At 61.2% G+C, this 113,153-nt stretch carries 106 protein-coding genes (2 of these 106 only partly in view); 63 read left to right on the forward strand and 43 right to left on the reverse strand.

From position 1 onward, the window contains the following. The 18 genes from fabD to nagZ form a co-directional block, all read left to right on the forward strand. Positions 1–597, forward strand: the 3' portion of a protein-coding gene (gene fabD, locus AC1DWQ_RS20615; RefSeq protein WP_477671318.1) for an ACP S-malonyltransferase. The gene continues 354 nt to the left of window position 1, outside the view; 597 of the gene's 951 nt are visible here — the last part of the coding sequence; its start codon lies beyond the left edge, outside the window; its stop codon occupies positions 595–597. Next, a complete protein-coding gene (fabG, locus tag AC1DWQ_RS20620; protein WP_457279385.1) occupies positions 594–1,340 on the forward strand; it encodes a 3-oxoacyl-ACP reductase FabG in 747 nt (248 codons plus the stop codon). Before fabD ends, fabG begins: the two co-directional genes overlap by 4 nt. A gap of 159 nt (positions 1,341–1,499) precedes the next feature. Then, complete coding sequence (gene acpP, locus AC1DWQ_RS20625) at positions 1,500–1,739, forward strand: acyl carrier protein (RefSeq protein WP_011484542.1); 240 nt, start codon at positions 1,500–1,502, stop codon at positions 1,737–1,739. Between the two features lie 82 nt (positions 1,740–1,821). After that, complete coding sequence (gene fabF / locus AC1DWQ_RS20630) at positions 1,822–3,066, forward strand: beta-ketoacyl-ACP synthase II (protein ID WP_457279384.1); 1,245 nt, start codon at positions 1,822–1,824, stop codon at positions 3,064–3,066. A gap of 32 nt (positions 3,067–3,098) precedes the next feature. After that, the gene (locus AC1DWQ_RS20635; protein WP_477671319.1) at positions 3,099–3,641 is read left to right on the forward strand and encodes a hypothetical protein; all 543 of its coding nucleotides are present in this window, start codon (positions 3,099–3,101) and stop codon (positions 3,639–3,641) included. Then, positions 3,638–4,282 (forward strand): RNA polymerase sigma factor RpoE, encoded by a 645-nt coding sequence (rpoE, locus tag AC1DWQ_RS20640; protein ID WP_457279382.1) that lies wholly within the window; start codon positions 3,638–3,640, stop codon positions 4,280–4,282. Before AC1DWQ_RS20635 ends, rpoE begins: the two co-directional genes overlap by 4 nt. A 104-nt stretch (positions 4,283–4,386) precedes the next feature. Beyond that, a complete protein-coding gene (locus AC1DWQ_RS20645) occupies positions 4,387–4,995 on the forward strand; it encodes a sigma-E factor negative regulatory protein (RefSeq protein WP_477671320.1) in 609 nt (202 codons plus the stop codon). A gap of 36 nt (positions 4,996–5,031) precedes the next feature. Then, positions 5,032–6,060: a MucB/RseB C-terminal domain-containing protein gene (locus tag AC1DWQ_RS20650; RefSeq protein WP_477671321.1), complete on the forward strand. Its 1,029-nt coding sequence runs from the start codon at positions 5,032–5,034 to the stop codon at positions 6,058–6,060. Between the two features lie 123 nt (positions 6,061–6,183). Next, complete coding sequence (locus AC1DWQ_RS20655) at positions 6,184–7,647, forward strand: DegQ family serine endoprotease (protein ID WP_477666242.1); 1,464 nt, start codon at positions 6,184–6,186, stop codon at positions 7,645–7,647. A 566-nt stretch (positions 7,648–8,213) separates the two neighbouring features. Next, complete coding sequence (gene lepA / locus AC1DWQ_RS20660) at positions 8,214–10,025, forward strand: translation elongation factor 4 (protein ID WP_477671322.1); 1,812 nt, start codon at positions 8,214–8,216, stop codon at positions 10,023–10,025. A gap of 11 nt (positions 10,026–10,036) precedes the next feature. Further along, positions 10,037–11,008 carry a signal peptidase I gene (gene lepB / locus AC1DWQ_RS20665; protein ID WP_457279377.1) on the forward strand — a complete coding sequence of 324 codons (972 nt, stop codon included), beginning with the start codon at positions 10,037–10,039 and terminating at the stop codon, positions 11,006–11,008. Between the two features lie 71 nt (positions 11,009–11,079). Next, positions 11,080–11,421 (forward strand): DUF4845 domain-containing protein, encoded by a 342-nt coding sequence (locus tag AC1DWQ_RS20670; protein WP_457279376.1) that lies wholly within the window; start codon positions 11,080–11,082, stop codon positions 11,419–11,421. Continuing rightward, entirely contained in the window at positions 11,422–12,123 is a 702-nt protein-coding gene (gene rnc, locus AC1DWQ_RS20675; RefSeq protein ID WP_477671323.1) for a ribonuclease III, read from the forward strand. A 174-nt stretch (positions 12,124–12,297) separates the two neighbouring features. Next, positions 12,298–13,245: a GTPase Era gene (gene era, locus AC1DWQ_RS20680; RefSeq protein WP_477671614.1), complete on the forward strand. Its 948-nt coding sequence runs from the start codon at positions 12,298–12,300 to the stop codon at positions 13,243–13,245. A gap of 127 nt (positions 13,246–13,372) precedes the next feature. Beyond that, positions 13,373–14,122 carry a DNA repair protein RecO gene (recO, locus tag AC1DWQ_RS20685; RefSeq protein WP_457279374.1) on the forward strand — a complete coding sequence of 250 codons (750 nt, stop codon included), beginning with the start codon at positions 13,373–13,375 and terminating at the stop codon, positions 14,120–14,122. Between the two features lie 12 nt (positions 14,123–14,134). After that, entirely contained in the window at positions 14,135–14,941 is an 807-nt protein-coding gene (locus AC1DWQ_RS20690) for a pyridoxine 5'-phosphate synthase (protein WP_477671324.1), read from the forward strand. A 134-nt stretch (positions 14,942–15,075) separates the two neighbouring features. After that, complete coding sequence (gene acpS / locus AC1DWQ_RS20695; protein ID WP_477671325.1) at positions 15,076–15,474, forward strand: holo-ACP synthase; 399 nt, start codon at positions 15,076–15,078, stop codon at positions 15,472–15,474. Between the two features lie 63 nt (positions 15,475–15,537). Next, positions 15,538–16,596, forward strand: a complete 1,059-nt coding sequence (nagZ, locus tag AC1DWQ_RS20700) for a beta-N-acetylhexosaminidase (protein ID WP_477671326.1) — start codon at positions 15,538–15,540, stop codon at positions 16,594–16,596. 131 nt (positions 16,597–16,727) lie between these two features. Here nagZ and AC1DWQ_RS20705 read toward each other — a convergent pair whose 3' ends face one another. Both AC1DWQ_RS20705 and lysS read right to left on the reverse strand, forming a co-directional pair. Beyond that, the gene (locus AC1DWQ_RS20705; RefSeq protein WP_477671327.1) at positions 16,728–17,234 is read right to left on the reverse strand and encodes a YgjP-like metallopeptidase domain-containing protein; all 507 of its coding nucleotides are present in this window, start codon (positions 17,232–17,234) and stop codon (positions 16,728–16,730) included. Positions 17,235–17,366: 132 nt separating this feature from the next. Further along, on the reverse strand, positions 17,367–18,923 hold the full coding sequence (gene lysS / locus AC1DWQ_RS20710; RefSeq protein ID WP_477671328.1) for a lysine--tRNA ligase: 1,557 nt from the start codon (positions 18,921–18,923) through the stop codon (positions 17,367–17,369). Positions 18,924–19,075: 152 nt separating this feature from the next. On the opposite strand from lysS, the gene AC1DWQ_RS20715 reads away from it, so the two are divergent. The 12 genes from AC1DWQ_RS20715 to AC1DWQ_RS20770 are packed head-to-tail and all read left to right on the forward strand — an operon-like array spanning position 19,076 to position 32,968. Continuing rightward, positions 19,076–20,557 (forward strand): lipid II flippase MurJ, encoded by a 1,482-nt coding sequence (locus AC1DWQ_RS20715; protein WP_477671329.1) that lies wholly within the window; start codon positions 19,076–19,078, stop codon positions 20,555–20,557. A gap of 22 nt (positions 20,558–20,579) precedes the next feature. Further along, positions 20,580–21,398, forward strand: coding sequence for an aldolase/citrate lyase family protein (locus AC1DWQ_RS20720; protein ID WP_477671330.1), 819 nt, complete (start codon positions 20,580–20,582; stop codon positions 21,396–21,398). Beyond that, complete coding sequence (locus tag AC1DWQ_RS20725) at positions 21,395–21,949, forward strand: sugar transferase (protein WP_477671331.1); 555 nt, start codon at positions 21,395–21,397, stop codon at positions 21,947–21,949. The genes AC1DWQ_RS20720 and AC1DWQ_RS20725 overlap by 4 nt, the downstream gene beginning before the upstream one ends. Further along, the gene (asnB, locus tag AC1DWQ_RS20730) at positions 21,950–23,776 is read left to right on the forward strand and encodes an asparagine synthase (glutamine-hydrolyzing) (RefSeq protein WP_477671332.1); all 1,827 of its coding nucleotides are present in this window, start codon (positions 21,950–21,952) and stop codon (positions 23,774–23,776) included. It begins immediately after the preceding gene. Then, complete coding sequence (locus tag AC1DWQ_RS20735) at positions 23,773–25,038, forward strand: capsular polysaccharide export protein, LipB/KpsS family (protein ID WP_477671333.1); 1,266 nt, start codon at positions 23,773–23,775, stop codon at positions 25,036–25,038. Before asnB ends, AC1DWQ_RS20735 begins: the two co-directional genes overlap by 4 nt. Further along, positions 25,031–26,059 carry a GNAT family N-acetyltransferase gene (locus AC1DWQ_RS20740; RefSeq protein WP_477671334.1) on the forward strand — a complete coding sequence of 343 codons (1,029 nt, stop codon included), beginning with the start codon at positions 25,031–25,033 and terminating at the stop codon, positions 26,057–26,059. The genes AC1DWQ_RS20735 and AC1DWQ_RS20740 overlap by 8 nt, the downstream gene beginning before the upstream one ends. Positions 26,060–26,062: 3 nt before the next feature. Beyond that, entirely contained in the window at positions 26,063–26,749 is a 687-nt protein-coding gene (locus AC1DWQ_RS20745) for a class I SAM-dependent methyltransferase (RefSeq protein WP_477671335.1), read from the forward strand. Continuing rightward, positions 26,746–27,453, forward strand: a complete 708-nt coding sequence (locus tag AC1DWQ_RS20750; RefSeq protein WP_477671336.1) for an acylneuraminate cytidylyltransferase family protein — start codon at positions 26,746–26,748, stop codon at positions 27,451–27,453. The genes AC1DWQ_RS20745 and AC1DWQ_RS20750 overlap by 4 nt, the downstream gene beginning before the upstream one ends. A 4-nt stretch (positions 27,454–27,457) precedes the next feature. Continuing rightward, a complete protein-coding gene (gene neuB / locus AC1DWQ_RS20755) occupies positions 27,458–28,507 on the forward strand; it encodes an N-acetylneuraminate synthase (protein WP_477671337.1) in 1,050 nt (349 codons plus the stop codon). Next, a complete protein-coding gene (neuC, locus tag AC1DWQ_RS20760) occupies positions 28,507–29,643 on the forward strand; it encodes a UDP-N-acetylglucosamine 2-epimerase (RefSeq protein WP_477671338.1) in 1,137 nt (378 codons plus the stop codon). Before neuB ends, neuC begins: the two co-directional genes overlap by 1 nt. A 54-nt stretch (positions 29,644–29,697) precedes the next feature. Next, entirely contained in the window at positions 29,698–31,173 is a 1,476-nt protein-coding gene (locus AC1DWQ_RS20765) for a DegT/DnrJ/EryC1/StrS family aminotransferase (protein ID WP_477671339.1), read from the forward strand. After that, entirely contained in the window at positions 31,160–32,968 is a 1,809-nt protein-coding gene (locus tag AC1DWQ_RS20770; protein WP_477671340.1) for a polysaccharide biosynthesis protein, read from the forward strand. The genes AC1DWQ_RS20765 and AC1DWQ_RS20770 overlap by 14 nt, the downstream gene beginning before the upstream one ends. Positions 32,969–32,985: 17 nt before the next feature. Here the strand turns inward: AC1DWQ_RS20770 and AC1DWQ_RS20775 are convergent, their stop codons facing one another. From AC1DWQ_RS20775 to AC1DWQ_RS20870, 20 genes are all read right to left on the reverse strand, one after another. Next, positions 32,986–33,648, reverse strand: a complete 663-nt coding sequence (locus AC1DWQ_RS20775; RefSeq protein ID WP_477671341.1) for an LON peptidase substrate-binding domain-containing protein — start codon at positions 33,646–33,648, stop codon at positions 32,986–32,988. 129 nt (positions 33,649–33,777) lie between these two features. Next, the gene (gene accD, locus AC1DWQ_RS20780) at positions 33,778–34,650 is read right to left on the reverse strand and encodes an acetyl-CoA carboxylase, carboxyltransferase subunit beta (protein WP_457279350.1); all 873 of its coding nucleotides are present in this window, start codon (positions 34,648–34,650) and stop codon (positions 33,778–33,780) included. A gap of 88 nt (positions 34,651–34,738) precedes the next feature. Continuing rightward, a complete protein-coding gene (gene trpA, locus AC1DWQ_RS20785) occupies positions 34,739–35,557 on the reverse strand; it encodes a tryptophan synthase subunit alpha (protein WP_477671342.1) in 819 nt (272 codons plus the stop codon). Then, entirely contained in the window at positions 35,554–36,855 is a 1,302-nt protein-coding gene (trpB, locus tag AC1DWQ_RS20790) for a tryptophan synthase subunit beta (RefSeq protein WP_477671343.1), read from the reverse strand. The genes trpA and trpB overlap by 4 nt, the downstream gene beginning before the upstream one ends. Continuing rightward, a complete protein-coding gene (locus AC1DWQ_RS20795; protein WP_477671344.1) occupies positions 36,833–37,558 on the reverse strand; it encodes a phosphoribosylanthranilate isomerase in 726 nt (241 codons plus the stop codon). The genes trpB and AC1DWQ_RS20795 overlap by 23 nt, the downstream gene beginning before the upstream one ends. Then, positions 37,555–38,349, reverse strand: a complete 795-nt coding sequence (truA, locus tag AC1DWQ_RS20800; RefSeq protein ID WP_477671345.1) for a tRNA pseudouridine(38-40) synthase TruA — start codon at positions 38,347–38,349, stop codon at positions 37,555–37,557. The genes AC1DWQ_RS20795 and truA overlap by 4 nt, the downstream gene beginning before the upstream one ends. Before the next feature lie 49 nt (positions 38,350–38,398). Then, positions 38,399–41,137: a FimV/HubP family polar landmark protein gene (locus tag AC1DWQ_RS20805; protein ID WP_477671346.1), complete on the reverse strand. Its 2,739-nt coding sequence runs from the start codon at positions 41,135–41,137 to the stop codon at positions 38,399–38,401. A 253-nt stretch (positions 41,138–41,390) separates the two neighbouring features. Continuing rightward, on the reverse strand, positions 41,391–42,530 hold the full coding sequence (asd, locus tag AC1DWQ_RS20810) for an aspartate-semialdehyde dehydrogenase (RefSeq protein WP_477671347.1): 1,140 nt from the start codon (positions 42,528–42,530) through the stop codon (positions 41,391–41,393). 282 nt (positions 42,531–42,812) lie between these two features. Next, positions 42,813–43,883, reverse strand: coding sequence for a 3-isopropylmalate dehydrogenase (gene leuB, locus AC1DWQ_RS20815; RefSeq protein WP_477671348.1), 1,071 nt, complete (start codon positions 43,881–43,883; stop codon positions 42,813–42,815). Between the two features lie 4 nt (positions 43,884–43,887). Beyond that, positions 43,888–44,424: a hypothetical protein gene (locus AC1DWQ_RS20820; protein ID WP_477671349.1), complete on the reverse strand. Its 537-nt coding sequence runs from the start codon at positions 44,422–44,424 to the stop codon at positions 43,888–43,890. A gap of 14 nt (positions 44,425–44,438) precedes the next feature. Next, positions 44,439–45,089 carry a 3-isopropylmalate dehydratase small subunit gene (gene leuD, locus AC1DWQ_RS20825; protein ID WP_477657140.1) on the reverse strand — a complete coding sequence of 217 codons (651 nt, stop codon included), beginning with the start codon at positions 45,087–45,089 and terminating at the stop codon, positions 44,439–44,441. 129 nt (positions 45,090–45,218) lie between these two features. After that, positions 45,219–46,640, reverse strand: coding sequence for a 3-isopropylmalate dehydratase large subunit (leuC, locus tag AC1DWQ_RS20830; protein WP_477671350.1), 1,422 nt, complete (start codon positions 46,638–46,640; stop codon positions 45,219–45,221). Positions 46,641–46,686: 46 nt separating this feature from the next. Further along, entirely contained in the window at positions 46,687–47,664 is a 978-nt protein-coding gene (locus AC1DWQ_RS20835) for a LysR family transcriptional regulator (protein ID WP_477671351.1), read from the reverse strand. A 299-nt stretch (positions 47,665–47,963) separates the two neighbouring features. Next, positions 47,964–49,274, reverse strand: a complete 1,311-nt coding sequence (gltA, locus tag AC1DWQ_RS20840; protein WP_477671352.1) for a citrate synthase — start codon at positions 49,272–49,274, stop codon at positions 47,964–47,966. 27 nt (positions 49,275–49,301) lie between these two features. Continuing rightward, complete coding sequence (locus AC1DWQ_RS20845; protein ID WP_477671353.1) at positions 49,302–49,631, reverse strand: FAD assembly factor SdhE; 330 nt, start codon at positions 49,629–49,631, stop codon at positions 49,302–49,304. Positions 49,632–49,737: 106 nt separating this feature from the next. Then, entirely contained in the window at positions 49,738–50,442 is a 705-nt protein-coding gene (locus AC1DWQ_RS20850) for a succinate dehydrogenase iron-sulfur subunit (RefSeq protein ID WP_122955671.1), read from the reverse strand. A gap of 55 nt (positions 50,443–50,497) precedes the next feature. After that, on the reverse strand, positions 50,498–52,291 hold the full coding sequence (sdhA, locus tag AC1DWQ_RS20855) for a succinate dehydrogenase flavoprotein subunit (protein ID WP_477671354.1): 1,794 nt from the start codon (positions 52,289–52,291) through the stop codon (positions 50,498–50,500). 51 nt (positions 52,292–52,342) lie between these two features. Next, a complete protein-coding gene (gene sdhD, locus AC1DWQ_RS20860) occupies positions 52,343–52,708 on the reverse strand; it encodes a succinate dehydrogenase, hydrophobic membrane anchor protein (protein WP_477671355.1) in 366 nt (121 codons plus the stop codon). A gap of 15 nt (positions 52,709–52,723) precedes the next feature. Next, a complete protein-coding gene (gene sdhC, locus AC1DWQ_RS20865) occupies positions 52,724–53,170 on the reverse strand; it encodes a succinate dehydrogenase, cytochrome b556 subunit (RefSeq protein WP_477671356.1) in 447 nt (148 codons plus the stop codon). A 384-nt stretch (positions 53,171–53,554) separates the two neighbouring features. Next, entirely contained in the window at positions 53,555–54,325 is a 771-nt protein-coding gene (locus AC1DWQ_RS20870; RefSeq protein WP_477671357.1) for a GntR family transcriptional regulator, read from the reverse strand. A 242-nt stretch (positions 54,326–54,567) separates the two neighbouring features. Between AC1DWQ_RS20870 and AC1DWQ_RS20875 the strand changes: the two genes are divergently transcribed. From AC1DWQ_RS20875 to AC1DWQ_RS20895, 5 genes are all read left to right on the forward strand, one after another. Continuing rightward, on the forward strand, positions 54,568–55,554 hold the full coding sequence (locus AC1DWQ_RS20875; protein ID WP_477649359.1) for a malate dehydrogenase: 987 nt from the start codon (positions 54,568–54,570) through the stop codon (positions 55,552–55,554). Between the two features lie 88 nt (positions 55,555–55,642). Then, entirely contained in the window at positions 55,643–56,641 is a 999-nt protein-coding gene (locus AC1DWQ_RS20880; protein ID WP_477671358.1) for an HpcH/HpaI aldolase/citrate lyase family protein, read from the forward strand. 38 nt (positions 56,642–56,679) lie between these two features. Continuing rightward, entirely contained in the window at positions 56,680–57,303 is a 624-nt protein-coding gene (locus AC1DWQ_RS20885; protein WP_477671359.1) for a hypothetical protein, read from the forward strand. Between the two features lie 84 nt (positions 57,304–57,387). Continuing rightward, positions 57,388–60,003: a bifunctional aconitate hydratase 2/2-methylisocitrate dehydratase gene (locus AC1DWQ_RS20890; protein ID WP_477671360.1), complete on the forward strand. Its 2,616-nt coding sequence runs from the start codon at positions 57,388–57,390 to the stop codon at positions 60,001–60,003. Between the two features lie 55 nt (positions 60,004–60,058). Continuing rightward, positions 60,059–60,565: a BON domain-containing protein gene (locus AC1DWQ_RS20895; protein WP_477671361.1), complete on the forward strand. Its 507-nt coding sequence runs from the start codon at positions 60,059–60,061 to the stop codon at positions 60,563–60,565. Between the two features lie 69 nt (positions 60,566–60,634). Here AC1DWQ_RS20895 and AC1DWQ_RS20900 read toward each other — a convergent pair whose 3' ends face one another. After that, positions 60,635–61,018 (reverse strand): hypothetical protein, encoded by a 384-nt coding sequence (locus tag AC1DWQ_RS20900; protein ID WP_477671362.1) that lies wholly within the window; start codon positions 61,016–61,018, stop codon positions 60,635–60,637. Positions 61,019–61,057: 39 nt separating this feature from the next. After that, positions 61,058–61,561 carry a pyridoxamine 5'-phosphate oxidase family protein gene (locus AC1DWQ_RS20905; RefSeq protein WP_477671363.1) on the reverse strand — a complete coding sequence of 168 codons (504 nt, stop codon included), beginning with the start codon at positions 61,559–61,561 and terminating at the stop codon, positions 61,058–61,060. A 298-nt stretch (positions 61,562–61,859) separates the two neighbouring features. Between AC1DWQ_RS20905 and AC1DWQ_RS20910 the strand changes: the two genes are divergently transcribed. From AC1DWQ_RS20910 to AC1DWQ_RS20925, 4 genes are all read left to right on the forward strand, one after another. Further along, the gene (locus AC1DWQ_RS20910; protein WP_477671364.1) at positions 61,860–62,885 is read left to right on the forward strand and encodes an iron ABC transporter substrate-binding protein; all 1,026 of its coding nucleotides are present in this window, start codon (positions 61,860–61,862) and stop codon (positions 62,883–62,885) included. A 52-nt stretch (positions 62,886–62,937) separates the two neighbouring features. Next, complete coding sequence (locus tag AC1DWQ_RS20915) at positions 62,938–64,536, forward strand: ABC transporter permease (RefSeq protein WP_477671365.1); 1,599 nt, start codon at positions 62,938–62,940, stop codon at positions 64,534–64,536. Beyond that, positions 64,533–65,648, forward strand: a complete 1,116-nt coding sequence (locus AC1DWQ_RS20920; protein WP_477671366.1) for an ABC transporter ATP-binding protein — start codon at positions 64,533–64,535, stop codon at positions 65,646–65,648. Before AC1DWQ_RS20915 ends, AC1DWQ_RS20920 begins: the two co-directional genes overlap by 4 nt. Positions 65,649–65,980: 332 nt before the next feature. Next, positions 65,981–66,343, forward strand: coding sequence for a DUF1428 domain-containing protein (locus tag AC1DWQ_RS20925; protein WP_457279322.1), 363 nt, complete (start codon positions 65,981–65,983; stop codon positions 66,341–66,343). 18 nt (positions 66,344–66,361) lie between these two features. On the opposite strand, the gene AC1DWQ_RS20930 is transcribed toward AC1DWQ_RS20925, so the two are convergent. Then, complete coding sequence (locus AC1DWQ_RS20930) at positions 66,362–67,195, reverse strand: helix-turn-helix domain-containing protein (protein WP_477671367.1); 834 nt, start codon at positions 67,193–67,195, stop codon at positions 66,362–66,364. Positions 67,196–67,358: 163 nt separating this feature from the next. On the opposite strand from AC1DWQ_RS20930, the gene AC1DWQ_RS20935 reads away from it, so the two are divergent. The 3 genes from AC1DWQ_RS20935 (at position 67,359) to AC1DWQ_RS20945 (ending at position 71,971) form a co-directional block, all read left to right on the forward strand. Further along, a complete protein-coding gene (locus AC1DWQ_RS20935; RefSeq protein ID WP_477671368.1) occupies positions 67,359–67,772 on the forward strand; it encodes a hypothetical protein in 414 nt (137 codons plus the stop codon). 105 nt (positions 67,773–67,877) lie between these two features. Further along, the gene (locus tag AC1DWQ_RS20940) at positions 67,878–70,766 is read left to right on the forward strand and encodes an aconitate hydratase (protein WP_477671369.1); all 2,889 of its coding nucleotides are present in this window, start codon (positions 67,878–67,880) and stop codon (positions 70,764–70,766) included. Beyond that, a complete protein-coding gene (locus AC1DWQ_RS20945) occupies positions 70,766–71,971 on the forward strand; it encodes an FAD-dependent monooxygenase (RefSeq protein ID WP_477671370.1) in 1,206 nt (401 codons plus the stop codon). Before AC1DWQ_RS20940 ends, AC1DWQ_RS20945 begins: the two co-directional genes overlap by 1 nt. A 192-nt stretch (positions 71,972–72,163) precedes the next feature. On the opposite strand, the gene AC1DWQ_RS20950 is transcribed toward AC1DWQ_RS20945, so the two are convergent. The 3 genes from AC1DWQ_RS20950 to AC1DWQ_RS20960 form a co-directional block, all read right to left on the reverse strand. Then, positions 72,164–73,261 (reverse strand): hypothetical protein, encoded by a 1,098-nt coding sequence (locus tag AC1DWQ_RS20950; RefSeq protein ID WP_477671371.1) that lies wholly within the window; start codon positions 73,259–73,261, stop codon positions 72,164–72,166. 659 nt (positions 73,262–73,920) lie between these two features. Continuing rightward, a complete protein-coding gene (locus tag AC1DWQ_RS20955) occupies positions 73,921–74,901 on the reverse strand; it encodes a tripartite tricarboxylate transporter substrate-binding protein (protein ID WP_477671372.1) in 981 nt (326 codons plus the stop codon). Positions 74,902–74,928: 27 nt separating this feature from the next. After that, the gene (locus AC1DWQ_RS20960; protein WP_477671373.1) at positions 74,929–75,606 is read right to left on the reverse strand and encodes a DJ-1/PfpI family protein; all 678 of its coding nucleotides are present in this window, start codon (positions 75,604–75,606) and stop codon (positions 74,929–74,931) included. Positions 75,607–75,688: 82 nt separating this feature from the next. Between AC1DWQ_RS20960 and AC1DWQ_RS20965 the strand changes: the two genes are divergently transcribed. Continuing rightward, positions 75,689–76,612, forward strand: coding sequence for a GlxA family transcriptional regulator (locus AC1DWQ_RS20965; protein ID WP_477671615.1), 924 nt, complete (start codon positions 75,689–75,691; stop codon positions 76,610–76,612). A gap of 40 nt (positions 76,613–76,652) precedes the next feature. Here the strand turns inward: AC1DWQ_RS20965 and kynA are convergent, their stop codons facing one another. From kynA to kynB, 3 genes are all read right to left on the reverse strand, one after another. Beyond that, entirely contained in the window at positions 76,653–77,498 is an 846-nt protein-coding gene (gene kynA / locus AC1DWQ_RS20970) for a tryptophan 2,3-dioxygenase (RefSeq protein ID WP_477671374.1), read from the reverse strand. Positions 77,499–77,633: 135 nt separating this feature from the next. Then, complete coding sequence (kynU, locus tag AC1DWQ_RS20975) at positions 77,634–78,914, reverse strand: kynureninase (protein ID WP_477671375.1); 1,281 nt, start codon at positions 78,912–78,914, stop codon at positions 77,634–77,636. Positions 78,915–78,924: 10 nt separating this feature from the next. Beyond that, positions 78,925–79,584: an arylformamidase gene (gene kynB, locus AC1DWQ_RS20980; RefSeq protein ID WP_477671376.1), complete on the reverse strand. Its 660-nt coding sequence runs from the start codon at positions 79,582–79,584 to the stop codon at positions 78,925–78,927. A gap of 224 nt (positions 79,585–79,808) precedes the next feature. Here kynB and AC1DWQ_RS20985 point away from each other — a divergent pair, with 224 nt between their 5' ends. Together AC1DWQ_RS20985 and AC1DWQ_RS20990 are read left to right on the forward strand one after the other, a co-directional pair. Then, positions 79,809–80,573: an SDR family oxidoreductase gene (locus tag AC1DWQ_RS20985; RefSeq protein ID WP_477666272.1), complete on the forward strand. Its 765-nt coding sequence runs from the start codon at positions 79,809–79,811 to the stop codon at positions 80,571–80,573. 98 nt (positions 80,574–80,671) lie between these two features. Further along, positions 80,672–81,829 (forward strand): GntR family transcriptional regulator, encoded by a 1,158-nt coding sequence (locus AC1DWQ_RS20990; RefSeq protein WP_477671377.1) that lies wholly within the window; start codon positions 80,672–80,674, stop codon positions 81,827–81,829. A 21-nt stretch (positions 81,830–81,850) separates the two neighbouring features. On the opposite strand, the gene AC1DWQ_RS20995 is transcribed toward AC1DWQ_RS20990, so the two are convergent. Together AC1DWQ_RS20995 and AC1DWQ_RS21000 are read right to left on the reverse strand one after the other, a co-directional pair. Further along, the gene (locus AC1DWQ_RS20995; protein WP_477671378.1) at positions 81,851–82,909 is read right to left on the reverse strand and encodes an oxidoreductase; all 1,059 of its coding nucleotides are present in this window, start codon (positions 82,907–82,909) and stop codon (positions 81,851–81,853) included. Between the two features lie 25 nt (positions 82,910–82,934). Then, the gene (locus AC1DWQ_RS21000) at positions 82,935–84,287 is read right to left on the reverse strand and encodes a class-II fumarase/aspartase family protein (RefSeq protein ID WP_477671379.1); all 1,353 of its coding nucleotides are present in this window, start codon (positions 84,285–84,287) and stop codon (positions 82,935–82,937) included. A 188-nt stretch (positions 84,288–84,475) separates the two neighbouring features. Between AC1DWQ_RS21000 and AC1DWQ_RS21005 the strand changes: the two genes are divergently transcribed. Further along, complete coding sequence (locus AC1DWQ_RS21005) at positions 84,476–85,477, forward strand: Bug family tripartite tricarboxylate transporter substrate binding protein (protein WP_477671380.1); 1,002 nt, start codon at positions 84,476–84,478, stop codon at positions 85,475–85,477. A gap of 37 nt (positions 85,478–85,514) precedes the next feature. Next, the gene (gene glk / locus AC1DWQ_RS21010; RefSeq protein ID WP_477671381.1) at positions 85,515–86,540 is read left to right on the forward strand and encodes a glucokinase; all 1,026 of its coding nucleotides are present in this window, start codon (positions 85,515–85,517) and stop codon (positions 86,538–86,540) included. 52 nt (positions 86,541–86,592) lie between these two features. Here glk and argF read toward each other — a convergent pair whose 3' ends face one another. Both argF and AC1DWQ_RS21020 read right to left on the reverse strand, forming a co-directional pair. Further along, on the reverse strand, positions 86,593–87,537 hold the full coding sequence (gene argF / locus AC1DWQ_RS21015) for an ornithine carbamoyltransferase (RefSeq protein ID WP_477671382.1): 945 nt from the start codon (positions 87,535–87,537) through the stop codon (positions 86,593–86,595). After that, complete coding sequence (locus tag AC1DWQ_RS21020) at positions 87,534–88,751, reverse strand: acetylornithine/succinylornithine family transaminase (protein WP_477671383.1); 1,218 nt, start codon at positions 88,749–88,751, stop codon at positions 87,534–87,536. The genes argF and AC1DWQ_RS21020 overlap by 4 nt, the downstream gene beginning before the upstream one ends. Before the next feature lie 432 nt (positions 88,752–89,183). Here AC1DWQ_RS21020 and AC1DWQ_RS21025 point away from each other — a divergent pair, with 432 nt between their 5' ends. After that, the gene (locus AC1DWQ_RS21025; protein WP_411885285.1) at positions 89,184–89,504 is read left to right on the forward strand and encodes a DUF3579 domain-containing protein; all 321 of its coding nucleotides are present in this window, start codon (positions 89,184–89,186) and stop codon (positions 89,502–89,504) included. Between the two features lie 121 nt (positions 89,505–89,625). Here AC1DWQ_RS21025 and rpsT read toward each other — a convergent pair whose 3' ends face one another. Next, positions 89,626–89,937: a 30S ribosomal protein S20 gene (gene rpsT, locus AC1DWQ_RS21030; protein WP_007864125.1), complete on the reverse strand. Its 312-nt coding sequence runs from the start codon at positions 89,935–89,937 to the stop codon at positions 89,626–89,628. 220 nt (positions 89,938–90,157) lie between these two features. On the opposite strand from rpsT, the gene murJ reads away from it, so the two are divergent. Together murJ and AC1DWQ_RS21040 are read left to right on the forward strand one after the other, a co-directional pair. Beyond that, positions 90,158–91,723 (forward strand): murein biosynthesis integral membrane protein MurJ, encoded by a 1,566-nt coding sequence (gene murJ, locus AC1DWQ_RS21035; protein ID WP_477671384.1) that lies wholly within the window; start codon positions 90,158–90,160, stop codon positions 91,721–91,723. A 74-nt stretch (positions 91,724–91,797) separates the two neighbouring features. Continuing rightward, entirely contained in the window at positions 91,798–92,649 is an 852-nt protein-coding gene (locus tag AC1DWQ_RS21040; RefSeq protein WP_457279301.1) for a SirB1 family protein, read from the forward strand. A gap of 96 nt (positions 92,650–92,745) precedes the next feature. Here AC1DWQ_RS21040 and AC1DWQ_RS21045 read toward each other — a convergent pair whose 3' ends face one another. Then, complete coding sequence (locus AC1DWQ_RS21045; protein WP_477671385.1) at positions 92,746–93,669, reverse strand: LysR family transcriptional regulator; 924 nt, start codon at positions 93,667–93,669, stop codon at positions 92,746–92,748. Between the two features lie 145 nt (positions 93,670–93,814). On the opposite strand from AC1DWQ_RS21045, the gene metE reads away from it, so the two are divergent. After that, positions 93,815–96,163, forward strand: a complete 2,349-nt coding sequence (gene metE / locus AC1DWQ_RS21050; RefSeq protein WP_477671386.1) for a 5-methyltetrahydropteroyltriglutamate--homocysteine S-methyltransferase — start codon at positions 93,815–93,817, stop codon at positions 96,161–96,163. Between the two features lie 33 nt (positions 96,164–96,196). Here the strand turns inward: metE and AC1DWQ_RS21055 are convergent, their stop codons facing one another. Continuing rightward, the gene (locus AC1DWQ_RS21055; RefSeq protein WP_477671387.1) at positions 96,197–97,174 is read right to left on the reverse strand and encodes a division plane positioning ATPase MipZ; all 978 of its coding nucleotides are present in this window, start codon (positions 97,172–97,174) and stop codon (positions 96,197–96,199) included. Positions 97,175–97,343: 169 nt separating this feature from the next. Next, positions 97,344–98,384, reverse strand: a complete 1,041-nt coding sequence (gene purM / locus AC1DWQ_RS21060; RefSeq protein ID WP_477671388.1) for a phosphoribosylformylglycinamidine cyclo-ligase — start codon at positions 98,382–98,384, stop codon at positions 97,344–97,346. Positions 98,385–98,563: 179 nt separating this feature from the next. On the opposite strand from purM, the gene AC1DWQ_RS21065 reads away from it, so the two are divergent. Genes AC1DWQ_RS21065 through folK form a run of 5 tightly spaced genes read left to right on the forward strand, consistent with a single transcriptional unit; the run spans position 98,564 to position 103,214 of the window. Beyond that, a complete protein-coding gene (locus tag AC1DWQ_RS21065) occupies positions 98,564–99,640 on the forward strand; it encodes an AI-2E family transporter (RefSeq protein ID WP_477671389.1) in 1,077 nt (358 codons plus the stop codon). Positions 99,641–99,674: 34 nt separating this feature from the next. Further along, on the forward strand, positions 99,675–100,361 hold the full coding sequence (gene hda, locus AC1DWQ_RS21070) for a DnaA regulatory inactivator Hda (protein WP_477671616.1): 687 nt from the start codon (positions 99,675–99,677) through the stop codon (positions 100,359–100,361). A 26-nt stretch (positions 100,362–100,387) separates the two neighbouring features. Continuing rightward, entirely contained in the window at positions 100,388–101,065 is a 678-nt protein-coding gene (locus tag AC1DWQ_RS21075) for an HAD family hydrolase (RefSeq protein ID WP_477671390.1), read from the forward strand. Positions 101,066–101,071: 6 nt separating this feature from the next. Further along, entirely contained in the window at positions 101,072–102,712 is a 1,641-nt protein-coding gene (gene pcnB, locus AC1DWQ_RS21080; protein WP_477671391.1) for a polynucleotide adenylyltransferase PcnB, read from the forward strand. 7 nt (positions 102,713–102,719) lie between these two features. Further along, positions 102,720–103,214, forward strand: coding sequence for a 2-amino-4-hydroxy-6-hydroxymethyldihydropteridine diphosphokinase (gene folK / locus AC1DWQ_RS21085; protein ID WP_477671392.1), 495 nt, complete (start codon positions 102,720–102,722; stop codon positions 103,212–103,214). Positions 103,215–103,279: 65 nt separating this feature from the next. Here folK and AC1DWQ_RS21090 read toward each other — a convergent pair whose 3' ends face one another. Together AC1DWQ_RS21090 and pdxH are read right to left on the reverse strand one after the other, a co-directional pair. Further along, the gene (locus AC1DWQ_RS21090) at positions 103,280–103,840 is read right to left on the reverse strand and encodes a hypothetical protein (protein WP_477671393.1); all 561 of its coding nucleotides are present in this window, start codon (positions 103,838–103,840) and stop codon (positions 103,280–103,282) included. A 37-nt stretch (positions 103,841–103,877) separates the two neighbouring features. Continuing rightward, entirely contained in the window at positions 103,878–104,528 is a 651-nt protein-coding gene (pdxH, locus tag AC1DWQ_RS21095) for a pyridoxamine 5'-phosphate oxidase (RefSeq protein WP_477671394.1), read from the reverse strand. A 103-nt stretch (positions 104,529–104,631) separates the two neighbouring features. Here pdxH and AC1DWQ_RS21100 point away from each other — a divergent pair, with 103 nt between their 5' ends. The 4 genes from AC1DWQ_RS21100 to AC1DWQ_RS21115 all read left to right on the forward strand — a co-directional run bounded on the left by AC1DWQ_RS21100 (position 104,632) and on the right by AC1DWQ_RS21115 (position 108,686). Next, positions 104,632–105,204: a TetR/AcrR family transcriptional regulator gene (locus AC1DWQ_RS21100; protein WP_477647368.1), complete on the forward strand. Its 573-nt coding sequence runs from the start codon at positions 104,632–104,634 to the stop codon at positions 105,202–105,204. Between the two features lie 157 nt (positions 105,205–105,361). Beyond that, positions 105,362–105,820 (forward strand): (2Fe-2S)-binding protein, encoded by a 459-nt coding sequence (locus AC1DWQ_RS21105; RefSeq protein ID WP_477671395.1) that lies wholly within the window; start codon positions 105,362–105,364, stop codon positions 105,818–105,820. 23 nt (positions 105,821–105,843) lie between these two features. Beyond that, complete coding sequence (locus tag AC1DWQ_RS21110) at positions 105,844–108,138, forward strand: xanthine dehydrogenase family protein molybdopterin-binding subunit (RefSeq protein WP_477671396.1); 2,295 nt, start codon at positions 105,844–105,846, stop codon at positions 108,136–108,138. Then, the gene (locus AC1DWQ_RS21115; RefSeq protein ID WP_477671397.1) at positions 108,138–108,686 is read left to right on the forward strand and encodes a nucleotidyltransferase family protein; all 549 of its coding nucleotides are present in this window, start codon (positions 108,138–108,140) and stop codon (positions 108,684–108,686) included. Before AC1DWQ_RS21110 ends, AC1DWQ_RS21115 begins: the two co-directional genes overlap by 1 nt. Before the next feature lie 116 nt (positions 108,687–108,802). On the opposite strand, the gene AC1DWQ_RS21120 is transcribed toward AC1DWQ_RS21115, so the two are convergent. After that, on the reverse strand, positions 108,803–109,327 hold the full coding sequence (locus AC1DWQ_RS21120; RefSeq protein WP_477671398.1) for a superoxide dismutase family protein: 525 nt from the start codon (positions 109,325–109,327) through the stop codon (positions 108,803–108,805). An 87-nt stretch (positions 109,328–109,414) separates the two neighbouring features. After that, positions 109,415–109,960, reverse strand: coding sequence for a gamma-glutamylcyclotransferase (locus AC1DWQ_RS21125; protein WP_477671617.1), 546 nt, complete (start codon positions 109,958–109,960; stop codon positions 109,415–109,417). 120 nt (positions 109,961–110,080) lie between these two features. Between AC1DWQ_RS21125 and AC1DWQ_RS21130 the strand changes: the two genes are divergently transcribed. The 3 genes from AC1DWQ_RS21130 to eda all read left to right on the forward strand — a co-directional run. Then, on the forward strand, positions 110,081–110,665 hold the full coding sequence (locus AC1DWQ_RS21130; RefSeq protein WP_477671399.1) for an OmpA family protein: 585 nt from the start codon (positions 110,081–110,083) through the stop codon (positions 110,663–110,665). A gap of 164 nt (positions 110,666–110,829) precedes the next feature. Further along, positions 110,830–112,647, forward strand: a complete 1,818-nt coding sequence (gene edd, locus AC1DWQ_RS21135) for a phosphogluconate dehydratase (RefSeq protein WP_477671400.1) — start codon at positions 110,830–110,832, stop codon at positions 112,645–112,647. Then, positions 112,638–113,153: the 5' portion of a bifunctional 4-hydroxy-2-oxoglutarate aldolase/2-dehydro-3-deoxy-phosphogluconate aldolase gene (gene eda / locus AC1DWQ_RS21140; protein WP_477671401.1), read on the forward strand. 174 nt of this gene lie beyond the right edge of the window; 516 of the gene's 690 nt are visible here — the first part of the coding sequence; its start codon is at positions 112,638–112,640; the stop codon falls past the right edge of the window. The genes edd and eda overlap by 10 nt, the downstream gene beginning before the upstream one ends.

Here is a 113,153-nt window from a genome sequence, read left to right on the forward strand (position 1 = left end):
GCCATGCAGGACGCAGTGCCGGTCGGTGTGGGCGCGATGGCGGCCATTCTGGGCATGGAAGCCTCCAAAGTGATTGAAGGCTGTGCCGAGGCCGCACGCAGCTTTGGGGCCAACACCACCGAAGTGGTCGAAGCCGTCAATTTCAACGACCCGATGCAGACTGTCATCGCGGGCAGCAAGGCTGCGGTTGAGAAAGCCTGCGAAGTGCTCAAGGCCAACGGTGCCAAGCGCGCCTTGCCCCTGCCGGTGTCGGCTCCCTTCCACTCCAGCCTGATGAAGCCCGCAGCCGAGAAGCTGCGCGAGAAGCTGGCCGCAGTCGAGTTCGCAGCGCCGAAGATCCCGGTCATCAACAACGTAGAGGTAGCCGTCGAGACTGATGCTGACCGCATTCGCGCGGCGCTGTACGGGCAGGCTTTCGGCCCCGTGCGTTGGGTGGAATGCGTGCAGGCCATCAAGGCACGCGGCCTCACGACGCTGGTCGAGTGCGGGCCTGGCAAGGTGCTGGCCGGCATGGCCAAAAGAATCGATCCCGAATTGACGGGTGTCCCCCTGTTTGATCCCGCCTCCCTGGCGGAAGTGAAGGAGTTACTGGCATGAGCGAAGTCAAGTTTGAAGGCCAGGTCGCACTGGTCACCGGCGCATCGCGCGGTATTGGCGCGGCCATTGCGCTGGAGCTGGCCCAAAAAGGCCTCAAAGTGATAGGCACGGCGACCAGCGATGAAGGCGCGGCCAAAATCGGCCAGGCCCTTGCGGCTTTCCCGGGTTGCGCCGGCAAAAACCTGAATGTGAACGACGTTACCGCCGCTGAAGCGCTGATCGACGCCATCGTCAAGGAGCACGGTGGCCTGCAGGTGCTGGTCAACAACGCGGGCATCACACGCGACATGCTGGCAATGCGGCTCAAGGATGACGATTGGGATGCGGTGCTGGACACCAACCTCAAGGCCGTGTTCCGCATGAGCCGCGCCGTGATGCGCACCATGATGAAGCAGCGCTACGGCCGCATCATCAGCATCACATCCGTCGTTGGTGCCTCGGGCAACGCGGGCCAATCCAATTATGCGGCAGCCAAGGCCGGCGTGGCCGGCATGACGCGCGCACTGGCGCGCGAGCTCGGCTCGCGTAACATCACCGTCAATTGCGTCGCGCCGGGCTTTATCGAGACCGACATGACCGCCGGATTGCCGGAAGAGCAGCAAAAAGCACTTTTAGGGCAGATCCCGCTGGGCCATCTTGGCAAACCGCAAGACATTGCGCACGCTGTGGCCTTTGTGGCGAGTCCGCAGGCGGCCTACATCACAGGCCAGGAGATTCACGTCAACGGCGGCATGTATATGTAGCTCTTGAGGCGTCAGCCCCGCAGTTTCATGAAAACGGCAGGCTGACAGTGGTAAAACACGGGAAATCGAAGCCGGTTTTTATCCGTCCGGCGCGGTGCTTAGGGAAACGACTCTAACGCGGTAAAATCACGGATTAATTTACAACCCTCAGAGGGAACTATGAGCGATATCGAAGCACGTGTTAAGAAAATCATTGCCGAACAACTCGGCGTGGAAGAAGGCCAGGTCACCAGCGAAAAAGCCTTTGTGGCCGATCTGGGCGCTGACTCCCTTGACACCGTAGAACTGGTTATGGCTCTGGAAGACGAGTTCGGCATTGAGATTCCCGACGAAGACGCCGAGAAGATCACCACCGTCCAGAACGCGATTGACTACGCAAACACCCATCAAAAGGCTTGAGGCAAGGCTTTCGCCTGCTTCCGCCGTCATCAAGCCTGAAAAGTCATTCCAGGGCTTTTCGGGTTCTTCTCAGGATTTTTGAATGAGCCGTCGTCGTGTCGTCGTGACAGGTCTGGGTTGTGTCAGCCCGGTAGGTAATACCGTGGCTGAATCCTGGGCCAATCTGATTGCCGGTGTGCCCGGAATTGATCTGATCACGCAGTTTGATGCAAGCAACTTTGCCTGCAAATTTGCTGGTGAGGTCAAAGGCTTCAATATCGCGGATTACATTCCCGAAAAAGAAGCGCGGCACATGGATCGCTTCATTCATCTGGGTCTGGCTGCAGCTTTCCAGGCGGTGGCCGACAGCGGCTTGCCGACAGGCGAGGCGCTCGACGGCGAACTGGCGACCCGCATTGGCTGCAATATCGGTTCGGGCATAGGCGGTTTGCCGATGATCGAGCAAATGCATTCCGAGCTGGTCAATCGCGGCCCGCGCCGGGTGTCTCCGTTTTTTGTACCTGCCTCGATCATCAACATGATTTCCGGGCATGTATCCATCAAATTCGGCTTTAAAGGCCCCAATGTCGCGGTCGTAACGGCCTGTACGACGGGACTTCATGCCATCGGCCTGTCCGCGCGCATGATTGAATATGGTGATTGCGACGTGATGGTGGCCGGTGGCGCTGAGTCCTGCGTCTCTCCGCTGGGCGTAGGCGGCTTTGCCGCAGCGCGTGCCCTGTCCACCCGCAACGAAGACCCGAAAACAGCATCTCGCCCCTGGGACAAGGACCGTGATGGTTTTGTGCTGGGCGAAGGCGGCGGTGTGCTGGTTCTCGAAGAGTACGAGCATGCCAAAGCACGGGGCGCCAGAATTTATGCTGAACTGACCGGGTTCGGCATGAGCGCAGACGCATATCACATGACAGCGCCCGATGTCGACGGACCGCGTCGCTCCATGGTCATGGCGTTGAAGAACGCAGGTGTCAATGCCGACGAAGTCCAGTACCTCAACGCGCATGGCACGTCCACGCCGCTGGGCGACCTGAACGAGACAAACGCCGTCAAGGCGGCGTTCGGCAGTCACGCTAAAAACATGGTGGTCAGCTCGACCAAATCCATGACGGGTCACCTTTTGGGCGGCGCCGGCGGCATTGAGTCGGTGTTTACGGTGCTTTCGCTGTATCACCAGAAAATACCGCCGACCATCAATATCTTCAACCAGGATCCCGAGTGCGACCTGGACTACTGTGCCAATACCGCGCGTGACGCAAAAATCGAGGTTGCCGTCAAAAACAATTTCGGGTTCGGCGGCACCAACGGTACGCTGGTCTTCAAGCGCGCCTGATTTCCCGGCTCACGCACATCCAACAGCCTGCCTTGAGCCTGCACAACGCCCCGCCGGTTGTTTATCCGCTGGGGCGTTCGCGTTTTCTGGGTACTCTTTTGTTGGGTTTATGGCTGTCCGGGCTGCTTTTAGCGATGCTCTGGTATTTCAACGGAAACCGTCAGCTGGATTGGCGCATCGGCCTGGCACTTACTGCCGCTTTGGGCGCTGGTGTGGCAGCACATATTGGTTGGCGAAACTCTCCGGCGGGCCACTTGGCATGGGATGGCGAAGTGTGGCGCTGGGAGAGCCCGGGTTATCAGGCGGGCGTCGCCGAATATGAGCTTTCAGTCCTTGCCGATTTTCAACACTACTTACTGCTTCGGCTTGAAAATTCTGCTCACGCACGGCTGTGGCTCTGGGTGGAGCGCGGCGTCATGCCGGAGCGATGGCTGGACCTGCGCCGGGCGGTCTACTCGCCGCACAAGTCATCTTCCACCTTATCGCCGCACGATTTTCTGCCTGCAGAACCCGTGCCGGCTGTGGCAGTATCGGGGTCTATGCGCCCAGTTGAAGTCACGTCACAAAACCCATGAGCGCTGACCTGCCTCCGCCTCAACTGGAAAAAGCAACCGACAGCGATGCCATGCTGGTGGAGCGCACCGTTGCAGGCGACCAGAAGGCATATGAGCTGCTGGTCATCAAATACCAGCGGCGCATCCAGCGTCTGATAGGCCGTATGGTGCGCGATGTGGACCTGGTGGAAGATATCGCCCAGGAAACGTTCATCCGCGCCTACAGGGCCCTGGCGCAGTTCAGGGGCGAGGCCCAGTTCTACACATGGCTTTACCGGATTGCGGTGAATACCGCCAAAAAGGCCCTGATGGACCTTAAACGGGATCCAACCGTCTCTGAAAACTCCTTTAAATCGGGCCAAAGCGATGAAAGCGATGAAACTTCCCCGCTTGAAAACGAACTAACAAGCTCGGAAACGCCGGAAGCCGTGCTGGCCACCAAGGAAATTGCGGAAATCATCAATGCCGCCATGGAAGCCTTGCCTGAGGAGCTTCGCCAGGCCATTACCCTACGCGAAATAGAAGGGCTGAGCTACGAAGAGATTTCAGAGGCGATGGATTGCCCTATCGGTACAGTGCGGTCACGGATTTTCAGGGCGCGCGAGGCAATTTCGCAGAAGGTGAAACCGTTGCTGGAAAACCAGAGCGGCAAGCGTTGGTGAAGCCGCAGCACCCAGGAGCCATCCATGAACCCACGAATCAGACCCCGTATTTTGAGCCTTTCAAAACGGCAGTTCCGCTGCCCACGAACATGATGAAACCGTCAATGCAAACCAGCGAACTCATGTCTGCCCTGGCCGATGGCCAATTGGACGGGGACGAACTTGTGGCTGCGCTCGATGCCAGCCGGCGCGACGATTCAGCGGTCGCCGCCTGGGACGCCTATCACCTGATTGGCGATGCCTTGCGGTCGCCTGCGCTTCGGACCAAAGGGGTGGACATGGCCTTTTTGGCGCGCCTGAACCAGCGCCTTGCCCAGGAAACCCCGGCCGGTTCGAATTTTCATCCTGCTGTTCCGGCTCTGGATGTTGTTCAGGTACCCGTGCAAGCAATGTCTCAACCGCATGGCGAAGCCGCCAATGACAGCGATTTCCGCTGGAAGCTGGTAGCAGGATTTGCCTCACTCGCCGCGGTGGCTGCCATTGCGTGGAATGCCTCCGGCTTGCTGGCACCCGGCTCGGCGCCGCAGCTTGCCCAGGCGCCACTGTCACAACAGGTGTTGGTTGCTTCGCCCCAAGGCCCAATGGTGCGGGATGCCCGGCTGGAGGAACTGCTGGCTGCACACAAGCAGCTGGGGGGCACATCGGCCCTGCAGGAGCCCTCGGGCTTCTTGCGCAATGCCACCTTTGAAACGCCGCAAAATGCAGGACGCTGAGCGGGCGCCTGCTTGTCGCCGGGCTTTGGAAACCTCATGAAATTCAAGCTATTTCGCCTTCTAGCCCTTGCGGGATGTGCGCTGCCAGCTATGAATTTTGTAGCGGCACAGGTGCCGCCGCCGGCCCCTGCTGCGACGCCCGTGGAATCCCGCAACATCAACGATTGGCTGATGCGCATGCACGAGGCTTCCAAAAAGCGCTCATACATCGGCACCTTTGTCGTCTCTTCCGGTGGTGCCATGTCCAGTGCGAAGATTTGGCATGTTTGCGAGGGCGACCAGCAAATGGAGCGGGTAGAAACGCTGACGGGGGCACCGCGCTCGATTTTTCGCCATAACGACCAGGTGGTCACCTTCATGCCGGACCACAAGGTGGTTCGCAGTGAAAAGCGCGAGTCGCTGGGTATGTTCCCCCAGTTGCTGCAGTCAACCGATAACCGGATTGCCGACTATTACAAGGTCCGTCAGGAGGGTACCGAGCGTGTGGCGGGCGTCGAGGCCGATATCGTGCTGCTGGCGCCCAAAGACAACATGCGGTTTGGCTACCGGGTCTGGACAGAACAGAAGAAAGGCCTGGTCGTGAAGCTGCAGACGCTCGATACCGACGGCAAGGTCCTGGAACAGGCGGCATTTTCAGAATTGCAGCTCGATGCTCCGGTCAAAATGGACAAGCTCCTCCAGATGATGGGCAAGGTCGACGGTTACCGTGTGGAAAAGCCTGTTCTCATGAAGACCACGGCAAGCGCGGAAGGCTGGCTCCTGAAGGCGCCTGTGGCGGGCTTTAAACCCATGAGTTGCTACAAGCGGCCGGCGACGGCACTGGCGCCTGCTGGCACTGCGGCCGGTGAAGAGCCCCTGCAGTGGATTTTCTCGGATGGTTTGGCATCGGTGTCGATTTTTGTAGAACCGTTCGACCGCCAGCGCCACGGTCAGGAATCGAGCCTGTCGATGGGCGCCACCCAGACGATTACCAGGCAGCTCGACGCCTATTGGGTCACCGTGATGGGTGAAGTCCCCATGGGCACCTTGAAGCTTTTTGCGGGCGGGCTGGAGCGCAAGAAATAATATGCACCTGCGCTCCTGATACTTTTCCCGGGGCCCACGTGCTGCAACAGTTTTCTCCGGCGCCAGCCTTGGATTGCCGCCGGGTGTGATTGCCGGATGACAACATTTATGACGAGGCTGATGATGCTTGAATTGAACTGGAAACCCCTGCGCTCCTGCCTGACGGCGGCCATCGTAGGAAGCACGGCGGTCCTGGCGGTGCTGCCGGTCGCGCCGGTCTGGGCGCAGAACCGTACATTGCCGGATTTCACGGACCTGGTGGAGCAGGTGGGTCCTTCGGTGGTCAATATCCGCACCCTGGAGAAAGCCAAGGCAGCGGCTTCAGGGAGTGCGGACGAACAGATGCTGGAATTCTTCAAGCGCTTTGGCATACCGATCCCCCCCAATATGCCCCGCGCACCCCGGCCGGACCGCAGCCCTCAGCCTGACGAAGACCAGCCACGCGGCGTCGGGTCGGGTTTCATCCTGACGGCCGACGGCTTTGTGATGACCAACGCGCATGTGGTCGAAGGCGCTGATGAAGTCATTGTCACGTTGACCGACAAGCGCGAATTCAAAGCCAAAATCATCGGTGCGGACAAGCGCAGTGACGTTGCCGTCGTCAAGATTGAAGCGACGGGGCTGCCCGCAGTGAAGATTGGCGACATCAACCGCCTCAAGGTCGGGGAATGGGTGATGGCCATCGGCTCGCCATTTGGCCTGGAAAACACCGTGACTGCAGGTATCGTGAGTGCCAAGCAGCGGGATACCGGCGACTACCTGCCGTTTATCCAGACCGACGTGGCCATCAACCCCGGCAACTCCGGCGGGCCCCTGATCAATATGCGCGGTGAGGTGGTTGGCATCAACAGCCAAATTTATTCGCGCTCCGGCGGCTTCCAGGGCATTTCCTTTTCCATTCCCATAGATGAGGCAGCGCGCGTGTCCGATCAGTTGCGCACGAGCGGCAAGGTCACGCGGGGCCGCATCGGTGTGCAGATCGACCAGGTCACCAAAGAGGTGGCGGAATCGATTGGCCTGGGCAAGGCGCAGGGCGCACTGGTCAGGGGTGTTGAGAGCGGCGCACCCGCAGAAAAAGCGGGCATTGAAGCTGGCGACATCATCATCAAGTTCGACGGCAAACCGATTGAAAAATCCAGCGACTTGCCGCGCATGGTCGGCAACGTGAAGCCGGGGACCAAGGCCGTGGTGACTGTCTTCAGGCGCGGCGCGAGCAAGGACCTTTCGGTCACGATTGGTGAGGTCGAGGCCGAAAAACCCGCGCGCAAGGCTTCGGCGGGCCCTGAGCCCAAGCCCCCGGTGGCGGGTGCAGCACAGGCTTTGGGTCTGGCCGTTAGTGAAGTGCCCGATGCACAGAAGAAAGAGCTGAAGGTCAAGGGTGGCGTCAAGGTGGACACCGCCGAAGGAGCTGCTGCGCGGGCCGGCCTGAAAGAAGGCGACGTGATTGTGGCGATTGCCAACTCCGAAGTCACCAGCGTCAAGGAATTTGAAGCGGCCCTTGCCAAAATCGACAAGTCCAAGGCCATCAACGTGTTGTTCCGCCGGGGTGAGTGGGCGCAATACGCATTGATCAGGCCTTCCCGCTGAAGGCGCTACCCAGGGCGCTTTCTCGCGGCGGCGCGGCAGCATGTGCGGCTGTCTTTAACCCCCATACCCTGCCGGGCTATGGGGGTTTTTGATGTCTGGCGCGGGAATTTGGTGCTTCGCAAAAATATATTTTGCGAGGGGCCAGACCTGATTTTTTGTTAGTGATTACTCACAATAAAGTGGTCCATGGACCATTTTCGGTAGAATATGAGCTCCCGCCTGCGCTATTTCGATATATCGGAATGGCTAAAGACCTGGTTTCTCTCTTTATTTTGAGTAATACCGAACGCTCCACAGATCACCCACAAGTTGTCCAGAGACAAGCAGTATAAAATTGTGAATAAGTTGTGCATAAGATCCATGTTGCTAGCCTGCAACGACAAAAATATGGCCATTTCGGGACTGTTCGGCTCCGACTTTTTGCCTACAATGAAGTTCCAACTATCGCAGTTGCCATAGATTGTTGGTTCAGGGCGCGTCGCTACTCGACGCGCCCTTTTTTATGGCCCTCGCGAATTCCATTCAATCTCTTCGCAATACTTTCAAGTACTTAGGCGTTCTCGTTGATGAATCACATCAGAAATTTTTCGATCATTGCCCACATTGATCACGGCAAATCCACGCTGGCTGACCGTCTCATCCAGCGTTGCGGCGGTTTGCAGGACAGAGAGATGAGCGCGCAGGTTCTGGATTCGATGGATATTGAAAAAGAGCGTGGGATAACCATCAAGGCGCAGACCGCTGCGCTCAAATACAAGGCACTCAACGGCGAGGTCTACAACCTCAATCTGATCGACACGCCGGGCCACGTCGACTTCTCTTATGAAGTGAGCCGCTCGCTGTCCGCATGCGAGGGGGCGCTGCTGGTGGTGGACGCCAGCCAGGGTGTGGAAGCACAGACCGTCGCCAACTGCTACACCGCGCTGGACCTCGGCGTGGAAGTCGTGCCGGTGCTCAACAAGATGGACTTGCCGCAGGCCGACCCTGATAACGCCAAGCAGGAAATCGAAGAAGTGATCGGTATCGACGCGACCGATGCGATTCCCTGCAGTGCCAAGACGGGCATGGGTATCGATGAAATCCTGGAGGCCGTCGTTGCCAGAATTCCGCCGCCCAAAGGTAATCCAGGCGGCCCGTTGCGCGCCATGATCATTGACAGTTGGTACGACGCTTATGTGGGCGTCGTCATGCTGGTGCGTGTTGTGGACGGCCGGCTTGCCAAGGGTGACCGTATCAAGCTGATGGCCAGCGAGGCGATGTACAACGCCGAGCAATTAGGCGTCTTTACTCCGCATACCGAGCCTCGCCAGGCACTCGAATCCGGCGAGGTGGGTTTTGTCATCGCTGGCATCAAGGAGCTTCAGGCGGCGCGGGTCGGCGACACCGTGACCCTGATCAAGCCCGGGACAGGCGGCGCTGCCTTTACCGCCACCGAGGCCTTGCCCGGCTTCAAGGAAATCCAGCCTGCGGTGTTTGCCGGCCTGTATCCCTCAGAGGCCAGTGAATACGAATCCCTGCGCGATGCACTGGAAAAACTCAAGCTCAATGATGCGTCGCTGCACTATGAGCCGGAGGTCAGCGAAGCGTTGGGTTTCGGGTTTCGCTGCGGTTTCCTGGGGCTGCTGCACATGGAGATCGTCCAGGAGCGGCTCGAGCGGGAATTCGATCAGGATCTGATCACGACGGCCCCCAGTGTGGTCTATGAAGTTCTCCAATCCGACGGAACCCTCCTCAAGGTTGAAAATCCCTCCAAAATTCCCGACGGCGGAAAGGTCAACGAGATCCGCGAGCCCATCGTGACCGTGCACTTGTATATGCCGCAGGACTATGTGGGCGCCGTGATGACGCTGGCCAACCAGAAACGCGGCGTCCAGCTGAACATGGCTTACCACGGCAAGCAGGTCATGTTGACCTACGAAATGCCACTGGGCGAGATCGTGCTGGACTTCTTCGACAAGCTCAAGTCCGTCTCCCGCGGCTATGCGTCAATGGACTACGAATTCAAGGAGTTCCGGGCATCCGATGTGGTCAAGGTGGACATCTTGCTGAACGGCGAGAAGGTCGATGCGCTGTCCATCATCGTCCACCGCAGCCAGTCGGCCTACCGCGGCCGGGCGGTGGTGGCCAAAATGCGCGAGATCATTTCCCGGCAGCAATTCGATGTGGCCATCCAGGCGGCGATCGGGGCCAACATTATTGCGCGTGAGACAATCAAGGCGCTGCGCAAAAACGTGATCGCCAAGTGCTACGGCGGCGATATTTCACGCAAACGCAAGCTCCTTGAAAAACAAAAAGCGGGTAAAAAACGCATGAAACAAATCGGTTCCGTTGAAGTCCCTCAGGAAGCCTTCCTGGCCATTTTGCAGGTGGAAGATTGATGCGCGGCGCAATGAGCACGATCACGGCCGTGGTGCTGGCCGCCTTTGTGGGTTATGGCGCTGCCTGGTACTTCGGCGTCGTGGACGGAAACTTTTCCCTGCTGCTGTTCCTGGCATCGGTGGTCACCGGGATTTACTGGCTGGCCGAGCGGTTTTACTTTTTGCCGCAGCGCTACCGCGCGGCGGCAGCATTCGAGGAAAGTGCTGCCAGGCGGCAGGCTGAGCTCGCCGGCAAAGGCATCAGCCAGGTCGACAACCATGTTGACGAAGCCAGAACCCGGCTCATCATGCAGCCCTGGTGGCTGGATTGGACCGCCGGCCTGTTCCCGGTGATCGTGGTGGTTTTCCTGTTGCGCTCCTTCCTGTTTGAGCCCTTCAAGATTCCTTCTGGCTCCATGATCCCCACCTTGCTCGTCAACGATCTGATCCTGGTCAATAAATTCCATTACGGCGTTCGCTTGCCGGTGCTCAATATCAAGGTACTGGACAACAACACCCCGCAGCGCGGTGATGTGATGGTGTTTCGCTATCCGCCAAAACCGAGCCTGGATTACATCAAACGGGTGGTGGGTGTGCCCGGGGATGAGGTGGCCTACCTGAACAAGAAGCTGACCATTAACGGCAAGCCTCTGGTCAAGACGCCTTTGCCCGACTTTTTTGACGAAGATATTTTGCGTTACGCCAAACAGTTCGAAGAGGTCAATGGGACAAAGAAATACCGCCTGCTGAATGACGACTCCCGGCGCGCCGGCCTCGATGAGCGGGAGGTCATGGACTTTCCTTTCAAGGAAAATTGCCGTTACAGTAGCGAGGGCGTTGTCTGCAAGGTGCCTGAGGGGCAGTATTTCATGATGGGCGATAACCGCGATAATTCGCTGGATTCCCGTTATTGGGGGTTTGTTCCCGATAAAAACATCGTCGGCAAGGCCTTTTTTGTCTGGATGAATTTCGGCAACCTCAAGCGTATCGGTTCTTTCGAGTAGCCGCTTTTTTGGCACACTTTGGTGTACCAGGGGCAATACGACAGGACTTCCTAGTCAGAGCAGGAGAAAAAATGAAACATCGTCAACGTGGCATTTCCTTTATTGGCCTTCTGTTTGTGGGCATTGTTCTTGTATGTGGCGGCATTTTGGCTGCCCAGGTTGCCCCGACGCTGATTGAATATCAGGCCATCCTCAAGGCCGCCGGAAAGGCGAGGGAAGGCAACACGGTGGCTGAGGCCAGAACTATCTTTGACAAGGCCGCCCAGATTGACGACATCAAGTCAATTACCGCCAAAGATATCGAAGTGACCAAAGAGGGTGACAAAACTGTGGTGTCTTTCGCCTATAACAAGGAAATCCACATGGCCGGCCCAGCTTATCTGCTGCTCAAGTACAACGGCCGTGCCAAGTAAGTGCGAGCGAGTGCTACCTCAAGTCCTGGTCTGCTGGCATTGCAAAAGCGCCTGCAGCATGATTTTTCCGACCCAAAGCTGCTCCAGCAGGCGCTGACGCACCGCAGCTTTTCGACCGACCATAACGAACGCATCGAGTTTCTGGGCGATTCCGTCCTGAACCTGGCTGTCGCGGGGCTGCTCTACGAGCAACTGAGCACCCTGCCTGAGGGCGACCTTTCACGTGTGCGGGCCAACCTTGTCAAGCAGGACACCCTGCACAAACTTGCTGTCGTGCTTGGCCTGCCGGACCTGGTACGGCTGGGTGAGGGTGAGGCAAAATCCGGCGGACAGAAGCGGCCCTCCATTCTCGCCGATGCGCTGGAGGCTGTGATAGGCGCCGTTTACCTGGACGCCGGTTTTGAGGCGGCCAACCTGCTGGTGCGCCGGCTGTTCAAAGATGTGGAAATCAACCCGCAGATGCAGGCCATCGGCAAAGATCCGAAAACCGAATTGCAGGAGTGGTTGCAGGGGCGCAAAATGAACCTGCCGATTTACCGCGTGGTGGGTACCATGGGTGCGGCCCACAAGCAGACCTTCGATGTGGAATGCGAGATCACCGAGTATGGCCGGGCCGAGCGCGGGATCGGCGGCTCCCGCCGGGCCGGCGAACAAGCCGCCGCCGCCGCCATGCTGATGTTTGTCAAGACACTGGATTCCTGACTCCGAGCCGGCAGCCGCCCGAAGGCCGCAGGCCAACACACCAAGATTATGAGTACAGGTAAAAAAGAACCGAAAAAACCGGTAGCTGCTGCGGCGACTCCCTCTGCAGTCGCGCCGAAAAAGCGTCAAGCCAAAGCCCCGCAAACCGTGCAGCCGCCCGATGCGCTGGAAGCCATGCTGGCGCAGGCCCTGTCTTCGCGCGGCGCGGCCGTGCCGGCCACTGCTGACACGCCGCCTGCCGGCGAGCAGCGCTGTGGCCTGATCGCCATCGTCGGCAAGCCCAATGTGGGTAAATCCACTTTGCTCAATGCGCTTGTGGGGCAAAAGATCAGCATCACCTCGCGCAAGGCCCAGACCACGCGCCACCGCATCACTGGCATGCGCACGGTCAAGGCAACGCAGTATGTCTTCGTGGACACGCCGGGCTTCCAGACCCGGCACGGCAACGCGCTGAACCGCTCGCTGAACCGCACCGTGGTCGGCGCCGTCAATGATGTGGACCTGATTGTCTTTGTGGTGGAAGCCGGTCAATTCAACCAGGCCGACGCCAAGGTTCTGGCTCTGCTGCCTGAAAAGACACCCGCGATTTTGCTGGCTAACAAGTTTGATTTGATTCACCGCCGCGCCGAGATCGCGCCCTGGCTCAAGGAAATGCAGGAGCGGCACAATTTCGCCGAGTTCGTGCCCATGTCGGCCAACAACGCCAAGGACATCGAGCGCCTGTTCGGCATTTGCGAAAAATACTTGCCGGTGCAGCCCTGGATGTACGGTGCCGACGAACTGACCGACCGTAGCGACCGCTTCATGGCCGCCGAAATCATCCGCGAAAAGCTGTTCCGCCTGACGGGCGACGAGCTTCCCTATACCTCCACCGTCATCATTGACCAGTACGAAGAGGAGGGCAATTTGCGAAAAATTGCCGCCACTATCGTGGTCGAGCGCGACGGCCACAAGGGCATGATCATTGGCGAGAAGGGCGAAAAGCTCAAACGCATCGGCACTGAAGCCCGGCATGAGCTCGAAACCCTCACTGGCGGCAAGGTGTTCCTGGAGATCTGGGTCAAGGTCCGTTCGGGCTGGGCGGACGACGAGGCAAGGGTCAAGACCTTCGGGTATGAATGAGGCCCCCACGGTCGCTCACTTCGTGTAGTTCCCTGCCCCCCGAGGGGGCCGCCCGCCTGCGGCCTGGCAAAGCCAGTTCCGCGGCTCATGCTGGCCTGCCTTCTTTAAACCGTTTGAATCCCTGAACATGGCGACCAAGCGCATAGGTGACGAGCCCGCCTACGTCCTGCATCGCTACGACTGGAGCGAGTCCAGCCTGATCCTGGAGGTGTTCACCCGCAAGTATGGGCGGGTGGCGTTGGTGGCGCGGGGAGCCAAAAAGCCCAGTTCCAGTTTCCGGCCGATCTTGCTGCCTTTGCAGCCGCTGCACATTGCCTTTGGTGGCGATGCCGAAATCCGTACCCTGAAAAGCGCTGAGTGGCAGGGAGGTCACGTTATGCCTACGGGGGATGCCTTGCTGTCGGGTTATTACCTCAACGAGCTGCTCATGCGCCTGATGGCGCGTGACGACCCGCATCCCGTGCTGTTTGACGCCTACGCCGCCACGGTGCAATTGATCGCCGCACAAAGTGCCGAAACCCTGCAGCTGGCGCTGCGCGCGTTTGAGCTGCGGCTGCTGCGCGACATCGGCCTTTTACCCCTGCTGGACGCCGAAACCGCCACGCTGGCGCCGCTCGATCCGGACACCCGCTATGTGCTGGTGCCAGAGGCGGGGCTCCGGCAAGCGCACGACGACGATCGCGTCAGCCTGCCCGGCGGGCAATGGCAGGCGCTGCAACAGGCGCTGGGTGACGAGGCGCTGTTCTCTGACACGGTACGGGCCTGTATCCCCGGTTTCAATGAGCTTAAAACCCAGTTGCGCGGGCTGCTGCACTACCATTGCGGCGTCAAGGTCCTGAAAACCCGGCAGATGATGATGGACCTGCAAGCTTTCTAACGAGCAACCGCCATGAAACTCCTTTCGCCCGTTCCCCTCGTGTCCCATGTGTATGACAAGACCGCACTGTCGGTCAACGTCAACAAGGTCGCCTTGCTGCGCAACTCCCGGCACCTGGACATTCCCAGCGTGCGGCGCGCCGCCGAGCTGTGCCTGGAGGCCGGCGCCCAAGGCATCACGGTGCACCCGCGGCCCGACGAGCGGCATATCCGCCGTGACGACGTCTTTGAACTCGCCGCGCTGATGAAGGACTGGCCAGACCGCGAATTCAACATCGAAGGCAACCCGCTCCAGAACCTGATGGGCTTTGTGCACGATCTGGCCGCCAGGGGCCTGCCGCTGCACCAGTGCACTTTTGTGCCCGACAGCGAGGACCAGTTCACCAGCGACCATGGCTGGAATTTCCCCGAAGACGCGGAGCGCCTGCAGCCCCTGATAGAACAGGTCCATGACCGCCGTGTGCGGGTCAGCCTTTTCATGGACCCGGTTCCCGAAGCCATGGCAGCAGCCAAGGCCGTGGGCGCCGACCGGGTGGAGTTTTATACCGAGACCTACGCGCGCGCTTGGCCCACCCCTGAAAAGGCCGAAGTCCTGGCGCGCTTTACCCGTGCGGGCCAGGCCGCCGCGGCAGCCGGCCTGGGCATCAACGCCGGCCACGACCTGAACTGCGACAACCTCACGGAGTTTGTGCGCGAAGTCCCCGGCGTGCTGGAGGTGTCGATAGGCCACGCTTTTGTTGCCGACGCGCTCGAGTTGGGTTACGCCGCGACCACCAGGCGTTACCTGCTTAGCATCACCCAGGCATTCGCCCCCGCATGAGTGGAGCCCCCACGGTCGCCCACTGCGTGTGGCTTCCTGCCCCCCGAGGGGGCCGCCCGCCTGCGGCCCGGCGAAGCCGGTTCCGCGGCTCATGCTGGCTTTTTGCGTGTCACTTTGCGGCGATTGGGTGCTAGATGATTTACGGTATTGGAACTGACATCTGCGACGTGCGCCGCATCCGCGCCAGCCTTGAGAGGCATGGCGAACGGTTTGCCCGCAGGATCCTGAGCGACGGTGAACTTGCCACCTGGAAACACCGCAGCGCGCGCTGGCCCGACCGCGGCGTCAGCTACCTTGCCACCCGGTTTTCAGCCAAAGAGGCTTTCAGCAAGGCGATCGGCACCGGCATGCGCATGCCCATGACCTGGCGCAGCTGCGAAATCGCCAAGGCGCCCAGCGGTAAACCCGAGATCGTGCTGCACGGCACGCTCAAGGCCTGGTTTGAAGCCCGCCAGCTCACTGCCCATGTGTCCGTCACCGACGAAACCGATTACGCCGCCAGTTTTGTGGTTGTAGAGAAAAATGGCCCCTAGCGCCCGTCAATATTGCGCTGGCAGCTATCAATTTAATAGTATTTAATTCCTGATTTCAATCCCATGACCCAGCACGCTCCCCTCATCATCGACATCGCCGGCCTCACGCTGACCAAGGCTGACCGCCGGCGCCTCAAGCACCCCTTGACCGGCGGGATCATCCTGTTTGGCCGCAACTGGCAAGACCGCCGGCAACTGAGCGCGCTCTGTGCTGAGATAAAGAGCATCCGGCCGGACTTGCTGATTTGCGTGGACCACGAAGGCGGCCGCGTGCAGCGCTTCAGGACGGATGGTTTTACCCACCTGCCGCCTATGCGCGCGCTGGGCTCGCTGTGGATGAAGGACCAGCTTGCGGCCACCAACGCCGCCACCGCCTGTGGCTACGTGCTGGGTGCCGAGTTGCGCGCTTGCGGCGTTGATTTCAGTTTCACGCCGGTGTTGGACCTCGATTGGGGTGAAAGCGGGGTCATCGGCGACCGCGCCTTTGGCCGCGACCCGCGCGTGGTCACGCTGCTGGCCAAAAGCCTGATGCACGGCCTGCTGCAGGCGGGTATGGCCAATTGCGGCAAGCACTTCCCCGGCCATGGTTTCGTCAAGGCCGACTCCCATACCGACATCCCGGTCGACAAACGCAGCCTGAAAGCCATCCTGGCCGACGACGCCGCGCCTTATGAGTGGCTGAACACCACGCTCACCAGCGTGATGCCGGCACATGTGATTTACCCCAAGGTGGACGCCAGGCCGGCAGGTTTTTCGGAAAAGTGGCTGACTTACATCCTGCGCGGCCAGCTGGGTTTTGGCGGCGCGATTTTCAGCGACGACCTGAGCATGGCCGGCGCACGCCTCATTGACGGCAAGGAAGTCAGCTACACCGAGGCTGCTGTCACGGCGCTGAACGCCGGCTGCGACATGGTCCTGCTGTGCAACCAGTCGGTGGGGGAGGGCAAACCGGTGGACGAACTGCTGGACGGCATGGCCGAGGCGCTGCTCAAGGGCCAGTGGGAAGCGCTGGAGTCCAGCGAGCTGCGCCGGCTGGACCTGCTGCCCGCCACCCCAGCCCACGAATGGGACGAACTGATGCTGCACCCGGCGTATATGCACGCGATGGGGCTGATTCCCTGAGATGCGTTTGCCGGAGATGCTATTAAATGAATAGCTGATGGCGCAAGACTGTATTGGGTTTCAGGCCTTTTCCTTGTAAATTTGACCGATTCGAAACCCGCACGGACGGCTGTGGCCACACCGCAGTGGGGTCAGGCTGAAGGCCACTCCAGCCGGCCCACCGCATCCATATGCGTCAGGTACACCCGCAGGTCAAATTCATACTGGTGGTAGCGCGGCTCCATATGGGTGCAGAGCTGGTAAAAAGCCTTGTCGTGCGCTTTTTCCTTGATGTGGGCCAGTTCGTGCACCGCAATCATCCGCAAAAACTCTTCCGGCACTTCCCTGAACAGCGTTGCCACCCGGATTTCACGCTTGGCTTTAAGTTTGCTGCCCTGGACCCTGGAAACAGTGGTGTGTGTGCCCAGCGCATGGGCAATCACGTGCAGCTTGCTGTCAAAAGCGACTTTGGAAAGCGGCTCCGAGCTGCGTAAAAACTCGCTTTTGAGTCCCATCACGTAGTCGTACAGGGCCTTGTCCGTCCGCACGCCATGGGCAAGGGGGTATTTGGCAAGCAGCACCTCACCCAGCCGGCCCTGCGCCAGCAGCTGCTGCACCTGGGTCTGCAGACTGTCGGGGTAGCCGAGAAGGTATTTCAATAGCACCCCCGTCCAGGCTCACTGCGTGTAGCCTGTTCCCCCCTCAAGGGGGCGGCGCCAGCGGTCTGGCAAAGCCAGTCCCGCGGCCCCTGCTGGTGTGGAATCGGGGATGGCGAAGTGCGCGATCGTGGGCTAAACCTCACGTCGCAGCGCGGGGAAGAGAATCACATCACGGATGCTGGGGCTGTCGGTCAGCAGCATCATCAGCCGGTCTATGCCGACGCCGCAGCCGCCGGTCGGCGGCATGCCGTACTCCAGCGCGCGGATGAAGTCGTGGTCATAAAACATGGCTTCGTCGTCACCACTGTCCTTGGCTGCTACCTGGGCGTTAAAGCGCGCGGCCTGCTCTTCAGCGTCATTAAGCTCACTGAAACCATTGCCGAATTCGCGGCCGGTGATGTAGAGCTCAAAGCGCTCTGTCACCTCCGGACGGCTGTCGTTGGCGCGTGCCAGCGGGGAGATTTCGGTCGGGTGCTCCATGATGAAGGTCGGCTGCCAGAGCTTTTCTTCCACCGTTTCCTCAAAATAAAGCACCTGCAGGCTGGCCAGCGAACGGGTCGAGAGGCGGTCTTTTTCTTCGCTCATGCCGAGCTTCTTGAGGGCGTTCGTCAGCCAGGCCGCATCGTCCACATGCTTGCCGGCCTCGGTGTGCTTGAGGATGGCTTCACGGATCGTCAGGCGTTCAAAGGGCTTGCTCAGATCAATTGGTCCCCCGAGCCGGCCGGTTCCATAGTTCAGCTCGAGCGACCCGCAAACTTTTTGTGCCACGTCACGGATCAGCGCTTCGGTAAACGTCATCAGGTCCGAGTAATTCCACCAGGCGGCGTAGAACTCCATCATGGTGAACTCGGGGTTGTGGCGGACGCTGATGCCTTCGTTGCGGTAGCTGCGGTTGATCTCAAAAACACGCTCGAAACCGCCGACGATGAGGCGCTTGAGGTAGAGCTCAGGCGCGATGCGCAAAAACATCTCCTGGTCCAGCGCGTTGTGGTGCGTCTTGAACGGCTTGGCATTGGCGCCGCCCGGGATGGGGTGCAGCATGGGGGTTTCGACTTCAAGGAAATCGTTTGCGACCATGAATTCACGGATGCTGCTGACCGCCTTGCTGCGCGCCATGAACCGTTTGCGCGCCTCCGCATCCATGATCAGGTCGACATAACGCTGGCGGTATTTGACTTCCTGGTCGGCCATGCCGTGGAATTTGTCGGGTAGGGGGCGCAGGCTTTTGGTGACCAGGCGCAGGCTGGTCGCATGGATCGAAAGTTCACCGGTCCGCGTCCGGAACACTGTGCCGGTCGCCTCGACGATGTCGCCCAGGTCCCAGTGCTTGAAGGCGCTGTGGACTTCCTCGCCGACGCCCTCATTGTTGATATAGAGCTGGATGCGGCCGCCGGTAGGGCCGAACGAAGCATCCTGCAGCGTCGCAAAGCTCGCCTTGCCCATCACGCGCTTGAGCATCATGCGGCCTGCGACATGAACCTTGATCGCCAGCGGCTCGAGTTCCTCGTTGGTCTTGTCGCTGTACTTTTCGAAAACCTCTGCCGCCCGGTGCGTCGGCTTGACGTCGTTGGGGAAGGCGACGCCCCGGCCTTCGGCCTGCCGTTGGCGCATGGCCTTGAGCTTTTCGCGGCGTTCGGCGATCAGCTGGTTCTCGTCTTGGGCAGGGGGCACGGTGTTGTTATCGGACATGGTCAGAAGGTGTGAAAACGATCGGGGGCGCTGCCAAAGCCGGTTTGCAGCTGTTGCGGACAAAGCGCCAAACCGTTGATTTTAGTTTTTTAAGTGGCTGGTTTCCCCATTCAGGGCCGGCTGCCCCTATTTAAGCCTTGATAATCCCGCCTATGTACCTGCGCGCCGGCGTTTTTTCCCTGGGTTTGCTCATGGCCAGCCGCCTGCTCGGCCTCCTGCGGGAATCGGCCCAGGCCGCTGCTTTTGGCGCCACCGGACTTGGCGATGCGGTGATTGTGATGTTCACCCTGCCGGACTTGCTGGTCGGCATATTGTTCAGCGGCGCCCTGGGTTACGTGTTGTTGCCGGAATGGGCGCGCCAAACGCCTGCGCAACAGGATGCCAGCCAGAAAAAAGTCGCACGGGCGCTGCTCGGCACTGGTCTTGTACTGGCTTTGCTGATCTGGTTACTTCGGGGTGCGCTGTCCCATGCGCTTGCACCTGGCCTGCGCGGCGAAATGGCCATCCTTGGCCGTGACTCGCTGGCCTGGAGCGCCGCCGTGCTGCCGCTGGCCATGCTGGCCGCGCTCTGGGTAACGCGATTGCAGCATGAACGGGATTTCGTAGGCATGTACAGCGGCAATCTTGTGGTCAACCTGCTGCTGGTTCTTGCGCTGTTCCTGGCGCCGCAAAACAGCGGAGATCGAACTGTCTTTATCCTGGGCTGCTTCCTTGTGCTGGCGATGGTCGCGCGCCTCGGCTGGCTGGCCTGGCGGCTTCCGCAGGCTGCGCCGACTGGTCCGGCGGCGATGGCTATGCCGGCCCCGCCTGCTGCGGGCATATGGATCTGGGCCGGCCTGTCTTCGGGCCTGCTGCTGCTGTTGCCCCTGATGGGGCGCAGCCTGGCGTCCCAGGCCGGGGAGGGGGCCCTCGCAGACTTTAATTACGCCTGGAAGCTGGTGGAGTTGCCGCTGGTGCTCGCGGTGCAGCTCGTGGCCAGTCTGGCTTTTCCGGCAATCACCCGCACCGAAGTAGGCTCTGCGGAACGCGACAGGGCTTTGCAAATTGCCTTTCTCCTGGCCTGGACCCTGGCTTGCGCAGCGATCGCCGTGGTGGGCAGCTTTTCGCTGCCGCTTGCCCAACTGCTGTTTGGCTGGGGCCGCATGGATGCCGGGCATCTGGAAGTTATTGCGCGCTGGGGGGCCATCGGTATCTGGTCACTGCTGCCACAGGCTTTGATCGCCGTATTGCTGACAGTCATGGCTGCATCGGGGCATATGCACCGCGCAGTCTGGGCTTATGTCGCCGGCCTGACTGCGCTCGCCGTTGCAGCTTGGTCCGGGCTTGCCGGAGGCGCGCTTGTGATGGGGGCGCTCAATGCCGTACTGGCGGGCATCACACTCGCCATGTTATTTACCGAGCGCGAGCAGCTTCACCGGGCGCTGCCGTGGCGTGCCATGCTTGCCCCGTTGGCCGCTTGCCTGCTTCTGGTCGTGGCCAGTCGCTGGTTTGGCCGCTGGAATTTTCTGCCCAGCGCGCTGGCAGCCAGCTTTTTTGCGGTAGTGGTGCTGGCCAGCGCGCTGCTGGCCAGCCCTTTGCTGCGCAGTTTTCTGGGCCGCCAGCCGTTGGCCGTGCCGCAGGCCGGCGGGCAATAATGGCTTATTCCTCTTTCGTTCCATGATTGACTTACTGACCATTACCAACCAGCCGGAGCTGGCGAAACGCTGTGACCGGATGCCGGCCATGCGGCTGTTTGTGGACCTTGAACGCAATGGCAAGGCCGAGCGCCAGGCCGGGCGCAACACTTTCATCAGTACGCACCAGATTGACGATGTGGGCCGTGTCAAGGCAGTTTTACGGCATTCGCGTCTCATGGTTCGCGTCAATCCATACCGGCTCGATCAGCCGGCTGCAGCCCGTGCGGAGGTCGATGCTGTGCTTGCGCAAGGGGCCGACCTGCTGATGCTTCCGATGTTTTCGACCGCGCAGGAATTGCGGAGCTTCTGCGAAATCGTCGATGGCCGTGTGCCGGTAGTGCCCCTGCTCGAAACCGTGGGTGCGCTCGAATCGCTCGAGCAATGGCTGGACACGCCGGGGCTTGGAGAGGTCTTCGTCGGCCTGAATGACCTGCACTTGGCGATGGGCTGCCGCTTCATGTTCGAGCCGTTGGCCCAGGGCCATGTTGACCGCGTAGCGGCAGCGGCAAGGCGGCGGGGTTTACCGATGGGCTTTGGCGGGATCGCCCGCGCAGACGAGGGCTCACTTCCCGGCCGCGATGTTATGGGTGAGCATTTGCGCCTGGGTTCGCAGGCGGTGATTCTTTCGCGGACTTTCAACAGACCCGATGCCGATATGCCGTTTGAGGCGGCCGTGGCTGAATTGCGGAAGTTTGAGGAAGCGCTGGCGCAGCGCACACCGGACCAGCAGGAGGCCGACCGGCTTCGTGTCGCTGCCGTCATTCTGCAGGTAGCAGAACAAGTGGGCAAAGCTGCATGAAGCGCCTGATGGACGTCGTGTTGTCGCTGCTGGCCCTGCTGTTTTTGTCGCCGGTATTGCTATTGGCGGCAATGGCTATTGCGCTGGAAAGCGGTCTGCCTGTCATCTTCAGCCAGACCCGGATGGGTCTGGGGGGCCGCGAGTTCCGGATGTTCAAATTTCGCAGCATGCAGCTGGATGCGGCTTCCGTGGGGTCGTATTTCACACAGGCCAATGACCCCCGGATCACGCGTGTCGGGCGCTTCATACGTCGCACCAGCATTGATGAGCTGCCGCAGATATTCAACGTCCTCAAAGGTGACATGAGCCTGGTGGGGCCGCGGCCGGATGTACCTGCTCAACAATTGCTGTACGCACCTGCGGATTGGGAAAAGCGCTGCAGCGTGCCGCCCGGCATCACCGGCCTGGCGCAGGTGATGCTGCGCTCGGAAGCCACGGCAGGTCAGCGGCTGGCGCTGGACCTGCAATATGCGAATACCGCGTCATGGTGGTTCGACCTGAAGATCATCTGGTGGACGCTGGCACGTCTGAGTGGAAGAGGAAGCAACTGAATGTGCGGCATTTTTGGATATTGGGACCGGGAATGTACGCCGGTGAGTGACGCGGCCCTCGACGTGATGGCGCAGAAGCTGCTGCACCGCGGCCCGGACGACGGTGGTATCTGGCACCGGCCCCAGCGCGGTGTGGCCATCGGCAACCGGCGCCTGTCGATCATCGACCTGGGTGGCGGCCACCAGCCTTTTGTCAGTGACGACGGTCAGGTCGCAGTGGTGCAGAACGGTGAAATCTTCAACTACATCGAGCTGGCTGCTGAACTGCGCGCGCAGGGTGTGCGGCTGGACACGCAGAGCGACACCGAGGTGATCCTGCGCCTGTATGAGCGCGAAGGCATCAGCTGCATCAGCAAGCTCAATGGCATGTTCGCGATCGCGATTGACGACGCGCGCCAGGATGCGCTTTACCTGGTTCGTGACCGCATTGGCGTCAAGCCGCTCTATATCTCCGACGATGGCCAGCGCATGCTGTTCGGTTCGGAAATCAAGGCAATATTGCCGCTAGCCCAATCACAACGTGCGCAACCAGCTATTGATTTGGTAGCAATCCATCATTACCTGAGCTTCAACTACATCCCCGTACCGTGGACGATTTACGAAGGCATCAAACACGTGATGCCCGGCACCTGGATGAAATTCACCCGGACGGGTGTTGAAACCCAACGCTGGTGGAGCCTGGCCGACCAGCGCGAACAAGACTACGGCTTTGAGGACTGGTCCGAAGAGTTCATGGCGATTCTCGACGACGCCACGCGCATTCGCCTGCGGGCCGATGTGCCCTGGGGCGCTTTCCTGTCGGGCGGGGTGGACTCGAGCAGTATCGTTGGCCTGATGGCCAGGCATGTCAACCGGCCTGTCAAGACTTTCTGCATCGGTTTTGAAGACCCTCGTTACGACGAGTCGGCTTTTGCACTGCAGGCCGCCCGGCGTTTTGGCTGTGACCACACACAGGAGACGGCCGAGCTGAACATGCTGTCACGCTGGCCGCAGGTGTTGCATCACCTTGACCAGCCGCACGGTGACGCTTCATTCATGCCGATGCTGCGCGTGAGCGAGCTGGCGGCAAAACACGTCAAGGTGGTGCTGACCGGTGACGGTGGCGACGAGCTGTTTGCCGGCTATGACAAATACGCGCAGTTCTTTGCCCGACCCGACGCGCAGACCCTGCCGACGCCTGATTTTCAGCGCCAGTATTTCGATTCGATTTCGTTGTTTTCACCCGCCGCCAAGGCGGCGTTGTATCAGCCGGTGGCGCGTGAAAACCTGTCCGGGCTCGACAGCTTTACGCAGGTTGCCCGGCCCCGGTTTGAGGAGGCCGGTCATTTCGACCGGGTCAACCAGGCGTTGTATCTGGATATGCAGTTACTGCTGTCCGGCAACAACCTGGTCAAGCCAGACCGCATGGGCATGGCGGTCAGCATCGAAGCGCGCACGCCTTTCCTTGATTACCGGATGATGGAGCTGGCCTTTCGCTCGCGCGGCACGACCAAGCTGTCAGCGCAGGGCGACAAAAAACACTGGTTCAAACAAGCCGTGGCACCGCTGATTGGCGATGAACTGGCGTTTCGTAAAAAGCAGATGTTTACCGTCCCTATCGGCGACTGGTTCCGCGGCGAGTCTTACGCCTGGTTGCGCCGGACCCTCCAGGACAGCCCGTTGATTGCTGAAACGATGCAATGGCCGGTGGTTGACGGCATGCTCGTACAGCACCGGGATGGCAGAAAAAACTATACACGTGAGTTACGGGCCCTTGCGGCGCTGGCGGTGTGGGAAGCCGGTGCCGGAACCATCGAGCCGGAATTTTCGGGAGGGAACCGGAGATGACAGACCAGTTGCCGCGCTGGCTTTTTGTTTCTTACGGGGGTGGGCATGTCAAGGCCTTATTGCCGGTGGCGCGGCGCGTGAAAGAGCTGGGTCTGGCCCGGCCGCTGTATCTGGCGTTGACAACGGCTGCGCCGGAGGTGGTGCGCAGCGGTATTGAAGCCATAGGCTTTCGCGATCTTCTCAGAGACACCGATCTGTGCGCACGCGCGCACGGAGAGAGGCTGGCCAGTGAACTTAAAGTCACTGCTGCCCAGCATGATGAATCTGTTGCTTACCTTGGCCTTTCCTATGCAGACCTCGAGGCGCGTTTGGGTGTCTCCGAGGCGGCCGTGCAGTATGGCCAATACGGCCGTCAGGCGTTTTTGCCTCTGGATGCGCTTGAGCGTGCCTTGAATATTTTCCAGCCCGAACTGGTCGTCGCCACCAATTCGCCGCGGGCCGAGCAAGCCGCCATCCAGGTGGCCCGAAAAATGGGCATCCCTGCTGTTTGTCTTGTCGATTTACTGGGCATTTGGGAGCAGGAAACACTGGTGCAGGCAGATTATGCGAATGCGCTGTGCGTGATCAACAGCAATGTGCAGCGGCGGCTGATAGTTGCCGGCCGCCGCGCCGCGGAGGTGCACGTCACCGGCAACCCGGCCTTTGACAGCATCAATACGCCCGAAGTCATGAATCGGGGCAAGGACTTGCGAACGGAAATGAACCATGACGGGTTGCACCTGTGTCTTTACGCGTCTTCACCGGAGCCGCCGCATATTCCGGGTATCTCCGGCAGCGGCGACGTGCAGTTTCCGCGCCAGATAGAAATTGCGCTGATAGAGGCGGTCATACGTAATCCGCAGTTGGCGCTATGGATCAGGCGCCACCCAAGCGAGCCTGCCGCAGTTCTGCCTGATATGGCGCAGGGCCGTATTCGGATATCGACGATGGAAATGCCCTTGCATGCTTGCCTGCATGCCAGTGATGAAGTGATTGTGAGCAACTCGACAGTGGGTGTTGAAGCGTCGCTGGCGGGCAAACCGGTGTTGCAGATTCGCGGCTCTATCCTCGATCATTTGGCACCGTACCTGGAAATGGGTATTGCGTACAAGGCGTTGCCCCATACACAGATCGCCGCCGAATATGTGCGACCGCTGCAAAGCCGGCTGGATGAGCAGCGTGCATGGCGGGCACAGTCGGCGACGCGGTTCGGTGCCGGTCAGGGCGATGCAGCAGGACGCGTCGCGGAGGTCCTGCGGGAGGTGGCTGCCAACCATGCCTGAAGCTGAAATCGTGCGGCGTTTGACGCCGGAACAAGCCATAGAGTGCCATGCTCGCATAGATGCCGAGTACCGTCCTGCCACCTTGCATCCGGCTTATGTGTTAGCTGACGCATTTCGGCAACCTGGGCTGGAGCCGCTTTTCCTGCTCTTTGAAATGCAGGGTGAAATGTGGCTGCATGGATTGCACCGCATGCGAATTGTGGGCACGGACTGGTGGGATGCCAGTTCTCCTTACGGCTATGGTGGCCCCACCGCCACGAGTTCGTCGCCGGAATTTTTGCGAGCAGCCTGGGCCGCTTATGCGCAATGGATGCGTGAACAACTGGTTGTTGTGGAATATCTGCGCTTTCATCCCATGAACGCCAATCAACGGGGCTATACCGGCACAGTTGTTCCCAATCGGCAGGTGGTTTGGACCGGCTTGCAAGGACATGCGGTGGCAGCTGACTATTCCCGGCGTATCCGTTACTCGGTCAGCAAAGCTGAAAAGGCCGCGCTGCTTTTCAGCGAGCAGCATCTTGGTGAAAACGTGCAGAAATTTGCAGTGTTTTACCGCACAGCAATGACGAGTATGGGTGCTGACGGCTTTTACCAGTTTGATGATGACTATTTTCGCCGCCTGGCGGCCGTTCCCGGTGCATTGGTGGCAAGCTGTAGCATGCCCGGGAGCAAGGAATGGCTCGCGGCCTGTATTGTGCTGGAGGGCGATGGCGTGTCGGAATACCACCTCGCTGCCAGCAATGCGGGCGGGCGGGCGCTCAATGCGGCGGCATGGCTGCTTGACAAGTGCATCGCGGCAGCGCAACAACGAGGCCAACGGGCGTTTTATTTCGGGGGGGGCACCGATGCCAAACCCGACAATTCGCTATTGTTCTTCAAGTCCGGATTTTCAGACCGACAGCTGCTCTATCAGACGGGCAACCAGATTTTCAATGCACCGGCGTATGCCGAACTTCAGAAGCTGTTTCCTGAAGCACGCTCGGAATACCCCGGTCGGCCAATTTTTTATCGCAAGGTTTAAGCTATGGGCGCAGATATGCTGTGGGATGAAGTTTTTCGGTCACGCCCCTGGGGTAAATATCCCGGCGAGGATGTGGTGCGCTTTGTCGCCAGAAATTTTTACGGCGCACCGGACCGTGCCTCGGTCCGCCTGCTGGAGGTGGGTTGCGGCACGGGCGCAAATCTCTGGTACATGGCACGCGAGGGATTCTGTGTGCACGGTATTGACGCCGCACCGACCGGCGTGCGCATTGCACGTGAGCGGCTGGATCTGGAATGCGCTGGCTGGCGCGAGCGCGGTGGGCGCGTCGATGTTGGAGGCATCATCCAGTTGGATTATCCGGACGGATATTTTGACGGCGTATTGGACGTGGTGGCCATTTGTTATAGCGGGGACGACGCTGCACGCGCCATTTATGCCGAACTTGCCCGTGTGACGCGACCCGGCGGACGGCTTTTTTCTCGTACCTTTGCTCAGGGTTGCTGGGGAGAAGGCAGCGGCAAACAGTACGCACACAACATGTGGGAATGCAGCGAAGGACCATTGAAGGGTTTGGGACCAACTCGGTTCACCTGCAGGCAAGATGTGCCCGGCTTGTTGTCGCCATGGCGGGTGGACCGCATTGGGGAAAGCAGCGCCGTGGATAACTCCGGTGACCCTGAAATCCGACATCTCTTGATTGAGGCGACACGCGTCGCAATTGCAGCATGACAGCACCCTGCAATATCATCACGATTTGCGCTCGCGGAGGCAGCAAGGGGCTGGTACGCAAAAACGTATTGCCTTTCGCGGGCAAGCCGCTCATCGCCCATACGATAGGCCAGGCCCTTGCCTGCAAGGGAGTAGCCGGCGTCTATGTATCCACTGACGACGATGAGATTGCCGAGGTTGCACTGCAATACGGAGCACTGGTGCCTTACCGCCGGCCTGCGGCGCTCGCCAGCGATACAGCTGCCAAGATTCCGGCGATTGAGCATTTGGTATGTCTGCTTGAGGGTCAGGGCCAGATTATCGGAAGTGTGATGGATCTACAGCCCACTTCGCCACTACGCACAGTTGACGATCTGAACGCTGCGCTGGCGCTGGGGAGCAATGAGGATCTGGTGGTGAGTGTGACGGAACCTTCCCACAGTCCTTATTACACTCTTGTAGAGCAAACGCCTGCCGGCCTGCTGCAGTTGAGCAAGCCAGCTACATTTGTGCGCAGGCAGGACGCACCTACAGTATGGGGACTGAACGGTTCCATCTATGTCTGGAGCCGAGCCGCACTTCGCAAGGCATCGGCGGAAGGCTTCTGGAGTGTGCAGGCCAGACCTTATGCCATGCCGCGCAGTCGTTCTGTAGACATAGATAACCAAGAAGACTTTGAATGGGCAGAATGGCTGTTTCTCCGGCAATATGAGCAGGAAAGGTAACGACGTGACTGGAAAACGGGTTTTTATCATCGCCGAAGGCGGTGTCAATCACAACGGCAGTTTAGCCATGGCCAAGCAACTGGCGGATGCGGCCTTGGCTGCGGGGGCGGATGCGGTGAAGTTCCAGACTTTCCGGGCTGAGGAAGTAGTCACCCCCATGGCGGAGACAGCTCACTATCAGCGCAGCAATACCGGAGAGGCCAACCAGTTCGAAATGATCAAGAAATTGGAGCTTGATGAGGACGCGCACCACGAGTTGTCGGCATATTGCCGCCACATAGGCATTGAATTTTTTTCTACGCCGTTTTCCGAGGAAGCGGTTGCATTGTTAACGCGGCTTGATGTGAGGCGCATCAAGCTTCCTTCGGGCGAGATTACCAACAAGTCATTGCTTGAATGTGCCGCGGCGACTGGTTTGCCGCTATTGCTGTCTTCGGGCATGTCGACGATGGCTGAAGTGCAAACCGCCATTCACTGGATTTCTGCCGCGCGGCAGGCGAGGGGGCTTTCTGAGGCAGGATCTGACAACCTGACGTTGTTGCATTGCACTTCAGCCTATCCCGCGCCTGCCGATTCACTCAATCTCTTGGCGATGCAGGCCATGAGCCGCGAATGCGGCTTGCCGACGGGGTACTCTGATCATAGCGAAGGGATTGAGGCGGCGCTGGCCGCCACTGCGCTCGGTGCCTGCGTGATTGAAAAGCATCTGACGCTTGATACGACGCTGCCCGGGCCTGATCATCTCGCTTCCGCAGACCCAGCGACTTTTACAGCGATGGTTCGGGGTATCAGAATGGTCGAAACGATGCGGGGTGACGGCCTCAAGCGTCCCCAGCTTATAGAGCACAACACCCGCGATGTAGCACGGCGTAGCGTAGTGCTTAGCCGTGATGTCCCAGGGGGAACGGTGTTGACGCCAGACGATTTATGCCTGCGCCGGCCCGGGACCGGTATTGCGCCAGCACAACAAGTCAACGTTTTGGGGTGTCGCCTTACTCAAGACATGCCTGCATATACCCTCCTTGCGCCATACATGCTGGAAGGCTGGAAGTAATGCCTGAACGCCGCATTCTCTACGTGACTGGCACTCGGGCGGACTTTGGCTTGATGGCCTCCACGCTGCATCGGATTGCGGTGCACCCCGGTTTGACTCTGCAGATCGCTGTCACAGGAATGCACCTCAGGCCCGAGTGCGGCATGACTGTCACGGAGATAGAGGCTTCTGGCCTTTCCATCGTGGCGCGCATACCCACAGACGTTGGGTTGCGCACCGCTGCTGCTATGTCAAGCGGCATCGGACAGGCCATCATTGGACTGACGCGTGTCCTTGAAGAGGAAAAACCGGATTTGCTGCTGGTCATTGGTGATCGCGGTGAAATGCTGGCCGGTGCCATTGCGGCTCTGCACTTGGGAGTGCCAATTGTTCACCTGCACGGTGGCGAGCGGTCTGGTACTGTTGACGAACCTGTGAGGCATGCGCTGACAAAACTTTCCCACTGGCATTTTGTGGCGACAGAAGAGTCACGGGAGCGTGTCATTCGCATGGGTGAAAAGCCCGAACATGTTTGGGTCACGGGTGCTCCCAGCCTGGACGATCTCCAACTTCTGTACGACTTCTCCCGCGCCACAGTTGCTGTTGAGCTGGGTTTGTCGGCCGAAGCGCATTATGCGCTGGTGCTGTTTCATCCGGTAGTGCAGGAGTCACAGGGTACATATGAACAGACGACTGCATTGCTATCTGCCATTCGCCAGACATTGCCTGAAAAAGGCATCGAGGTAATCTGGCTTGATCCCAATGCCGATGCCGGCTCTGCAGAAATTTTGCGTGCCGTTGAGGCCTTGGACATACGGCGTTTTGCACACTTGCCACGTTCACTGTACCTTGCGGCCTTGAGAAATGCAGACGTTCTTATTGGAAATTCGTCATCGGGCGTTATCGAAGCCGCTAGCTTTGGTACGCCGGTTGTCAATATTGGCAACCGGCAACGCGCCAGACAACGCAATGTGAACACCATTGATTCCACCAACGACAGCGACTCCATAGCGAAAGCGATTCGATCTGGACTTGATCATGGTCGATTTCCTCCCGGAAATTTTTATGGTGACGGCCAAGCAGGTGCCCGCATCGTTCATCTTCTCGCTACCCAGAGCATTGCGCCAGATATCCTGGACAAGGTCAATACTTATTAACGCCTCCATACATTGGGTTTGATCATGCACACTGCGCGATTTGAAGACCTTTGCGTGTCCGGTGACCTGCCCTGGATGCAGGCATTGACGACGATGGACAGCACCGCGCAGGGTATTCTCCTGGCGGTCGATACGCGAGGTGTGTTGGTTCGGACGGTGACTGATGGCGATTTGCGTCGCGCTGTGATCGATAAAGCATCTCCCGACGCAGCCCTGACGACGTTGCCTTCACGGCCACCAGTGACCGCCGATGAGTCTTCTTCTCTGGTTGATATCAAGAAACTGATGGATGTCCACGGCATTGCACATGTGCCAATCGTCGACACGGCCGGCCGACCCATTGATATCGTTTTCAGTCGTGAGCTGGCACAACGTGTCTGGTTGTCGTCCCCGCATCTTGGTGAAGAGGAAACGGTATTCGTTGAAGATGCCTTCAAGACCAACTGGATTGCACCGTTGGGCCCTCACGTCGATGGGTTTGAACGCGAACTGGCCGAGCATGTCGGGGTTGCGCACGCCGCAGCGGTCAGTTCAGGAACTGCCGCCATTCACCTGGGCTTGGTCCTGCTGGGCGTCAAACCGGGAGATACCGTATTTTGCTCCTCACTGACCTTTGTCGGCAGTTGCAACCCCATCCTTTATTGCGGAGCAAAGCCGGTATTCATTGATTCCGAACCCCAGTCCTGGAACATGTCGCCCGCAGCGCTGGAACGCGCTTTTGAGTGGGCCAAGCGCGAGAGCCGGCTGCCTGCATGCGTTGTGCTGGTCAACCTCTACGGGCAAAGTGCTGACATGGACGCGCTGCTGCCAATCTGTGAGCGGTATGGTGTTCCAGTGCTTGAAGATGCCGCCGAATCGCTTGGCGCACATTACAAGGGTAAAAGCAGCGGAGCCTTTGGCCGGGTGGCTGTCTATTCCTTCAACGGCAACAAGATCATCACCACTTCGGGAGGCGGAATGTTGGTGGCTGATGATTCCGACCTTATCGCAAGAGCGCGAAAACTCTCGACACAGGCACGGGAGCCCGCTCCCCACTACGAGCACACAGAAGTCGGATTTAACTATCGCATGAGCAATGTTCTGGCCGGAATTGGGCGAGGGCAGCTGCGGGTGCTGGAGCAGCGCGTTTCGCAGCGCCGGCGCGTGTTTGAGCGGTATGTGGAGGCAATGGCAGATTTTCAGGAAATGCAGTGGATGCCGGAGCCGGAAGGCTGTCACTCCACCCGATGGTTGACATGTTTCACATTGAACGGGCCAGATGCTGCAGGGAGGAGCCGCGATGTGATGAAGGCGCTTGAGCGGCACTTGATTGAGGCGAGGCCGGTCTGGAAACCCATGCACTTGCAGCCACTCTTTGAAGGTGCTCCTTATTTTTCGCATGAGTCCGGTGTTGATATCTCTGCGGACCTTTTTCGAACGGGTATCTGTTTGCCCTCGGGTTCAAATCTTGATGCGGCTCAGCAAGACCGCGTGATTGATCATTTACGGCATGTCCTGCTCATGACGGAGGGCCGTCGTGCGCTTGCGTAAAGAGACTGTTTCGCTGTGGACTGCAGATCTCTTGCTGGTTTGTCTAGGGTGGTGGGCAGCATTTTGGCTGCGGTTTAATTTTGATATTCCTGAGGAGTTTGAAGCACTCGCCCTACAGAGCATGCCATGGGCGTTGGCTGGGTCTGCGGCCGGACTGGTCATTGCACGCGTTGACCGCCAAATCTGGAAGTACATTGGCCTGCCCGAGCTGCGGCAACTGGTATGGGGGGTGTTTCTCGGTGGACTGTTGGCTGCCGCAGCTGTGCTGATGATCCGGTATCCAAATTTTCCGCGATCTGTCCTCCTGCTGCATCCACTCGTTGCATTGATATTGCTTGGCGGAGCTCGCGCTGCCTGGCGGACATTTGTTGAGCACGGTAGCCCGTCGGACGAATCCCGGGCCTTGTTGATTGTCGGATCGCTTCATGATGCTGCCGATGCCCTGCGTGCAATCAAGGGATCCAGGCAATGGCATTGTGTGGGTATTGCTTCATCCGTTGAGTCCGAGCAAGGGCGTTATCTTCATCAAATACCGGTATTGGGACTTCCGGCTGCAATTGCCGACATGGCTGCGTCTACGGGTGCATCAACTGCGCTCATTGCCAGTCCGCCGGGCTCTCGGGAGCGTCGCGAGGTCCTCATGCAGTCCAGTCCGCCCGGACTGACGTTGCTAACCATGCCGAGGCCGGATGAATGGTTGCAGTCCGAGAGTGCAAGTCCGAGGAAAATCGAACTGGAAGATTTGCTGGGCAGGCAGGCGGTGGAACTGGACACGCAGGGACTGGCGGAGCTTTTTTCGGGTCAAACCGTGTTTGTATCGGGTGCTGGCGGGTCTATAGGGTCGGAACTTTGCCGGCAGATTGCGCGATTGGGTGTCGCCCGGCTGGTTTGTGTGGACGCCTCCGAGATTGCCATTTACAAGCTGGAGCAGGAACTGCGGGAAGCGCATCCGCAGATGCAAGGTCTCTATTACACGGCCAATGTCAGGGAGCATGCCCGCTTGCAGGCCATCGCAATGCAGTACAAGCCCTCGGTGTTTTTTCATGCGGCAGCGTACAAGCATGTCCCATTGATGGAGTTGAATAACGAAATCGAAGCGGTCCGAACCAATATTCTCGGAACCATTCACGCCGCTAAAGTGGCCGGTGCATGCGGTGCCCAGAAGTTCGTCTTGATCTCCACTGACAAGGCAGTGAATCCCACCAATATCATGGGAGCCACCAAACGCATGACGGAACTCGTGGTGCAGAGCATTGCACGCGAGTACACCGACACCCAGTTTGTGTCGGTTCGGTTCGGAAATGTTCTGGGCTCAAGCGGCTCTGTGGTTCCGCTGTTCACTGAGCAAATTGCGCGTGGTGGCCCGATCACTGTGACGCACCCCGACATCGTGCGCTATTTCATGACGATTCCGGAGGCCGCCAAATTAGTACTGCAGGCCGGGCTTATGGGACGCAGTGGCCAGATTTACGTGCTCGATATGGGTGAGCCTGTAAAAATTGTGGATCTGGCCCGGATGATGATTCGTCTTTCGGGTAAATCCGAACACGACATTTCGATCACTTTTACCGGTTTGCGTCCCGGCGAAAAACTATTTGAAGAATTGATGGCTGATGACGAAACCACGGAGCCCACTCCCCATCCCAAACTCCGTGTGGCCAAATCGTCGGGCGATCAGGCCGTTGCCATCGACGATGTAACAGCCTGGATATCCGCTGTTGGTGCCGCACCGTCCGGCGAAACCGTGAAGGCTTGGTTAACCAGTCATGTTCCGGAGTACAAATCCCGGATCTGATTTCGCTGGTTCCTTGTTTACAGCGAAATTCCTGTGCGCTCCAGAATGTCGCTGACCAGTTCCAGCCGCATCAAGGGGTTGTCCAGTTGCATCAGGCGCTGCTTTAATTCCAGCGGCATCGGCAACAGTTCGCACCAGCGGTTGGCGACCCATCCGCAGTCGTTCAGCCTGTAGGGCGCCAGTAGCGGCATTTGTGCTTGCGGCACCTCGCGTTCCTGCAGGCTTGTAATCAGCTTGCCCAGGGCATTGGCCGTGGCCTGCAGGTCAACCGGAATTTCCACCGGTTGGTCGTCTTCCAGCCGGGTGACATCGGCAATCCACAGGCCATGCCTGAGTTTTTCGCGGCGGGTGATTTCAAAGCGCTGCGCACCGGTGCAGCGTATGGCCATCAGGCCCGGTTGCGGGCTGGAGAACTCGGTAATGGTGGCCAGGGTGCCGATGGTGCTGAAGGCCTCGTTCGCAAAGCCGTCGCCCGTGGGGGTGCCTGCATCGGCGGGCCGGCGTACCTCGGAGCCTTCGGTGAGTGAAACAACGCCGAAAGGCGCACCCGCCTTGTGGCATTTACCGATCATGTCGAGGTAACGGACCTCAAAGATGCGCAGCGGCAACACGCCGCCGGGGTACAGCACCGCGCCCAGCGGGAACAGGGGAAGGGAGGTCAGTGTCAGGGCTTCTGGCATGGTCTCATCGTGCTTTGGAGTGCCGTGAACCACATCATCCCATGTGACCCGCGCGGTGAATTTTTCGTGCGGCTGATACGCCTTTTATGCCTTGGGACTTATGCCTTGCTTCCGGGAATTGCCGGCCTCTCAGCTGACGGCATCGGCTGGCTGGCGCAGCAGCATGGCCAGGGAGTTGGCCACGGTCTTGCGCAGTTCCCTGCGGTCGCAGATCAAATCGACTGCGCCCTTGGTTTGCAAAAACTCGGCGCGCTGAAAGCCTTCAGGCAGCGTGACGCGCACGGTGGACTCAATGACGCGCGGGCCGGCAAAGCCGATCAGGGCCTTGGGCTCGGCGATCACGATGTCGCCCACGAAGGCAAAGCCGGCGCTCACACCGCCCATGGTCGGGTCGGTCAACACGCTGATGTAGGGCAGGCCTTTTTTGGCCAGGCGGGTCAGCGATGCATTGGTTTTGGCCATTTGCATCAGGCTTAGCAGGCCTTCCTGCATGCGTGCGCCGCCGGTGGCGGTAAAGCAGATGAAAGGCACTTTTTGCTCGATAGCGGCGTGCACGCCGCGCACAAAGCGCTCGCCCACCACGCTGCCCATGCTGCCGCCCATGAAATCAAACTCAAAGCAGGCGACCACCACGCCGATGCTGTGAACGGCGCCGCCCATCACCACCAGGGCGTCGGTTTCCTGGGTGTTTTCCAGGGCTTCTTTCAGGCGTTCGGGGTATTTGCGGCTGTCCTTGAACTTGAGGGCGTCGACGGGCAGCACTTCCTGGCCCAGTTCATAACGGCCTTCCGGGTCCAGAAAGGCGTCCAGCCGGGCGCGCGCGCCTATGCGGTGGTGGTGACTGCACTGCGGGCAGACGTTCTGGTTTTTTTCCAGGTCGGTTTTGTAGAGCACGGCTTCGCAACTCGGGCACTTGATCCACAGGCCCTCGGGCACACTTCGACGCTCGGTCGGATCGGTGGGGCTGATTTTTGGGGGAAGAAGTTTTTCTAACCAAGACATTGGGTAAGTCCTTAGGGTGTCGAGCGGGATCCAGACGCATTTGCCGGGCGAAAAGCGCAATTATGCGCCGGGTTTCGCCCATTAAAAGTCAGTCCAAAGCAGTACGGATTTCCTTCAAAAAGTCCCTGGCAACGATTGCCACCTTGTCACGCGGCTGGTTTTCAATCAGCTGGATGATCTTGCTGCCGATCACCACCGCGTCGGCCACCTTGCCGATGGCCTTGGCCGTGGCGGCGTCGCGAATGCCGAAGCCCACGCCCACGGGTACGTTCACATGCTTGCGGATGCGCGGCAGCATGGCCTCCACGGCGTCCACGTCCAGCGTGCCGGCGCCCGTCACGCCCTTGAGCGAGACATAGTAGACATAGCCGCTGGCGACTTGCGCCACCTGGGCCATGCGGGCGTCCGTGCTGGTGGGGGCCAGCAAAAAGATCAGGTCCATGCCGTGGGCGCGCAGCCGGGCGGCAAATTCCACGCATTCTTCGGGTGGGTAATCGACGATGAGTACGCCGTCCACGCCGGCCGCGGCAGCGTCGCGGATGAAGGCGCTTTCGGTTTTGCTGCCGCCGTGTTTGATGTCGTAGCGTTCGACCGGGTTGGCGTAGCCCATCAGAACGACGGGGGTGGCGCTGTCTTTGGTGCGGAACTGGCGCACCATCTCCAGCACCTGCGCCAGGCCGATGCCCAGGGACAAGGCTTTTTCACCCGCCTTCTGGATGACAGGGCCGTCGGCGCTGGGGTCGGAAAAGGGCACGCCCAGCTCGATCACGTTGGCGCCGCCGGCCACCATGCTGTGCATCAGCTCGGGGGTAACGTCGGCAAAGGGAAAGCCCGCCGTGACGTAAGGGATCAAGGCCTTGCGGCCCTGGCTTTTCAGTGTGGAGAAGGTGGTGGCAATGCGGCTCATGATTGCACCCCGCTGCCCTTGGCGCCGCTGGCATCGAACGAAGCCGCGGTTGTCGCACCACCCTTGACAGAGAAGCCCCGCATCGAAGGCCGGTCGTAAAACTCCGCGCCCGAAAGGTCGGCTACCGTGCCGATGTCCTTGTCGCCCCGGCCTGAGAGATTGACGAGCAGGCTCTGGTCTGGGCGCATGGTGCGAGCCATCTTCATTGCGCAGGCCACGGCATGGCTGGATTCAAGCGCCGGAATGATGCCCTCGGTGCGACACAGGTAGTGAAAAGCTTCCAGCGCCTCGGTGTCGGTGATGCCGACGTATTCGGCACGGCCGATGTCTTTGAGGAATGCGTGCTCGGGGCCGACGCCGGGGTAGTCGAGGCCCGCGCTGATGCTGTGCGTTTCGGTCACCTGGCCGTCGTCGTTTTGCAGCACATAGGTGCGGTTGCCGTGCAGCACGCCGGGCAGGCCACGCTGCAGCGACGCGGAGTGCTTGCCGCTGTCCAGGCCTTCACCTGCGGCCTCGACGCCGATCAAGCGGGTTTTGGCGTGCTGGATATAGGGATGGAAGATGCCCATGGCGTTGCTGCCGCCGCCCACGCAGGCGATCACTGCGTCGGGTTGCTTCGTGCCGATGAACTCCGGCATCTGCTGCAGGCATTCGGTGCCGATCACGCTCTGGAAGTCGCGGACCATCATGGGGTAGGGGTGGGGGCCTGCCACGGTGCCAATGATGTAGAAGGTGTTGTCCACGTTGGCGACCCAGTCGCGCATGGCTTCGTTGAGCGCGTCTTTCAGCGTCTTGCTGCCGCTTTCGACCGGCACCACGGTGGCGCCCAGGAGGTTCATGCGGTAGACATTAGGGCTTTGGCGCTTGACATCTTCGCTGCCCATGTAGACCACGCATTCCAGGCCGTAGCGGGCGCAGATGGTGGCCGTGGCCACGCCGTGCTGACCGGCGCCGGTTTCAGCAATCACGCGCGGCTTGCCCATGCGGCGCGCCAGCATGGCCTGGCCTATGGTGTTGTTGATCTTGTGCGCGCCGGTGTGGTTCAGGTCTTCGCGCTTGAGGTAAATCTGCGCGCCGCCTTGTTCACGGCTCATGCGTGCGGCGTGGTAAATCGGAGAGGGGCGGCCTACGAAATGCGCCAGCTCGGAATGGAATTCGGCGAGGAACTCCGGGTCGTGCTGGTATTTGGCGTAGGCGTCTTTGAGCTCATTGATGGCGTGCGTCAGGGTTTCTGAAACAAAACTGCCGCCGTAAATTCCGAAATGGCCTGAAACGTCAGGCTGGTGGTACTCGTACATGGTTAAGACTCTTTGCAAGTAGTTCGTCGGCGGCGCGAACGGCCGCTACAAACTGGTTGATCTTGTAGGCGCTTTTGATTCCCTTGGAAATCTCGACGCCCGAACTGACATCAACGGCCAGCGTTGTGCAACGCGGCCTGACTTGCAAAATGCCATCGATCACGTTTGCAGGCGTCAATCCACCAGACAAAACGAGGTGAGCGCTGACGTTTGGAGGAAGAAGTGACCAATTGAATGTTTTCCCGCCGCCACCATAACCTTCGACATGAGCGTCGAGCAGGATGGCTTGTGCGGCCTTGAAGTCTTGTGCGTATTTTACGAGATCAAAGCCGCCGGAGGTTCCAGGCGTGCTTTCAGTGGTTTTTTCACCAAGTGGAATGCGTGCGGCGCGCATGAACGGGCGCCCGGCCTCCAGGCAGATCTCGGGTGTTTCGTCACCATGAAATTGTAGTAAAGCCATTGGTAGGCCTGCGCAAGCAGCTATGATTTTTGTAGCGGGGGCATTGACGAAAAGCAGCACCGGCGTCACGAAAGGAGGCAGGCGGCGAGCCAGTCCGGCGGCGCGTTCGGCTGTCACATGGCGCGGGCTGGCTTCGTACATCACAAACCCGATTGCATCGGCTCCGGCAGCCACGGCCGCGTCCACGTCTTCCTCGCGGGTGAGGCCGCAGATCTTGATTCGGGTGCGGGTGGCGGGCGTCATGGAAGCCAATCATAGGCCGCTGTGCGACTTGGGAGGCCATAGTGGTCTTCATAGACCGGTCCCAAGAAGTACAACCCATCGGGTGAAAAAGTGGGCGCGGCTGCGTCGCGGCTGCGCGCATCCCTTACCTCGGCCAGCCAGCCTGGCGGGTAGTTGCCCTGGCCGACAGCCACCAGGCAGCCCATGATGTTGCGAATCATGTGGTGCAAAAAGGCGTTGGCCTCGAACTCGAAGCGCCAGTATTTGGAGCCCGTACCGGCACGCTCGGAGATGTCGATCCGGCTGATCGTTTTGACGGGGGACTTGGCCTGGCACTGCGCGGCCCGGAAAGAGCTGAAATCGTGCTCGCCAATGAGGTGCGTGACAGCCTGTCGCATCGCAGTGCCATCCAGTGGCCGGTACACCCAGCCGACACGCCCGGCTTCCACGCTGGGCCGCACTGGTGATTCCAGCACGACGTAGGCGTACCTGCGTGCGATGGCGCTACCGCGGCAATGGAATTCGTCGGGGACCTCGCGTGCCCATTGCACCGCGATGTCACCGGGTAAAAAGGTGTTGGTGCCGCGCACCCATGAGGCAATGTCGCGCTGCAGCGGCGTGTCAAAGTGCACGACCTGCATCAGCGCATGCACGCCAGCGTCGGTGCGCCCGCAGCAGAGGGTACGAATCGGCTGGGCGGCAAACTTGGCCAAGGCCAGCTCCAGCTTGTCTTGCACGGTATTGCCCGAGAGCTGGCTTTGCCAGCCCTCGTAGGCACTTCCGCTGTAGCTGATGCCGAGGGCAATCCTCACGGTTGAACCCCGGCCGGTGCGCAGTGAACGCGGTGCGTTCAGGCTGCGCTCACGCCAAGGCGTTCAGGAACGCCTGCGCCTTGACTTTCAACGGGCCACTGGCTTCTGCCAGCACTTCTTCGGCCAGCGAGCGGGCACCGTCGGTGTCACCCAGCGAGCGGAACTCTTCGGCCAGCATGAACTTGGTTTCAAGCGGGTCATCCGACGAAGAAGATACTTCAAACTCAGGAGCGGGACTCTCCGTTGTTGGGCCATTCAGGTCAAGTGAAAGCGAGCCCAGGTCGAATTCCAGCATGCCGCTGTCGGCTACTGCCGGGGCCGGGGCCGGGGCCGGAGCGGCCTTGACCGGCGGAACCGGTTTGGCTGGCGGGACGAACGGCTCGGGTTCAAAGTTCAGGCCTTCGGACAGAAAGGAAATCTCGGGTGCCGCTTCGGCGGGTTTGGCCGCAGCAGGTGCCGGTGGCTTGGCCGCAGGCATGGCAACCGTTGCGCTGCTGAAATCCATGTTCAGGGCGGCGGGTTCCGGTTTCCTGACGACGGGCGGGGCAACTGGTTTTGGTGCAACGGGTGCCGATATTGCCGCAGGGGTCGTGGCTGTATCAGGCTCATCACCGAGTGAGAAATCCAGGTCAAGATCAACGTCCACGGCCGGTGTTGGCGCAGGGACATTGACCGGTTGAGCCACCATGGCCACGGTACCGCCCGGGCTGAACGCCGAGGTCCCGGCGGCGGAGGCTGTGCCGGCGGGCTGTCCGCCAGGCTGGTACATCGGGTTCGAAGGGTCGAGCTCGCGGCCCATCTCGGTGATGTACGCCCATTCCGGGCCATTGCCGTGGGTCAGATTGAAGGCTTCGATGGCGACAGTTTCAAATGCCTTGCTGTCGCGGCGTTTTGCATAGATTTCCATCAGCTTGGCGTGAATTGCCACGCGCATGGGGCTGGTGCGCATCGCCTCCTTGAGGATTTCTTCAGCTTGCAGGTCGCGTCCATATGCCAGGTACACATCGGCTTCGGCTACGGGGTCTACGTCGCCAGCGGCGTCCAATTGACTGGGCGAATACACCAGGGACGAGCCCGTGGCGTTGCCTTCATTCGTGTCAATTCTTTGGCCGCCGCTGGCGCCGAAAAAAGAATCGGGCTGCAACCTGCTTTCAAGGAAAGAGCTGTCAACCTGGGCCCCACCGGCGCGCTGGCGGTACCGGTAAAAACCGAATCCGGCGAGCAACGCGACCAGAAGGCCTACGCCCGGCAATACCAGGGGGTTTTCCAGCAGTTCGTCGAGCAGGCTGGGTTCAGGTGGCGGCGGAGGCGGCGCAACAACCGGTTTTTTGGGTGCTGCCGGAGCGGCTGCCACCGGTGCGACGGGTTCGCTGGCCGCGGGGGCTGGTTGTGAAGCCGCTGCAAGCGGCTCGGCGCTTGCAGCCGTGGCTGAGGCTGCAGAGGCGGGTGCCATGGGAACCGCAGGCGTCGTGCCCGCAACTGCTGCGCTGGCCGGCTGTGTGGCTGTCACCGCTGCCTTGGTGGATGCCGATGCGGCGATGGAAGGCGCCGAAGCTGCCGGAGCCGCCGCAGGTGTGGGGACTGTAACGCTGGACGGAACTGGAACAGCCACACCTGGCGTTTTGGCTGCGCTGGCTGCGGGTGCCGCTGCCGGACCGCTTCCGAGTTTGTTGAGCTCGTTGATATTTTTGGACAGCTCCGCGACCCGTGTCGAGGCTTCTTTGGCTTGCCGTTCCTTGGCAATCTTTTCTTCGGCGGCTGTCGCTGCCTTGCCCTTGACGGCTCCCTTGGACAGGGTGAGCTTGTCGGGGGTGGTGCTGGCAGGCGCCCGGTCTTCCACCTTGGCCTCCACCTTGCCGCCGGCCTGGCGGTCGGCACCGGCTACCTGTGCCGCTGGCACGCCTTCTGCGAGTTTTCGGCGGAAAGTGTTGAAGTCCTTGCTTTGCGCGACGATGGTCTGGGTAGCTTCGCCGGGGGAGACGGCGCCGGCCGATTCGGCGGTCGGGATGTCCAGCACGGCGCCGGACTTGATGCGGTTGACATTGCCGCCGATGAAGGCATCCGGGTTGCTTCGGAGCAAGGCGACCAGCATCTGGTCCAGTGAAATGCTGGACGGCTTGTTCTGGGCAGCGATTTTGCCTGCGGTGTCACCGGATTTGACGGTGACCTGTGTGTCGCCGGCGGGGGCTTTTTCCGCCTTTGCCGCAGGTGCCTTGGCTACGGGGGCGGGCCTGGTGGCACTGGAGCCGGGGCCTGACGGGGAATAGGGGATGGACGCAATGCCTTTGGAGGGCGGCGCGGCATTGGGCGAACCGGGGCGCGACAGCACAGGTGCAGTTGGCGCAACTGCTGTGCCGCTACTGCCGGACCGCAGTGCCGGCGGGTCAAACAGCATGGTGTAGTCGCGTGTAATTCGCCCGTTCGACCAATTGGCCTCCAGGATGAGGTCCACGAAAGGCTCGGTAACGGGGCGGTTGCTGCTCAATCGCAGGAAAGACCGTCCGTCCGTCCGACGTTGCAGGCTGACTTCGACACCGGTGACCACCGTGCCGTATTCCATGCCTGCTGCCTTGAAGGCTTCTGCCGGTGCAACACCGGCCCGAAGGCTGGCTGCTTCATCGGGCTTGAGGTCCGTGATCTCGATTTCGGCGCGAAGGGGTTCACCCAGCGCCGATTGAACGGTGATCCGGCCCAGCGCAAGCGCATGGGCTTCAAGACTTGCCAGGCTGCCCAGCAATGCAATGGCACTCGCCAGGGCGCCAATACGCCAACGACCGCGTTTATTCATGGGGTTGGGAGCCTCCAGTGCTCGGTCTGCATGTAACTTTATTCTGCTTAAGCGCACAAAAACCTCGATGCGAATTTTCGAAAAACAACCTTAACATCAAGGCATTAGGCTGACAAGCTAAGACACCACTTAAGTTTTGACACATCGAGTTAGCATCAACTTACATGTTCAGGATGTTGTCAGACGACAACGCACGGAAACAAGTGGTTACGGATGAGTGGCCGCATGTTGGCAACCGCTCACCCCGAATTATTTACCCCTGAAGCAGTATACGAAGCATGCGGCGCAGCGGTTCGGCCGCACCCCAGAGCAACTGATCGCCCACGGTGAAAGCACCGAGGTAGTCGGGGCCCATGGCCAGTTTGCGCAGGCGACCCACCGGAATCTGCATGGTGCCCGTCACGGCGACGGGTGTGAGGTCCTTGATCGAGGCCTCACGCGTGTTGGGCACAACTTTGACCCACTGGTTGTCTGCGGCGATCATGGCCTCGATATCGGCCAACGGCACGTCCTTCTTCAGCTTGAAGGTCAGGGCCTGACTGTGGCAGCGCATCGCGCCTATGCGCACGCAGAAGCCGTCGACCGGCGTTTCAGCCGTGCCGAAACCAGCACCCTGGCCCAGGATCTTGTTGGTTTCCGCGCCGCCCTTCCATTCTTCCTTGCTCATGCCGTTACCCAGGTCCTTGTCGATCCAGGGAATGAGGGAGCCACCCAGCGGCACGCCGAAATTGGCCGTCTCATCGCTATTCAGTGATTGCTGTTTGGCCAGCACGCGGCGGTCGATTTCCAGGATGGCTGATTTGGGATCGTCCAGCAAGGCGCGGACTTCGCTATTGAGCGTGCCATATTGGGTCAGCAGCTCGCGCATGTGCTGGGCGCCGCCGCCGGACGCCGCCTGGTAGGTCATGCTGGTCATCCATTCGACCAGGCCCGCCTTGTACAGCGCGCCCACGCCCATCAGCATGCAGCTCACCGTGCAGTTGCCGCCAATCCAGTTCCTGCCGCCCTTGGCCATGGCGTTCTGGATGACGGGCAGGTTAACCGGATCCAGGATGATGATGGCATCGTCGTTCATGCGCAGCGTAGAGGCTGCGTCAATCCAGTGGCCCGTCCAGCCGGCCGCGCGCAGCTTGGGGAAGACTTCAGTGGTGTAGTCGCCGCCTTGGGCCGTGATGATGATGTCGCACTTCTTCAGCGCTTCAATGTCAAAGGCGTTCTTCAGGGTAGTTTCGTTTTTGGCCTGAGCGGGGGCTTTGCCGCCGGCGTTCGAGGTCGAGAAGAAAACCGGCTCGATCAGGTCGAAGTCGCCTTCGGCCTGCATGCGGTCGATCAGGACCGAACCGACCATGCCGCGCCAGCCGACGAGTCCCGTGAGATTGCCTTTGAGTTTCATTGTGTTGCCCTTCAAAAAGTCAAAAATAAGGCTTTTTGGCCCGGCTCATCGAGCCGGCAGGGCACGACGAACCAGGCTTGCTAGCCTTTAATGGTGGTCGTTTTGGTGATCTGGGCAAAAACCGGCGCAGCGCTGATCGCGCGCGAAGCGGCGATAAAGCGGGTGAGTGCGGGGGTTTTGCGCATGGTGTTAATTGTAGCCAGGCTTGGCTTTATCGGGGCTGACAGCCGCCTCAAATCCGTTTTTTGCCCTTGGTTTGAGGCGATTTGCGGTAAAAAAACGTCAGACCAAGGCTTTGACGACCGCATCACCCATCTGCACCGTGCCGACCTTCGTCGTGCCTTCGCTGTAGATGTCAGGCGTGCGCAGGCCCTGGCTCAACACGGCGTCCACGGCTTTTTCGATGCGGGCGGCGGCTTCGGGCTGGTTCAGGCTGAAGCGCAGCATCATGGCCGCGCTCAGGATGGTGGCCAGCGGATTGGCCACGCCCTTGCCGGCGATGTCGGGTGCGCTGCCGTGGCTGGGCTCGTACAGGCCCTGGTTTTTGTCGTTCAGGCTGGCCGAAGGCAGCATGCCGATGGAGCCGGTCAGCATGGCGGCGGCGTCGCTCAGGATGTCGCCGAACATGTTGCCGGTGACCACCACGTCAAACTTCTTGGGCGCCTTCACCAGCTGCATGGCGGCGTTGTCCACATACATGTGGTCCAGCGCGACGTCGGGATACTGCTTGCCGACTTCGGTGACCACGTCTTTCCAGAGCTGGAAGGTTTCCAGCACGTTGGCCTTGTCGACGCTGGTGACGCGCTTGTCACGCTTGCGGGCGGCCTGGAAGGCCACGTGGGCGATGCGTTCGATCTCGGGGCGCGAATAGCGCATCGTGTCAAAGGCCTCTTCCGAGCCGGGGAAATGCCCGTCGGGTGAGACGCGCCGGCCTCGGGGCTGGCCGAAGTAGATGTCGCCGGTCAGTTCGCGGATGATCAGGATGTCCAGGCCGGACACCAGCTCACGCTTGAGGCTGGAGGCGTCCACCAGCTGTGCATAGCAAATGGCGGGGCGGAAGTTGGCAAAGAGGCCAAGGTTCTTGCGCAGGCCCAGGATGGCTTGCTCGGGGCGCAGCGGACGATCCAGCGTGTCATATTTCCAGTCACCCACAGCGCCGAACAGCACGGCATCGGCTTCCTTGGCCAGTTTCAGCGTACTTTCGGGCAGTGGATGGCCATGGGCCTCATAGGCGGCGCCGCCGACCAATGCGCTTTCGGTTTCAAACTTCAGGTCGAGCGCCTTCAAGACCTTGACGGCTTCCGCGACGATTTCGGTGCCGATGCCGTCACCAGGGAGGATTGCGATTTTCATGGGATTAATCCAGGATTTCAGAAAAACTGGCCGGGCAAAAGTAATTGCTGCCCGGCACAGGGATGGGGGTTGAACTGGTAGTGTCGTTGACCACGATGGTGCAACGCTTGTCTTTCCAGATCAGGTCGGCAGTGTATTTTTTCTGCGGATCGGCGACGAAGCGGACAGCTACCGGTCCACACTTTGACTTGTAGGTTATGTTGTTCGCAAAATGCTGCTCCTGCGCATAGGCGCGAATCTGCACCGGGCCAGCTTGCGGAAGTACTTCAACAATGTCTTTGCGTTCGCGGCCGGCGTAGGTCCGGCTGGCTTCTATGGTGTTCAGAGCCACACCTACATCCTTGAAGCCTTCGCATGACGCGCTTTGTGGGCTCACACCAAATCGCGCTGTGCCATTCGAGAAGGAGCGCAGCCGAAGCGTCGCGGCATTCGCAGGGGCGTTCTTTTCGATGGCTGCCAGCTGGGTTTGGTCGCGATTGACCGCTTCCATCGTCGAGCAGCCCGTCAGGCCGGTCAGCAGGGCAACCACCAGTCCTGCCATGCGCGAGTGCGCCATCATCCTGCCACCGTGTGGTTCAGCCAGGGCTTGGTTGCCAGGCGCTCGGCTTCAAAGGCCTTGATCTTGTCGCTCTGGCGCAAGGTCAGGCCAATGTCGTCCAGGCCGTTGAGCAGGCAGTACTTGCGGAAAGCCTGCACGTCGAAAGGCAGCTCCTCGCCCTGCGGCTTGACGATCACTTGCCGTTCCAGGTCGACCGTGAGCTGGTAGCCGGGGAAGGCCAGCGCTTCGTCGAACAGCTGCGCCACCTGCGCCTCGGGCAGCACAATGGGCAGCAGGCCGTTCTTGAAGCTGTTGTTGAAGAAGATGTCGGCGTAGCTCGGCGCGATGATCGCGCGAAAGCCATATTGGTCCAGCGCCCAGGGCGCGTGTTCACGCGAGGAGCCGCAGCCGAAGTTCTTGCGCGCCAGCAGGATGGAGGCGCCCGCGTAGCGTGGCTGGTTCAGCACGAAGTCGGGGTTGGGCTTGCGGCTGGCCGGGTCCTGGCCGGGAAAGCCCGCGTCCAGGTAGCGCCATTCGTCAAACAGGTTGGGGCCAAAGCCTGTCTTGCGGATGGACTTGAGGAACTGCTTGGGGATGATGGCGTCGGTGTCGACGTTCTCGCGGTCCATCGGGGCGACCAGGCCCTTGTGTACGGTGAATTTCTGCATGGGATTCTCTCCTTCACTCTATCGAAATAGTTTCTTGCCAAGAAACACCGCGGAACCGGCTTTGCCGGGCCGCAGGTGTTGCCCCCTTGAGGGGGTTCCGGCTACACGAAGTGAGCCGAGACAGGGGTGTCACACAAACTTTCTGATGTCAACAAAGTGGCCGTGCACGGCGGCCGCGGCGGCCATCGCCGGGCTCACCAGGTGCGTACGGCCACCAGCGCCTTGTCGGCCTTCAAAATTGCGGTTGCTGGTGGATGCGCAGCGTTCGCCCGGCTCCAGCCGGTCGGCGTTCATGGCCAGGCACATCGAGCAGCCAGGCTCACGCCATTCAAAGCCGGCGGCCACAAAAATCTTGTCCAGCCCTTCGCGCTCGGCCTGTTCCTTGACCAGGCCTGAGCCCGGAACGACCAGCGCAAGCTTGACGTTCTTGGCAACCTTCTGGCCGATCTTCTTGATGACGGCGGCTGCCTCGCGCATGTCCTCGATGCGGCTGTTGGTGCAGGAACCGATGAACACCTTGTCGATGTACAGGTCGTTCAGCGCCTTGCCGGGCTCCAGGCCCATGTACTTCAACGCGCGTTCGATGGCATCGCGCTTGTTGGCGTCTTTTTCCTTGTCGGGGTCGGGCACGCGGTCGTCAATCGACAGCACCATTTCGGGCGAAGTGCCCCAGGTGACTTGCGGCAGGATCTGGCTGGCGTCGAGCTCGACCACGGCGTCGAACTTCGCGTCGGCATCCGAGTGCAGCGTGTTCCAGTATTTGGCGGCCATGTCCCATTCGACGCCGGTGGGCGAGAGCAAGCGGCCTTTGACGTAATCAATGGTTTTCTGGTCTACCGCCACCAGGCCAGCGCGCGCGCCGGCTTCAATCGCCATGTTGCAGACCGTCATGCGGCCTTCCATGCTGAGCGCACGAATCGCCGAGCCGGCAAATTCAATCGTGTAACCCGTGCCGCCAGCCGTGCCGATCTTGCCGATGATGGCGAGCACGATGTCCTTGCCCGTCAAGCCTGGGGCCAGCTTGCCTTCGACCTTCACGAGCATGTTCTTGGCTTTTTTGGCCAGCAGGGTTTGCGTCGCCATCACGTGCTCGACTTCGCTGGTGCCGATGCCATGTGCCAGCGCGCCGAAAGCGCCGTGGGTGGAGGTGTGCGAGTCGCCGCAGACGACCGTCATGCCGGGCAGCGTGGCGCCGCTTTCGGGGCCGATGACATGCACGATGCCCTGGCGTTTGGAGAGGAAGGGGAAGAAGGCGGCCGCGCCGAATTCCTTGATGTTGCTGTCCAGCGTGGTGATCTGTTCCTTGCTCACCAGGTCGGTGATGCCGTCGTAGCCCAACTCCCAGCCGGTGGTCGGCGTGTTGTGGTCGGCCGTGGCGACGATGGAGCTGATGCGCCAGACCTTGCGGCCGGCCTCGCGCAGGCCTTCAAAGGCCTGCGGGCTGGTGACTTCGTGCACCAGGTGGCGGTCGATGTAGAGGATGGCCGTGCCGTCGTCTTCGGTATGAACGACGTGCTCGTCCCAGATTTTGTCGTAGAGGGTGCGTCCCATGGGTTTCCTTCGTGATCTCTCGTTATCGTCTGTCGTGGGGGTGATTTTAGGCCGCTGCACTCGCAGCCATGGCTGCGGTTTTGGCAGCTTGGGCCGCGTTGGTGTGTGGTGCGGCGGGCTGTGTGAGGTGTTCCACCAGCAGCCGCGCCGTCAGGGGCAGGGTGGAAAAGTCACGCGCTACCAGCTGGATCTGGCGCTCGGCCCAGGCGTCGAGCAGGGGAAGGGACTCGAGCTCACCGACGCCGTGCATGAGTTCAAAGGCGCGCTGCGGCATCACGCCGACGCCCAGGCCGTTGTGGATCATGCGACACATTGCGTCCAGGCCGGTGACATGGATGCGCAGCTTGATGGTGCGGCCCAGTCGGGCGGCCGCTTCGCGCATGGCCAGGTAAATCGAACTGTTGGAGTGCAGTCCGACCTGGTCGTAGTCCAGTGCTGCTTCAAATTTGATAGCGCCTTGCGTACACAGGGCGTGGCCCCTGGGCACAATCAATACCAATTTATCGGTGCGGTAGGGCAGTACCTGCAGGTCACCCGCGCCGTCGGCAGTATTGCAGATGCCCAGATCGGCCGCGCCTTCCTGCACCGCGCGGACCACCTCGGTGCTCAGATGCTCTTCCAGGTCGATCTTGATGCCCGAATGCTCGCGGGTGAAGGCGCCCAGGTCTTCCGGCAAAAACTGCACGATGGCCGAGATGCTGGCGTGCACGCGCACATGGCCGCGCACGCCGTCGGCGTATTCGCTGAGCTCGCTCTGCATTTTCTCGAGGCTGAACAGCACCGAGCGCGCATGGTGGAGCAGGCTTTCGCCGGCGGGCGTCAGGTCAACACCGCGGGTGTGGCGGTACAGCAGCGGCGTGTCCAGCGTGATTTCGAGGTCGGAGAGGCGTTTGCTCACGGCTGAGGCGGCAATGAATTCGCGCTCGGCCGCCTTGCCGATGCTGCCGAGCTCGCACACAGCCACAAAGAGCTGAAGCGAGGTCAGATCAATGCGGCGGGCAAAGTTGCGTTCGGAGCTTTTCATGGCGTGGGCGTGACGTCATCGTGTTAGACGATGGTGAAACGCTATTTTGCTACCATGATTGGTGTTTTGTCATCGCAATGCACGATGCCCTGCTTGCCAATAGGCGTTTTCAGCCTGGGCCACCAAAATTTTTGATTTTTTAAGGCTCTAGCCCAATAACGACGGGCGCAAGCAGCTATCAAAAACGTAGCAGACAGCCGCGGGGCCTGCGGAACCTTGAGATGCGCCGCAGGGCTTTGGGGCATGAAAAAGCCCGCCGATGTTGCCAAGGGCGGGCTTTATGTCAACGCGTTGGCAGCTTAGCGCTTGGCCAGCGGCAACACCTGACGTGTCGTGGAGCCGGTGAACAACTGGCGTGGACGGCCGATCTTGTACTCGGGGTCGCCGATCATTTCATTGAGCTGGGCGATCCAGCCGACGGTACGGGCCAGCGCGAAGATGGCCGTGAACAGTGGCACCGGGATGCCGATGGCGCGCTGCACAATGCCGGAGTAGAAGTCGACATTGGGGTAGAGCTTGCGCGACACGAAGTATTCGTCTTCCAGGGCGATTTTTTCCAGCGCCATGGCGAGCTTGAACAGCGGATCGTTTTCCAGGCCCATTTCCTTGAGCACTTCCTTGCAGGTTTCCTGCATCAGCTTGGCGCGCGGGTCGTAGTTCTTGTAGACGCGGTGGCCAAAACCCATCAGCTTGACGCCGGAGTTCTTGTCCTTGACCTGCTTGATGAAGTCACCGATTTTCTCGATGCCGCCGGCTTTCTGGATGTCGCCCAGCATGTTGAGTGCCGCTTCGTTGGCGCCGCCGTGTGCCGGGCCCCAGAGGCAAGCCACGCCAGCGGCAATCGCTGCAAACGGGTTGGTGCCGGACGAGCCGCACAGGCGCACGGTGGAGGTCGAAGCGTTTTGCTCGTGGTCTGCATGCAGGATGAAGATGCGGTCCAGCGCGCGTTCAAGCACGGGGTTGACCTTGTACTCTTCGCACGGCGTGGCGAACATCATGTGCAGGAAGTTGCCGGCGTAGCTCAGGTTGTTCTTGGGGTACATGTAGGGCTGGCCCACGGTGTACTTGTAAGCCATGGCGACCAGCGTCGGCATCTTGGCGATCAGGCGGATGGCAGAGATGTCGCGGTGCTCGGGATTGGTGATGTCGGTGCTGTCATGGTAGAAGGCCGACAGGGCGCCGACCAGGCCGGTCATGATGGCCATCGGGTGCGCGTCACGGCGGAAGCCGCGCAGGAAAAACTGCATCTGCTCGTTGACCATGGTGTGGTTGGTCACGCGGCTGACGAAATCTTTCTTCTGCTCGACATTCGGCAACTCGCCGTACAGCAACAGGTTGCAGGTTTCCATGTAGTCGCAGTTGGTGGCCAGCTGCTCGATGGGGTAGCCGCGGTACAGCAACTCGCCCTTGTCGCCGTCGATGTAGGTGATGGCGGACTGGCAGGACGCGGTCGACAGGAAACCGGGGTCATAGGTGAACATGCCGGTCTGGGCATACAGCTTGCGGATATCAACGACGTCCGGACCAACGCTGCCCTGGTAGACCGGCAACTCGATGCTGGGGCTGCCGTTGCTGAAGGACAGGGTGGCTTTGTTGTCAGCTAGCTTCATTTCGTGCTTCTTTCTTTCGTATCAGTGTCAATGGAGGACGGACGCGTAATCGGGGGCCGGCGCTGCGGGCTGCAGCAACTTTAAAACTTCATGGGCTTCAGAAGTAGAGGCACTTGCCTTGGCCGCTTCATCGGGCAGCTGGCCGGCAACTTTTCGTTTTAACAGCAGGTCCAGCAAATCGTTGTCGGACAAATCCATTAAATCATTTAACCCTTTAGCCTGCCTGACGGTTAGCGTCGCTTCGTGCGCCAAAAAGAAGCGCTCAATCAGCAAATCGTTTTCCAGCAGGCCGCGCCGGCAACGCCACTTGAGCTTGCTCAGGGCACGCTCGTCGAGCAGGGCGTCGGCGGTTTCCATATCGTTCAGGCCGTAGAGGTTTCGCCGCCGGGCCGCCCCAAGGCGAAACACGCCCCCTCGGGAGGCAGCGTAGTACGCGAAGCGACAAGCGTGGGGGCCATATTGGTCACACTGTCCGCAAAACCATCATTTCCTTGATCTTGCCAATCGCCTTGGTCGGGTTCAGGCCCTTGGGGCAGACGTCGACGCAATTCATGATGGTGTGGCAGCGGAACAGGCGGTACGGGTCTTCCAGATTGTCCAGGCGCTCGGCGGTGGCTTCGTCTCTGGAGTCGGCGATGAAGCGGTAGGCCTGCAGCAGGCCGGCCGGGCCGACAAACTTGTCGGGGTTCCACCAGAAGCTGGGACAGGAGGTGGAGCAGCTGGCGCACAAAATGCACTCGTAGAGGCCGTTGAGCTCATCACGCTCTTCGGGACTCTGCAGGCGCTCTTTTTCGGGCGGCACGTTGTCGTTGATCAGGTAGGGCTTGATCGAGTTGTACTGCTTGAAGAACTGCGTCATGTCGACGATCAGGTCGCGCACCACAGGCAGGCCGGGCAAGGGCTTGAGGATGATGACCTCAGGCAGCGTGCGCATGTTGGTCAGGCACGCCAGGCCGTTCTTGCCGTTGATGTTCATGGCGTCGGAGCCACACACACCTTCGCGGCACGAGCGGCGAAAGCTGATGGTCGGATCCTGCGCCTTCAGCTTCATCAACGCGTCCAGCAGCATGCGCTCGTGGCCGTCGAGCTCCACCTCGATGGTCTGCATGTAGGGCTTGGCATCGGTGTCCGGGTCGTAGCGGTAGATCTTGAAGGTGCGTTTGGTCATGGGGTTCTCGCTTCTTGTAGGGTCGCAGGGCGTCAGAGCAATAGGGGCTACGTCTTCAGAAAGTACGCGTCTTGAGCGGAACCGAATCGACCGTCAGGGGTTTCATCTGCACCGGCTTGTAAGCCAGGCGGCTGCCTTCGCTGTACCAGAGCGTGTGCTTGTGCCAGTCGGTGTCGTTGCGGCCGTTCGGGTGCGCGGGCGTGTCGCCGTAATCGTCGACGGAGTGCGCACCGCGGCTTTCCTGGCGGGCCGCGGCGGACACGATGGTGGCCTGCGCTGCTTCGATCAGGTTTTCCACTTCCAGCGCTTCGATGCGCGCGGTGTTGAAAATCTTCGACTTGTCCTTCAGTCCGATGCTGTTGACGCGGGCACGCAGCGCGGCAATTTTCGTCACGCCTTCGTTCATGATGGCCTGTGTGCGGAACACGCCGGCATGCTGCTGCATGGCGGCGCGCAGGTCGTTGGCCACGTCTTGCGCGTATTCGCCGTCGGTCGCGTTGTCCAGGCGCGCGATGCGGGCCAGGGTCTTGTCGGCGGCATCCGCCGGCAGCGGCTTGTGCGTGGTGGTCTTGGCGAACTCGACGATGTGGTTGCCGGCGGCCTTGCCGAACACCAGCAGGTCGAGCAGCGAGTTGGTGCCCAGGCGGTTGGCACCGTGCACGCTGACGCAGGAACATTCGCCCACCGCATACAGGCCGTTGACCACCTGGCTCTGGTTGTTGGCGTCCTGCGTGACAACCTGGCCATGGATGTTGGTCGGGATGCCGCCCATCTGGTAGTGGATGGTGGGCACCACGGGAATAGGTTCCTTGGTGATGTCGACGTTGGCGAAGTTGTGGCCGATCTCGAACACCGAGGGCAGGCGCTTCATGATGGCGTCCACGCCCAGATGGGTCATGTCCAGCAGGATGTAGTCCTTGTTGGGGCCGCAGCCGCGGCCTTCCTTGATTTCCTGGTCCATGGAGCGCGAGACGAAGTCGCGCGGCGCGAGGTCTTTCAGCGTGGGCGCATAACGCTCCATGAAACGCTCGCCATTGCTGTTGCGCAGAATCGCTCCTTCGCCGCGGCAGCCTTCGGTCAGCAGCACGCCGGCGCCGGCCACGCCGGTCGGGTGGAACTGCCAGAATTCCATGTCTTCCAGCGGGATGCCGGCACGCGCTGCCATGCCCAGGCCGTCGCCAGTGTTGATGAAGGCGTTCGTTGACGCGGCAAAAATGCGCCCTGCGCCGCCGGTGGCCAACAGCGTGGTCTTGGCTTCAAAAATGTGGACGTCGCCGGTTTCCATTTCGAGGGCGGTCACGCCCACGACGTCACCGGCGGAGTCGCGGATCAGGTCCAGCGCCATCCACTCGACGAAAAAGCTGGTTTTTTCCTTGACGTTTTGCTGGTACAGCGTGTGCAGCATGGCGTGGCCGGTGCGGTCGGCCGCGGCGCAGGCGCGCTGCACGGGTTTTTCACCGTAGTTGGCGGTGTGGCCGCCGAAGGGGCGCTGGTAAATCGTGCCGTCGGGGTTGCGGTCGAAAGGCATGCCCATATGCTCGAGGTCGTACACGACCTTGGGCGCTTCGCGGCACATGTATTCGATGGCGTCCTGGTCGCCGAGCCAGTCGGAGCCCTTGACGGTGTCATAGAAGTGGTAGTGCCAGTTGTCTTCGCTCATGTTGCCGAGCGATGCGCCGATGCCGCCCTGGGCTGCAACGGTGTGCGAGCGGGTGGGGAACACTTTGGAAAGCACGGCCACGTTGAGGCCGGCGCGCGCCAGCTGCAGCGATGCGCGCATGCCGGAGCCGCCGGCACCGACGATGACGACGTCAAATTTGCGCTTGGGGAGTTTGGATGTTGCTGTCATGATTTTGTGGGGTGTCGGTCTTCTTGTCGGGTCTGTGGGGTCAGCGGCGGCTTAAACGCGCCACAGCACCTGAATGCCCCAGCCGGCGCAGGCCACCAGCCAGACGATCGTGAAAACATTCAAAACGAGTTTGATGGAGGCTGGCTTGATGTAGTCCATCCAGATGTCGCGCATGCCGACCCACACGTGCAACAGTAGGGCAACGATGACCACAAACGTCAGCGTCTTCATCCACTGGGACGAGAAGATGCCGGCCCACTTGTCGTAGCCGATGGGGCCTTTGCTGAAGATGACCTGGGCCAGGACCAGCACGGTGAAGAGGGCCATCAGGGCGGCCGTGACGCGCTGCGCGAGCCAGTCGCGCAAACCATAGTGGGCACCGACAACGATGCGTTTGGAGCCGTAGTTAACTGCCATTTTTGTGCTCCTTGATTAATACGCGCCGAAAAGCTTGAGTGCCAGCACGAATGAGATGCCTACGCTCACAGCCAGCGTGAAGAGGGCGGACGACTTGCCGAACTCCTTGCTGACGGCGGCGTGACTCACGTCCATCCACAAATGGCGCAGGCCGGCGATGAAGTGGTGCAGGTAAGCCCAGATGAGGGCCAGCGCCACCAGCTTCCAGATGATGCCGGGAAGGCCCAGCATGCCGACGTTGAAGGCTGCCTTGAATTTCTCGAAGGAGATTTCCGAAGAGATCGAGGTGTCGAACATCCAGATGATGAAGGGCATCAGCAAAAACATGATGAACCCGCTGATACGGTGAAGGATGGAGACAATGCCCGCGAGGGGGAGGCGATAGGAGTGGAGATCGGTCAGGGCGTTGATGTTGCGGAACTCGGGCCGCTTCTTCGCTACGGTTGTCGCTGATTCGGACATACTTGGCTTTCTGTGTTTTTGAGTAACGGCTTTGTAACTGCCAAAGCGGCTCAACCCGAAATTCTATTGCAATGCAGCAACAATCCCGGCTGCTTCGGGTGATGGCCGGAAATTTTTGTCGGGAAAAGCGCGTTTGCGGGCGCGACAGTTCGCAATTGCTGCGCGAAGGTCGTCGTAACTGACATGACGATTACAAATCACCCCATCCGGACGGCAATCCAGCGGCGCGCATATGCCGCTGCTGACGCTTCGTTGGTGTCATGGCTTGAAGGGTCTTCATCGTCCGTCATGTTGTTATGGGTTGCACCGCCGGGCTCTCGCGGCCATGCCGCGGCAGGTTTGCCTGGCAGGGTTTTCTGTTTCCCTTGAGCCTGCTGCCGCTGTTCAGTTCAGGGTGTTGTGATAGTGATGTGTGTCGGTGCGGTAGTAGCCGCGGCGCAGCTCCATGGGGGCATCGTTGTAGGTGTAGGCGATGCGCTCCACGCTCAAAAGCGGCGCTCCGTGCTCTACTTTTAATAGCAGCTCGCGCCCGTCGGTGGCTGCTTCGGCGCGTATTTTCTCTTCGGCGCGAACCATCCGAACGTTGAATTCGGTCTCAAACAGCGCATACATGGGGCCGTGGTAGTCAGCCAGCCGCTCGGCCGTCAGGCCCTTGAAGGGCGCGGCGGGAAGCCAGATGTCTTCAAGAATGGTGGGTGTGCCGGCAAAGCTCAGCACGCGTCGGGCCTGCAGCACGGCGTCCCCGGTGCGCAAGGCCAGCGTGCGTGCAATCTCGGCGCTGGCGCGCACGCGCCGGCAGTCGATGATGTCGCGTTGGGCCGGACCTTCGCTGCCCGGTGTGCCACTGTCGGGGACCAGCTTGAGAAAGCGGAACTGGACATGTTGCTCGGCGTGGGTTGCAACAAAGGTGCCCTTGCCCTGGCGGCGCACCACCAGGTTGTCGGTGGCCAGCTCGTCGATGGCTTTACGCACAGTGCCCTGGCTGACGCGGTAGCGCGCTGCCAGGTCCATCTCGGAAGGTATGGCTTCGCCTGGTTTCCATTCGCCTGATTGCAGGCTTTGCAGGATCAGGGCCTTGATCTGCTGGTACAGCGGACTGAACGCCGGCGTGGCACCTGCAAAATCATCGGCGGGTAGGGCGGGAGTGGCGTTCATGGGTGGATTCTGGCTGGCCGTATCATATCTTATATAAGACATAAGACAAATTGACGCCCGCTGCTTTTCAAGCGTAAAATCTTTGGCTGAGCCAGCGCGCGGCCTGCCGTTTTGCGATGATTTTGACGGGTAAAAGCATAAGACCCGTTAGTAATCACTTCCAGATATTCCAGGGTCGCGCCAGACATCTCACGCTACATCCCTCATTCAACCGAATTTCAACTTCCTGGAGTCCTCCTATCATGAGCAAAAAACCCGTCCGCGTTGCAGTCACCGGTGCAGCAGGCCAAATCGGTTACGCATTGTTGTTCCGCATTGCTTCCGGCGAAATGCTCGGCAAGGACCAGCCCGTCATTCTTCAATTGCTCGAAGTGCCCGTTGAAGGCCCGCAGAAAGCGCTCAAGGGCGTGATGATGGAACTCGACGACTGCGCGTTCCCGCTGCTGGTCGGCATGGAAGCCCACAGCGACCCGATGACCGCCTTCAAGGATGCCGACTACGCGCTGCTGGTCGGTTCGCGCCCACGCGGCCCCGGCATGGAACGTGCCGAGCTGCTGGCTGTCAATGGCGCCATCTTCACGGCCCAGGGCAAAGCGCTCAACGCAGTCGCCAGCCGCAACGTCAAGGTGCTGGTGGTCGGCAACCCCGCCAACACCAATGCCTACATCGCCATGAAGAGCGCCCCTGACCTGCCGCGCAAGAACTTCACCGCCATGCTGCGCCTGGATCACAACCGCGCCGCCAGCCAGATCGCCGCCAAGACCGGCAAGGCCGTGGCCGACATTGAAAAGCTCACCGTCTGGGGCAACCATTCGCCCACGATGTACGCTGACTACCGCTTTGCCACCATCAAGGGCGAAAGCGTCGCCAAGATGATCAACGACCAGGAATGGAATGCCAACGTGTTCCTGCCTACCGTCGGCAAGCGCGGCGCCGCCATCATTGAAGCGCGCGGCCTGTCGTCGGCCGCATCGGCCGCCAACGCCGCCATCGACCACATGCGCGACTGGGCCCTGGGCACCAACGGCAAGTGGGTCACCATGGGTATCCCGTCCGATGGCCAGTACGGCATCCCGAAAGACATCATGTTCGGCTTCCCCGTGACCTGCGAAAACGGCGAATACAAACTGGTCGAAGGCCTGGAAATCGACGCGTTCAGCCAGGAACGCATCACCAAGACCCTGGACGAGCTTAAGGGTGAGCAAGACGGCGTCAAGCACCTGCTCTGAGCAATTAATGAGCGATGTGCGCCGCGCAGGGCCACCCCAAGCAAGCACGGCCCCCTCCGGGGGCAGCGTAGTACACGAAGTGACAAGCGTGGGGGCTCGCCAACATCCGCGCGACGTTCTGCTGGGTGCCCAGGCACAAGCCGGGTTTCTTCCGGTTTGTGATCACTACAGCGGTGTTGAAGCCCGCATGCGCAAAAGCCTGCAGCTGCAGGCCGAAATGATCGAGGAGTTCGGCGCCTGCGTGTTTGACGTGACGCTGGATTGCGAAGACGGCGCACCCGTGGGCGGCGAAGCCGACCATGCCGCGATGGTCGTGGCGCTGGCGGCCCTGGCCAGCGACAAGGCACGCGTCGCGGTGCGCATCCATTCGGTGGACCACCCCGCCTTTGAGGCCGACATGGCTGTCATTGCCGGGAAGCTGTCCCGCCATCTCTCACACATCATGGTCCCCAAGGTGGAATCGGTTGCCGATGTGGTCAGGGCCGAGCAGGCTCTGCTCGCAGCATCGGCCGGCGGCCTGCCGCTGCACGTGCTGATCGAATCCCCACTCGCGGTGCGAAACGCTTTCGACATTGCTGCTCATCCGCGCGTGCAGTCGTTGAGTTTTGGCCTGATGGATTTTGTCTCGGCGCATGGCGGCGCGATTCCCGCCGACGGCATGAGCAGCCGCGGCCAGTTCACGCATCCCCTGGTGATGCGCGCCAAGCTCGAAATCGCGTCGGCTTGCCATGCCCACGGCAAAGTGCCGTCACATTGTGTTGTCACAGAGTTCAATGACACTGAGGCCATGACTTCTGCCGCACGCCATGCCGCCCGTGAACTGGGCTACACCCGCATGTGGAGCATCCACCCCAACCAGATCCGGCCTATCCTGGCGGCTTTTGCGCCCACCGAGGGTGAGATTGAAAGTGCTACAAAAATAATAGCTGCTGCCGCACGTTCAGACTGGGCTCCCATCAGTTTTGAAGGCAAGCTGCACGACCGCGCGAGCTACCGCTACTTCTGGCAGGTTCTGGAGCGCGCGCACCAGACCGGCCGTGTCTTGCCGCACGAGGCGCAGGCATATTTTTCTGTCCCGCTTTACTGATTTCCCCGATTGACTGTTGACCGTTCCAAAGGACCCCCATGAAACATTTCGCTCTCTCTGCCCTGATGCTGGCCGCCCCCGCCCTGTTGCTGGCCCAGACGGCAGCCCCTAAAGCTGCCGCGCCCAAGGCTACCGCCGCAGCTGACCAGCCCGCCCAGGCCGCCAAGCGTGCACCGATCAGGCGCTCTGCCGCCAAGGTGGTGGAAGAAAGGACGCCCATTGACGATGACCTGTCTGTCACCTTGACCCCTGAAGACCTGGAGCTCGCCAAGCGGGTTTACATCGGCACGATTCCCTGCGAACTGGGTGCCTCCGTCACCATCACACCGAACGAAAAACGCCCGGGTTTCTTCCTGGTGCAGACGGGCAAGATGCGCTTTCGCATGCACCCGGTCGGAAGCCGCACCGGTGCCATCCGCCTGGAAGACGGCCGTGCAGGCGCCATGTGGCTCCAGTTGGGCAACAAGTCGATGCTGATGAGCCAGAAAATGGGCCAGCGCCTGGCTGACGAGTGCATGAGCCCGGCGCAGGTGACTTTTGCCGACGACATGAAGAAGAACCCCCCGACCAGCATTCTGGAGGCCTTGCCTGCCAAAGCTGCGCCAGCTCAGGCTGGCACGGGTTCTGCTCAGCCAGAAGCTGCCCCGGCCAAAGCCCCATAAAGCCCGATAAAGCCCAATACAGACACAGACCGCGACCGCACGCGCATCGACCGTGCAAATATTTGAGTACAGGAGAAGAAAACCATGATGCCCGAGTTCATACAAACCTACCGCAACCACGTGGCCGAGCGCGCCGCGCTGGGTATTCCCCCGCTGCCGCTGTCAGCCCAGCAGACCGGTGAGGTCATTGAGCTGCTGAAGAACCCACCCAAGGGCGAAGAGGCCTTTCTGGTGGAGCTGATCACGCACCGCGTGCCGGCCGGGGTTGATGCAGCCGCCAAGGTCAAGGCCAGCTATCTCGCTGCCGTGGCGCACGGTACCGAAAAGTGCTCGCTGATCTCCCGTGAAAAAGCCACACAGCTATTGGGCACCATGCTGGGCGGCTACAACATCAGCCCGATGGTCGAGCTGCTCGACGACGCTGAAGACAGCGTCGCCACGCAAGCAGCCAACGGCCTGAAGCACACGCTGCTGATGTTCGACCAGTTCCACGATGTGCAGGAAAAGGCCGGCAAGGGCAACAAATACGCCAAGGCCGTGTTGCAGAGCTGGGCCGATGCCGAGTGGTTCACCAGCCGCCCGGAAGTGCCAGAGTCGATCAAGCTCACCATTTTCAAGGTGGCTGGTGAAATCAACACCGACGATCTCTCCCCCGCACCCGACGCCTGGAGCCGCCCTGACATCCCGCTGCACGCGCTGGCCATGCACAAGAATGCCCGCCCCGGCGTGACGCCCGAAGAAGACGGCAAGCGCGGCCCGGTCAAGTTCATTGAAGAGCTGAAAGCCAAGGGCAACCTGGTGGCCTATGTGGGCGACGTGGTCGGTACCGGCTCCTCGCGCAAGTCCGCAACTAACTCGGTGTTGTGGTTCACCGGTGAAGACATTCCCTTTGTGCCGAACAAGCGTTTCGGCGGTGTCTGCCTCGGCTCGAAAATCGCCCCGATTTTCTACAACACCATGGAAGACTCGGGCGCGCTGCCGATCGAACTCGACGTGAGCCAGATGGCTATGGGCGATGTGATCGAACTGCGCCCCTATGAGGGCAAGGCGCTGAAAGACGGCAAGGTCATCGCCGAGTTCAAACTCAAGAGCGACGTGCTGTTTGACGAAGTGCGCGCCGGCGGCCGCATTCCGCTGATCGTCGGCCGCGGCCTCACGGCCAAGGCGCGTTTTGCGCTGGGCCTTCCCGTGTCTACCCAGTTCCGCTTGCCGCAGAACCCGGCCGACAACGGCCGCGGCTTTACGCTGGCACAAAAAATGGTTGGCCGTGCGGTCGGCTTGCCTGAAGGCCAGGGCGTACGCCCCGGCACGTACTGCGAGCCCAAGATGACTTCTGTCGGCTCGCAGGACACCACCGGTCCGATGACGCGCGACGAATTGAAAGACCTGGCTTGCCTGGGTTTCAGCGCCGACCTGGTGATGCAGTCCTTCTGCCACACGGCGGCTTATCCCAAGCCGGTCGATGTGAAGATGCACCACGAGCTGCCCGAGTTCATGAGCGACCGCGGTGGCATCCCGCTGCGTCCGGGCGACGGCATCATCCACAGCTGGCTCAACCGCATGCTGCTGCCCGACACCGTCGGCACCGGCGGCGATAGCCACACGCGTTTTCCCATCGGCATCAGCTTCCCCGCGGGCTCAGGCCTGGTGGCTTTCGGTGCTGCCACCGGCGTCATGCCGCTGGACATGCCTGAGTCGGTGCTGGTGCGCTTCAAGGGCGAAATGCAGCCCGGTATCACGCTGCGCGACCTGGTCAACGCAATCCCGTTGTACGCTATCAAGGCCAGCCTGCTGACGGTCGCCAAGCAAGGCAAGAAGAACATCTTCTCCGGCCGCATTCTGGAAATCGAAGGCTTGCCCGACCTGAAGGTCGAACAGGCGTTCGAGCTCTCCGACGCTTCCGCAGAGCGTTCCGCTGGCGGCTGCACGGTGCACCTGAACAAGGAACCTATCATCGAATACATCAACAGCAACATCACGATGCTGAAATGGATGATCGCCACGGGTTACTCGGATGTGCGTACCATCAAGCGCCGCATTGCCGCCATGGAAGCCTGGCTGGCCGACCCGCAGCTGCTCAAGGGCGATGCGGACGCCGAATATGCCGCCGTCATCGAGATCGACCTGGCCGACATCCACGAGCCTATCGTGGCCTGCCCGAACGACCCTGACGACGTGAAGACCCTGAGCGAAGTGGCTGGCAGCAAGATCGACGAAGTCTTTATCGGCAGCTGCATGACCAACATCGGCCATTTCCGCGCTGCCTCCAAGCTGCTCGAAAACAAGCGCGACATCCCCGTCAAACTGTGGATGGCGCCGCCGACCAAGATGGATGCCAAGCAGCTGACCGAAGAAGGCCACTACGGCGTGCTCGGCTCGGCCGGCGCCCGCATGGAAATGCCGGGTTGCAGCCTGTGCATGGGCAACCAGGCGCAGGTGAAAGAGGGCGCGACGGTGTTTTCCACCTCCACCCGCAACTTCCCGAACCGCCTCGGGAAAAACTCCAACGTCTACCTCGGTTCCGCCGAGCTGGCCGCGATCTGCTCCAAGCTGGGCCGCATCCCCACCAAGGCCGAATACATGGCCGACATGGGTGTGCTGACTGCTGCCAGCGACAAGATCTACCAGTACCTCAACTTCGACCAGGTCAAGGACTACACCGACATGGCTGACACCGTGAAGGACGGCGTAGCCGCTTAAGTGGACACCATGCCGGCGGCTTGACAGCCGCAAGCTGAAATGGAAGGATGAAGTGATGAAGAAACCGTCACTTCTTTCCTTCCTTTTTTTTGTTCTTTTTTCGGCCATCGGTGCAACCGCTCAAGCTCAAGATGCGCGCACCAACGCCTTCAACGACCCCTTCCTGCAGGTCACTTCGGCGATCAATCCATGCCCTGTGCCGGAGGGGCCGCTCTATACCGAGCAGGAGGTGCGTGACGTGGCCCATGTGCGGGCGCAGCACGGCGGCAGTTGCTACCGCGTGGGGCGCTGCCGCCTGGCCAACTCGTATTGGTACGACCAGGAAATCATTCCGCGCGTGTCGCAATACATCAAGCTCGATGGCCGTTTCGACGACACCAGCGTGTGGGTGCAGGGCGAGCGGCGCCTGGTTTTCCTCAAGGGTTGCGTCAAGACACGCGAACAATCGGAGGCGCTTGAAAAAGCCGTCTGGCTGGTCGATGACGTGATGGGCGTGGTGAATTACCTGCGCGTGGGTGATGAGCCCGTGCGCTATGTGCCGGCGCAGACTGAAAAGAAGTGAAGTGGGCTTGCCCCTTGCGCATGCAAAAAATCCCCGCAGTTTCCTGCGGGGATTTTTCATTGGGGGAGGCTATAGCCCCGACGGCAGCGGGTCTACCACCCGCAATTCCGAGCCGTCGACAAACTTCAGGTACCAGAACTCCGGTGACAGCGGCAGGTTGGGGTGTATGTGGCTGACATTGGCTGGCAGCACATAGACCGTGCTCGCGCCGTCGTCGGGCGGGGGTGCCAGGTAGTGGCGCTTGACCGCCACCAACCCGCCTATGGTGGAAACCACGGTGCCTATCGACTCGGTGACAGCATTGACGGTGGTGCCCTGGCCCAGCATGTGGATGGTGGTCTGGCCCATCAGGTCAGGACGTGAGGCTTCTATGTACAAGACTGCCGCGGTGTTGATGCGCAAATCGTCGGGCGCGCTGGGCTCAGTGGCTTTGTTGAAAGAGATAAAGGGCATGGATAGGGCCGGTTGGGGGACAGGTTTTCGGGCGAATTCTCAGGAAATATGCAGCTCTTTGTGCTCACCCAGCTTGCGCGGCAACTCGCCCAGGATGGCTGCCCTGGCCATTTTGGCCAGCTGCACCATCTTGCTTTCCTTCACGTCCCAGTATTCGGCGTGATGAATGCGCACTTCCAGCAGCGCCAGGTCCGGGTCGTTGACGCCCGCAGGAAACCAGGCGCGGGCAAGCGGTGACCAGAGTTCTTCTTTTTTCCCCTGGTCTTCCACGATCGCCGCCTGGCCCGACACCGATACGTAGCTGTCGGCGCCCGGGTCGGCGTACGACACGTTGACGTTGCCGTCCTGCTGCAGCCGCTGGGCCATCTCGCTTTTGCGTGAGATGAAGAAATACAGATGCGATTCCGCGTCAAGCGACTGGTTCTGCGTGGTCAGGGGATGGGCGTGCAACATGCCGCTGGCCTGGCGGTGCGTCAGCATGCCGAATTTGATGCCCTTGATCAGCTCCCAAAGGGTGTCGTGGTCTGATTTTGTTGCGCTCATGAAAACTCCCGTGGGTGGTGGCCAATGCGTCGATGCTAGGCATCATGCCGTTGGCCGCTCATCAGCGGGCGGCGCGGGCAGCTGTCAGCAAGTGCCGACAGCCCCCGGCTTCCAGCCGCAGCCTGTGTAAACCATCGCTCTACAGGGGAACTAATGGCGCGAGCGGTTACCATATAGATAGATGCAAGTAATTCGTATTTGTATTACGGCTTGCTTGCAGGCGCCCAAGGGCTTCAAGGCCTTCGCGCCCGGCCCGGTTCGGGCGAACCGGGCCGCTTTCATCTCTAAAAGGTGTTTCATGAAACTGTCGTTCCCATCTTTTGCCGGCGCCGTGCTGGCCGTCGGTCTACTGGCCGCGCCCCTGGCCTCCACGGCCCAAACCGTCACGCCCACCGCCGAAGGCATCGTGGTTTACAACGCCCAGCACGCCAGCCTGACCAAGGCCTGGGCTGAAGCCTTCAGCAAGGAAACCGGCATCAAGGTCACTTTGCGCAACGGCAGTGACACCGAGCTGGGCAACCAGATCGTGCAGGAAGGCAAAGCCTCGCCCGCTGATGTGTTCCTGACGGAGAATTCGCCGGCCATGGCGCTGGTCGACACGGCAGGGCTGTTCGCTCCGCTGGACGTGGCCACGCTGTCGGAAGTGCCTGCCAACTTCCGCCCCGCGCATGGCCGCTGGACGGGCATCGCCGCGCGCAGTACGGTGTTCGTCTACAACAAGGCCAAGCTCACGCCCGCACAGTTGCCCAAGTCCATGCTGGACCTGGCCACGCCCGCATGGAAAGGCCGCTGGGCTGCATCGCCTTCCGGCGCCGACTTCCAGGCCATCGTGAGCGCGCTGCTCGAACTCAAGGGCGAAGCCGCTACCGTCGCCTGGCTCAAGGCCATGAAGGAAAACGCCACGCCTTACAAAGGCAACGGCACCGTGCTCAAGGCCGTCAATGCAGGCCAGATCGAAGGCGGCGTGATCTATCACTATTACTACTACGGCGACCAGGCCAAGACCGGCGAGAACAGCAACAACGCCCAGTTGCATTACTTCCGCAACCAGGACCCTGGCGCTTTTGTGAGCATTTCCGGTGGCGGCGTGCTGGCCTCGAGCAAGCACCAACCCGAAGCGCAGGCCTTCGTGAAGTGGATTGCCGGCAAAGGCGGACAGGACATCCTGAAGACCGGCGACGCGTATGAGTACGCTGTTGGTACGGGCGTGCAGTCCAACCCCAAGCTGGTGCCGTTGGCTGAGCTGCAGGCGCCCAAGGTCGAGCCTTCCAAACTCAACAGCAAAAAAGTCACCGACCTGATGACCCAGGCCGGCCTGCTGTAAACCACTTCCAATCGCACCTAACCACTTCAGGTCCGCGGATCTGACACCTGCCTTGAGTGCCTTGCCATTTGATGTCGGCGCCGACTCCCTGAAGCCGGCGAGTGCGGCCCTGCTGCCTTCGCCTGCGGCCGGGCGCGGCGGCTGGCGCCTGTCGTGGGTGGGCAGCGCGGCCCTGCTGGTCTCGTTGCTCGCTTTGTTGCCGCTGGGTTTTGTCATCTGGGTCGGCATCCAGGCGGGTTGGGACACGGCCTCTGCGTTGATCTTCCGGCCCCGTGTTGGGGAGCTGCTCGTCAACACTGCTTTGCTGGTAGCGCTGACAGTGCCCTCGTGCGCCGTGCTGGCCGTGGCCCTGGCCTGGCTCACCGAGCGCAGCGACCTGCCCGGTGCGCGCACCTGGGCCTGGCTGGCCGTCGCGCCGCTGGCCGTGCCGGCTTTTGTGCACAGCTATGCCTGGATGACGGTCGCCCCCGGCCTGCACGGCTTGCCCGCCGGCGTGATGGTTTCGGTGATTGCCTACTTTCCATTTTTGTATTTGCCGGTGGCCGCGGCTTTGCGGCGGCTGGATCCGGGCATGGAAGACAGCGCCGCCTCGCTGGGCTTGAGCCCTTTGGCGGTGTTCTTCCGCGTGGTGCTGCCGCAGCTGCGGCTGGCGGTATGCGGCGGCTCACTGCTGGTAGGCCTTCACCTGCTGGCCGAGTACGGCCTTTACGTGATGATCCGTTTCGACACCTTCACCACGGCCATCGTCGACCAGTTCCAGTCGACCTACAACGGGCCTGCGGCCAACATGCTTTCCGGCGTGCTGGTGGTGTGCTGCTTCGCGTTGCTGGCACTGGAATCGGCCGCGCGCGGCAAGGAACGTTATGCGCGCGTAGGTTCCGGCGCCGCGCGCATGCCTTTCAAGCGCAGCCTGGGCCGCTTCACCGCACTCGGCCTGTTGCTGCCCGTGCTGGTCACCGCTCTGGCACTGGGCGTGCCGCTGGTTACCCTGGGCCGCTGGCTGGTGGCCGGCGGGGCTGCTGTATGGCGCGTGGATGAAATCGGCCCGGCGATTTTCCAGACCCTGGGGCTGGCGCTGGCCGGTGCGTTGCTGACCACATTGGCCGCTGTGCCCATGGCCTGGCTGTCGATACGCTCGCCCGGCCGGCTGCAGCGCGTGCTGGAGGCCTGCAACTACATGGTCGGTTCGCTGCCCGGTGTGGTGGTGGCGCTGGCGCTCGTCACGGTGACGGTGCGCATGCCGATTTACCAGACAGCGGTGACGGTGCTGCTGGCTTATTTGCTGATGTTTTTGCCACGCGCCCTCATCAGCCTGCGCGCCGGCATCGCGCAGGCGCCGGTGGAGCTGGAGCAGGCCGCGCGCAGCCTGGGCCGCACGCCCGTGCAGGCGCTGTGGGCCATCACCCTGCGGCTGGCCGCGCCCAGCGCGGCGGCCGGCGCGGCCCTGGTGGGCCTGGGGATCACCAACGAACTCACCGCCACGCTGATGCTCGCGCCCAACGGCACGCGCACCCTGGCAACTTCCTTCTGGGCCTACAGCAGCGAGATCGACTACGCCGCCGCCGCGCCCTATGCGCTCATCATGGTGCTGCTGTCGCTGCCCATGACGTGGCTGCTCTATACCCAATCCAAACGCACGGCGGGACGATGACAACTTCTCTTGAACTGAACGGCCTGCGCAAACACTATGGCCCCGTGGAAGCACTGGGCGGCGTTCACTTGCACGTGCCGGCCGGCAGCCGCACCGCCATCGTGGGTCCGTCGGGTTCCGGTAAAACCACCTTGCTGCGCATCATTGCCGGCTTCGAAGTGCCCGACGCCGGCCGCGTCGTGCTGGGTGGGCGGCAACTGGCCGACGGGCCGGAAGCCGTGCCGGCGCACCAGCGCGGCATCGGTTTTGTGCCGCAGGACGGCGCGCTGTTTCCGCATCTGACGATTGAGGGCAACGTCGGCTTTGGCCTGCCGCGCAATACGCCCCAGCGCGCTGAACGCATTGCCGAACTGATGGACATGGTCGCGCTCGACATCGCCATGCTCAGCCGTCGCCCGCATGAGTTGTCTGGCGGCCAGCAGCAGCGCGTGGCACTGGCTCGCGCGCTGGCCCAGCGCCCGCAGCTGATGTTGCTCGATGAGCCTTTTTCCGCCCTGGACACGGGCCTGCGCGCCAGCACCCGCAAAGCCGTCGCGCAATTGCTCAGCGGCGCCGGCATCACCACCATCCTGGTCACGCACGACCAGGCGGAGGCCCTGTCATTTGCCGACCAGGTAGCCGTGATGCGTGAAGGGCAACTGGTGCAGGCCGGTCGCCCGGTGGATCTTTATCTGCGGCCCCGTGATGCCGCGGTGGCCGGCTTCCTGGGCGAAGCCATCGTGCTGCCCGCGCGGCTGGCGGGCGGCTGGGCTGACTGCGCGCTGGGGCGAGTCGCGGTCAACGACGGCCAGCGCAGCGGTGCGGCGCAGATCATGCTGCGGCCAGAGCAACTGCAGGTGGCTGAAGTCCCGGCGCAGGCGGCCGCGCAAAGTGCGGATGCCGCTGCGTGCTACGGCGCGGTTATCGACACCGATTTTGGCGGTCCGGTCTGCGTGCTGTCGGTGCGCCTGGTGCGCGGCGCTGGCATGGTCACGGCAGAAGAAGCACCGGCGGCGACAGAGCTTGCTGCGTGGGACGCGCCGCTGCTGGTGCGCAGCTCCGGCCTGCATGCCCCGGCGCCGGGCGCCATGGTTCGCATCACGGTGGCCGGCGAGGCCCATGTGTTCGTATAAGCCGGCTGCGTGCCGGTTCCCGGGAATTTAAGTAAATAGTGGCCGTAACCCAATAAAAACGGGCGCAAGCAGCTATTAAATTAATAGCATTTTGCCTGTCTCTACGGGTGCGATGAACCAGCTGGCGGCGGACGTTTTCCCGGTACGCCCGCGCAAGGGGCATGGTTCGACCAATACATGCCTTGTTACGAATCTCTAAGGTGTCTTACACAGGTCTTTGGGTATATTGTGTACGGTGTACACAAATTAATGGCTATGCACTTGCACGCCGGCAACTTGGTCGGTTGTTGCGGCGTTTCAGGTGACAAACCGCTTACCCAAGGAGATTTCCCATGGCTCGTTACGTAGATGGATTCATCGTTGCCGTCCCCGCCAAGAAAGTGGAGGACTACCGCAAGCTGTCCCGCAAGGCCGGCAAGATCTGGAAGGAGTACGGCGCGATCGAATACACCGAGTGCATCGCCGACGACGTGAAACCGGGCAAGGTCACGTCCTTTCCGCAAAGCGTCAAGCTCAAGGCCGGCGAGGTGGTGGTGTTCTCGTGGATCACCTACAAGTCACGCAAGCAGCGCGACAGCGTCAACAAAAAGGTCATGTCCGACCCGCGCCTGGAGGCCATGATGGATCCGAAGAATCTGCCCTTCGATGGCAAGCGGATGATTTTTGGCGGCTTCAAGACCATCGTCGAGCTTTAAAGCCCGGACGCGCGGACTCTAGCTCTGCGCCGCCAGCGCGTGCAGCGCCTGGCGCGTGAAGTCATCCGCCGGGAAAAACGTCTCCATTGCCAACTCCTGCAGCGTCACATCCACCGGCGAGCCGAAGATGGTGGTCGTGCTGATGAAGCTCAAAACGCCTGAAGGCGTGTTGAGCTTGAAAGGCATCACAACGCCTGGATGCTCGCCTTCCAGATTCGGCCCCTTGGCTTCTTCCGGCACCGGGTAGGCCTTCAGTTCTTCCAGCAACGCCACCAGCGCCGGGTCGGCCGTGGCCGTGATCTGCTGGCGCAGGCGTTCAAACAAATGGTCGCGCCACTGCAGCAGGTTGGCGATGCGCGGCGCCAGGCCCTTGGGGTGCAGGCTCAGGCGCAGCACGTTGACGGGGGCTTCCAGCAGCGACGCATCGGCGCCCGCCAGCAGGTGCGGCACCATGCGGTTGGTCGCCACGATGTTCCAGTGGCGGTCCAGGGCCAGGGCCGGGTAGGGCTCATGGCTTTTCAGCAGCAGCTCCACCGCCTGGCGGGCCGAAGCCAGCGCCGGGTCATTCAGCGGCCGCTCGCGGTACATGGGCGCGTAGCCGGCCGCCACCAGCAGCGCATTGCGCTCGCGTAGCGGAATGTCCAGCCGCTCCGACAGGCGCAGCACCATCTCGCGGCTGGGCACCGAGCGGCCGGTTTCCACAAAACTCAAATGCCGCGTCGAGATGTCGGCCTCGTGGGCCAGGTCCAGCTGGCTCAGGCGCCGGTGCTGGCGCCAGTGGCGCAAGTGGTCGCCAAAGGGTTGGGCCGCGCGCGGCGCGGGGCGGGTAGGGTGATGAATGCTGGCAGTCATGGCGCCATCCTAAAGCCATGAAGCTGGTTTTCCATTACCTGCCAGGTTATCGACGAGCAGCCGGTGCGCAGGAATGATGACCCCCATGCGCACCGACCCGGCGGCCCGGCGCGCTGATCGCTATTCCCTATGACCGGCTGCCAGCACTTTCAGGAGTTTTGCCATGTCTTCGAGTTCCATCCTTTCCTCTCCCAACTTCCTGCGCAATGTGCTGCGTGTGGATGCGCTGTCGTGCATCGCTTGCGGCGTATTGCAAGTCGCCTTTCCAGCCGCGATGGCCCGCATGCTGAACCTGCCCGAGGGCCTGATTGCCTACACCGGAGAGTTCCTGCTGGTCTATGCGGCAGTCGTTGCGGTTGTTTCAACGCGTAATCCTTTGCCGCGCGGCGTTATCTGGGCGCTGGTGGCTGGCAATATCGGCTGGGCGCTGGCCTGTGTACTGTTGCTGGTGAGTGGTCACGTGTCGCCTTCGATGCTGGGCGTGGGCTATGTGGTCATACAGGCGCTGACGGTGGCGGTGCTGGCCGAGCTTCAGTACTTCGGCCTGCGCCGCGCGGCGCCCCAGCCGGCCTGGTGAGAACGCACAAGACTCGGTAGAGGGGCAGGGTATGCGGCGCCGGACTCCCACGGAGCCGCAGTGCCTGCCAGAATGGGGGCTGCCGTCAATAAAAAGGAGTCCGCCATGGCCAAACCGCCTCCCCACGCTTTTTCCTCCACGCTCAAAAGCTTCAAGACCGCCTCCGGCAAAACCGGCAAGTTCTACTCCCTGCCGGAACTCGCCAAACAGTTTCCCAAAGTTTCCCGCCTGCCGGTGTCCATGCGCATCGTGCTTGAGTCGGTGCTGCGCAATTGCGAGGGCAAAAAGGTCACGGCCGAACACGTGGCGCAACTAGCCCACTGGCTGCCCCAGGCCGAGCGCACCGAAGAGATCCCGTTTGTTGTCTCGCGCGTGGTGCTGCAGGACTTCACCGGTGTGCCGCTGCTGGCCGACCTGGCCGCCATGCGCAGCGTGGCGCTGAAGCTGGGCAAGAACCCTAAAGCCATCGAGCCGCTGGTACCAGTCGACCTGGTGGTCGACCACTCCATCATGGTCGACTACTACGGCAAGAAAAATTCGTTGGACCTCAACATGAAGCTGGAGTTCCAGCGCAACCGTGAGCGCTACGAGTTCATGAAATGGGGCATGCAGGCCTTTGACACCTTTGGCGTAGTGCCGCCGGGCTTCGGCATCGTGCACCAGGTCAACCTTGAATACCTCTCGCGCGGCGTGCATAAAAGCAGGGACGGCGTGTACTATCCCGACTCGCTGGTGGGCACCGACAGCCACACCACCATGATCAACGGCATCGGCGTGGTTGCCTGGGGCTGCGGCGGCATCGAGGCCGAAGCCGCCATGCTGGGCCAGCCCGTCTACTTCCTCACGCCCGACGTCGTGGGCTTTGAGCTGACGGGCCGTCTGCGCGAAGGCGTCACCGCCACCGACCTCGTGCTGCGCGTGACCGAGCAGTTGCGCAAGGAAAAGGTCGTCGGCAAGTTTGTCGAATTTTTCGGCGAGGGCACGCGCACGCTGGCCTTGCCGGACCGCGCCACTATCGGCAACATGGCGCCCGAATACGGCGCCACCATGGGATTCTTCCCGGTCGACGAAAAAACGATCGACTACTTCAAGGGCACGGGCCGCACCAGGGAAGAGATCGAAGCCTTCGAGGCCTACTTCAAGGCGCAGGGCCTCTTCGGCGTGGCCAGGGCCGGCGAGATCGATTACTCGCACGTGGTCAAGCTGGACCTGGGCGATGTCACGCCCAGCCTGGCCGGCCCCAAGCGCCCGCAAGACCGAATCGAGCTCGGCAACGTCGCCAGCCAGTTCAAGTCGCTGTTCAGCAAGTCGATTGCCGAGAACGGTTTTAACCAGCCCGCCGGCATGCTCAACACCCGCCACCTGGTGCGCCGCACCGATGAAGGCCGGCTGGACACGCTGCCGTCCGCACCGCCCACACCGGCCGGTGCCGCACGCCCCGTGATGGAGATGGAAGGCAACCGCCCCACACTGGCGCACGCACGCGCCAGCAACACCACGGACGCGCCCGCCAAGGCGCAGACCGAGGTGGTGCATTCCGCCCCCGGCATCACGGTGGGCAACGGCGACGTGCTGATCGCCGCCATCACCAGTTGCACCAACACCTCCAACCCCAGCGTGCTGCTGGCCGCCGGCCTGCTGGCCAAGAAGGCGGTGGAAGCCGGCCTGAAGGTGCAGCCGCACATCAAGACCTCGCTGGCCCCTGGCTCGCGCATCGTGACCGAGTACCTCACCGAGACCGGCCTGCTGCCTTACCTGGAGAAGCTCGGCTTCGCACTGGCCGGCTACGGTTGCACCACCTGCATCGGCAATGCCGGCGACCTGACGCCCGAACTCAATGAAGCCATCAGCAAGAGCGACCTGGTCTGCGCGGCCGTGCTTTCGGGCAACCGCAACTTCGAGGCGCGCATCCATCCCAACCTCAAGGCCAACTTTCTGGCCAGCCCGCCGCTGGTGGTGGCCTACGCCATTGCCGGCACGGTGATGCGCGACCTGATGACCGAACCCGTCGGCAAAGGCAAGGGCGGCAAGGACGTGTACCTGGGCGACATCTGGCCGACCAGCGACGAGATCTACAAGCTCATGAAGTACGCGATGAACGGAAAGGCCTTTCGCGCCAATTACGCCAAGGTCAAGACCGAGCCCGGCAAGCTCTGGGAAAACATCAAGGGCGTCAAAGGCACGTCTTACACCTGGCCGGCCAGCACCTACATCGCCGAGCCGCCTTTCTTCAAGGACTTCACCATGAAAGCGGGCGAGGCGGGCAGCGTGTCCGTCAAGGGTGCGCGCATCATGGCGCTGTTTGCCGATTCCATCACCACCGACCACATCTCGCCGGCCGGCTCCATCAAGGCCAGCTCGCCGGCAGGCCTCTGGCTGCAGGCCAACGGCGTGCAGAAGGCCGACTTCAACAGCTACGGTGCGCGCCGCGGCAACCACGACGTGATGATGCGCGGCACGTTTGCCAATGTGCGCATCAAAAATTTGATGATTCCGCCCGATGCGGAAGGCTCGCGCGAAGAAGGCGGTGTCACGTTGTTCCAGCCCGGCAACGAAAAGATGTTCATCTACGACGCTGCCATGAAGTACATGGACCAAGGCACTCCCACCGTGATCTTTGCTGGAGAAGAATACGGCACAGGTTCGTCGCGCGACTGGGCCGCCAAAGGCACGCAGCTGCTCGGCATCAAGGCCGTGGTGGCGCGCAGCTTTGAACGCATTCACCGCAGCAACCTGGTGGGCATGGGCGTGCTGCCCCTGCAGTTCAAGCCGGGTGATTCGTGGCAGACCTTGAAGCTCACCGGAAATGAAGTCATTGACGTGATTCCGCACCCTGAGCTCAAGCCGCAAAGCGAAGCCAAACTGGTCATCACGCGCGCCGACGGTTCTCGCGAGGAAGTCACCGTGATACTGCGCGTGGACACACCCATTGAGGTCGACTACTACCGCAACGGCGGAATTTTGCCGTTCGTGCTGCGACAGTTGCTCGCTTGATGTTCAGACAAGCCCTGATAGCCGGCGGCGGCATCGGCGGATTGGCGGCGGCGCTCGCGGTATCGCGCGCCGGCTGGTACGTCCGCCTGTTTGAACGCGCCAGCGCCTTCAGCGAAGTCGGCGCCGGCATCCAGCTCGGTCCCAATGTCGTCAAAGTGCTGCATGGCTGGGGGCTGGCCGACGCGCTCCAGGCCGTGGCTGCCATTCCCGAGCGCCTGCAGGTGCGAAGTGCCATATCGGGCCAGCTGCTGGGCGAGTTGCCGCTTGGCGCCGCTATGGCCCAGCGTTATGGCGCGCCTTACCTCTCCATTCATCGCGCCGACCTTCACGGCCTGCTGCTGCAGGCCGTGCAGCAGCACGCCGACGTGAAGCTGCATCTGAGCCGGCCTCTGCAGTCCTTCAGCCAGACCGCGCAAGCCGTCACGGTGCAGGCCGACGACGGCCCTGGCATTGAAGGCGACGCCCTCATAGGTGCTGACGGCATCTGGAGCACAGTGCGCCAGGAACTGCTGGGTGACGGTCTGCCACGCCGCACCGGCCACCTGGCTTACCGTGCCCTGGTGCGGCAATCCGATCTACCTGAATTGCTCAGGAGCCGGCAGATCACGGTCTGGCTGGGGCCGCGCATGCACGTGGTGCAGTACCCGGTGCGCGGCGGTGAATGGCTCAATGTGGTGGCCATCGTGCAGGGTGAAGCCGCTGCCGAAGCCGACCTCTGGGACCACAGTGCCAACACCTCCGATCTGGGTGCGGCGACGGCCGGCTGCTGTGCCGCGCTGCGCGAGGTACTGGATGCCATCGGGGGCTGGCGCTTGTGGGTGCTGCACGACCGCGCGCCGATGCGGGGTGCCCACCAGCACGCTGTAGGCCGTGTGGCCTTATTGGGCGACGCCGCCCATCCGATGCGGCCTTACCTCGCGCAAGGCGCCGGCATGGCGATCGAAGACGCCGCCGAGCTAGGCCATGTTTTGGCCCAGGCGCTGGACCCGGCGTTTGACGTACCCACCATGCTGCAGCGCTACGCGCTCAACCGCTGGCAGCGCAATGCGCGCGTGCAGGCGCGGGCTTTGCGTAATGGGCAGATATTTCACGCCAGTGGGGTGTCGCGGTGGGGCAGGGATACCGCAATGCGTCTGTTGGGTGAGAAGCTGCTGGATATGCCCTGGCTGTATGGGGCAAGCCCAACCTACCTTGACGGGCATTGAGCTGTAGGACGACGGCTGTTTGCCCAGGCCTTGCACGGTTGATACGCGCTTTCACCGCGGGCAGTGCGTCAATTTGTGGTCCGGGCTTCATGACGGCAAGGAATTCCGCCCGGACTGGGAAAAAAACTCGCGGGACCGCGGTCACGCCTGGGTGAAGTTTTGGGGACGCTTGCAGATGCGGCCGCTATTTATTCACGGGATCTTGTTTTTCTCGGACTTTGGAACTTGTATGTACTTCCTCATCCTGTCGAATTTTTCATCGTAAACCAGCACAGTGTCCCTCTGTTCGGGCCGGAGAATTCTCAAGCTGTTGTACCTGGTTTCCACTTTCTCTTCAGTGTTCATGAAAATCTTGTGATCCCACCGCTCTTCCGGGTCTTTATAAACAGTTTCGATGATGACCTTGCCCGGAAAAACTTCGTTAAATGCGATGTAGTACTCCGGATGAAGGGAAGGATCGTTCTTTCTGAGGAGCACCAGGAGGAGGTAGGCATCGTTCAGTCCTTCCCGCGTGTCCTTGAGCAGAATGGCGATTTCTTTCTTGTCCTGGCCGCTGAAATCGCCTTCCCTTAACAGGCTTGAGTATTTGAGATTTCCGGAATTCACGAACCGATAGGCCGCTCCTTCATCGGATGAATAGAAATCGAGAAGCTTTTCTTTGACGCCATACGGCAATTCCTTGAGATAAAACGCATCGAAGTCGCTGCCGTATTTTCTGCTGAAGTCTTCTGCTGAAATCAGGTAGTTGTCATTAAGCAAGGCTGGCAGCAGGGTGGGGTATTCAGCAGCACCCTTCATCGCGAGCTTTAAATAGGCTTTCCAGTTTTCCTGGCCGACCTTCGTTTGATACTTTTCCAGGTCCTGAGGTGTATTCGTTTCAATCAGCGAGTACCCGCGTTGCTTTTCGCCCTTGCCGTCTTTGCAGGTAACGCAATAGATGGTTTCACCAAAACTGAGGTTGTAGAGTTTTTCAGGAAGCTGGTCGTACTCTTTTTTGTAGCTTGCATCCAGGAGTTTTCCCTTGGTGATATGACCGGTATCGCCGGTAAAGATGGCGAGTGTCTTTGACTCGGCGACAGCCTTCGCCGCCGTATCTCCCGTTGTCTTTCCCGTTGTATTTCCTGTCGTATCCGCTAACGCGGCATATCTATCCCCTTCGTGCGTGAAGTCGTAGACGTAGTGTTTGAAATATTCAAAATCGTTCTTGGCAAAAAAACAAGCGAGCGCAAACACAAGCAATGCAAGCGCCGCTAAAGTCTTTTTAGTCCTGGATAACGTCGAAAAATTCATGGATCAGATGGGTGACAGGTATTTAAGACAACAGACGAACAAGTCTGCTGATGGAAGGGCAGCTATCGTGAAATGCAGTCAAGTATTGAACCGGACCGCCGAAGTATCGCTGACTATTTTGACTGGCACAACGGGGCAGGATCGCGTGCAAGCATGGATCGAATCACCCTAAAGCAAAGTCGGCGCTCAAGGTTTCCCTCCCCAATCACGTCATCCTGGATGACGCATCGCAATGGTAGATCGACGATGAAAATGACGATTGCTGAAACGCCTTGTTGCATTTGCTATAAAAATAGTAGCTGCTTGCGCAAGTCCTTCAAGGGCTCTGGCTACTATTCTTATGGATTTCCTGCAAATCCGTGCGCAGCTTCCATATCTCCGGAAACAACACGACATCCAGCATCTTGCGCAGGAAGCTGACGCCGCCGATGCCGCTGCTAGTGGTGACCTACGCCATTGCCGGCAGCGTGATGCGCAACCTGATCGGGTGCCCACCAGCATGCCGTGGGCCGCGGGATGGTGCGATGGGGGCGGGATGTGGCGATGAAGGTATTGGGAGAGAAGATGTTGGATTTGCTTCGGTTGTATGGACCGACAAGCAGGCGTTCCCGATGATCGGAAAAACAATCGGGATTTATGGATTACGTTTCCGGGCAGCCCTAGTCCGCGTAGGCCCCCGCCGCCTTGATCACCGGCGTCCAGCGTGCAATTTCGCTGTGCAAGTATTCGCGATGACCCGCGGGTGTGTTGCGCGCATCCCGAACCACATCGATTCCTGAAGCGAGCTGTGCCCGTTTGAATGCGTCCGTCTGGATTGCGCCCAGCAATGCAGCGTTGATTCTGGTTTGTACCGCCTGAGGCGTGTTCTTCGGCGCATACAAGCCGTACCAGACGCCAAGCCGGACGGAGGGAATCCCGAATTTCTCGAGCGTCGGGATCGCCGAGGCGCCGGGAACGGTGAGTGGCTTGGCTGATGTCACGCCGACGGGCCTGGTTTTTCCGCTAAATACATGAGGGAGCACATTGGCTGTCAAATCGCACATCAGGTCTACATGGCCTCCCAGTAAATCCGCCAACGCCGGTGCGGTCCCGCGATAGGGAACGGTGGTCATGCCGATGCCCAGCGAAGACTGCAGGAGAAGGCCGCACAGATGCGACGCCGACCCAATGCCGCCGTTGGCAAGCTTGACCTGTGGTTGCGTGGCTATCCACCGCACCAGCTCAACCGCTGAGCCCGTAGCTATCTGTGGGCGCGTCACCAGCATCAGTGGCGATTCAGCCATGATGCCCAAAGGTTCGAAGTCCGTCTCCGGGTTGAAACCGAGGCGGCGGTATAGCGCAGGGGCTGTCGCCATCCCGATATGGTTCAACAGCAGGGTATAGCCGTCGGCAGCCGCACGCAAGGCGATGGTACTGCCCAGGTTGCCGCCGGCGCCTGACAGGTTCTGGATGATGATGGATTGCCCTAACTGCTTTTCCAGCGGTAAGGCAAGCTCCCGCGCGAGCTTGTCCATAGGACCTCCTGCGGGGTAGGGAACAATCAATGTCACCGGTTTCGAGGGGTAAACACCTTGCGCCTGCGCGCCCATGCCGCATGCCAGCAAGGCCCAAAAAACCAGTGAAAACAGTTTCTTGCTCATAAGTTTCTCCAGTGTTACCGGTACTTTTCAGACTGGCATGCGAAGGGCCGCATAGCCGACGGCCGAGGCCCGCAGGGCTCGCCGCGCCTGCGTCGCTGCCAGGCATTTCTCGATGATGGCCGGCTCCGATGTAAAGGGCGTACCACCTGGAAAGGGCGGCTTGGGGTCGTATTCGATCTGGAGCTGGATTTGCTTGGCTGTTTCGTCTCCCTTCAGCATTGCGACGACCTTCAAGGCCATGTCGATGCCGGATGTCACGCCGCCCGCCGTGAAGATATTTCCGTCCACACACATGCGCTCTCTGGTGACGATGGCACCGAACGCCGGCAGAAAATCGATGGCCTGCCAGTGGCAGGTGCTTCGCCTGCCCTTGAGAAGGCCCGCGGCGCCGAGCAGCAACGAACCCGTACAGATACCGAAGATGTACTTCGCTGACTTTGCTTGCCTGCGGGTGAAATTGACCCACTCGGCGTCCAGTATGGCGTCGTCGGTTCCAGGTCCCCCCGGCACCACCAGCAGGTCGCAGGGCGGTGCGTTTGCGATGGTCGTGGTGGGTGTCAGCGTGAGGCCGCGGTCCGAGCGGACTGGCTCCAGTGACTTCCCTACGAGCTCGACATGCACCCCCGGCACACGTGCCAGGACTTCAAAGGGCCCTGTCAAATCAAGTTGTGTCAGTGCATTGAAGAGAATAATATTAACTTTCATGAACACCCTCCTTAATACGCTGACGGTAAGGCCAGGTGCCGCAGGGACAGTGCCAAAAGCGGGCGAATGTGCGCCAAAATGGGTGGCATTTCTCTTGTTTGACGGCTTCCAGCCCATTGACCTCGCCGGGCCGTGGCAGGCATTTGCCACGGCAAATGAAGAGGTGGGCGTTCCGGCGTATCGCCTGATCACTGTGGCACGGAAGGACGTTGTAACGAGCGCCGATGGTGCACTGAAAATCCATGTGGACCACGATCTGGGGGCTGCCGCGGCATTGCCGATCGATGCGCTGGTGGTGCCGGGCGGTGGCGGTATCCATGCGGCATGTGCCGATCTTCAATTGGTCAACTGGCTGCGGGAAAGAGACCAGGCCACACGTAGAACCTGCAGCGTTTGCACGGGGGCCTTCCTGCTCGCCGCCACCGGGCTGTTGAGTGGCCGGGAGGTCACCACCCACTGGCGATCCGCCGAGAGATTGCAGCGGGACTTTCCGGACCTCAGGGTTAACGACGACAAGATCTACTGCGAAAGCGGCAAGTACTGGACCACGGCGGGTGTTACCGCCGGCATCGACCTCGCGCTGGCCCTTATCGAGCGCGACCATGGCGCCGACATCTCGCAGCGTGTCGCGCGGCGGCTGCTTGTCTATTTACGCAGGGACGGCGATCAGCGCCAGTACAGCCAGGCCCTGAGGATTCAGGATCGGGCCGTTGCACCATTTCGCCAGTTGATCGAGTTGTTGCAGGCCCGGCTTGATCACGAATGGTCCGTCGACGAGATGGCGGATATGTGCAATATGTCCCGGCGCACTTTTCAGCGCAAGTTTGCGGAAAACTTCGGCATGGGTCCCATAGCCGCACTCAACAGCTTGCGGTGTGAACAGGCGGAAATCCTCGCCAGCTCGGGGTGTCTGTCGGGGAAGGAAGTCCAGAGGCATACCGGATCGACCCGGGGTATTTCCAGGACGGCGGCCGCAGCGCGTAATCGTGCCGGCGGCGCTTGCTGATCACCAAAGCCCCAGAGTCCGCCACCTGTATCCATCGCGCCTATAAGTCAGTCCGCAACTTCCATATCTCCGGAAACAGGACTACATCCAGCATCTTGCGCAGGTAGCTGACGCCGCCCGTCCCACCAGTCCCTCGCTTGAACCCGATCACGCGCTCCACAGTCGTGACATGCCGGAAGCGCCAGAGCCGGAAAGCGTCTTCCAGGTCAGTGAGTTCTTCGCCGAGCTGGTACAGGTCCCAGTACTTCTTGGGGTCGCGATACACCACGAGCCAGGCCTGCTCAACCTCATCGCTTTCGGCATAACCTTGCGTCCAGTCACGCTGCGTATGGCTGGCCGGTACGGCCAGGCCGCGGCGGGCCAGCAGGCGCAGGGCTTCGTCATAGAGTGACGGGGTCTCATACGCGGCTTGTACCTGCGCGAGCAGGTCGGGCCGGTGCGCATGCGGCTTGAGCATGGCGGCGTTCTTGTTGCCGAGCGCGAATTCGATGCAGCGGTATTGCGCGCTTTGAAAGCCGCTGGAGTTGGCCAGGTAAGGGCGAATCGCGCTGTACTCGGGCGGCGTCATGGTGGCCAGCACGTCCCAGGCGTGCACCAGCTGCTCCATGATCTTGCTCACGCGTGCCAGCATCTTGAAGGCGCCGCCCAGCTCGTCTTTCGCGACGTTGGCGATCGCGGCGCGCAGTTCGTGCAGCATCAGCTTCATCCAGAGTTCGCTGGTCTGGTGCTGGATGATAAACAGCATTTCGTTGTGGTCGGGCGAGAGCGGTTTTTGCGCGCCCAGGATTGCGTCGAGCTGCAGGTAGTCGCCATAGCTCATCGAGTGACTGAAGTCGAGCTGCGCTTTTTCGTCGCGCACGATGTCTGCCGGCCGTTGTGTGTTCATGGATGATCTTTCACGGAAAAGCGATCTGGGTATTGAAACAAGCAGGGGCCGCAGGCGCAGCGGTCCCTCTTGTGATGAAAGGGGCAGGGAGAAGCCGCAGGCTGCACGCAGTGGACGACCGTGGGGGCCATGTCATCATGTGACCGCGTGCTTCTGGTTGAACTCGGATTTTTGCCATTCGGCGGTTTCCAGCACCTGCTTCAACTGTTCGACGGCGTTCCAGACGTCCTCAAAACCGATGTAGAGCGGTGTGAAGCCGAAGCGGAGGATGTCGAGGTGCTTGCCGGCGCCGCCGTCTCCGGCGCGGAAGTCGCCGATGACGCCGCGCGCGATCAGCGCTTGCACGATGGCGTAGGCGCCCTGGGTTTTGGTCAGGCAGACCTGTGAGCCACGCCGGGAATGTTCGCGCGGTGTGGCCAGGCCCAGGCCGTGGCCCGCGCAGCGTTCTTCCACGAGTTGAATAAACAGGTCGGTCAGTGCCAGCGATTTTTTGCGCAGGGCCTGCATGCCGCCGAATGCCTCGGCGGCCAGCACGGTGTCCAGCCCGCACTCCAGCGCGGTCATGCTCAGGATGGGCTGGGTGCCGCACAGATAACGTGCGATTCCTGCAGCGGGGCGGTAGTCCGGAGTGAATTCAAAAGGTGCTGCATGGCCCCACCAGCCGGCCAGCGGCTGCCAGAAGCGGTCTGCGTGTTTGGGGTTGACCCAGACAAAGGCCGGTGCGCCGGGGCCCCCGTTAAGGTATTTGTAGCCGCAGCCAATCGAGAAATCGGCTTTCGCCGCATTCAGGTCCACCGGCACGGCGCCCGCGCTGTGGGCCAGGTCCCAGACGGTGAGTGCGCCTGCTGCATGCGCTGCGGCGGTGACGGCGGCCATGTCGTGCATGGCGCCGGTGCGGTAGTTCACGTGGGTCAGCATCAGCACGGCCACTTCGCTGGTGAGCGCGGCGGCAATCTCTTCGGGCTCGACCAGTCGCAGCCGAAAGCCGCGTTCCCGGCACAGGGCTTCGGCGATGTAGAGGTCGGTCGGGAAGTTGCTGCGCTCGCTGACGATGACCTTGCGCGTGGACGCGTCCTGGGCCGCGATGTGCAGTGCAGCGCTCAGCACCTTGTAGAGGTTGATGGAGGTGCTGTCGGTGGCCACTACTTCGCCGGGGGCTGCACCTATCAGCCGGGCAATCTTGTTGCCCAGGCGTTGCGGCAGCTCAAACCAGCCGGCACTGTTCCAGGAGCGTATCAGGCCCTGGCCCCATTCGGCGGTCACGGCTTCAGCGACGCGAGCGGCGGCTGTTTTGGGCAGCACGCCCAGCGAATTGCCGTCGAGGTAGATCACATCTTCGGGCAGGGTGAATTGCCGGCGCAGCGTGCGCAGCGGGTCTTGCGCATCGAGGGCGCGGCAGTCTTGCAAAGTGCTCATGGAGTGGTCTTCATGGAAGTTCACGCAGGACTGCGCGAACGGGTGAGGCGTCGGCCCGGGTGAGTTTGAGCGGCAGGGCAATGAGTTCGTAGTCGCCTTCGGCTACGTCGTCGAGCACCAGGTTTTCGAGCACGCGCAGGCCGTGCGCCAGCAACTGGTGGTGGCTGGGCAAGTCCTGGCTGGTGGCCGGGTCCACGCTGGGCGTGTCAATGCCGACAAGTGCTATGTTTTTGGTAGCTAGCAGCGCAAGCGTGGCGGGGGCTATGGCCGTAAATGATGCCCATGACTGACTGGCTGCCGCTGAGGTACGCAGCAACACGCGGGGCGGCAGGTTTTCCAGCGCGTGGGCGATGTGTTCCGGCTGCACCAGCGGGCCGCAGTCCATGCAGTGGATCACGCGGCACGGCCCGAGGTAGGGCGCGAGGTCGAGTTCGCCGACGCTGGTTTCACCGTTGGCATAGTGCAGCGGCGCATCGGCATGCGCGCCGGTATGGGGCGAAAGTGTGATGCTGTTGACGTTGACCGGGCAGTCCGGCGTCAGCGAAAAATGCAACTGCTGCGAATAGGCCGTGTCGCCGGGGAACACCGCGGCGTTTTCATCCACCGACGGTGAGATGTCCCAGAGTTTTCGCGGTGGTGATGTGGTGGAAGCGGAGGTGCGGGCTGTCATGGGTGCAAAGGTAGCACCGGCAAAAAAGCCGTGGTGTCGGTTATTTCCAACAATCTCGAAAATAGTTGAAACCTAAAGTACCTGGCAAAAGCGGACGGCGCAGTCGTCGGGCGCGGCCTGTGGAACCCGTCAGCCTCGGGCACAATTAAAGGCTGTAGCGCTCGTTGCGGCATCGATTGACCAGAGCGCCTTTACAACCCCCTTCAAAGAGACAAAGGCACACCATGAATTCCGAGAACAAGTCCAGCGGCAAAGTCGCACTCGTCACCGGCGCGGGCACTGGCATTGGCAAGGCTGTGGCCCTGGCCCTGCTGCGTGAAGGCTACAGCGTGGCGCTGGTGGGCCGCCGCGCCGAGCCGCTCAACGAGGTTGCCAAAGAATCGGGCACAGACCGCGCGCTGGCTTTGCCAACCGACGTGAGCCAGCCCGACTCCGTGGCGGCGGCATTCGCCAGGGTCAAGGAAAAGTTCGGCCGGCTGGACTTGCTGTTCAACAACGCCGGTGTGGGCGCGCCGCCCGTCAACCTCGAAGACATCACGTTTGAGCAGTGGACCAATGTGGTCAACATCAACCTGACCGGCTCCTTCCTCTGTGCGCAGGCCGCCATCAAGTTGATGAAAGACCAGTTGCCCCAAGGCGGCCGCATCATCAACAACGGCTCGATTTCGGCCCATGCGCCTCGGCCCAACTCAGCGCCCTATACCTCCACCAAGCACGCCATCACGGGCCTGACGAAATCCATCTCGCTGGACGGGCGCAAGTACAACATCGCCTGCGGCCAGATCGACATCGGCAACGCCATGACAGAGCTCGCGGCCCGCATGGCCAAGGGCGTGCCCCAGGCCAACGGCGAGATCGCCATTGAGCCGATGATGGATGCGAAGGAAGTCGCCGATGCGGTGGTGCACATGGCGTCGTTGCCGTTGTCAACCAATGTGCAGTTCATGACCATCATGGCCACGAAGATGCCGTTTGTGGGCCGCGGTTGAGGGATGTTGTGTTGAGCCCGGCGCATATTGCTCAAGGTATGCATGGCGCATAGCCAGGGCAATTGAGGGTTGCGTGAAATGTGTTGTATTGTATGTATATGAGCAATACAGCATCTGATCTGGAACAGTACCTCGAAGAGTTGGCACGTACTGCCCAGCCCGGGGATCGCCTTCCGACCATTCGGGATTTGATGCGCCGGTTTGCCGTCTCCCAGATGGTGATTCAGCGTGCCTTCCAGGGCCTGAAAGCCAGGGGGCTGATTGCATCGCAGGTAGGGCGGGGGACCTATTTCCGCGTGGAAGGCGAGGCTGGCGTCGGCCCCGGCGCCTCGTCGCCGGCCGGAAGGTCGGTGCTGCTGCTGCGCCGTTCCATCAGCATTGCCCGCGGCCGTGTGTTGATAGAAGGGCTACAGCGTCGCTTTACCGCTGACGGCCACCGCGTACTTGAAGTTTCCTACACCGATCCCGCCCACGCGCGGACCATCTTGAAGGGTTCGCCCCGCTTTGACGCCTGCGTGGTTCAGTCGAGCTACAAAACCATCACGATTGATTTGCTCGCAGCGCTGAAAGAGAAATGCGATGCGTTGGCCGTGGATGGCGCGGCGCTCGCCGGGGCCGATGTCGAGGTGGTCGGCATGGAGTGGGGGGAGCCGCTGGCTGCGGCGATCACGCTTTTGCAGCAGCAAGGTCATCGCCGCATTGCATACGCAACAACGTCGCACCCATTTCTGGCAACCCAGATGGGACGGCGGCGGTTCGACTACCTGCAGACCACCCTGACAGGAATTGAGCTTCAGGTGATCACTGTGCCGCACCTGCCTGATGAGAACTACGAAGCGGTGCTTGTGGGGATGATCAAGGCCAGTCTGGATGCCTCGGGGCAGCTACCTTTCACCGCGTTGGTGGCGTGGGGCATCGAGGATGGCGCCAGATTTCGGGAACTGCTGCAAGAAGCTGGCGTTGGCATACCCGCACTGCTGAGTGTGGTGTTGCTGGGACGTACGGATCTTGCGAACGAGCACGCCAACTTCTTCGACACGATCGGGTGCAGCGTGGCCGATCAGGTCGAGTATTTGTATCAGGCCATCAACGCACGATGGGCCGACCCCTCAATCCCCTATGGCGTACGCCTGATTCCTGTAACGACTTACGCCGGTCAATCGATAGCCACCCTGCCGATGGCTGGTGAGCCGCACGAACAGGGTTTGCGGAAGTCCGTCAAAACTCGCAGCCAGGCGCTTGCCACCGGTTCCTGATCATTTGCCGAACGCGTGCTGTCATGCCTGGAATTCGATGGCAGAAACGGGCATTGTGCGACCCTCTCGCGCGCTCCGCAGTCCCAGCTCAATCAAACCGATGACCTGCATCGCATCATTGGCCGTGACGGGATTGATGCCCTTGCCATGGATGGCATCGCGTACTGCGCTGTAGTAGGCAGGGTAGTCACCCGCAACGCAGTTTATTTCGCGCCTTACGCAAGCGCCGTCCGTCCAAACTGAAACCTCGGCAGGCAAGGGATCAACTCCCCAGTCCAGGGCGGGTGGATGCTTTCCGGCTTTTAGCGCATTTTCTTGTGGATCAAGACCCATCTTGAGGAAACTGCCCAGGCTTCCATGCACTGTGAAGCGCGACCCCGGCGCCGGCGTCAGGGCACTGCCATGCAGAATGACCCGGCTTTGGCCATGGCGCAACACGGCGTGAAACCAGTCGGGAGTCTTTGCGCCATTGCGTTGTTCTGCCAGGTCGAGTGCAATCGATTCGGGAAGCCCGAATAGCTGCAGTGCCTGATCCAGCAAATGGGCTCCAAGGTCGTACCAGAGTCCACCGCCCGTATCGGCTTGTTCGCGCCAACGGGCAAGAACTTCCGGCCGGTAGCGATCGAAGTGCGATTCAAAATGAACGATTTTCCCCAGCTCACCGGAGGCAATGACCTGGCGCAGCGTAAGGAAGTCTGCATCCCAGCGACGGTTGTGGAAGACCGAAAGCAAGCGCCCAGCGGCTTGTGCTTTTGCCTGCAATTGCCGCGCTTCGTCCAACGTTACCGTAAAGGGTTTGTCGACCACCACATGCTTGCCCGCGGCCAGCCCTGCGCAAGCGAGCGAAAAATGTGTGTCGTTGGGTGTTGGTATCACCACAAGGTCAATGTCCGGACGCGCAAAAATCCGCTCTGCAGTTGCCTCGACCTGCACGTCGGGCCAGTCGGCATACACCTTGGAAGGATTGCTGCTTGAAATCGCGGCAAGTCTGAGCCCCGGGACTCCAGCTATCAAAGGCGCATGAAACGTTTTGGTGGCGTAACCGTAACCGACGATGCCAACGGAGAGAGTTTTAAGCACAAGGTGTCCCTTTTAGGTTGACCGCTTATCGAGGTTGCATCACGCGCTCGACCGTCTCAATCGTGATTGCCGCCGATTCGCCCACATAGTTGCTCGCAACAAGGGCCTGGGCCAGGCCCTCAGGAAGCCCATGCTTTGCAAACATCGGGTGCTCACTGATGCTTGTTATAAACGGAACGCCTTCGGATTGGGACCGTTGCGCTGCTTCGTAGAGTACCTTGTGTGCTTCGTGGCGTCCCATCAGCCTGGTAAGCCGCATCATGACGGCTTCTGAAGCGATCAGGCCGTTCGATAATTCAAGATTGTGCCGCATCGCCTCAGTGTTCACGGTAAGACCCTTTGCCAGCCTGGCAAGGGTCTCGGCAATGGACGCCGAGATGACGGCGATTTCTGGAAGCAAGGTGTCGGTCACGTTGGTTGCCGACGAGTCGCCTTCGTCCATTCGCACCATTGCTTCAAGGGCCGCAGGCACCCGCATCCGCATCATGCGCGCAAGGCTGACCAACAGCAGCGCGGTGGACGGATTGCGTTTTTGCGCCATGGTCGAGCTGCCTACCTTGCCCATGTGAAACGCTTCCGCAATCTCCCCGATTTCTGTGCGCTGCATGAATACGACGTCTTGCGCGATTTTCTGCGCGGAACCTGCAAGCAGCCCCAGTGCTGAAATGTAGTCGCACACGCGGTCGTAAGACGAACGGCTTGGCAGCCCGGCTGGCGGTAACCCGAGTTGCTCGGCCATGCGCGCTTCCACGGTCCGGCCTTTGATGCCCATCGCTGCGAAAGTGCCTATCGCACCGCCCATGCACGCGACGAACGACGAGGCCAGACGCTGCGTCAGGCGATCCCGATCCCGATCCAGTTCGTCGATCCAGCCGGCAAGCTTGAAGCCGAACGTCATTGGCAATGCATGTTGACCGTGTGTACGGCCCGCCATCACCGTTGCCCGGTGTTCCTGCGCCAGCCTGCCAAGTGTGGCGATGGCTGCATCCAGATGACCCGTCAACAAGTGGTGTGTCTCGCGCATCTGCAGTGAACTGGCGGTATCGAAGATGTTCTGGGTCGTCGCCCCCCAATGGATATAGCCCGCCGCTGGGTCGCCGCACAGTTCCTCGAACTGGGAGAGGACGGGAACGAGCGGATGTTGAGCAAACGCGATGTCCCGGGACAGGCGTTCCAGATCGAAGAGCCGGGCATCGGCCTTCTTCCCGATGATTTGCGCAGCCTCGGTGGGAATGACGCCGAGTTCGGCTTGGGCATGAGCCAGTGCTGCTTCAACATCGAGCCATGCCTGCAACGTGGCCCTGTCGCTCCAGATGCGTTTGGCTTCGCCGCTGAACCAGTGGCCGGTAATAAATGATTCAAACATACTGGTATTCATGGACGGCTTGGATTGTGACGCGGCAAGCCTATTGGCATGCTCGCTAAAATTTTTGATTGATACATATTGTATTTGTGTAATTCTATGTTTTATATAGAATAAATTTAAAATTAATACAAATTACAATAAATACAAATACAATATACTCGCCATGCATTCAGCGGGTACATAAAACATGGAGACACGTCATGGAAGATTTTTTTGCTCGCCAGCGATCCGGGCGTCGCAGGCTGTTGAACCAGCTTGCCTTGCTGGGCGCCGGCGCGTTATTACCGGGCATTGGCCGCGCACAATCGGACAAGCCTGTATCGCTGATAGTCGGGTACTCTGCCGGCGGCAGTGCCGACCTGGTTGCCCGTGTTGTGGGGGCCGAACTGTCAAAGCGCCTGGGGCGTCAGGTCATCGTCGAGAACGTTGCGGGCGCCAGCGGCATGATTGCCGCGCAAAAAGTGCTCAATGCGCCAGCTGACGGTAACCTGATCTACATGGGAGGTACGGATACCGTGCTGGTGCCCATGGTCAATCCGAAGACCAGGCTGGATTGGGAGAAGGACCTTCTGCCGGTTGGAAGAATGACCACGGTGCCGCTGGTATTCGCCGTCCCCGCGGGTTCGCCCCACGCGACGCTTTCCGACCTGGCGGGCGCGCTGAGAAAAAGCGGTAAAGAGAACTTCAATTACGCAACACCCGGAATTGCGACGATGCAACATCTCTATGGGTCGCTTATCAACAAGCGGGCAAAGGTGGAAATGTTGCATATCCCGTACCGTGGTGGTGCCCAGATCGTGAATGATCTTGTGGGTGGCCAGGTAGACAGCGCGGTGCTGGTCTTGTCGACGGCGATGCCCTTTCTCAAGGAGGGCAAGATCAAGGCCCTGTCGGTGTCGGATAGTGCACGCGTTCCGCAACTGCCGAATGTCAGGCGCATTGGCGAGGAAGAGGGCTTCAACGGAATTTCGCTGCCGCTCTGGCAAGGCCTGTTTGTGAAAGCGGGAACCTCCCCCTCTATCGTGGCCGCTTATGAAAAGGCATTGCTGGACGCACTCGCGCAGTCAGACGTGCGCACAAAGCTGGCGGAAGCCGGCATCACGGTCGCTCCGATGACCGGCCGTGAGCTTCGTGCGTTCGTCGGTCCACAGGCCTCGCTGTACCGCGAAATTGTGAAGACCGCAAAAATCACCATGGAATGACGAGCGGCTCATCCTGGCCCGGTTGCGATAAAAAAAGATGACTGCATTGCCCGGCAGTCCTGGCGGCGGTGGGCGGCTTTTGGCCGACATCGGCGGGACCAACGCACGCTTCGCGTGGCAGGCCGGTGCCGGTGCCGGGGCATCCATCGATGACCTGGTGATATTGCCTTGTGCTGGATATGCCAGCCTTGCGGATGCAATCCGGCATTACCTGGGCGTCGTGGGGCGAAGCGCCCCTCCTGACTGCGCAATCGCGATTGCCAATCCAGTGCATGGGGATCAGGTGCGAATGACCAATCATCGTTGGACTTTCTCGATCAAGGCACTGAAAGAGCAATTTGGATTCGCGAAGCTGCGGGTGCTGAATGACTTTACGGCGCTGGCCCTGGCGCTGCCCACGCTGAAGCCAGAGGAGTTGCGTCAGGTTCAGGGCGCAAAGGCCGCCCCTTTCGCTGCGATGGGTTTGATCGGGCCCGGTACCGGTTTGGGCGTTTCGGGGCTGTTGCCCGACGGGCAGGGTGGCTGGATCCCGATCGAGGGGGAGGGAGGGCATGCTACTTTGGCGGCTTGCACACCGCGTGAGCAAGCGGTACTCCGTTGGCTAAGCCGCCGCTACGGGCATGTTTCGGCCGAGAGAGCCGTATGCGGCCAGGGCCTGGTCGATATTTACCTGGCCATCAAAGAGGTTGACGGCTGTGCACCTGACGCCGGGCTTGATGCGGCGACCGTAGCGTCGGCAGCACTGGATGGGGGTGATCCCTGGTCTCGCGAAGCACTCGATCTTTTCTGCGCGTTCCTCGGAACGGTCGCGGGCAATCTGGCACTGACGCTCGGCGCTCGCGGCGGGATATTTATCGGCGGCGGCATCGTTCCGCGCATGGGAGAAGTTTTCGAGCATACGGCGTTTGGGCAACGCTTCAAGGCAAAGGGCCGCTTTGCACAGTTTCTGGCAGACGTGCCGGTGTACGTCATTCAGTCCGGGCAATCACCTGCGCTTCGCGGTGCCGCAATTGCGTTGGACAGCCCGTCCGCTTCAGTGCCTGGTGTTCCGCGAGACGGGTGACGCGGCTCGCGGTGCCGATGGAACTCATGCCCTATCGTTGATCGCTCAGTGTTTACGCGAGCTGCCCGAGCAAAAGGAACTCCATGAGTGCCTTTTGTGCGTGCATCCTGTTTTCAGCCTCATCCCAGACCACGGACTGCGGGCCGTCGATCACTTCGGCTTCGACTTCTTCGCCGCGGTGGGCAGGCAGGCAATGCATGAAAAGCGCGTCGGGTTTGGCCGCGGCCATCATTTCGGCGTCCACGCACCAGTCCGCAAAAGCTTTCTTGCGTGCTTCGTTTTCGGCCTCATAGCCCATGCTGGTCCATACGTCGGTGGTGACCAGGTCGGCACCAGCGCACGCCTGCATCGGGTCCTTGAAGACCTTGTAGCTTTCGGCCGAACGGATGCCGGCGATGGACTGGTCAACCTCGTAGCCGCCCGGGGTGCTCACGTGCACCTTGAAGCCGAGGATTTCGCTGGCCTGCAGCCAGGTATTGGCCATGTTGTTGCCGTCACCCACCCAGGCCACTGTCTTGCCCTTGATGGAGCCGCGGTGCTCGATGTAGGTGAAGATGTCGGCCAGGATCTGGCAAGGGTGGAATTCATTGGTCAGGCCGTTGATGACCGGCACGCGCGAGTGCTCGGCGAAGCGGTCGATCTTGGTTTGCTCGAAGGTGCGGATCATCACCAGGTCGACCATGCGGCTGATGACCTTGGCGCTGTCTTCAATCGGCTCGGCACGGCCCAGCTGGCTGTCGCCGGTGGTCAGGTGCACCACACTGCCGCCCAACTGGTACATGCCGGCTTCAAAGCTCACGCGCGTGCGCGTCGAAGCTTTTTCGAAAATCATCGCCAGCGTGCGGTCGACCAGGGGCTGGTGTTTTTCGTAGGCCTTGAACTTCTTCTTGATGATGGCGGCGCGCTCGAAAACATAGGCGTATTCGGCCGCGTTCAGGTCGCTGAACTGCAAATAGTGCCGCACGGCAGCAGGCGTGGAGGGGATCGCAGTGGTCACGCGTTTTTCTCTTTCAAAAGCTGCTTGATCAGCGGAACCAGGATGGCCACCGCTTCGTCGGCTTCAGCTGTGGTCATGATCAGCGAAGGCACCATGCGGATCACGGTGTCAGCGGTCACGCTCAGCAGCAGGCCGTTTTCGGCGGCGCGGGCGAGCAGCTCGCCGCAAGGCACTGTCAGCTCAATGCCCAGCATCAGGCCGCGGCCGCGGATTTCTTTCAAACCTTTTTCGCCGGCCAGTTCCCGGGCCAACGCCGCGCGAAGGTGGTCGCCCACCTTCACGGCGTTGGCAAGCAGGCCTTCTTCTTCCATGATGCGCAGGGTTTCCACTCCGGCGCGCATGGCCAGCGGGTTGCCGCCAAAAGTCGTGCCGTGATTGCCGGGGCTAAAGATGTGGGCGGCCTTGGGGCCGGCAACGACTGCGCCAATCGGCACGCCAGAGCCCAGGCCCTTGGCCAGCGGCATCACGTCGGGCTTGATGCCCGCCCACTGGTGCGCAAACCATTTGCCGGTGCGGCCCATGCCGCATTGCACTTCATCGATCATCAGCAGCCAGTCGCGCTCGTCGCACAGCGCCCGCACGTCGCGCAGGTATTCGTCTTTCATGCTGTTGATGCCGCCTTCGCCCTGGATGGCTTCAAAGAATACGGCGACGACATTGGGGTTATTGGCCGTAGCGGCTTTTAGCGCATCGATGTTGTTGAGCGGTACGCGGATAAATCCCTCCACCAGTGGGCCGAAGCCGGCCTGGACCTTGGGGTTGCCGGTGGCGCTCAGGGTGGCGATGCTGCGGCCGTGAAAGGCTTTCTCATAGACGACGATTTCGGGACGCTCAATGCCCTTGTCATGGCCGAACTTGCGCGCCAGCTTGAGCGCGGCTTCATTGGCTTCCAGGCCCGTGGAGCAGAAAAACACGTTTTCCAGACCCGACAGCTCCACCAGTCTGGCGGCCAGGGTTTCCTGCAGAGGCACGTGGTAGTAATTGGAGCTGTGGATGAGCTTGGCGATCTGGTCCTGCAGGGCGGGCACCAGCTTTGGATGGTTGTGGCCCAGGGTATTGACGGCAATGCCGCCCAGCGCGTCGAGGTAAGCCTTGCCATTGACGTCCCAGACGCGGCAGCCCTGGCCGTGGTCCAGCGCGATGGGCAGGCGGCCGTAGGTGTTCATCACGTGAGGGGAGGCGGCTTCGATGTGCTTGGGAAGGGCTGCGGTCATGGAGAACTCCGGAACAAGGGCTGTAACAGGGCTGAAAATCGGAGGCCCGCAACAAGTGAAGCAGGCCAGGTACTCCGACCCAGAGGTATCGAAACATGAAAGTGCGCCTTCGAGCCCATGCCGTCGTTGCAAATCCTCGCCATAGCCAAAGCTATGTCTGCGGTTTGCGCCTAGGCCTAGGCCCGAATCCATCACTTTCACTTTGTTCCGATACCTTTGGGCCGGAGTACAGGTTGATTTTAGGCGCAGAGTTTGCAGGCTTTTGTGACGATCCTGCATCACTGCAATGCAGGCGCCTGGCGCCTCCTGATGTTGAAAATCAGGCATCAAGTCTTATATAAGAGTCGCAAATAAGATAGAATTGTTGTGCGGTGCAGCATGGGGTGAATACGATCCCTTTCCACGTCAGGCGCCGCAAAAACCCTCCATCCGATGGTCTCCAACACCGCCAAAGAAGTCTTCATTCAGGGTATTACCCGCGACGGCAAAACCTTCCGGCCCAGCGACTGGGCCGACAGGTTGTGCGGCGTGATGAGCCATTTCCGCCCGGGCGGCCCGCAGCCCGGCAGCCACCTGACCTACTCCCCCTGGTGCGTGCCCACCGTCATCAACGGCGTGAAGTGTGTGGTCGTTAACTCAGAGCTGCGCGAGGCCGAGCCCATGGCCTGGGACTTCGCCATCAACTTCGCCAAAGACAACGATTTACAGGTGGCCGAAGCCTGTTTAATTCCGGATCCCCCGCGCAAAGACTGAGGTTTTCGAAGCGCCCAACAAAAAAGCCGTCTTTCGACGGCTTTTTTGCTTTGCTGCAGCGCACCCTACAAAACGGCGGACGGTATTTTCAGAATGCCGTCCGGGCGATTTGCCTGATTGCTCAGGCGGCCTTTGCGGGGGCCAGTGCCAGGGCTTTCACCTTGGCGGACAGGCGGCTCTTGTCGCGCGCTGCCTTGTTCTTGTGGAAGATGCCCTTGTCGGCAACCGTGTCCACAATGCTTTGGGCCTTGGCGAACAGGTCCTTGGCTTTGTCTTTGTCACCGGCTGCAACGGCTTTTTCGACGTTTTTCACAGCGGTGCGGTATTTGGAGCGCAGCGAGGTGTTCGCAGCGTTGAGTTTGACGTCCTGGCGGACGCGCTTACGGCCCGACGCGAGGCGGGGGTTCTTTTTCTTGGGTTTGGCGGTAGCCATATATAAATTCCTTTAATCCTGGGGAGGAGTCTGTGGATGTTGCAGCAAAGCCCACGATTATATACCCCCACGGTCGCTCACTTCGTGTAGCTCCCTGCCCCCCGAGGGGGCCGCCCGCCTGTGGCCCGGCAAAGCCGGTTCCACGGCTCATGCTGGTAAAGAGCCCATCTATAAGGGCGACGGGACGGGACTAGCGACCGTGGGGCTATAAACTCCCGGGGTGTCACTTTTCAAATCCGCTTCTACCGTCTCCCTTCTGACCCTGGTCTCCCGAATCACCGGTTTGGTGCGGGAACTGCTGATTGCCTCGACTTTTGGCGCCAGCGCCATGACGGATGCCTTCAATGTGGCATTTCGCATTCCCAACCTGTTCAGGCGGCTGTTTGCCGAGGGGGCTTTCAGCCAGGCTTTTGTGCCGGTGCTGGCCGCCAGCAAGGCCCAAAACGGCGAAGCCGAGACCAAACTGCTGATAGACCGGGTCGCCACTTTACTGGCCTGGGCGCTGCTTTTGACCTGTGTGGCCGGCGTGGCGGCAGCCCCTGTGCTGGTCTGGGCCATGGCCAGCGGGCTGAAGCAGGAGGCGCGTGGTTTCGAAGCCGCCGTTTTCATGACGCGCTGGATGTTTCCTTACATCGGCTTCATGTCGCTGGTGGCGCTGTCCTCGGGCGTGCTCAACACCTGGCGCCGGTTTGCCGTGCCGGCTGCCACGCCGGTATTGCTCAACCTTTCCATGATTCTGGCGGCCTGGCTGGGCGCCCCCTGGTTCAAGGCGCACGGGATCGAGCCGGTTTACGCCCTGGGCGGCGGCGTGATGGTGGGCGGCATCCTTCAACTGGCGGTGCAGGTGCCGGCGCTGTTCCGGCTGGGGCTGCTGCCGCGCATTGGCTGGAACCCTTCTGCGATCAAGGCGGCCTGGGCCGATCCGGCCACCCAAAACATCACCAGGCTCATGGTGCCGGCCTTGCTGGGTGTCAGCGTGGCGCAAATTTCGCTTCTTATCAATACGCAGATCGCTTCGCACCTCACGCCCGGCAGCGTCAGCTGGCTCACTTATGCCGACCGCCTGATGGAGTTCCCGACCGCGATGCTGGGTGTGGCCATCGGCGTGGTGCTGATGCCGCAGCTGTCGGCCGCCAAAGCCGCCGGCGATGCGGCGCGCTATTCGGCCATGCTGGACTGGGGCCTGCGCATTGTGGTGCTGCTGGCTGTTCCCTGTGCTGTGGCCCTGATGACGTTTGCCCAGCCGCTGGTTGCCACGCTTTATCACTATGGTGCTTTTACCGACCGCGACGTGCAGCAGACCACTACGGCCTTGATGGGCTACGGCGCGGGCCTGCTGGGACTGGTGGCCATCAAGGTGCTGGCGCCCGGTTTTTATGCGAGCCAGGATATCAAGACGCCGGTGCGCATTGCGGTGGCCGTTCTGGTGGTGACACAGCTGCTCAATCTGGCGCTGGTGCCGTTTTTGCAACACGCGGGGCTGGCGCTGGCCATCGGTATTGGCGCGCTCATCAACGCGTTCTGGCTGCTGTGGGGGCTCAAGCGGCGCGGCAGCTACACGCCGGCGCCCGGTTGGGGCATGTTTTCGGCACAGGTGGTGGGTGCCAGTGCGTTGCTGGCGGTTTTCCTGCTGTGGGCGGCCGGGGCTGTGAACTGGGTCGGTTTGAAAGGCCAGTATCTGGAGAGAATAGGGCTGCTGGCGCTTGTCCTGCTTGCGTCAGGCGCTATTTATTTTATAGCGCTATGGGCGTCGGGCCTGAAGGTGCGAAAACTTCTGAAACACTGAGTTGTCGCCTTTTTCAGACTCTTCAAGGGCATTCCTTGATTCCCTTTTTGCGCCGGTTTATGAGACAGTAGGGTATGCAATTAAATCTGACCGTACCGTCTCCATTGCAGTATTTCTCCAGCCTTGTGGAAAGCGACGAGCATTTCCCCCTGCTGGAGGCCGCCGTCAGCCTGGCGCAGGACGAATACCCCGACCTTGACGTGCAGCAGGTGCTGGGCGACGTAGACCAGTTGCTGGCCCGCCTCAAGCGCCGCCTGCCTGCCGACGCACCCGCGCTGCAGCGCCTGCGGGCATTGAACCAGTTCTTTTTTCACGACCTGAACTTCGGCGGCAACGTCAACGATTACTACGACCCCGACAACAGCTACCTGAATGCCGTGCTGCGCACACGCCGCGGCATTCCCATCACGCTGGCGGTGCTGTGGCTTGAGCTGGCCCTGGGCTTGGGCCTCAACGCGCGCGGCGTGGCCTTTCCCGGACATTTCATGGTGAAGGTCAACCTGCCCAAAGGCCAGGTTGTGATTGATCCGTTCAGCGGCCAGTCGCTCAGTCGCGAAGAGTTGTCCGAGCGGCTGGAGCCTTTCCGGCAACGCAGCAGCGCCGACGAAGAGTTCGAGGTGCCGATGGGGCTGTACCTGCAGTCGGCGCCGCCGCGCGAAATCATCAGCCGCATGTTGCGCAATCTCAAGGAAATCCACAAGACACAGGAAGACTGGCAGCGCCTCATCCCCGTGCAGGACCGCCTGATTGTTCTGCAGCCGGAAGCATGGACCGAATACCGCGACCGCGGCCTGGCCTGGGCCGCGCATGGCGAGCCCGAGCGGGCCATTGCCGACCTGGAAATCTATCTTGCCAACGCCGAAGATGCGCTCGACATTGACACCATGGCCGAGCGGCTGACCCAGCTGCGCCAAAGCCGCCACTGAGTTTCCCTGCTGTGTCCCCGGTTTGCCTGCTCCGGTTGTTGCTATTGATTTAATAGCTGCTTGCGCCCGTCTGCAGGGCGCTGCAGGCACTTTCTCTCAAAGAAGTTCGATCTCGCTGAGCGTGAGAAAGCAGCTTTCCCGTGTGATCGCCACAAAGTCTTCCAGCCAGGGCCGGCCTGACATGGCTTGCGTGCAAGCAACATAGAGGCGCCCAGTCAGGCCCTTTTTGCCGATCGGCCTTGCGCTCACGTAACCTCTGTCCAGGTAACTTTGCACGGCCCATTTGGGCAGGGCGGCGATACCGCGGCCACTGGCCACCAGCTGCAGCATGGCAATCGTCAGCTCGGTCGTACGGCGCGCAGGCTTGACGCCGGCCGGCTCCAGCACCTGGCGCACCACGTCGAGCATTTCGTCAGGTACCGGGTAGGTGATCAGGGTCTCGTTGGCGAAGTCCCTGGCCGTGAGATGTGTTTTGGCCGTCAGCGCATGCTCATTCGCCAGCAACGCCATGATTTCAAAGCGGAACAGCGGGTGGAAATCCACGGTTTCGCTGGCGTCTTCTTCGGAGACGATGGCGATGTCGGCGCGGTCCTGCAGCACGAGTGCAATCGGGTCGGGGTGAAAGCCCGAAACGATGTCCAGTTCCACCTCGGGCCAGCGCGTGCGAAACGAATCCATGGCCGGCATCAGCCAGTCAAAACAGGTGTGGCATTCCACAGCGATGCGCAACTGGCCTGAACGCCCGGTGGCCAGCCGCACCACATCGCGCTCGGCTTCCTCGACTTGCGGCAGCACCGCGTCGGCCAGCGCCAGCAGCCTGAGGCCCGTGGTGCTGAACTGAGGGGGTACGGACTTGCGCTCGAACAGCGGCGTGGCGTAGCGCTCTTCGAGCAGCTTGACCTGATGCGAGAGCGCCGACTGGGTGAGGTTGAGCAATTGCGCCGCGCGCACCAGGCTGCCGCTGTCGCGCAGGGCGATCAGCGTGCGCAGGTGGCGCAGTTCAAGGATGGACGGGCTCATCAGTTATTCCCTGCAGATCGATCAGCAGATTAATCGGTGAATCAATTATTTTCATATTGAAAGGCAATATCTTTCGTTTGAATAATAGTTGAATCTGGCCGACCATGCGTTCTTCTGTGATTGATTTGCATTGGGAGATAACTGGATGGTCCACACACATACCCTGGGTTTTCCGCGCATGGGCGCGAACCGGGAACTGAAATTCGCGCTCGAAAAACACTGGCGCGGCGAGATTGACCTGGCTGCACTGGAAGCCACCGGAGCCGGCCTGCGCGAGCGGCACTGGGCCGTGCAGAAAGAAGCCGGGCTGGACTTTGCCACGGTAGGCGACTTCGCTTTTTACGACCACGTGGCCAATCACATCCAGATGCTGGGTTGCGAGCCGGCGCGCTTTGGCTTCACCGGCCGGGAGCCTTCGCTCAGCCGCTACTTCGCCATGGCGCGCGGCGTGAATGCACACAGCGACCCTGCACACAGTGCCGACTGTGCGTGCGCGGATGGCAAGGCGGGCGGTGGCAGCTTCGCGCTGGAAATGACCAAATGGTTTGACACCAATTACCACTACCTGGTGCCTGAGTTCAATGCGGCCACGCAATTCAGCCTTGCTTCGGAGCGCCTGTTCGATGAAGTGACGCAGGCCCAGGGCGCTGGCCACCGGGTCAAGGCGGTGCTGCTCGGGCCACTGAGTTTTCTGTGGCTTGGCAAGGAAAAGACAGGCGGCGATGAGCCCGGCTTTGACCGCTTCAGCCTGCTCGACAAACTATTGCCGGTGTATGCGAAGATTCTCCGGCGGCTGAAGGCGCAAGGTGTGGAGTGGGTGCAGATGGACGAGCCCATCCTGGGCCTGGATTTGCCCGAGCGGTGGCGCTACGCCTTTGAGCGCAGCTATTCGCAGCTGGCCCGCAACGCACCCCAGCTGCTGCTGGCCACCTACTTTTCGCCGCTGGCCGACAACCTGAGGCTGGCCTGCCAGTTGCCGGTGGCGGGCTTGCATGTCGATGCGGTGCGTGCACCCGAGGAACTGGTGGGGGTGGCCGACTGGCTGCCTGCGCACAAGGTGCTGTCGGTGGGTATTGTGGACGGCCGCAACATCTGGCGCACAGACCCCGACATGGCGCTGGCGAAGCTGCGCGCGGTGACAGCCAGGCACCAGGGCGAACTCTGGATCGCACCCTCCTGCTCGCTGCTGCACGTGCCTTTCAGCCTTGCAGCCGAGAGCGCGCTGGATGCGGAATTGCGCTCTTGGTTAGCATTCGCGGTGGAAAAACTGGGCGAACTGCGCATGTTGCGCGCGGCGTTCACGGGAGAAGAGTCTCCGGTTGCCAGGGAGCTCGCTTCAGCCCGCGCGGCTGTTGCGGCGCGCCGGCGCAGCCCCCGTGTGCACCGGGCCGACGTGGCATTGCGTCTTGCACGCAGCGTTGCAGGCGACGATAGCCGCAGCTCACCTTTTCCGGTGCGCCAGGCCCTGCAGCGCGCCCGCCTTGCGCTGCCGCCGCTGCCCACCACCACCATCGGTTCCTTCCCGCAGACGCCGGAGATCCGCGCTGCGCGCGCAGCGTTCAAACGCGGCGAACTCGGCGCGGCGGGCTACCGTGAAAAGATGGAAGCCGAGATTGCGCTGGCGGTACGCAAGCAGGAGGCACTGGGCCTTGACGTCCTGGTGCATGGAGAAGCCGAGCGCAACGACATGGTCGAGTACTTCGGCGAGCAGCTTGACGGCTTTGCCTTCACGGCCAACGGCTGGGTGCAGTCCTACGGCTCGCGCTGCGTCAAGCCGCCGGTGATCTTCGGCGATGTGGCCAGGCCTGTACCCATGACGGTCGAATGGACGGCCCATGCGCAGAGCCTGACGAAGCTGCCGATGAAAGGCATGCTGACCGGCCCCGTCACCATCCTGCAATGGTCCTTTGTGCGCGACGACCAGCCGCGCAGCCTGACCTGCGAGCAGATCGCGTGGGCCATACGCGACGAGGTGGTGGACCTTGAGAGGGCCGGCATCGGCATCGTCCAGATCGACGAGCCGGCCATTCGCGAAGGATTGCCGCTGCGCCGTGCGAGCTGGGCCGCGTACCTGCGCGCCGCCACGCGGGCTTTTCGCATCAGTGCCTCGGGTGTGCGCGACGAGACGCAAATCCACACCCACATGTGCTACGCCGAATTCAACGACATCCTGCCGGAAATCGCCGCAATGGACGCCGACGTGATCACCATCGAGACCAGCCGCTCCGACATGGAACTGCTGCGCGGCTTTGGCGCCTTCAGGTATCCCAATGAAATCGGGCCGGGCGTGTATGACATCCATTCACCGCGCGTTCCGACCGTGGACGCCATGGTGCGCTTGCTGCGAAAGGCCGCCAGCGTGATCCCGGCGGAAAACCTCTGGATCAATCCCGACTGCGGGCTGAAAACGCGGGGCTGGCCGGAAACCGAAGCGGCGCTCGGCAACATGGTGCGGGCCGCGCAAGAAGTGCGCAAGGAGCTGGCGGCCTCCTGACGCGGTGCGCCGGACGCCGGGAGGAAGGGCGAGTCAGGTGCCGCGCTTGAGGAAATGCGGAATCTGCATGCCGTCAGGAGAGTCCACATTGCGCGACATGGCCGGCGCCGTGCTGACCTGCACAGGCCGGCCGACCGCGCGTGCGGTGCTTTGTGCGGACATGCGCGCGCCATGCACCAGGGATTCCTGTGCGGGCATGAGGCTGTTGGGAAGCGAGCTGCCCAGGCGCGTGGACGCGGCTTTGGCTGCGGGCGGTGGGTTGAGCAGCCGGGCACCCAGCGTTGCGGCGGTCGAAGGCAGGGGCGCGATCATCCGGACCGGGGCTTTGGCCGGCACTGTCGCGTGCCCCCTTTCGGGCGCGTCGTTGGCGGCTTGCGGCGGATACAACGTGGGACGCAGCCACTCCAGGATCGGTTGCCACTGCTGCAGGTCTTGCGTTGCGGCGCTGGCCGGCAGGTCAAATATCGTCATGCCGCGCTCCAGGCTGCGTACATACAGCTGGGTTTCGCGCAGGGCGCCCAGGAAAGGCATGCCAAGGCTCTCAGACCACGCCTGCAGCGTTTTTGCGGCGCTGGTGCGCCCGTCGATGCGCATGCCCACCGTGGCGAGCCGGCAGCGGCCGCTGGCCACGCGCGGCAACGCCATCAGCTCGGCGTGGCACTGCGCGGCCGATTCGCGGTCAAACATTGAATTGCATACCGGCATGACGATGACATCGGCAAACATCACCACGCGCGCCAGCTCAAAGCCGTGCATGCCGCCCGGCGTGTCAAGCACCACGTGCGTGATGCCGGTGGGCACACGCAGCATGTTTTTCTGATCGACGGCCCAGGGCGCGATGGCGGGCAGCGCGGGGTCCCGGCGCTTGAGCCAGCTTCGCGCCGACTGCTGGCGGTCTACGTCGCCCAGCATGACCGAGCTGCCATTGCGAGCGCACCAGGCGGCGATGTGCGCGGCCAGCGTGCTCTTGCCACTGCCTCCCTTGCGGTTGACGACTGCGATAACCGGCATGACTGCTCCAAAGACGGATCGATGGAACAGTTTGATACATAAATAACAAAAAGTCCAGTGACCCCAAGCGCCACGGGCGCACGCAGCTAGTGTTTTTGTAGCAAAACGGCCCGGCCGAGGGAGCGGACAGCCCCAGGTCGCGGGGCGCGAGAGGGCGGTTGCGGCAGGCTTAGCCGACCGTGACGGCGGCGCCGTCGCCCTTGGGTGCGATCACACCGATTTCATACACCTGCTCGCCGGCGTCACGCAGGGTTTTGGCTGTGGCTTGCGCATTGGCGGCGTCCACCACGACGACCATGCCGATGCCGTTGTTGAAGGTGCGGTTCATCTCGAAGTCGTCGATACCGGCGGTTTTTTGCAGCCAGGCGAACAGCTCGGTTTGCGGCCAGCTGCCCTTTTTGAGGTGGGCGGCCGTACCTTCGGGCAGCACGCGCGGAATGTTTTCCAGCAAGCCGCCGCCGGTGATGTGGGCCAGCGCCTTGATCGGGTGGGCAGCCAGCGCGGCCAGCACGTTCTTGACGTACAGGCGGGTAGGCTCCATCAGGGCCTGCTTGAAAGGCTTGCCGTCAAGCTTCGCCGGAGCCGCAGCGCCGGCGCGTTCAATGCACTTGCGCACCAGGCTGAAACCGTTGGAATGCACGCCGCTGCTGGCCAGGCCCAGCACCACATCGCCGGGCTTCACGTCCTTGCCGGTCAAAATTTTGGACTTTTCGACCGCACCCACGGCAAAGCCGGCCAGGTCGTATTCGCCCGCGGGGTACATGCCGGGCATCTCGGCGGTCTCGCCGCCGATCAGCGCGCAGCCGCTTAATTCACAGCCTTTGGCAATGCCGCCGACCACAGCCGCAGCCGTGTCCACATCCAGCTTGCCGCAGGCGAAGTAGTCCAGGAAGAACAGCGGCTCGGCGCCTTGTACCAGCACGTCATTGACACTCATGGCCACCAGGTCGATGCCCACGGTGTCGTGCATCTGCCATTCAAAGGCCAGCTTGAGCTTGGTGCCCACGCCGTCGGTGCCACTGACCAGCACGGGCTCCTTGTAGCGCTTGGGCACCTCAAACAGGGCGCCAAAACCGCCAATACCCGCCAAAACGCCTTCCCGCATGGTTTTTTTTGCCAGCGGCTTGATGCGTTCGACCAGCGCGTCACCTGCGTCGATGTCGACGCCTGCGTCTTTGTAGCTCAGGGGGGAAGTGGAGGAGGTGGTCATGTGTCGGCTTTGATGCAGTGGGAGGGCAGGCGGTCAGAAGGCGGATTTGCAGCCCGGAAGCGGCCTGCAAGCCCGATAGAATTCAGCCTGAGATTCTAAAGGCTGCCCATCAGGCACCTTTCGGGCCTTTCCAGGGACTTTTTCCAGGGTTCCTTCCGGCAAGCTCAACCCAAGGCTGTATGCAATTCACCACCACCCAAAAACGCGCCACCGCCTGGTGCGCCATCGCCGCGCTGGTCATCCTGGCGCTGTGGCTGCTGGGGCCGGTGCTGGCGCCCTTTGTCATTGCAGCCGTGCTGGCCTATGCGTTGACGCCGCTCGTGAACCGGCTGGACGACATGGGCAAGGGCCGCCTGCCGCGCGTGGTGGCGGTGGTGCTGGTGGAGTTCCTCTTCATCGTGGCGCTGTTCGGCCTCTTTTTGCTGATCGTGCCCATCATGGCCAAGGAGCTGCCCGTGCTGCGCGAGCAGGTGCCGTTGCTGGCCGACAGGCTCAACACCAGCCTGGCGCCGTGGCTGGCGCAGTTCGGCATCCATGTCGCGCTGGACGTGGGCAGCATCAAGGCCTTTGTACTCAAGTACCTCAATGCCAATTTTGAAGACCTGTTCGGCTCGCTGATGTCGTCACTCAAGCTGGGCGGCAGCGTGGCGCTGGCCATCATCGGCAATGCGGTGCTGATTCCCGTGGCGCTGTTTTACCTCCTGATGGACTGGGACAAATTTGTTGCCCGTGTGCTTGAACTGGTGCCGCCGCACCTGCGTGCGGGTTTTGACAGCTTCACTGACGAAGCCGACTCGGTGCTGGGCCAGTACCTGCGCGGCCAATTGCTGGTCATGCTGATCATGGCGGTGTTTTATGCGGTGGGGCTGGCGCTGTTCGGTCTGGATCTGGCCCTGCCCATCGGCGTTTTCACGGGCCTGGCGATGTTCATTCCTTACCTGGGCTTTGGCCTGGGCCTGATGCTGGCGGTGCTGGCCGGCCTGCTGGAGTTCGCTTCGCTCAAGGCGATCGTCATGGTTGCCGTGGTCTACGGCATTGGGCAACTGGTGGAAAGCCTGTACCTCACGCCGCGCCTGGTGGGCGAGCGCATTGGCCTGCACCCGCTGGCGGTGATCTTTGCCTTGCTGGCTTTCGGCCAGATGTTCGGCTTTGTCGGTGTGCTGGTGGCGCTGCCGGCCAGTGCGGTGCTGCTGGTGGGCATACGCCGCATTAAAGCCAGCTATATGGCCAGCCGGCTTTACAACAAGGCCGGCTAAGGCTGAACAGGGTCAGGATGAACGCATGGCGGGCATGAAACAGATTGCGCTGGACATCGGGCTGGCTTCCGCCCCGTCGTTCGCCAATTTTTTTGGCGGGCCGAACGAAGCCGCGCTCAAACATCTGGAGCTGTGGGCCGGCAACACGCTGCGCTCACCGGTGCCCACCTACCTCTGGGGTGAAGCCGCCAGCGGCAAAACCCATTTGCTCAAGGCCGTGCGCGAAACGCTGCGCGAGCAGGGCGCGGCCAGCGGCTGGATGGACGCCTCCATGCTGGAGCCGCCCGAGTTCAACGAATCCTGGGCGGCCGTCATCCTGGACGACTGCCATCTCTACACCGCGGTGCAGCAGCAGGCCGCCTTCAACTGGTTTGTGAACGCGCTCAGCGCACCGGACGGCCGCCCGCGCTGGGTGCTGGCCGCCGGCCAGATGCCGCCGGCCGACCTGGCGCTGCGCGAAGACCTGCGTACCCGCCTCGGCTGGGGCCATGTGTTTGCCCTGCAGGCCTTGACCGAAACCGAGCGGCGCGCCGTGTTGCGGCGCGAGGCCGATGCGCGTGGCGTGTTTTTGAGCGACGAGGCGATGGACTTCATGCTGACCCGCTTTTCGCGTGACCTGGGCAGCCTGATGCAACTGCTGGACCAACTGGATGCCTATGCCTTGCAAACGAAACGCGCCATCACCATCCCCCTGATCAAGTCGATGCTGGAGAGTGAATAAGTGACTGCCGTGACTGCGACTGCCAAATGACTGTTCCCCGCAAGATTGCTCTTTTTGACCTCGATCACACGCTGATCCCCATCGATTCCGACTACGAATGGGGAGAATTCACCATCGCGCTGGGCTGGTGCGACAGCACCGAGTTCAAGCGCCGCAACAACGAGTTTTTTGAGCACTACCGCGCCGGCACGCTCGACATCCACGAATACGTGCGCTTTGCCACGGAAGCCATCCGCAAGCAGGGCGCTATCAATTCAGGAGCTGGTCACGCACATTTTATGCGGGACGTGGTGCAAAAAGCCATTACAAAACAGGCCTTGGAGCTGGTAGGTAGCCACCGCGCCGCGGGCGATGAATTGGTCATCGTCACCGCCACCAACGAGTTCGTGACGCGCCCCATTGCCGACGCTTTCGGCGTGAAAGAGCTGATCGCCGTCGAGCTGGAGCGCGACGCCCAGGGCTGGCTGACCGGCGAGATTAAGGGCGTGCCCTCGGCCCGCGAGGGCAAGGTCACCCGCGTGGAACAATGGCTGGCGGCCCGGAACCTGGGCTGGAGCGACGTGGAAACCACGTTCTACACCGACTCCATGAACGATATTGCTCTGCTGGAGAAGGCCACCCACCCCGTCGCGACCAACCCGGACGAGCGCCTGCGGGCGCTGGCGACAGAGCGCGGATGGCGCATACTTGACCTGTTTCACTAGTTTTCCATGATCAAAAAATTTATCGACAAGCTGTTTGGCAAATCAGACAGCACGGATCCCGGCGCCAAGCGGGTCAAAAAATCACCTTTCGGCCAGCGCCAGGATGTCACCGTCAAGGAACACGGCATAGATGTCTCCCTGGTGGACGACCGCGCCATGGACGTGGTGCGCACCCTCAAAGACGCCGGTTACGAGGCCTATATCGTGGGCGGCGCGGTGCGCGACCTGCTGGTCGGCCTGCGCCCCAAGGATTTCGACGTTGCTACCGACGCCACGCCCGAGCAGGTCAAGTCGCTGTTTCGCCGTGCCTTCATCATCGGCCGGCGCTTTCGCATTGTGCACGTTATTTATGGCCGCGGGCGTGAGCACGAAGTGATCGAGGTCTCGACCTTCCGCGCGCATCTCGACAGCAGCCTGGCCGAGCAGGTCGGTGGCAACGAGCGCACCAGCAAGAGCGAACTCGCCGGCATGAAGCATGCGGTCGATGCCTCCGGCCGGGTGCTGCGCGACAACGTCTGGGGCCCGATCGAGCAAGACGCCGCCCGCCGCGACTTCACCATCAACGCGATGTACTACGACCCCGAAACACAGGTCGTGGTCGACTATCACAACGGCATCAGGGACGCGAAGAAAAAGATCATCCGCATGATCGGCAACCCGGCCGTGCGTTACCGCGAAGATCCGGTTCGCATCATCCGCGCCGTGCGTTTTGCCGCCAAGCTCAGCGCGCTGGGCTTCAAGTTTGAAGACAAGACCGTTGCCCCGCTACGCGAGATGAAGGGCTTACTGGCCGACGTGCCGCAGTCGCGTCTTTTTGACGAAATGCTCAAGCTGCTGCAGACCGGCCATTCGCTGGCCAGCATCGCGCAGCTCAAGTTCTTGGGCCTGGGCACCGGCATTTATCCGCTGCTTGATGTGGTGGTGGAAAACGCCGACGAGCCCTTCCTGAAGCTGGCCCTGCAAGACACCGACCGACGCGTCGGCGAAGGCAAGCCCGTGGCGCCCAGCTTCTTGCTGTCGTGTGTACTGTGGTTTGATGTACGCGAGGGCTGGGAGCGGCGCAAAAAGCGCGGCGAGCCCCTCATGCCCGCGCTGCAGGATGCGATTGACGATGCCTTCAACGCCAAGATCGGCGATGTCTCGGGCCGCGGCAAGCTGGGCACCGACATGCGCGAGATCTGGACCATGCAGCCCCGCTTTGAAAAACGCACGGGCAGCGCACCGTATTCGCTGCTGGACCAGCCCCGCTTTCGCGCCGGCTTTGATTTCCTGCGCCTGCGCGCGCAGACCGGCGAGATCGAAATGGAGCTCGCCGAGTGGTGGGAGAAATTCAGCACCGCCTACGACGACGAACGCCACGCCATGATTGAAGAGGCGCGTCAGGCGCAGCAGAACAAGCCGCAGGCGCCTCGGGTTCGCGTCAAACGTGTTGATGCCGAGCCTGGTTTGGGCCAGACAAGCCATGCCGAACGCACCGTGCCCGATGCGGCGGATGCGTCTGGCCAGCCGGGCGATGCCGCACCGGCCAAAAAACGCCGCCGCCGCCGCAAGCCGGCCAATCGCGGTGGTGCAGATGGGGCAGGCAGTGCCGAAGGCGCGGGCGGCGAGGCTTCTTCGCCTTCATCGGATAACGCGTCAAATTCCTGAGGCTCAGGTGGTCAGCGCCTACGTTGCCCTGGGCGCCAACCTCGGCGATGCTGCGGCGGCACTGCGGCAAGCCGTTCAGGCGATAGGCCGGTTGCCGCTCACGCAGGTCCGCCAATCTTCCAGTCTCTATAAAACAGCGCCGCTGGATACCGACGCGGGCGAGGAATCTGCGGCCCCTGGTAACGACTACCTCAACGCCGTCGTCGAACTCGAAACCGGGTTGACCGCTCCCGCCTTGTTGGATCACCTGCAACAGATCGAACAGCAGGCAGGCCGCGAAAGGCCGTACCGCAACGCACCGCGAACGCTGGACCTGGACTTGTTGCTCTACGGCAGCGCACGCATCGAATCAGAACATCTCACGGTGCCGCACCCGCGCATGATGCAGCGGGCTTTTGTGCTGGTGCCACTGGCGGAGATTGCGCCGGGTTTGGTCAGTGCGGAGCAGTTGGCGGCGGTGGCGCATCAGCCCATTGAGCTGCGGGGTACGCAACCGGTGTAGAGCGTAAGTGCCATTTGTATCAATGGCTTAGGTAGACCAAATAATGTCTACGGTAGTTAGAACGGTCACGATGGCAAGTTGTGCCCTCGGCGCGCTAAGCAAGTGGGCGGTCGGCAATTGCTCTCATAGTGCTCCGTCAACTTCCAGTAGTCATTGAAAAGGAACTCCAAGGTTCTGACAGCCTCCCCTAATTCCTCTAGCTTAATTGACATAGGGGGAATCTGTTTGGCTTGCTCCATCTCCCAGTTAAGGGCGATGAATTCGATCTTCGGTTCAATAGCAGATCTACTTGGGTAAACAGCCCAACGCCCATGGACGAAATCGTTACGAAGGGCCTTCACAGTTCTCGCGTGTTCGAACCATCGAGAAAAGTCGCGCATTGCGTCTTCATCCTCGTGGCAGTAAAGTTTCATCACTAGCGGTTCGAGTGCGTCCAGTCGTATGGCAAATGGCATGCGAGCGTTTAGCAGATGTTCTACTTTTTCCCCGCAATATGGTCCCATCCATTTGAGCTGGAGACCGATGTTGAAGTCGAAGCGTCCGAAGGCGTGAACTAGTCTTCCTAACAAGATGTGGAGGCGGTCTTCGGTGGTCGGTGCCGACGGGGCAATTTCGTCACGTTTCATTTTTTCTCCATGGAAGACGATGGATGACTGACGGTCTCTAGGGCGCCAGCCGCTCACGCAACCACCCCGCATCACCCTGCAGCGTATACCGCAGCCGGTCATGCAGCCGGCTTTTCCGTCCTTGCCAGAACTGCCAGTTGTCGGGCTTGAGGCGGTAGCCGCCCCAGTGCGGCGGGCGGGGCGGCTGCAGCAAAAATTTCGCACCGTATTTGGCTGCATTGGTCACCAGCACGCTGCGCCCTGAAATCACCTCACTTTGCGGGCTGGCCCAGGCGCCTATGCGCGAATCCAGCGGGCGGGTGCTGAAGTAAGCGTCGCTTTCTTCAGCAGAGACTTTTTCGACCACGCCTTCAATGCGCACCACGCGCTCGAGCTCTATCCAGTGAAATTGCAACGCCGCATAGGGGTTGCCCGCCAGTTCTTGTCCCTTGCGGCTGTCGTAGTTGGTAAACCAGGTGATGCCGTGCTCGTCATAGCCCTTGATCAGTACGATGCGGGTGGAGGGGCGCAGGTTGCTGGCCACGGTGGCCAGCGTCATGGCGTTGGGTTCGGGCACTTCGGCGGCGATGGCTTCTTTCAGCCACTGGTCGAATTGCTGGAGTGGGTCTGCGGCTGATGCGTCTTCGTTGAGTTCGGCGCGTTCATAGCTTTTGCGCAGGTCGGCAATGGAGAGGGTGGGCTGGCTCATGGCTCTGATTGTGCCCGCAGAGGCCATGTCCTTGCCTGCGGTAGACCTCGGTAGAGGGCGGGCTTGATACCGAATTAATATTCGTTTATATTCACACCCTTCCATGAAGCCCAAAGACGATGAAAAGCAGCGCGCTATTGCCGAGGCCACCTTCAACCTGGTGGCCCAGACCGGTCTGAGCGGCCTGACCATGGCCGACATTGCCCGCACGGCCGGCATCGCCACCAGCACGCTGTACGTCTATTACCCGTCCAAGGACGAGCTGATCAGCCAGCTCTATGAAGAAGCCAAAACCGCGACCATGCTGCGCCTGATGGATGGTGTCGTACCCGGGACCCCCCTGCGCAGCCGTGTGCGCCGCCTCTGGGGCAACCTGCTGCGGCACCGGCTGGAGCGTTATGCCGAGGTCGTGTTCCAGGAGCAGTACTACAACTCTCCCTGGTTCACGCAGGGAAACCGCGAGTTGTCGACCCGGCTGGCGGCGAGCTTCTTTGCATTGATCGAGGAGGGCCAGAAGCAGGAGATTTTCAAGCCTGTGCCCTTGCCGTTGTTAACGGCTACCCTGGTGGGCTCGGTGCGGGAAACCGCCAACCTGATACGCACCCAGGTGCTGCCCGATGACGAGGCGGTGCATCAGGCGGCTTTTACGCTGTGCTGGGACGCCATCAAGGCCTGAATCTTTGAAACGCCTCTGAAAGGCAATACCCCTCATTTCTGCATGCCCAAGTTTTTACGGATAAAACCCTGATTTAAGCGAATATAAATTCGACAAGTAGCGCTCCCTTTTTCTCCCTTTTGATTTCCCCCTAACAAAAACCGCAAGGAGTTCCACGATGCCCACCCTCAACATCAACGGCAAGGACGTATCCGTCAACGCCGACCAATCCACCCCCATCCTCTGGGCCTTGCGTGACACGCTGGGCATGACAGGCACGAAGTTCGGCTGCGGCGCGGCGCTGTGCGGCGCGTGTACCGTGCATCTCAACGGCGCGGCCATACGCTCGTGCATCACGCCGATTTCTGCCGCTGCCGGCCAGAAGATCACCACCATCGAAGCCGTGGCCACCGACCGCGTCGGCAAAGCCGTGCAGGACGCCTGGGTCAAACATGACGTGGCGCAGTGCGGCTATTGCCAAAGCGGCCAGGTGATGAGCGCCACCGCCTTGCTCAAGTCCAACGCCAAACCGAGCGATGCCGACATCGACGGCGCCATGGCCGGCAATATCTGCCGCTGCGGCACCTATGTGCGCGTTCGCGCTGCCATCAAAGACGCCGCCCAGGCACTGGCTTAACTGGTTTAAAGAAGGAGAACACCATGTATTCCAACGCCTCAGACACCTTCGACATCGCCGCTCAACTGCCAAAGGGCCTTCAAGCCCTGATGCATAAAGCGCAAGCAGCTACCAAAACCATAGCAGATGCTGAACTGCCTCGCCGCAGTTTCCTCAAGGTTGCAACCGCCGGTGGCTTTGCACTCGGCGCTTTTCCGATGCTGACGCAAGCGCAAACCATGGCCACAGCGGGTGCACCGGCTGCGTCCAGCCTCAAGCCGACCCAGCAGCCCTCGGCCTTTGTGCGCATTGACAAGGACGGCACGGTGACAGTCACGATCAACCGGCTCGATTTCGGGCAGGGCGTGCAAACCGGCCTGCCCATGATCCTCGCCGAAGAACTCGACGCGGACTGGAGCCTTGTGAAGAGCCAGCATGGCAACGCTGACCCGGCTTATGTGGATCCGGCTTTCGGCATGCACCTCACGGGCGGCTCGGGCTCGATCAAAAACTCCTACACGCAGTACCGCGAGCTCGGCGCGCGCACCCGCGCCATGCTGGTCTCGGCCGCCGCGCAGCAATGGGGCGTTGATGCAAGCAGCCTGCGCACCCAGCAAGGCGTGGTGATTGGCCCCGGCGGCAAGCGCCTGACGTACGGCGAGCTGGCCGAAGCGGCCATGAAGCTGCCGGTGCCGGAGGCCGTCACGCTCAAGGACCCGAAACAGTTCCGCATCATCGGCAAGCCCACGGGCCGGCTCGACGCGCGGGCCAAATCCACCGGCGGGCAAAGCTACGGCATCGACGTGCGCCTGCCCGGCATGCTGACGGCAGTGGTGGCGCACCCGCCGGTGTTTGCCGGCAAGCTCAAGTCACTGGATGACACCGCGGCCAAAGCCGTTCCCGGCGTGAAGGCCGTGCTGCGCGTGCCGCTGGACCGCGGCGGCGAGGGTGTGGCCGTGGTGGCCGAGGGCTACTGGGCCGCCAAGCAGGGCCGCGATGCGCTCAAGGTCGAGTGGGACACCAGTGGCGTCGAGAAGGTCGACAGCGTGCAGCAACTGGCCAGCTATCGCGCGCTGGCGCAGAAAACCGGTGCGCTCAAATACAAGGACGACATCAGCAAGCTGGCGTCGGCGCCCAAAAAGATCAGCGCCGAGTTTGTCTTCCCCTATCTGGCCCATGCGCCCATGGAGCCGCTCAATTGCACGGTGCAGCTGAGCGGGCAGGGCGCTCAGGCCAAAGCCGAACTCTGGCTGGGCACGCAGATGCCGGGCCTGGACACGATGGCCGCTTCCAAGGCTCTGGGCGTGGCGCCGCAAAACATCAAGATGAACGTGCAGATGGCGGGTGGCGGTTTTGGCCGGCGCGCGATTGCCACCAGTGATTACGTGGTGGAGGCTTGCAATGTGGCGAAGGCGGCGCGCGGCGCAGGATTGACGGCTGCAGTGCGTACGCTGTGGAGCCGCGAGGACGACATCAAGGGTGGCTACTACCGTCCCATGCATGTGCATCGCGCCGAGATCGGTTTTAACGACAAGGGCGATATCCTGGGTTGGGACCACGTCATCGTCGGCCAGTCCATCGTCGGCGGGACGCCGTTTGAAGCCTTTATGGTCAAGGACGGCGTGGATGGCACCATGGTTGAGGGCATGAAAGAGCCTTACGACATCCCGATGCGGTTGTCCGTACATCACCCCAAGCTCAATGTGCCGGTGCTCTGGTGGCGCAGCGTGGGCTCTACCCACACGGCGTACGTCATGGAAACATTGATTGACGAAGTCGCGCGCAGCAGCGGGCAAGACCCTGTGGCCTGGCGCATGAAGCAGTTTGGCGGCAAGCACCCGCGCCATGCGGCCGCGCTGCAGCTGGCGGTCGACAAATCCGGTTATGGCAAACGCACTTTGCCCGCCGGGCGCGCCTGGGGCGTGGCGGTGCATGAGTCGTTCAACACCGTGGTGGCTTATGTGGTTGAGGCATCCGTCAAGGACAACGTACCGGTGCTGCACGGCATTACCGCAGGCGTGCATTGCAACCTCGCCATCAACCCGACCAGCGTTGAAGCGCAGGTGCAGGGTGCCGCGCTGATGGGTTTGTCGATGTGCCTGCCGGGTGCAGCCATCACGCTCAAGGACGGTGTGGTCGAGCAAAGCAACTTCGGTGACTTCCCGGTGCCGCGCATCACCGACATGCCGACGGTTGCCGTCTTCATCGTGCCCAGCGCCGATGCGCCCACGGGCCTGGGCGAGCCCGGCTTGCCGCCACTGGCACCGGCATTCGCCAATGCCATTGCGAAGCTCACCGGTAAACCGGCGCCGCGCGAGCTGCCTTTCAAGCTGGCGTGATGGCAGGCGGCAAGCCCACGGTGCTGGTGCTGGCCTCAGGCCGGGGTGAGCGCTTTGCCGCGTCGGGCGGCGGCACGCACAAGCTGCAGGCGCTGCTGGCCGGCAAGCCGGTGCTGCAGCACACGCTGGACGCCGTGGCTGCCAGCGGCTTACCCTGGCACCTGGAAGATGCCGGCCACCCTGGCATGGGCGACTGCATCGCGGCCGCCGTGCGGGCCACGCCCGAAGCTGCGGGCTGGTTGATTTTGCCGGGTGATTTGCCGCTGGTGCAGGGCACCACGTTGCAGGCGGTGGCCGACGCGCTGGCGCAGCACGCGGTGGTGGTGCCGGTGTTCAGAGGCACGCGCGGCCACCCGGTCGGGTTTTCGGCCGCGTGCCGCGATGCGTTGCTGGATTTAAAGGGAAATCAGGGTGCGGCGCCCGTTGTACGGGCGCAAGCAGCTATCAATTCTGTAGCATTCATTGACGTGACCGATGAAGGCACAGTCACCGACATCGACACGCTGGACGACCTGCGGCGTGCGGAAGAGTTGCTCGCCGCTCGCTGATTGCGGGAGGCGTGGGGGTCCATTCAAGCCTGAGCCGCGGAACCGGCTTTGCCGGGCCGCAGGCGGAGCACCCCCTGAGGGGGCAGAGAGCTACGCGAAGCGAGCGAACGTGGGGGCTAGCTTTTTATGACTGCGCAGGCCAGCCGCGGGCCGGAGTTGCCGGTGGGCTGGGTCTTGTAGTCGTCGGGGTCACGGTGAACGATCAGGCCCTTGCCGACGATGTCGGTCGTGCCGCTGCCGACTGAGAGGGTCTTTGATTCAAAGCTGAATTTCGCGACGCCGCTGGCATCGGCTTTCAGGCTGGGCAGGTCGCCTGTGTGGTGGGCCATGTCGGCATGGCTGCCGTGCTGCTGGCCGGTGGGGTTGAAGTGCCCGCCTGCACTCATGCCGTCGCCGCTGGAGCAGTCACCTTTTTCATGCACATGAAAACCGTGCTCGGCATTGGGCTTGAGGCCGCGTATCTCGCCCGAAACCAGTACCTTGTCCCCGCTCTGCACGAAGCTGACGGTGCCGCTGGCGGTGTTGCCGGTGGTGCTTTGCAATTGGGCCACGGCGCGCGGGCCACTCATGGATGAGGCGCAAGCGGCCAGTACAAAGGCGGCGGCAAGGGCGGTGGCAAGCGGTGCCAGGTGGTATTTCATGATGCAGGTCTCCTGATGGTTGATTCAGTGGCTGACTGTAGGGCGCCTTGCCCCTGCTGACAAGGCCGGGGCCTCCGCTGTCTGGGCCTATTTGGCCAGCTCCAGCAGCTTGCCCAGTGCGTGGTCGTGAATTCCCAGGGTTTTAAGTTTGTCGTAGGTGAGTTGCGCATATTCGCGCGTGGTGCCGTAGCGCCCGCACGAGTCCGAAAAGATCTGCCGGTAAACGTCTTCGCTGAGCACGCCCGTATGGTTGGGGCTGCGCTTGGACAAGGTGAAGGCCAGCGCCCGCACATTGCCCCCTGCAGTTTGGCAACGCAGCCACTTGGGGTCGTACACGCCGTTGGGCATTTCGCGTTCCCACAGCGCGGGCAGGGCGCCGGCAACCTGCGCCTGCGGTATCCGAAACACCATCCCCTTGCAGCTGCCGCCGTGCAGGAGGCCAAACACCAGGCCCGGGCATTCCGGCGTGCCGCGGTTCAGGCGGCTCCACATCTTCAGGGCGCGGTGGTAGCCGTGGATGGTCGCAAAACGTTCCTCGGCATGTTCAAACTCCGGACGCCAGATGAGCGAGGCATAGGCGAAGATCCAGAGATCGCTTTTACCGCCCCATTCGCGGATGACGGTCTCAAGCATGTGGTCCGGGTTGCGGGAAACGCTGATGCCTGGGCTGGCGGCTTGTTTGGCTGAATTTTCCACAGCCGCACTTTACAATGCGCTGAGTTTTTGTGACGGATTTAGTGACGGGAGTGGGCAATGTTTTCTCAGGACGATGAAGGCCAGCAAGGCTTGGTGTTGGCGGTCGTTCTCGGCCTCGTGGCCTTCGTGATCGCGCTGGTGGTGGGGCTCTGCGTGCATCGGCTCGGCCGGTCGCCTTCCGCCGCTGTTGTGCCTGCCCAAATATCCCTGCCCGTGCCCCCCGTGCCAGAGGTGGCGCCGACGCCTGCCCTGCCAGCCAGCACCGTGGACCATACCGCGAACATTGCCGGCCGGGCTTCGCAGGCTGCAGCCGACGCCGCCAGCGTGAAGGTGGAGCAAGGCGCGGTGCGGTTTTATTTTGCCTCGGGCGATGCAGACCTTGCGGACGGTGCGGGTACTGCCCTGGGCGAAGTGGTCAAGGCCGCCAAGGCTGGCCGCACGCTGGTGATCACCGGTTTTCACGATGCCACAGGGGACGCCCAGAAAAATGCAGCGCTTGCCCGGCATCGCGCCCTTGCCGTGCGCGAGGCACTGAAGCAGGCCGGTGTTTCCGATCGCCAGATTGTGCTGAAAAAACCCGAGCAGCTTGTAGGCGGCGGCAGCGACGCCGAAGCGCGGCGTGTGGAAATTACCCTGCAGTAAAGCCGCACCCGCGGGTTGTTTCAGAACTTTGCAGAACAGCTTTTGCCGCTGCGTTTCGTAACCACCTGGTAACCATGCGGCGGTAAACAGGCCGGTAACCCGTTACCATAGAGTCAGTAATAAAGTTACATACCCAGTGACTTGACCATGACCGGAGTTACAACATGGCCCTTCACCCCGCAGTTTTAAAAATCACCGCCCGCATCGCAGAGCGCAGCCTTCCCACGCGCAGCGCCTACCTTGCACACCTGCGCGCTGCCGCCAGCCGCGAACCCGGCCTGGACCGCATGGGTTGCGCCAATGTGGCGCATGCTTTTGCTGGCATGCCGTTGGACGACCGCTTCAAGGTGGTGACCGAGCGTAAGCCCAACATCGGCATCGTCACCGCCTACAACGACATGTTGTCGGCGCACACCCCGCTTCAGGCCTACCCGGCTTTCATCAAGGACGAGGCCCGCAAGCTGGGCGCCACGGCGCAGGTGGCTGGCGGCGTGCCCGCCATGTGCGACGGCGTGACGCAAGGCACCAGCGGCATGGAGCTCAGCCTCTTCAGCCGCGATGTGATCGCCATGGCGACCGCCGTGGCGCTGTCGCACGACATGTTCGACGCGGCGCTGATGCTGGGCGTCTGCGACAAGATCGTGCCGGGCTTGCTAATAGGCGCGCTGCAGTTCGGCCACCTGCCCACGGTGTTTGTGCCGGCCGGGCCCATGACATCGGGCATTCCCAACAAGGAAAAAGCCCATGTGCGTGAGCAGGCCGCGCAAGGCCTGGTCGGCCGTGACGCCCTGCTTGATTCCGAATTCAAGTCCTATCACAGCCCCGGCACCTGCACCTTCTACGGCACCGCCAACAGCAACCAGCTGCTGCTTGAAGCCATGGGCCTGCACGTGCCGGGCACCGCGTTTGTGAACCCCGGCAACGCACTGCGTGAGGAGCTCACGCGCGAGGCGGCACGCACCGTGCTTGGCATCGTCAAGGCGAAGCGCTTTGCGCCCATCGGCCAGATCGTCGATGAAAAAGCCATTGTCAATGCCATGGTGGCCCTGCTCGCCACCGGGGGCTCCACCAATCACCTGATCCATTGGGTAGCCGTTGCGCATTCGGCCGGCATCGTGATCGACTGGAATGATTTTTCGGACCTCTCTGACGTGGTGCCGACGCTGGCCCATGTCTACCCCAACGGCAGCGCCGACGTGAACCAGTTCCAGGCCGCAGGCGGCCCCGGCTTCATCATTCGCGAGTTGCTGGATGCGGGCTTCATGCATGAAGACGTGCTCACGGTGCGTGAAGGCGGCATCCGCGAATACACACGCGAGCCGGCGCTGGCCGGCGCGGCGCTTGTCTGGCACGACGCGGGCGCTTCCAAAGACGAGGCCATCGTGCGCACGCCTGCCAAACCTTTCAGCGCCACCGGGGGTCTCAAGCTGCTGCAGGGCAACCTGGGCCGTAGCGTGATCAAGGTCTCCGCCGTGCCTGACGACCGCCATGTCATCGAGGCATCGGCCCGGGTGTTTGATTCGCAGGAAGCCTTGCACATCGCCTTCAGCGCTGGCGAGTTGAACCGCGACGTGGTGTGTGTGGTGCGCTGGCAAGGCCCGCAAGCCAACGGCATGCCCGAGCTGCACAAACTGACGCCGCCGCTGGCCGTGTTGCAGGGCAAGGGATTCAAGGTCGCGCTGGTCACTGACGGCCGCATGAGCGGCGCTTCGGGCAAGGTGCCGGCCGCCATTCATGTGTCGCCCGAAGCCGCTGCCGGCGGCCCGCTGGCCAAGGTGCGCGACGGTGATGTAATTCGTGTGGATGCCATCACTGGCGAATTGAAGGTGCTGGTGAACGATGCAGAATGGACCGCGAGGCCGGTCGACACCATGCCTGCCGATTTGCGCGCGGCCAACGGCATCGGCATGGGACGGGAGCTGTTTGCCGGTATGCGCCGTCACGCGCTGACGGCTGAAGAAGGAGCTTTATCGTGGATGTGAACCTGAACGTCAGCGGAAAACTGACCCCCCTGCAGATCATGCAGGACGCCCCCGTGATACCCGTGATTGTGCTGACCGACGTGAGCCAGGCGGTGCCGCTGGCACGTGCGCTGGTGGCCGGTGGCATTCGCATGCTCGAAGTCACCTTGCGCACGCCGCAAGCGCTGGCCTGCATTGAGGCCATTGCACGCGATGTGCCGGAAGCCGTGGTGGGTGCGGGCACTGTGCGCAGTGCCGCCGATGCCCAAGCCTGCGCCATGGCCGGTGCACGCTTTGCGGTGAGCCCCGGTTACACCCATGCGATGGGACAGGCCTGTAAGGATTCCGGCCTGCCGCTGCTGCCAGGGGTGGCTACCGGAAGCGAGATCATGATGGCGCAGGAGGACGGCCTGACGGAACTCAAATTTTTCCCGGCCATGCAGGCGGGTGGCCCGGCCATGTTGAAGGCCTGGAACGGACCATTCGGCGACGTGCGGTTTTGCCCGACGGGCGGCGTCACGGTGGCC

The organism is Polaromonas sp. P2_G11, assembly GCF_056403595.1.

What these genes read in the sequence shown, in the direction of transcription:
- fabG (WP_457279385.1), top strand. Translation starts at nt 594, where the DNA reads ATGAGCGAAGTCAAGTTTGAAGGCCAGGTCGCACTGGTCACCGGCGCA.
- acpP (WP_011484542.1), top strand. Translation starts at nt 1,500, where the DNA reads ATGAGCGATATCGAAGCACGTGTTAAGAAAATCATTGCCGAACAACTC.
- fabF (WP_457279384.1), top strand. Translation starts at nt 1,822, where the DNA reads ATGAGCCGTCGTCGTGTCGTCGTGACAGGTCTGGGTTGTGTCAGCCCG.
- rpoE (WP_457279382.1), top strand. Translation starts at nt 3,638, where the DNA reads ATGAGCGCTGACCTGCCTCCGCCTCAACTGGAAAAAGCAACCGACAGC.
- AC1DWQ_RS20645 (WP_477671320.1), top strand. Translation starts at nt 4,387, where the DNA reads ATGCAAACCAGCGAACTCATGTCTGCCCTGGCCGATGGCCAATTGGAC.
- AC1DWQ_RS20650 (WP_477671321.1), top strand. Translation starts at nt 5,032, where the DNA reads ATGAAATTCAAGCTATTTCGCCTTCTAGCCCTTGCGGGATGTGCGCTG.
- AC1DWQ_RS20655 (WP_477666242.1), top strand. Translation starts at nt 6,184, where the DNA reads ATGCTTGAATTGAACTGGAAACCCCTGCGCTCCTGCCTGACGGCGGCC.
- lepA (WP_477671322.1), top strand. Translation starts at nt 8,214, where the DNA reads ATGAATCACATCAGAAATTTTTCGATCATTGCCCACATTGATCACGGC.
- lepB (WP_457279377.1), top strand. Translation starts at nt 10,037, where the DNA reads ATGAGCACGATCACGGCCGTGGTGCTGGCCGCCTTTGTGGGTTATGGC.
- AC1DWQ_RS20670 (WP_457279376.1), top strand. Translation starts at nt 11,080, where the DNA reads ATGAAACATCGTCAACGTGGCATTTCCTTTATTGGCCTTCTGTTTGTG.
- era (WP_477671614.1), top strand. Translation starts at nt 12,298, where the DNA reads ATGCTGGCGCAGGCCCTGTCTTCGCGCGGCGCGGCCGTGCCGGCCACT.
- recO (WP_457279374.1), top strand. Translation starts at nt 13,373, where the DNA reads ATGGCGACCAAGCGCATAGGTGACGAGCCCGCCTACGTCCTGCATCGC.
- AC1DWQ_RS20690 (WP_477671324.1), top strand. Translation starts at nt 14,135, where the DNA reads ATGAAACTCCTTTCGCCCGTTCCCCTCGTGTCCCATGTGTATGACAAG.
- acpS (WP_477671325.1), top strand. Translation starts at nt 15,076, where the DNA reads ATGATTTACGGTATTGGAACTGACATCTGCGACGTGCGCCGCATCCGC.
- nagZ (WP_477671326.1), top strand. Translation starts at nt 15,538, where the DNA reads ATGACCCAGCACGCTCCCCTCATCATCGACATCGCCGGCCTCACGCTG.
- lysS (WP_477671328.1), bottom strand. Translation starts at nt 18,923, where the DNA reads ATGTCCGATAACAACACCGTGCCCCCTGCCCAAGACGAGAACCAGCTG.
- AC1DWQ_RS20715 (WP_477671329.1), top strand. Translation starts at nt 19,076, where the DNA reads ATGTACCTGCGCGCCGGCGTTTTTTCCCTGGGTTTGCTCATGGCCAGC.
- AC1DWQ_RS20720 (WP_477671330.1), top strand. Translation starts at nt 20,580, where the DNA reads ATGATTGACTTACTGACCATTACCAACCAGCCGGAGCTGGCGAAACGC.
- AC1DWQ_RS20725 (WP_477671331.1), top strand. Translation starts at nt 21,395, where the DNA reads ATGAAGCGCCTGATGGACGTCGTGTTGTCGCTGCTGGCCCTGCTGTTT.
- asnB (WP_477671332.1), top strand. Translation starts at nt 21,950, where the DNA reads ATGTGCGGCATTTTTGGATATTGGGACCGGGAATGTACGCCGGTGAGT.
- AC1DWQ_RS20735 (WP_477671333.1), top strand. Translation starts at nt 23,773, where the DNA reads ATGACAGACCAGTTGCCGCGCTGGCTTTTTGTTTCTTACGGGGGTGGG.
- AC1DWQ_RS20740 (WP_477671334.1), top strand. Translation starts at nt 25,031, where the DNA reads ATGCCTGAAGCTGAAATCGTGCGGCGTTTGACGCCGGAACAAGCCATA.
- AC1DWQ_RS20745 (WP_477671335.1), top strand. Translation starts at nt 26,063, where the DNA reads ATGGGCGCAGATATGCTGTGGGATGAAGTTTTTCGGTCACGCCCCTGG.
- AC1DWQ_RS20750 (WP_477671336.1), top strand. Translation starts at nt 26,746, where the DNA reads ATGACAGCACCCTGCAATATCATCACGATTTGCGCTCGCGGAGGCAGC.
- neuC (WP_477671338.1), top strand. Translation starts at nt 28,507, where the DNA reads ATGCCTGAACGCCGCATTCTCTACGTGACTGGCACTCGGGCGGACTTT.
- AC1DWQ_RS20775 (WP_477671341.1), bottom strand. Translation starts at nt 33,648, where the DNA reads ATGCCAGAAGCCCTGACACTGACCTCCCTTCCCCTGTTCCCGCTGGGC.
- accD (WP_457279350.1), bottom strand. Translation starts at nt 34,650, where the DNA reads ATGTCTTGGTTAGAAAAACTTCTTCCCCCAAAAATCAGCCCCACCGAT.
- trpA (WP_477671342.1), bottom strand. Translation starts at nt 35,557, where the DNA reads ATGAGCCGCATTGCCACCACCTTCTCCACACTGAAAAGCCAGGGCCGC.
- trpB (WP_477671343.1), bottom strand. Translation starts at nt 36,855, where the DNA reads ATGTACGAGTACCACCAGCCTGACGTTTCAGGCCATTTCGGAATTTAC.
- AC1DWQ_RS20795 (WP_477671344.1), bottom strand. Translation starts at nt 37,558, where the DNA reads ATGACGCCCGCCACCCGCACCCGAATCAAGATCTGCGGCCTCACCCGC.
- AC1DWQ_RS20805 (WP_477671346.1), bottom strand. Translation starts at nt 41,137, where the DNA reads ATGAATAAACGCGGTCGTTGGCGTATTGGCGCCCTGGCGAGTGCCATT.
- asd (WP_477671347.1), bottom strand. Translation starts at nt 42,530, where the DNA reads ATGAAACTCAAAGGCAATCTCACGGGACTCGTCGGCTGGCGCGGCATG.
- leuB (WP_477671348.1), bottom strand. Translation starts at nt 43,883, where the DNA reads ATGAAAATCGCAATCCTCCCTGGTGACGGCATCGGCACCGAAATCGTC.
- AC1DWQ_RS20820 (WP_477671349.1), bottom strand. Translation starts at nt 44,424, where the DNA reads ATGGCAGGACTGGTGGTTGCCCTGCTGACCGGCCTGACGGGCTGCTCG.
- leuD (WP_477657140.1), bottom strand. Translation starts at nt 45,089, where the DNA reads ATGCAGAAATTCACCGTACACAAGGGCCTGGTCGCCCCGATGGACCGC.
- leuC (WP_477671350.1), bottom strand. Translation starts at nt 46,640, where the DNA reads ATGGGACGCACCCTCTACGACAAAATCTGGGACGAGCACGTCGTTCAT.
- AC1DWQ_RS20835 (WP_477671351.1), bottom strand. Translation starts at nt 47,664, where the DNA reads ATGAAAAGCTCCGAACGCAACTTTGCCCGCCGCATTGATCTGACCTCG.
- gltA (WP_477671352.1), bottom strand. Translation starts at nt 49,274, where the DNA reads ATGAAGCTAGCTGACAACAAAGCCACCCTGTCCTTCAGCAACGGCAGC.
- AC1DWQ_RS20845 (WP_477671353.1), bottom strand. Translation starts at nt 49,631, where the DNA reads ATGGAAACCGCCGACGCCCTGCTCGACGAGCGTGCCCTGAGCAAGCTC.
- AC1DWQ_RS20850 (WP_122955671.1), bottom strand. Translation starts at nt 50,442, where the DNA reads ATGACCAAACGCACCTTCAAGATCTACCGCTACGACCCGGACACCGAT.
- sdhA (WP_477671354.1), bottom strand. Translation starts at nt 52,291, where the DNA reads ATGACAGCAACATCCAAACTCCCCAAGCGCAAATTTGACGTCGTCATC.
- sdhD (WP_477671355.1), bottom strand. Translation starts at nt 52,708, where the DNA reads ATGGCAGTTAACTACGGCTCCAAACGCATCGTTGTCGGTGCCCACTAT.
- sdhC (WP_477671356.1), bottom strand. Translation starts at nt 53,170, where the DNA reads ATGTCCGAATCAGCGACAACCGTAGCGAAGAAGCGGCCCGAGTTCCGC.
- AC1DWQ_RS20870 (WP_477671357.1), bottom strand. Translation starts at nt 54,325, where the DNA reads ATGAACGCCACTCCCGCCCTACCCGCCGATGATTTTGCAGGTGCCACG.
- AC1DWQ_RS20875 (WP_477649359.1), top strand. Translation starts at nt 54,568, where the DNA reads ATGAGCAAAAAACCCGTCCGCGTTGCAGTCACCGGTGCAGCAGGCCAA.
- AC1DWQ_RS20885 (WP_477671359.1), top strand. Translation starts at nt 56,680, where the DNA reads ATGAAACATTTCGCTCTCTCTGCCCTGATGCTGGCCGCCCCCGCCCTG.
- AC1DWQ_RS20890 (WP_477671360.1), top strand. Translation starts at nt 57,388, where the DNA reads ATGATGCCCGAGTTCATACAAACCTACCGCAACCACGTGGCCGAGCGC.
- AC1DWQ_RS20895 (WP_477671361.1), top strand. Translation starts at nt 60,059, where the DNA reads ATGAAGAAACCGTCACTTCTTTCCTTCCTTTTTTTTGTTCTTTTTTCG.
- AC1DWQ_RS20900 (WP_477671362.1), bottom strand. Translation starts at nt 61,018, where the DNA reads ATGCCCTTTATCTCTTTCAACAAAGCCACTGAGCCCAGCGCGCCCGAC.
- AC1DWQ_RS20905 (WP_477671363.1), bottom strand. Translation starts at nt 61,561, where the DNA reads ATGAGCGCAACAAAATCAGACCACGACACCCTTTGGGAGCTGATCAAG.
- AC1DWQ_RS20910 (WP_477671364.1), top strand. Translation starts at nt 61,860, where the DNA reads ATGAAACTGTCGTTCCCATCTTTTGCCGGCGCCGTGCTGGCCGTCGGT.
- AC1DWQ_RS20920 (WP_477671366.1), top strand. Translation starts at nt 64,533, where the DNA reads ATGACAACTTCTCTTGAACTGAACGGCCTGCGCAAACACTATGGCCCC.
- AC1DWQ_RS20925 (WP_457279322.1), top strand. Translation starts at nt 65,981, where the DNA reads ATGGCTCGTTACGTAGATGGATTCATCGTTGCCGTCCCCGCCAAGAAA.
- AC1DWQ_RS20930 (WP_477671367.1), bottom strand. Translation starts at nt 67,195, where the DNA reads ATGACTGCCAGCATTCATCACCCTACCCGCCCCGCGCCGCGCGCGGCC.
- AC1DWQ_RS20935 (WP_477671368.1), top strand. Translation starts at nt 67,359, where the DNA reads ATGTCTTCGAGTTCCATCCTTTCCTCTCCCAACTTCCTGCGCAATGTG.
- AC1DWQ_RS20940 (WP_477671369.1), top strand. Translation starts at nt 67,878, where the DNA reads ATGGCCAAACCGCCTCCCCACGCTTTTTCCTCCACGCTCAAAAGCTTC.
- AC1DWQ_RS20945 (WP_477671370.1), top strand. Translation starts at nt 70,766, where the DNA reads ATGTTCAGACAAGCCCTGATAGCCGGCGGCGGCATCGGCGGATTGGCG.
- AC1DWQ_RS20950 (WP_477671371.1), bottom strand. Translation starts at nt 73,261, where the DNA reads ATGAATTTTTCGACGTTATCCAGGACTAAAAAGACTTTAGCGGCGCTT.
- AC1DWQ_RS20955 (WP_477671372.1), bottom strand. Translation starts at nt 74,901, where the DNA reads ATGAGCAAGAAACTGTTTTCACTGGTTTTTTGGGCCTTGCTGGCATGC.
- AC1DWQ_RS20960 (WP_477671373.1), bottom strand. Translation starts at nt 75,606, where the DNA reads ATGAAAGTTAATATTATTCTCTTCAATGCACTGACACAACTTGATTTG.
- kynA (WP_477671374.1), bottom strand. Translation starts at nt 77,498, where the DNA reads ATGAACACACAACGGCCGGCAGACATCGTGCGCGACGAAAAAGCGCAG.
- kynU (WP_477671375.1), bottom strand. Translation starts at nt 78,914, where the DNA reads ATGAGCACTTTGCAAGACTGCCGCGCCCTCGATGCGCAAGACCCGCTG.
- kynB (WP_477671376.1), bottom strand. Translation starts at nt 79,584, where the DNA reads ATGACAGCCCGCACCTCCGCTTCCACCACATCACCACCGCGAAAACTC.
- AC1DWQ_RS20985 (WP_477666272.1), top strand. Translation starts at nt 79,809, where the DNA reads ATGAATTCCGAGAACAAGTCCAGCGGCAAAGTCGCACTCGTCACCGGC.
- AC1DWQ_RS20990 (WP_477671377.1), top strand. Translation starts at nt 80,672, where the DNA reads ATGAGCAATACAGCATCTGATCTGGAACAGTACCTCGAAGAGTTGGCA.
- AC1DWQ_RS21000 (WP_477671379.1), bottom strand. Translation starts at nt 84,287, where the DNA reads ATGAATACCAGTATGTTTGAATCATTTATTACCGGCCACTGGTTCAGC.
- AC1DWQ_RS21005 (WP_477671380.1), top strand. Translation starts at nt 84,476, where the DNA reads ATGGAAGATTTTTTTGCTCGCCAGCGATCCGGGCGTCGCAGGCTGTTG.
- glk (WP_477671381.1), top strand. Translation starts at nt 85,515, where the DNA reads ATGACTGCATTGCCCGGCAGTCCTGGCGGCGGTGGGCGGCTTTTGGCC.
- AC1DWQ_RS21020 (WP_477671383.1), bottom strand. Translation starts at nt 88,751, where the DNA reads ATGACCGCAGCCCTTCCCAAGCACATCGAAGCCGCCTCCCCTCACGTG.
- AC1DWQ_RS21025 (WP_411885285.1), top strand. Translation starts at nt 89,184, where the DNA reads ATGGTCTCCAACACCGCCAAAGAAGTCTTCATTCAGGGTATTACCCGC.
- rpsT (WP_007864125.1), bottom strand. Translation starts at nt 89,937, where the DNA reads ATGGCTACCGCCAAACCCAAGAAAAAGAACCCCCGCCTCGCGTCGGGC.
- AC1DWQ_RS21040 (WP_457279301.1), top strand. Translation starts at nt 91,798, where the DNA reads ATGCAATTAAATCTGACCGTACCGTCTCCATTGCAGTATTTCTCCAGC.
- AC1DWQ_RS21045 (WP_477671385.1), bottom strand. Translation starts at nt 93,669, where the DNA reads ATGAGCCCGTCCATCCTTGAACTGCGCCACCTGCGCACGCTGATCGCC.
- metE (WP_477671386.1), top strand. Translation starts at nt 93,815, where the DNA reads ATGGTCCACACACATACCCTGGGTTTTCCGCGCATGGGCGCGAACCGG.
- AC1DWQ_RS21055 (WP_477671387.1), bottom strand. Translation starts at nt 97,174, where the DNA reads ATGCCGGTTATCGCAGTCGTCAACCGCAAGGGAGGCAGTGGCAAGAGC.
- purM (WP_477671388.1), bottom strand. Translation starts at nt 98,384, where the DNA reads ATGACCACCTCCTCCACTTCCCCCCTGAGCTACAAAGACGCAGGCGTC.
- AC1DWQ_RS21065 (WP_477671389.1), top strand. Translation starts at nt 98,564, where the DNA reads ATGCAATTCACCACCACCCAAAAACGCGCCACCGCCTGGTGCGCCATC.
- hda (WP_477671616.1), top strand. Translation starts at nt 99,675, where the DNA reads ATGAAACAGATTGCGCTGGACATCGGGCTGGCTTCCGCCCCGTCGTTC.
- AC1DWQ_RS21075 (WP_477671390.1), top strand. Translation starts at nt 100,388, where the DNA reads ATGACTGTTCCCCGCAAGATTGCTCTTTTTGACCTCGATCACACGCTG.
- pcnB (WP_477671391.1), top strand. Translation starts at nt 101,072, where the DNA reads ATGATCAAAAAATTTATCGACAAGCTGTTTGGCAAATCAGACAGCACG.
- AC1DWQ_RS21090 (WP_477671393.1), bottom strand. Translation starts at nt 103,840, where the DNA reads ATGAAACGTGACGAAATTGCCCCGTCGGCACCGACCACCGAAGACCGC.
- pdxH (WP_477671394.1), bottom strand. Translation starts at nt 104,528, where the DNA reads ATGAGCCAGCCCACCCTCTCCATTGCCGACCTGCGCAAAAGCTATGAA.
- AC1DWQ_RS21100 (WP_477647368.1), top strand. Translation starts at nt 104,632, where the DNA reads ATGAAGCCCAAAGACGATGAAAAGCAGCGCGCTATTGCCGAGGCCACC.
- AC1DWQ_RS21105 (WP_477671395.1), top strand. Translation starts at nt 105,362, where the DNA reads ATGCCCACCCTCAACATCAACGGCAAGGACGTATCCGTCAACGCCGAC.
- AC1DWQ_RS21110 (WP_477671396.1), top strand. Translation starts at nt 105,844, where the DNA reads ATGTATTCCAACGCCTCAGACACCTTCGACATCGCCGCTCAACTGCCA.
- AC1DWQ_RS21115 (WP_477671397.1), top strand. Translation starts at nt 108,138, where the DNA reads ATGGCAGGCGGCAAGCCCACGGTGCTGGTGCTGGCCTCAGGCCGGGGT.
- AC1DWQ_RS21120 (WP_477671398.1), bottom strand. Translation starts at nt 109,327, where the DNA reads ATGAAATACCACCTGGCACCGCTTGCCACCGCCCTTGCCGCCGCCTTT.
- AC1DWQ_RS21125 (WP_477671617.1), bottom strand. Translation starts at nt 109,960, where the DNA reads ATGCTTGAGACCGTCATCCGCGAATGGGGCGGTAAAAGCGATCTCTGG.
- AC1DWQ_RS21130 (WP_477671399.1), top strand. Translation starts at nt 110,081, where the DNA reads ATGTTTTCTCAGGACGATGAAGGCCAGCAAGGCTTGGTGTTGGCGGTC.
- edd (WP_477671400.1), top strand. Translation starts at nt 110,830, where the DNA reads ATGGCCCTTCACCCCGCAGTTTTAAAAATCACCGCCCGCATCGCAGAG.